At 37.1% G+C, this 115343-nt stretch carries 119 protein-coding genes, 1 pseudogene and 1 riboswitch (1 of these 121 running past the window's edge); of the genes and pseudogenes, 107 read left to right on the top strand and 13 right to left on the bottom strand.

Annotated features, from left to right (window positions below; all coding sequences use genetic code 11):
* The 9 genes in view from OCL94_RS02235 to OCL94_RS02195 are tightly spaced (at most 48 nt apart) and all read left to right on the top strand, a layout consistent with a single transcriptional unit that may run on beyond the window.
* Positions 1 to 500, top strand: partial view of a PhoH family protein gene (locus OCL94_RS02235; protein WP_262994123.1) — the 3' portion only. 172 nt of this gene lie to the left of the window's left edge; 500 of the gene's 672 nt are visible here — the last part of the coding sequence; its start codon lies beyond the left edge, outside the window; the stop codon is at positions 498 to 500.
* A gap of 5 nt (positions 501 to 505) precedes the next feature.
* Positions 506 to 973 (top strand): HNH endonuclease, encoded by a 468-nt coding sequence (locus OCL94_RS02230; RefSeq protein WP_262994121.1) that lies wholly within the window; start codon positions 506 to 508, stop codon positions 971 to 973.
* A 31-nt stretch (positions 974 to 1004) separates the two neighbouring features.
* Positions 1005 to 1466 (top strand): phage N-6-adenine-methyltransferase, encoded by a 462-nt coding sequence (locus tag OCL94_RS02225; protein ID WP_262994119.1) that lies wholly within the window; start codon positions 1005 to 1007, stop codon positions 1464 to 1466.
* Between the two features lie 48 nt (positions 1467 to 1514).
* Positions 1515 to 1739 carry a glutaredoxin family protein gene (locus OCL94_RS02220; protein ID WP_262994117.1) on the top strand — a complete coding sequence of 75 codons (225 nt, stop codon included), beginning with the start codon at positions 1515 to 1517 and terminating at the stop codon, positions 1737 to 1739.
* Entirely contained in the window at positions 1740 to 1931 is a 192-nt protein-coding gene (locus OCL94_RS02215; RefSeq protein WP_262994115.1) for a hypothetical protein, read from the top strand.
* On the top strand, positions 1928 to 2128 hold the full coding sequence (locus OCL94_RS02210; RefSeq protein WP_262994113.1) for a hypothetical protein: 201 nt from the start codon (positions 1928 to 1930) through the stop codon (positions 2126 to 2128). The genes OCL94_RS02215 and OCL94_RS02210 overlap by 4 nt, the downstream gene beginning before the upstream one ends.
* Complete coding sequence (locus OCL94_RS02205) at positions 2125 to 2706, top strand: nucleoside 2-deoxyribosyltransferase domain-containing protein (RefSeq protein WP_262994111.1); 582 nt, start codon at positions 2125 to 2127, stop codon at positions 2704 to 2706. The genes OCL94_RS02210 and OCL94_RS02205 overlap by 4 nt, the downstream gene beginning before the upstream one ends.
* Positions 2706 to 2939, top strand: coding sequence for a hypothetical protein (locus OCL94_RS02200; RefSeq protein ID WP_262994109.1), 234 nt, complete (start codon positions 2706 to 2708; stop codon positions 2937 to 2939). The genes OCL94_RS02205 and OCL94_RS02200 overlap by 1 nt, the downstream gene beginning before the upstream one ends.
* Positions 2940 to 2959: 20 nt before the next feature.
* Entirely contained in the window at positions 2960 to 3586 is a 627-nt protein-coding gene (locus OCL94_RS02195) for a DUF3310 domain-containing protein (RefSeq protein WP_262994107.1), read from the top strand.
* Here the strand turns inward: OCL94_RS02195 and OCL94_RS02190 are convergent.
* Positions 3581 to 3946, bottom strand: a complete 366-nt coding sequence (locus OCL94_RS02190; RefSeq protein WP_262994105.1) for a hypothetical protein — start codon at positions 3944 to 3946, stop codon at positions 3581 to 3583. The two genes, OCL94_RS02195 and OCL94_RS02190, sit on opposite strands and share 6 nt — an antisense overlap.
* 81 nt (positions 3947 to 4027) lie before the next feature.
* On the opposite strand from OCL94_RS02190, the gene OCL94_RS02185 reads away from it, so the two are divergent.
* The 60 genes from OCL94_RS02185 to OCL94_RS01890 all read left to right on the top strand — a co-directional run bounded on the left by OCL94_RS02185 (position 4028) and on the right by OCL94_RS01890 (position 65771).
* Positions 4028 to 4363: a hypothetical protein gene (locus OCL94_RS02185; RefSeq protein ID WP_262994103.1), complete on the top strand. Its 336-nt coding sequence runs from the start codon at positions 4028 to 4030 to the stop codon at positions 4361 to 4363.
* Entirely contained in the window at positions 4356 to 4763 is a 408-nt protein-coding gene (locus OCL94_RS02180) for a hypothetical protein (RefSeq protein ID WP_262994101.1), read from the top strand. The genes OCL94_RS02185 and OCL94_RS02180 overlap by 8 nt, the downstream gene beginning before the upstream one ends.
* Before the next feature lie 1391 nt (positions 4764 to 6154).
* Complete coding sequence (locus OCL94_RS02175; protein WP_262994099.1) at positions 6155 to 6373, top strand: DNA-binding protein; 219 nt, start codon at positions 6155 to 6157, stop codon at positions 6371 to 6373.
* A gap of 179 nt (positions 6374 to 6552) precedes the next feature.
* Positions 6553 to 7011, top strand: coding sequence for a hypothetical protein (locus OCL94_RS02170; RefSeq protein ID WP_262994097.1), 459 nt, complete (start codon positions 6553 to 6555; stop codon positions 7009 to 7011).
* Positions 7012 to 7043: 32 nt separating this feature from the next.
* The gene (locus OCL94_RS02165; RefSeq protein ID WP_262994095.1) at positions 7044 to 7232 is read left to right on the top strand and encodes a hypothetical protein; all 189 of its coding nucleotides are present in this window, start codon (positions 7044 to 7046) and stop codon (positions 7230 to 7232) included.
* A 31-nt stretch (positions 7233 to 7263) separates the two neighbouring features.
* On the top strand, positions 7264 to 7821 hold the full coding sequence (locus OCL94_RS02160) for an antirestriction protein ArdA (protein WP_262994094.1): 558 nt from the start codon (positions 7264 to 7266) through the stop codon (positions 7819 to 7821).
* Positions 7822 to 7915: 94 nt separating this feature from the next.
* Positions 7916 to 8326: a hypothetical protein gene (locus OCL94_RS02155; RefSeq protein WP_262994092.1), complete on the top strand. Its 411-nt coding sequence runs from the start codon at positions 7916 to 7918 to the stop codon at positions 8324 to 8326.
* On the top strand, positions 8327 to 8704 hold the full coding sequence (locus OCL94_RS02150; protein WP_262994090.1) for a hypothetical protein: 378 nt from the start codon (positions 8327 to 8329) through the stop codon (positions 8702 to 8704).
* Between the two features lie 57 nt (positions 8705 to 8761).
* A complete protein-coding gene (locus tag OCL94_RS02145; protein ID WP_262994088.1) occupies positions 8762 to 9043 on the top strand; it encodes a hypothetical protein in 282 nt (93 codons plus the stop codon).
* A gap of 2212 nt (positions 9044 to 11255) precedes the next feature.
* Positions 11256 to 11420, top strand: coding sequence for a hypothetical protein (locus tag OCL94_RS02140; RefSeq protein ID WP_262994086.1), 165 nt, complete (start codon positions 11256 to 11258; stop codon positions 11418 to 11420).
* Positions 11407 to 11886, top strand: coding sequence for a phBC6A51 family helix-turn-helix protein (locus OCL94_RS02135; RefSeq protein ID WP_262994084.1), 480 nt, complete (start codon positions 11407 to 11409; stop codon positions 11884 to 11886). Before OCL94_RS02140 ends, OCL94_RS02135 begins: the two co-directional genes overlap by 14 nt.
* Positions 11873 to 13678, top strand: coding sequence for a phage terminase large subunit (gene terL, locus OCL94_RS02130; protein ID WP_262994082.1), 1806 nt, complete (start codon positions 11873 to 11875; stop codon positions 13676 to 13678). Before OCL94_RS02135 ends, terL begins: the two co-directional genes overlap by 14 nt.
* 6 nt (positions 13679 to 13684) lie before the next feature.
* Positions 13685 to 15253 (top strand): phage portal protein, encoded by a 1569-nt coding sequence (locus OCL94_RS02125; protein ID WP_262994080.1) that lies wholly within the window; start codon positions 13685 to 13687, stop codon positions 15251 to 15253.
* A 75-nt stretch (positions 15254 to 15328) separates the two neighbouring features.
* A complete protein-coding gene (locus OCL94_RS02120) occupies positions 15329 to 15907 on the top strand; it encodes a capsid assembly scaffolding protein Gp46 family protein (protein WP_262994078.1) in 579 nt (192 codons plus the stop codon).
* A 46-nt stretch (positions 15908 to 15953) separates the two neighbouring features.
* Positions 15954 to 16340, top strand: a complete 387-nt coding sequence (locus OCL94_RS02115) for a hypothetical protein (RefSeq protein WP_262994076.1) — start codon at positions 15954 to 15956, stop codon at positions 16338 to 16340.
* 47 nt (positions 16341 to 16387) lie between these two features.
* Positions 16388 to 17422 (top strand): major capsid protein, encoded by a 1035-nt coding sequence (locus OCL94_RS02110; RefSeq protein ID WP_262994074.1) that lies wholly within the window; start codon positions 16388 to 16390, stop codon positions 17420 to 17422.
* 19 nt (positions 17423 to 17441) lie between these two features.
* Positions 17442 to 17639, top strand: coding sequence for a DUF7302 family protein (locus OCL94_RS02105; RefSeq protein ID WP_262994072.1), 198 nt, complete (start codon positions 17442 to 17444; stop codon positions 17637 to 17639).
* 19 nt (positions 17640 to 17658) lie between these two features.
* Positions 17659 to 18027: a hypothetical protein gene (locus tag OCL94_RS02100; protein ID WP_262994070.1), complete on the top strand. Its 369-nt coding sequence runs from the start codon at positions 17659 to 17661 to the stop codon at positions 18025 to 18027.
* Positions 18008 to 18805 (top strand): hypothetical protein, encoded by a 798-nt coding sequence (locus OCL94_RS02095; protein WP_262994068.1) that lies wholly within the window; start codon positions 18008 to 18010, stop codon positions 18803 to 18805. Before OCL94_RS02100 ends, OCL94_RS02095 begins: the two co-directional genes overlap by 20 nt.
* Positions 18805 to 19200 (top strand): hypothetical protein, encoded by a 396-nt coding sequence (locus tag OCL94_RS02090; protein ID WP_262994066.1) that lies wholly within the window; start codon positions 18805 to 18807, stop codon positions 19198 to 19200. Before OCL94_RS02095 ends, OCL94_RS02090 begins: the two co-directional genes overlap by 1 nt.
* A complete protein-coding gene (locus OCL94_RS02085) occupies positions 19197 to 19562 on the top strand; it encodes a hypothetical protein (protein ID WP_262994065.1) in 366 nt (121 codons plus the stop codon). Before OCL94_RS02090 ends, OCL94_RS02085 begins: the two co-directional genes overlap by 4 nt.
* Positions 19556 to 20008 carry a hypothetical protein gene (locus tag OCL94_RS02080; protein WP_262994063.1) on the top strand — a complete coding sequence of 151 codons (453 nt, stop codon included), beginning with the start codon at positions 19556 to 19558 and terminating at the stop codon, positions 20006 to 20008. Before OCL94_RS02085 ends, OCL94_RS02080 begins: the two co-directional genes overlap by 7 nt.
* A gap of 21 nt (positions 20009 to 20029) precedes the next feature.
* Entirely contained in the window at positions 20030 to 20536 is a 507-nt protein-coding gene (locus OCL94_RS02075) for a phage major tail protein, TP901-1 family (protein ID WP_262994061.1), read from the top strand.
* Positions 20537 to 20628: 92 nt separating this feature from the next.
* The gene (locus tag OCL94_RS02070) at positions 20629 to 21009 is read left to right on the top strand and encodes a tail assembly chaperone (protein WP_262994059.1); all 381 of its coding nucleotides are present in this window, start codon (positions 20629 to 20631) and stop codon (positions 21007 to 21009) included.
* 161 nt (positions 21010 to 21170) lie between these two features.
* The gene (locus OCL94_RS02065) at positions 21171 to 21434 is read left to right on the top strand and encodes a hypothetical protein (protein WP_262994057.1); all 264 of its coding nucleotides are present in this window, start codon (positions 21171 to 21173) and stop codon (positions 21432 to 21434) included.
* On the top strand, positions 21434 to 26494 hold the full coding sequence (locus OCL94_RS02060) for a phage tail tape measure protein (RefSeq protein ID WP_262994055.1): 5061 nt from the start codon (positions 21434 to 21436) through the stop codon (positions 26492 to 26494). Before OCL94_RS02065 ends, OCL94_RS02060 begins: the two co-directional genes overlap by 1 nt.
* Before the next feature lie 11 nt (positions 26495 to 26505).
* Positions 26506 to 27318 (top strand): distal tail protein Dit, encoded by an 813-nt coding sequence (locus OCL94_RS02055; protein WP_262994054.1) that lies wholly within the window; start codon positions 26506 to 26508, stop codon positions 27316 to 27318.
* A complete protein-coding gene (locus OCL94_RS02050; RefSeq protein WP_262994052.1) occupies positions 27315 to 33581 on the top strand; it encodes a phage tail protein in 6267 nt (2088 codons plus the stop codon). The genes OCL94_RS02055 and OCL94_RS02050 overlap by 4 nt, the downstream gene beginning before the upstream one ends.
* 19 nt (positions 33582 to 33600) lie before the next feature.
* Entirely contained in the window at positions 33601 to 33786 is a 186-nt protein-coding gene (locus OCL94_RS02045) for a hypothetical protein (RefSeq protein ID WP_262994050.1), read from the top strand.
* A 32-nt stretch (positions 33787 to 33818) separates the two neighbouring features.
* Complete coding sequence (locus OCL94_RS02040) at positions 33819 to 34115, top strand: hypothetical protein (RefSeq protein ID WP_262994048.1); 297 nt, start codon at positions 33819 to 33821, stop codon at positions 34113 to 34115.
* A 28-nt stretch (positions 34116 to 34143) separates the two neighbouring features.
* Complete coding sequence (locus OCL94_RS02035) at positions 34144 to 34590, top strand: hypothetical protein (RefSeq protein ID WP_262994047.1); 447 nt, start codon at positions 34144 to 34146, stop codon at positions 34588 to 34590.
* The gene (locus tag OCL94_RS02030; RefSeq protein ID WP_262994045.1) at positions 34563 to 34973 is read left to right on the top strand and encodes a hypothetical protein; all 411 of its coding nucleotides are present in this window, start codon (positions 34563 to 34565) and stop codon (positions 34971 to 34973) included. The genes OCL94_RS02035 and OCL94_RS02030 overlap by 28 nt, the downstream gene beginning before the upstream one ends.
* Before the next feature lie 29 nt (positions 34974 to 35002).
* Complete coding sequence (locus tag OCL94_RS02025; RefSeq protein WP_262994043.1) at positions 35003 to 35404, top strand: SPP1 phage holin family protein; 402 nt, start codon at positions 35003 to 35005, stop codon at positions 35402 to 35404.
* A complete protein-coding gene (locus OCL94_RS02020; RefSeq protein ID WP_262994041.1) occupies positions 35404 to 36648 on the top strand; it encodes a CHAP domain-containing protein in 1245 nt (414 codons plus the stop codon). The genes OCL94_RS02025 and OCL94_RS02020 overlap by 1 nt, the downstream gene beginning before the upstream one ends.
* 628 nt (positions 36649 to 37276) lie before the next feature.
* The gene (locus OCL94_RS02015; protein WP_262994039.1) at positions 37277 to 38179 is read left to right on the top strand and encodes a nuclease-related domain-containing protein; all 903 of its coding nucleotides are present in this window, start codon (positions 37277 to 37279) and stop codon (positions 38177 to 38179) included.
* A gap of 856 nt (positions 38180 to 39035) precedes the next feature.
* Complete coding sequence (gene rbfA, locus OCL94_RS02010; RefSeq protein ID WP_262994037.1) at positions 39036 to 39380, top strand: 30S ribosome-binding factor RbfA; 345 nt, start codon at positions 39036 to 39038, stop codon at positions 39378 to 39380.
* A gap of 61 nt (positions 39381 to 39441) precedes the next feature.
* Positions 39442 to 40341, top strand: coding sequence for a tRNA pseudouridine(55) synthase TruB (gene truB / locus OCL94_RS02005; protein WP_262994035.1), 900 nt, complete (start codon positions 39442 to 39444; stop codon positions 40339 to 40341).
* Positions 40342 to 40408: 67 nt separating this feature from the next.
* Positions 40409 to 41353: a bifunctional riboflavin kinase/FAD synthetase gene (locus tag OCL94_RS02000; RefSeq protein WP_262994033.1), complete on the top strand. Its 945-nt coding sequence runs from the start codon at positions 40409 to 40411 to the stop codon at positions 41351 to 41353.
* Positions 41354 to 41467: 114 nt separating this feature from the next.
* Positions 41468 to 41737, top strand: a complete 270-nt coding sequence (rpsO, locus tag OCL94_RS01995) for a 30S ribosomal protein S15 (RefSeq protein ID WP_262994030.1) — start codon at positions 41468 to 41470, stop codon at positions 41735 to 41737.
* A 112-nt stretch (positions 41738 to 41849) separates the two neighbouring features.
* Positions 41850 to 43958, top strand: coding sequence for a polyribonucleotide nucleotidyltransferase (gene pnp, locus OCL94_RS01990; protein ID WP_262994028.1), 2109 nt, complete (start codon positions 41850 to 41852; stop codon positions 43956 to 43958).
* A gap of 60 nt (positions 43959 to 44018) precedes the next feature.
* Positions 44019 to 45212: a M16 family metallopeptidase gene (locus OCL94_RS01985; protein ID WP_262994026.1), complete on the top strand. Its 1194-nt coding sequence runs from the start codon at positions 44019 to 44021 to the stop codon at positions 45210 to 45212.
* 63 nt (positions 45213 to 45275) lie between these two features.
* A complete protein-coding gene (locus OCL94_RS01980) occupies positions 45276 to 45530 on the top strand; it encodes a hypothetical protein (protein ID WP_262994024.1) in 255 nt (84 codons plus the stop codon).
* A gap of 111 nt (positions 45531 to 45641) precedes the next feature.
* Entirely contained in the window at positions 45642 to 47315 is a 1674-nt protein-coding gene (rnjB, locus tag OCL94_RS01975; protein WP_262994022.1) for a ribonuclease J2, read from the top strand.
* Between the two features lie 68 nt (positions 47316 to 47383).
* A complete protein-coding gene (locus tag OCL94_RS01970; RefSeq protein WP_262994019.1) occupies positions 47384 to 49687 on the top strand; it encodes an FtsK/SpoIIIE family DNA translocase in 2304 nt (767 codons plus the stop codon).
* Between the two features lie 10 nt (positions 49688 to 49697).
* Complete coding sequence (locus tag OCL94_RS01965) at positions 49698 to 50414, top strand: GntR family transcriptional regulator (RefSeq protein WP_262994017.1); 717 nt, start codon at positions 49698 to 49700, stop codon at positions 50412 to 50414.
* Positions 50415 to 50423: 9 nt separating this feature from the next.
* The gene (gene yfmF, locus OCL94_RS01960; protein WP_262994015.1) at positions 50424 to 51653 is read left to right on the top strand and encodes an EF-P 5-aminopentanol modification-associated protein YfmF; all 1230 of its coding nucleotides are present in this window, start codon (positions 50424 to 50426) and stop codon (positions 51651 to 51653) included.
* Positions 51650 to 52924, top strand: coding sequence for an EF-P 5-aminopentanol modification-associated protein YfmH (yfmH, locus tag OCL94_RS01955; RefSeq protein ID WP_262994013.1), 1275 nt, complete (start codon positions 51650 to 51652; stop codon positions 52922 to 52924). The genes yfmF and yfmH overlap by 4 nt, the downstream gene beginning before the upstream one ends.
* Positions 52917 to 53627 carry an elongation factor P 5-aminopentanone reductase gene (gene ymfI, locus OCL94_RS01950; RefSeq protein ID WP_262994011.1) on the top strand — a complete coding sequence of 237 codons (711 nt, stop codon included), beginning with the start codon at positions 52917 to 52919 and terminating at the stop codon, positions 53625 to 53627. The genes yfmH and ymfI overlap by 8 nt, the downstream gene beginning before the upstream one ends.
* Positions 53628 to 53638: 11 nt before the next feature.
* Positions 53639 to 54433, top strand: a complete 795-nt coding sequence (locus OCL94_RS01945) for a DUF3388 domain-containing protein (protein WP_262994009.1) — start codon at positions 53639 to 53641, stop codon at positions 54431 to 54433.
* A gap of 18 nt (positions 54434 to 54451) precedes the next feature.
* Positions 54452 to 55306: a helix-turn-helix domain-containing protein gene (locus tag OCL94_RS01940; RefSeq protein WP_262994007.1), complete on the top strand. Its 855-nt coding sequence runs from the start codon at positions 54452 to 54454 to the stop codon at positions 55304 to 55306.
* 37 nt (positions 55307 to 55343) lie between these two features.
* Positions 55344 to 55925 carry a CDP-diacylglycerol--glycerol-3-phosphate 3-phosphatidyltransferase gene (pgsA, locus tag OCL94_RS01935; RefSeq protein ID WP_262994005.1) on the top strand — a complete coding sequence of 194 codons (582 nt, stop codon included), beginning with the start codon at positions 55344 to 55346 and terminating at the stop codon, positions 55923 to 55925.
* A gap of 330 nt (positions 55926 to 56255) precedes the next feature.
* Positions 56256 to 57320 carry a recombinase RecA gene (gene recA / locus OCL94_RS01930; protein WP_262994360.1) on the top strand — a complete coding sequence of 355 codons (1065 nt, stop codon included), beginning with the start codon at positions 56256 to 56258 and terminating at the stop codon, positions 57318 to 57320.
* A 228-nt stretch (positions 57321 to 57548) separates the two neighbouring features.
* Positions 57549 to 59105, top strand: a complete 1557-nt coding sequence (rny, locus tag OCL94_RS01925; RefSeq protein ID WP_262994003.1) for a ribonuclease Y — start codon at positions 57549 to 57551, stop codon at positions 59103 to 59105.
* Between the two features lie 202 nt (positions 59106 to 59307).
* A complete protein-coding gene (locus OCL94_RS01920; protein WP_262994358.1) occupies positions 59308 to 60099 on the top strand; it encodes a TIGR00282 family metallophosphoesterase in 792 nt (263 codons plus the stop codon).
* A 106-nt stretch (positions 60100 to 60205) separates the two neighbouring features.
* Positions 60206 to 61939: a 2-oxoacid:acceptor oxidoreductase subunit alpha gene (locus tag OCL94_RS01915; protein WP_262994001.1), complete on the top strand. Its 1734-nt coding sequence runs from the start codon at positions 60206 to 60208 to the stop codon at positions 61937 to 61939.
* Entirely contained in the window at positions 61940 to 62803 is an 864-nt protein-coding gene (locus tag OCL94_RS01910) for a 2-oxoacid:ferredoxin oxidoreductase subunit beta (protein WP_262993999.1), read from the top strand. It abuts the gene before it with no gap.
* A 90-nt stretch (positions 62804 to 62893) separates the two neighbouring features.
* Positions 62894 to 62994: riboswitch (TPP riboswitch) on the top strand.
* A 48-nt stretch (positions 62995 to 63042) separates the two neighbouring features.
* A complete protein-coding gene (locus OCL94_RS01905) occupies positions 63043 to 64047 on the top strand; it encodes an ABC transporter substrate-binding protein (protein WP_262993997.1) in 1005 nt (334 codons plus the stop codon).
* Positions 64047 to 64334 carry a thiamine-binding protein gene (locus OCL94_RS01900; RefSeq protein ID WP_262993995.1) on the top strand — a complete coding sequence of 96 codons (288 nt, stop codon included), beginning with the start codon at positions 64047 to 64049 and terminating at the stop codon, positions 64332 to 64334. Before OCL94_RS01905 ends, OCL94_RS01900 begins: the two co-directional genes overlap by 1 nt.
* On the top strand, positions 64331 to 65071 hold the full coding sequence (locus tag OCL94_RS01895; protein WP_262993993.1) for an ABC transporter permease: 741 nt from the start codon (positions 64331 to 64333) through the stop codon (positions 65069 to 65071). Before OCL94_RS01900 ends, OCL94_RS01895 begins: the two co-directional genes overlap by 4 nt.
* Positions 65064 to 65771, top strand: coding sequence for an ABC transporter ATP-binding protein (locus OCL94_RS01890; RefSeq protein WP_262993991.1), 708 nt, complete (start codon positions 65064 to 65066; stop codon positions 65769 to 65771). Before OCL94_RS01895 ends, OCL94_RS01890 begins: the two co-directional genes overlap by 8 nt.
* Positions 65772 to 65856: 85 nt before the next feature.
* Here OCL94_RS01890 and OCL94_RS01885 read toward each other — a convergent pair whose 3' ends face one another.
* Together OCL94_RS01885 and OCL94_RS01880 are read right to left on the bottom strand one after the other, a co-directional pair.
* Complete coding sequence (locus OCL94_RS01885; protein ID WP_262993989.1) at positions 65857 to 66504, bottom strand: DedA family protein; 648 nt, start codon at positions 66502 to 66504, stop codon at positions 65857 to 65859.
* A 183-nt stretch (positions 66505 to 66687) separates the two neighbouring features.
* Positions 66688 to 67017 (bottom strand): hypothetical protein, encoded by a 330-nt coding sequence (locus tag OCL94_RS01880; protein WP_262993987.1) that lies wholly within the window; start codon positions 67015 to 67017, stop codon positions 66688 to 66690.
* Positions 67018 to 67136: 119 nt separating this feature from the next.
* Here OCL94_RS01880 and OCL94_RS01875 point away from each other — a divergent pair, with 119 nt between their 5' ends.
* The 15 genes and pseudogenes from OCL94_RS01875 to hfq all read left to right on the top strand — a co-directional run bounded on the left by OCL94_RS01875 (position 67137) and on the right by hfq (position 83542).
* A complete protein-coding gene (locus OCL94_RS01875; RefSeq protein WP_262993985.1) occupies positions 67137 to 67508 on the top strand; it encodes a GntR family transcriptional regulator in 372 nt (123 codons plus the stop codon).
* Between the two features lie 2 nt (positions 67509 to 67510).
* Positions 67511 to 68416 (top strand): ABC transporter ATP-binding protein, encoded by a 906-nt coding sequence (locus tag OCL94_RS01870; protein WP_262993983.1) that lies wholly within the window; start codon positions 67511 to 67513, stop codon positions 68414 to 68416.
* Between the two features lie 378 nt (positions 68417 to 68794).
* Entirely contained in the window at positions 68795 to 69484 is a 690-nt protein-coding gene (locus OCL94_RS01865) for a hypothetical protein (protein WP_262993981.1), read from the top strand.
* 130 nt (positions 69485 to 69614) lie between these two features.
* Positions 69615 to 71147, top strand: a complete 1533-nt coding sequence (gene miaB / locus OCL94_RS01860) for a tRNA (N6-isopentenyl adenosine(37)-C2)-methylthiotransferase MiaB (RefSeq protein ID WP_262993978.1) — start codon at positions 69615 to 69617, stop codon at positions 71145 to 71147.
* Positions 71147 to 71572, top strand: a complete 426-nt coding sequence (locus OCL94_RS01855) for a YlbF/YmcA family competence regulator (protein ID WP_262993976.1) — start codon at positions 71147 to 71149, stop codon at positions 71570 to 71572. Before miaB ends, OCL94_RS01855 begins: the two co-directional genes overlap by 1 nt.
* Positions 71573 to 71638: 66 nt before the next feature.
* Positions 71639 to 72136, top strand: coding sequence for an energy coupling factor transporter S component ThiW (gene thiW / locus OCL94_RS01850; RefSeq protein WP_262993974.1), 498 nt, complete (start codon positions 71639 to 71641; stop codon positions 72134 to 72136).
* A gap of 2 nt (positions 72137 to 72138) precedes the next feature.
* Complete coding sequence (mutS, locus tag OCL94_RS01845; RefSeq protein ID WP_262993972.1) at positions 72139 to 74733, top strand: DNA mismatch repair protein MutS; 2595 nt, start codon at positions 72139 to 72141, stop codon at positions 74731 to 74733.
* Between the two features lie 8 nt (positions 74734 to 74741).
* Positions 74742 to 76667: a DNA mismatch repair endonuclease MutL gene (gene mutL, locus OCL94_RS01840; protein WP_262993970.1), complete on the top strand. Its 1926-nt coding sequence runs from the start codon at positions 74742 to 74744 to the stop codon at positions 76665 to 76667.
* A 2-nt stretch (positions 76668 to 76669) separates the two neighbouring features.
* Positions 76670 to 77215, top strand: a complete 546-nt coding sequence (locus tag OCL94_RS01835) for a glycerol-3-phosphate responsive antiterminator (protein WP_262993968.1) — start codon at positions 76670 to 76672, stop codon at positions 77213 to 77215.
* 132 nt (positions 77216 to 77347) lie between these two features.
* Positions 77348 to 78166, top strand: a pseudogene (locus tag OCL94_RS01830) (MIP/aquaporin family protein).
* 38 nt (positions 78167 to 78204) lie between these two features.
* Entirely contained in the window at positions 78205 to 79704 is a 1500-nt protein-coding gene (glpK, locus tag OCL94_RS01825) for a glycerol kinase GlpK (RefSeq protein WP_262993966.1), read from the top strand.
* A gap of 70 nt (positions 79705 to 79774) precedes the next feature.
* Entirely contained in the window at positions 79775 to 81448 is a 1674-nt protein-coding gene (locus tag OCL94_RS01820) for a glycerol-3-phosphate dehydrogenase/oxidase (RefSeq protein ID WP_262993964.1), read from the top strand.
* A gap of 88 nt (positions 81449 to 81536) precedes the next feature.
* Complete coding sequence (locus tag OCL94_RS01815; RefSeq protein ID WP_262993962.1) at positions 81537 to 82430, top strand: alpha/beta fold hydrolase; 894 nt, start codon at positions 81537 to 81539, stop codon at positions 82428 to 82430.
* A complete protein-coding gene (miaA, locus tag OCL94_RS01810) occupies positions 82417 to 83361 on the top strand; it encodes a tRNA (adenosine(37)-N6)-dimethylallyltransferase MiaA (protein ID WP_411268465.1) in 945 nt (314 codons plus the stop codon). Before OCL94_RS01815 ends, miaA begins: the two co-directional genes overlap by 14 nt.
* A complete protein-coding gene (gene hfq / locus OCL94_RS01805) occupies positions 83345 to 83542 on the top strand; it encodes an RNA chaperone Hfq (RefSeq protein ID WP_262993958.1) in 198 nt (65 codons plus the stop codon). The genes miaA and hfq overlap by 17 nt, the downstream gene beginning before the upstream one ends.
* Positions 83543 to 83611: 69 nt before the next feature.
* On the opposite strand, the gene OCL94_RS01800 is transcribed toward hfq, so the two are convergent.
* Positions 83612 to 84085 (bottom strand): glutathione peroxidase, encoded by a 474-nt coding sequence (locus OCL94_RS01800; RefSeq protein WP_262993957.1) that lies wholly within the window; start codon positions 84083 to 84085, stop codon positions 83612 to 83614.
* A 51-nt stretch (positions 84086 to 84136) separates the two neighbouring features.
* Between OCL94_RS01800 and hflX the strand changes: the two genes are divergently transcribed.
* The 5 genes from hflX to OCL94_RS01775 all read left to right on the top strand — a co-directional run bounded on the left by hflX (position 84137) and on the right by OCL94_RS01775 (position 89893).
* Positions 84137 to 85468 carry a GTPase HflX gene (gene hflX, locus OCL94_RS01795; protein WP_411268464.1) on the top strand — a complete coding sequence of 444 codons (1332 nt, stop codon included), beginning with the start codon at positions 84137 to 84139 and terminating at the stop codon, positions 85466 to 85468.
* Positions 85449 to 86708 (top strand): methionine gamma-lyase family protein, encoded by a 1260-nt coding sequence (locus OCL94_RS01790; protein WP_262993955.1) that lies wholly within the window; start codon positions 85449 to 85451, stop codon positions 86706 to 86708. The genes hflX and OCL94_RS01790 overlap by 20 nt, the downstream gene beginning before the upstream one ends.
* 89 nt (positions 86709 to 86797) lie before the next feature.
* Complete coding sequence (locus OCL94_RS01785; RefSeq protein ID WP_262993954.1) at positions 86798 to 87160, top strand: MerR family transcriptional regulator; 363 nt, start codon at positions 86798 to 86800, stop codon at positions 87158 to 87160.
* Between the two features lie 18 nt (positions 87161 to 87178).
* The gene (glnA, locus tag OCL94_RS01780; protein ID WP_262993953.1) at positions 87179 to 88516 is read left to right on the top strand and encodes a type I glutamate--ammonia ligase; all 1338 of its coding nucleotides are present in this window, start codon (positions 87179 to 87181) and stop codon (positions 88514 to 88516) included.
* Positions 88517 to 88858: 342 nt separating this feature from the next.
* Complete coding sequence (locus OCL94_RS01775) at positions 88859 to 89893, top strand: DUF2332 domain-containing protein (RefSeq protein WP_262993952.1); 1035 nt, start codon at positions 88859 to 88861, stop codon at positions 89891 to 89893.
* A gap of 130 nt (positions 89894 to 90023) precedes the next feature.
* On the opposite strand, the gene OCL94_RS01770 is transcribed toward OCL94_RS01775, so the two are convergent.
* Positions 90024 to 91373, bottom strand: coding sequence for an aspartate kinase (locus tag OCL94_RS01770; protein WP_262993951.1), 1350 nt, complete (start codon positions 91371 to 91373; stop codon positions 90024 to 90026).
* A gap of 116 nt (positions 91374 to 91489) precedes the next feature.
* Here OCL94_RS01770 and OCL94_RS01765 point away from each other — a divergent pair, with 116 nt between their 5' ends.
* From OCL94_RS01765 to OCL94_RS01750, 4 genes are read left to right on the top strand one after another with little or no spacing between them, the layout of a single operon-like run.
* The gene (locus OCL94_RS01765) at positions 91490 to 92725 is read left to right on the top strand and encodes a homoserine dehydrogenase (protein WP_262993949.1); all 1236 of its coding nucleotides are present in this window, start codon (positions 91490 to 91492) and stop codon (positions 92723 to 92725) included.
* 1 nt (position 92726) lies between these two features.
* The gene (gene thrC / locus OCL94_RS01760) at positions 92727 to 93788 is read left to right on the top strand and encodes a threonine synthase (RefSeq protein ID WP_262993947.1); all 1062 of its coding nucleotides are present in this window, start codon (positions 92727 to 92729) and stop codon (positions 93786 to 93788) included.
* Positions 93788 to 94672 (top strand): homoserine kinase, encoded by an 885-nt coding sequence (gene thrB / locus OCL94_RS01755; protein ID WP_262993945.1) that lies wholly within the window; start codon positions 93788 to 93790, stop codon positions 94670 to 94672. The genes thrC and thrB overlap by 1 nt, the downstream gene beginning before the upstream one ends.
* 44 nt (positions 94673 to 94716) lie before the next feature.
* A complete protein-coding gene (locus OCL94_RS01750; protein WP_262994356.1) occupies positions 94717 to 95520 on the top strand; it encodes a Cof-type HAD-IIB family hydrolase in 804 nt (267 codons plus the stop codon).
* Between the two features lie 74 nt (positions 95521 to 95594).
* On the opposite strand, the gene OCL94_RS01745 is transcribed toward OCL94_RS01750, so the two are convergent.
* Positions 95595 to 96458, bottom strand: coding sequence for an oxidoreductase (locus OCL94_RS01745; protein WP_262993943.1), 864 nt, complete (start codon positions 96456 to 96458; stop codon positions 95595 to 95597).
* 107 nt (positions 96459 to 96565) lie between these two features.
* On the opposite strand from OCL94_RS01745, the gene panB reads away from it, so the two are divergent.
* From panB to panD, 3 genes are read left to right on the top strand one after another with little or no spacing between them, the layout of a single operon-like run.
* Complete coding sequence (gene panB / locus OCL94_RS01740) at positions 96566 to 97375, top strand: 3-methyl-2-oxobutanoate hydroxymethyltransferase (RefSeq protein WP_262993941.1); 810 nt, start codon at positions 96566 to 96568, stop codon at positions 97373 to 97375.
* Positions 97376 to 97406: 31 nt separating this feature from the next.
* A complete protein-coding gene (gene panC / locus OCL94_RS01735) occupies positions 97407 to 98261 on the top strand; it encodes a pantoate--beta-alanine ligase (protein ID WP_262993939.1) in 855 nt (284 codons plus the stop codon).
* Complete coding sequence (panD, locus tag OCL94_RS01730) at positions 98262 to 98645, top strand: aspartate 1-decarboxylase (RefSeq protein ID WP_262993937.1); 384 nt, start codon at positions 98262 to 98264, stop codon at positions 98643 to 98645.
* A gap of 181 nt (positions 98646 to 98826) precedes the next feature.
* On the opposite strand, the gene OCL94_RS01725 is transcribed toward panD, so the two are convergent.
* Together OCL94_RS01725 and OCL94_RS01720 are read right to left on the bottom strand one after the other, a co-directional pair.
* On the bottom strand, positions 98827 to 99144 hold the full coding sequence (locus OCL94_RS01725) for a hypothetical protein (RefSeq protein WP_262993935.1): 318 nt from the start codon (positions 99142 to 99144) through the stop codon (positions 98827 to 98829).
* Positions 99145 to 99220: 76 nt separating this feature from the next.
* A complete protein-coding gene (locus OCL94_RS01720) occupies positions 99221 to 100660 on the bottom strand; it encodes an amino acid permease (RefSeq protein WP_262994353.1) in 1440 nt (479 codons plus the stop codon).
* Between the two features lie 246 nt (positions 100661 to 100906).
* On the opposite strand from OCL94_RS01720, the gene OCL94_RS01715 reads away from it, so the two are divergent.
* On the top strand, positions 100907 to 102385 hold the full coding sequence (locus OCL94_RS01715; RefSeq protein ID WP_262993933.1) for a catalase: 1479 nt from the start codon (positions 100907 to 100909) through the stop codon (positions 102383 to 102385).
* Between the two features lie 117 nt (positions 102386 to 102502).
* On the opposite strand, the gene OCL94_RS01710 is transcribed toward OCL94_RS01715, so the two are convergent.
* The 3 genes from OCL94_RS01710 to OCL94_RS01700 all read right to left on the bottom strand — a co-directional run bounded on the left by OCL94_RS01710 (position 102503) and on the right by OCL94_RS01700 (position 105108).
* Positions 102503 to 103624, bottom strand: coding sequence for an NAD(P)-binding domain-containing protein (locus tag OCL94_RS01710; RefSeq protein WP_262993931.1), 1122 nt, complete (start codon positions 103622 to 103624; stop codon positions 102503 to 102505).
* Between the two features lie 93 nt (positions 103625 to 103717).
* The gene (gene rpmG, locus OCL94_RS01705) at positions 103718 to 103867 is read right to left on the bottom strand and encodes a 50S ribosomal protein L33 (RefSeq protein WP_133430216.1); all 150 of its coding nucleotides are present in this window, start codon (positions 103865 to 103867) and stop codon (positions 103718 to 103720) included.
* A 44-nt stretch (positions 103868 to 103911) separates the two neighbouring features.
* Entirely contained in the window at positions 103912 to 105108 is a 1197-nt protein-coding gene (locus tag OCL94_RS01700; RefSeq protein ID WP_262993923.1) for a GTP-binding protein, read from the bottom strand.
* Positions 105109 to 105351: 243 nt separating this feature from the next.
* Here OCL94_RS01700 and OCL94_RS01695 point away from each other — a divergent pair, with 243 nt between their 5' ends.
* From OCL94_RS01695 to OCL94_RS01665, 7 genes are all read left to right on the top strand, one after another.
* Positions 105352 to 106296 carry a metal ABC transporter solute-binding protein, Zn/Mn family gene (locus OCL94_RS01695; RefSeq protein WP_262993921.1) on the top strand — a complete coding sequence of 315 codons (945 nt, stop codon included), beginning with the start codon at positions 105352 to 105354 and terminating at the stop codon, positions 106294 to 106296.
* A gap of 103 nt (positions 106297 to 106399) precedes the next feature.
* Positions 106400 to 107599 carry a GTP-binding protein gene (locus tag OCL94_RS01690; RefSeq protein WP_262993919.1) on the top strand — a complete coding sequence of 400 codons (1200 nt, stop codon included), beginning with the start codon at positions 106400 to 106402 and terminating at the stop codon, positions 107597 to 107599.
* A gap of 15 nt (positions 107600 to 107614) precedes the next feature.
* On the top strand, positions 107615 to 107884 hold the full coding sequence (rpsN, locus tag OCL94_RS01685; RefSeq protein ID WP_262993917.1) for a 30S ribosomal protein S14: 270 nt from the start codon (positions 107615 to 107617) through the stop codon (positions 107882 to 107884).
* A gap of 239 nt (positions 107885 to 108123) precedes the next feature.
* Positions 108124 to 109107: a GMP reductase gene (gene guaC, locus OCL94_RS01680; RefSeq protein WP_262993915.1), complete on the top strand. Its 984-nt coding sequence runs from the start codon at positions 108124 to 108126 to the stop codon at positions 109105 to 109107.
* Between the two features lie 300 nt (positions 109108 to 109407).
* On the top strand, positions 109408 to 109830 hold the full coding sequence (locus OCL94_RS01675) for a hypothetical protein (RefSeq protein ID WP_262993913.1): 423 nt from the start codon (positions 109408 to 109410) through the stop codon (positions 109828 to 109830).
* 9 nt (positions 109831 to 109839) lie between these two features.
* Positions 109840 to 110220, top strand: a complete 381-nt coding sequence (locus tag OCL94_RS01670) for a VOC family protein (protein WP_262993912.1) — start codon at positions 109840 to 109842, stop codon at positions 110218 to 110220.
* A 19-nt stretch (positions 110221 to 110239) separates the two neighbouring features.
* Positions 110240 to 110488, top strand: a complete 249-nt coding sequence (locus OCL94_RS01665; protein WP_262993910.1) for a hypothetical protein — start codon at positions 110240 to 110242, stop codon at positions 110486 to 110488.
* A 72-nt stretch (positions 110489 to 110560) separates the two neighbouring features.
* Here the strand turns inward: OCL94_RS01665 and OCL94_RS01660 are convergent, their stop codons facing one another.
* Both OCL94_RS01660 and lexA read right to left on the bottom strand, forming a co-directional pair.
* On the bottom strand, positions 110561 to 111301 hold the full coding sequence (locus OCL94_RS01660) for a metal-binding protein ZinT (protein WP_262993908.1): 741 nt from the start codon (positions 111299 to 111301) through the stop codon (positions 110561 to 110563).
* A 673-nt stretch (positions 111302 to 111974) separates the two neighbouring features.
* A complete protein-coding gene (lexA, locus tag OCL94_RS01655; protein WP_262993906.1) occupies positions 111975 to 112592 on the bottom strand; it encodes a transcriptional repressor LexA in 618 nt (205 codons plus the stop codon).
* A 144-nt stretch (positions 112593 to 112736) separates the two neighbouring features.
* On the opposite strand from lexA, the gene OCL94_RS01650 reads away from it, so the two are divergent.
* The 3 genes from OCL94_RS01650 (at position 112737) to tkt (ending at position 115312) form a co-directional block, all read left to right on the top strand.
* Complete coding sequence (locus tag OCL94_RS01650; protein ID WP_262993904.1) at positions 112737 to 112958, top strand: hypothetical protein; 222 nt, start codon at positions 112737 to 112739, stop codon at positions 112956 to 112958.
* An 89-nt stretch (positions 112959 to 113047) separates the two neighbouring features.
* Positions 113048 to 113284, top strand: coding sequence for a DUF896 domain-containing protein (locus tag OCL94_RS01645; protein ID WP_262993902.1), 237 nt, complete (start codon positions 113048 to 113050; stop codon positions 113282 to 113284).
* Positions 113285 to 113329: 45 nt separating this feature from the next.
* Positions 113330 to 115312 carry a transketolase gene (gene tkt, locus OCL94_RS01640; protein WP_262993900.1) on the top strand — a complete coding sequence of 661 codons (1983 nt, stop codon included), beginning with the start codon at positions 113330 to 113332 and terminating at the stop codon, positions 115310 to 115312.
* Positions 115313 to 115343 lie beyond the last annotated feature (31 nt).

The following is a 115343-nucleotide window of genomic DNA, read 5'->3' as shown; positions in this document are numbered from 1 at the left end:
AAACAAAAGGGCAACGTTGCGTATTCTTATTCGGTACACCGCAAGAGCGTACATTAGGCTATAGACCGGGCACAACTGCGGAGAAAGAACTCGAATACTTAGCACCATTGATTGACGCTTTACAAGAATGTGGCGAACAAGACCCGCTAAACGTTATTCAACAAGCGGGAGATTTCGTTGGTAGCGATAAGAAGTGGGTTGAGGCGCGTTCACATACGTTTACACGTGGAACGAATCTAAAAGGCAAGACGGTTATCATCGAAGAAGCACAAAGTCTTACTAGAGGCGAATTAAAGAAAATTTTAACGAGAATTCACGATTCATGCACGGTTATCATGATAGGCCACGAAGGACAGATCGACTTACCTAAAGCGTCAACTAGCGGATTTGTGCCATATATAGAGCATTTTAGAAACGAAGAGTACTGCTGCGTCGTTGAGCTGACAAAATCGTTTAGAGGCGAACTTGCGCAACACGCAGACAATTTAACATGGGAGTGAGGCGTGTGACAAAAATAATTACATTATCTAGTGGCAAAGAGTGTCTTGTTGACGATGATGTATACGAATGGGCTTCTGCTAATAAATGGTCTGATGACGGAAGAGGGTATGCCATCAGAAGAGTCAGAGACGGGAGAAATAGCACCGAAAAGATGCATAGGCTAATAATGAACGCAAAGGAAGGCGAGTACGTCGACCATATTAACGGGATACCGTGGGATAACCGACGAGAAAACCTTAGGATAACGACTAATCAACAAAACTGCTTCAATAGAGGCCTTTATGCTACCAATACAACAGGTTATAAAGGTGTGTCAAAGATAAAGAGTTCCGGCAGATATGTCGCTAGTATACATCTTGACTACAAGAAAAGACATTTAGGCGTCTTTGCAACCGCATTGGAGGCCGCTAGAGCATACGATAAAGCAGCTATAGAATTGCACGGGGAGTATGCCGTTATAAACGGCGTATAAACGAAAAATAAACGAAAGAAAGGACGATTTTATGGCGAACATAGACGTACATTTTAGTAGCGCTACAAACGAGTGGGCTACGCCACAAGCGCTATTTGACGCTTTAAACGAAAGATACACTTTTACGTTAGACCCTTGCAGCGACGGATTAAACGCTAAATGCGCTAAATTCTTTACGATTGAAGACGATGGGTTAGCGCAGGATTGGTCGCGGGACACCGTATTTATGAATCCGCCTTATGGACGAGCAATAGGCGAATGGATACGTAAGGCATACGAAGAAAGTTTAAAAGGCGCGACGGTAGTTTGTTTAATTCCGTCAAGAACGGATACGAAATATTGGCATGATTACGTAATGAAAGCGGACGAAATCTGCTTAATTAGAGGACGAGTTAAGTTCGGAGGCAGTAAACAGTCTGCGCCGTTCCCTAGCGCTATAATAACGTTTAGTGGCGCAGAGAGAGAGAGAGAGAGAGAGAGAGTCCGTTACTGACGAGTATGGACGTTATAAACGATAAATAAACGAAAAGAGGACGATAGAATGGATAAACTGTTTACAACGAAATCATGCACGCAATGTGCCGCATTAAAACCGCACTTATCCGCAAATAACTTAGACGTAGAAATCATCGACGCCGAAGATAATCCCGAATTAGCGTTTGAACACGGAATCATGAACGTTCCAACAATCGTTACTACTAACGGTGACAGATACGTAGGTGGCGCAGAAGGAGTGCGTTATATCCACGAAAGGAAGGCGAAGTAAATGCGTGAATTACTATACAGATTTAGTTTAGCGTGGCTTCTAACGTTATTTGTATTGGCACTAAACGTTATTATATTTAACGATCCATACGAAGAAACCGAGGGTATACTCGCTATATTCGTAAATGCTGCTGCTATCACCGCAGTATCATACGTATTCGAATATTACGATGATTGGAGATACCGCCGATGATTAGATTCGTACCAAACGCAATAATGACGCTAATTGTCGTGTTACTACTCGCTGCTAAGACGGCAGTAGTGACGGATGTAACGCCTAATTGGTTATTCTACGTTGATAACTATATAACGGTTTATATCATTTTTGCGATATTAGACGTACTTAATTACGTATATTTACGATGGAATGCAGGAGGAGACGAAGTATGACGAATAAACAGGTATATTTAGCAGGCGATCTTTTAACGTATGGCGCACAACGACAACGAGCGTATGAAGCCGAAGAAATACGTAAGATAGGTGTTGATGTATACGCACCGCAAGAAGACGCTTCAATAAACGATAAAGCTAACGCAGTACAGGAAGGGTTGGCGGAAAGAATCGTTAATAACGACACGCAGGGTATTATGTCATCGGACATTATCGTTATCGATGTACATGAGAACGGCAAAGGAACGTTAGTCGAACTCGGGCAGATAAAAGGTATGAAGGATATGGCGACGATTATTCTCGGCTATTTCGAGTTAGCAAACGAAGGATTACTCGATAAAGAAGACGTGTTATACGCTATCGAGTGGTGCTGCACAGATGTCGTTAAAAAACGTATACTACCGCACAACACCGACATCAGACGTTTAAATACGTCATCACAATCGGGCGATCGTCGTGAGTATGGTGTTAATCAGTACGTTTACGGTACGGTTTTAGATTTAACGGATGGATACGGATTCTATGAATTTGACGAAGTATTAGACGAATTAAAAACGTTAAAAGACGGTGAATATTAATGCGATGTATTCTCGTAACAGATAACGGTTGTTTAGCGTCCATGACCGCAAGGAATTGGGCGCGCGGCCGTAATATAGAAATCGTTGATGTAAACGAAGTACCCTCCGTAATAACCCTATATGGCGTAGTGAAGTTTCCGACGCTATTAACTATCGGAGATTACGGATTAGTTAACGGAAGAGTTGACGGATTTAACGAAGGCAAGTATAACGATGTTTTAAACGATATTTAGACGAAAAAGGAGACGTTATTATGACGAATAAAAGAACGATTAAAGCAGGAGATTTATTGTATATTACGAAATTAAGCGGAACGGTCGATGAAGCAATCGTAACCGCATTAGAAGATCAAACGGAAGATAATACGATAATACGATTTGCCCCGTCGATGGGCGGAGATTCTTTACTTGATACGAGTGATAAGGATGCATCTGCATGGCAATTCGCAGATGAATACGCAGAACAAGCGCAAAAAGAGTACGACGATGAAGCGCTAATGCCTTCGTATAGTGAAGTTGCAACATCGTTAGAAGACTTTACAGGAGTTGGTATTACGCCCGAATCGTTAGCATTCGAAAGTAATACGGATAAGACGTTAAAAACGATTACGCCTGCGAGTCTATCTTTTAACGAATATGCCCCGAAGAAAGATGCCGTTAATCATCCCGATCATTATACGACAGGCAAGACGGAAGTTATCGATATTTTAGAGGATTTAGCGTCACGTTACGATAATCCCGTAGATGCTTACTTAGTCGCTACTGCTGCGAAGTATTTATTCCGTAGTCCGTTTAAAGGGGCGCAAGAGCAAGATATTCGTAAAGCGGTATGGTACTTAACGAGACTTGCAGATAATATCGCAAAAAGAAACGAATTATAAACGAACAACGTTGTACTCATCAAACGCAATAAAACGGTTATTTGTTAGGTCGGTATTAAGCGTATAAATTATCGACTTAATATCGCTAGCATTACCGTGCATTCGGGCAACCTCTTCTTTCAACCGTGCAGACGTTATATAACTGCTTTTATCGATATAGAACGAATTACCGAATTTATCGATAATAAATTGGCGGGTTTGTCGATTGTACGCTAATCCGACTCGTCCGCCTTTTTTTAATCCGTGAGTTACGTAAAAGTCTTTAGATAGATAGAATCGGCGGTACGGATAATCAAACGTTATTTGCGGTATTTTATCCGCAGGTATTGCGAAAAAGCCCTCGGGCAGTGCGTTAGACATACGATATAACTCCTTTGAACGATTATTTAACGATATTATACGATATTCAAACGAAATTTACAACGAAAGTAGCGTGAATTAATGGTAGAAGTAACGAAAAAGCAACGATACACACCCGAATTAATTCGGGGTTTACTCGAAAATAGAGCGTTTTTAAACGATTTAGACGATATTCACACGACAACTGCAACGTTACCTATTATCGATTTCAAGATTGCCGTAGAAAGATGCGAATTTACTGCGAGTGAGCAGCGTATATTAGACACGGTTTATACTGACGATGTGAGAATATATAACGATTCAGTCGCTTATTGGGCTAAACATTCCGGCGTATCTACTCGATCTATTTACTTATTATGCGAACAGGTAATAGCGAAAGTAGACGCAGAAATGAATCGGGGGTTAGCGCATGTATAGTTTTAGTGACGATTATAAGACGGATTTTTCTGCGTATGTAGACGACCTCTTTCTGCGATTAAATACGCTAGGATACGGCATATACACGCAAGAAGAGCGCATAGAAGACGCTAAAAGATTAACGGACGCTTATATAACGCAGACAAATAAGCGCCCTGCTACGGGGCAGCTAGATCGATTATCTACGTTAATACTGAAAGAAGATAAAAAGAAACGCAAAGGTAAGGCGGTAGTAGTCGAAGAGTATCCGGCATTATCCGAAAGGCAGTTGGAAACACGAATGAGAAACGAAACTTCTTTTATTGGTTCTAGCACGTATGACTCGGCGGGGGTTAACCGAAATATGCCTACACGAATTAACCGAATAAAAAACGAATTAAAGACGAAGAAGATTAAATAACGTTTCAGTCAACGGTATTCAAACGTAGAAAGAGACGCAGAATAATGCGGGGGAGTCATGCGAATTAAGTTTCGCAAGTCTTCTCCGTTTTTTTTTCGATCTTTCTTCGGATTAGCAACGCTACTAAATTGCAGAAAGAGCGTATAATTATATCGGAGGGGGTTTCGCTGATTTAGTTTTAATGCTATGAATCGAATTTTTTCCTACGTTACTTATAAAACGAACCGAACGGGGTTTTGACGATTATGTAATGGCAACCTCATTCGATTTTTTTTCGCTAGCATTCTACGGAATAACTCCGGTGAATAATTGATCGGAGGGGGTCAACGTGATTATGCAAGGCGGCGTTAGTTCGATTTTTCGCATTAGGCTGCGGAGTATCCACGAATAAAGAAACGCAAAAAGAACGGAAGGGGGCGTTATGTAATGTGTTCGAAGTTTGATCGATTTTTTCGCTTTTTTACGCATCTTTCTTCGGTAAACATCGAGAAATGACGGATTAAGACGCATTTTAAACGAAAAAAAACGCCTCCCGACGAAAGGAGACGCTATAAACGAAAAATAAACGAATGGATACGGTCGATGTTGCTGCGCAGCATATTCGATTATCCAATATTTATAACGATGACGAGTCGTTATGTATGTAGTTTATCGCAGATTTAAACGAATGTCAAACGAATTATTTCTGCGATTACATGCGTATGCGCGCGTATGAATGCGATTATGTACGCGCACGTATAGCGGATTTTTTGATCGCAAGTTACGTTATAGCATTATGCGCCTCTTTATGCGATCTAAATTCGTCTGCCTACGTTACATGCGTATCATGCTGCGCGCCTTTAGTGGATTTTTAGTGCCTAATTACGTTATAAGGTCATTTTACGTTTATGCACGCCTGCGCATGAGTACGCCTGCACTTCGTGTGTCGCGATTGCAGCGCCTTCCAACGGATTTTTGGTGCCTAATTACGTTATAGGCGATCGCTTACGTGTCCGATCGTGTGCTCGACGCGCTGCGTGCTGCACCGTGGCCGCCGCCTCCAACGGATTTTTGGCCGCCGAATACGTTATAGGGGATAAGCCGCCTATTCCGCCGCTTGCAGTCGCTTGCAGCAACCGCCGCAGCAGCCGGAGCGTGTACATGCAGGTATATGCGGATTGCTTGCGTATGAATCTTATGCAGTTTTTATGTATATAAACGCCATAAAGGCGGTAAATTTATTTTTTGAATCGTCCACAATCGCAGCAGCTGCGCCGTTTTGCTCGTATTTGCTGCGGATAAAGCGCGTCTCTTTCTTCTATTAAGTGGCGGCAAAAAGTCGTAAATATTCGCGCTTGCAATATCGCAATGCGTTTGTTATGATGGTGACAGTTAAGAAAGGCGGTGACACAATGAACGCAATCGAGCAGGTAGAACACGAAATAAAAACGCTATTAAGCGGTGAAACATCTAGCAACGAAATAAGCCGAGAAAGTGGCGTTACATTATCAACTATTAGCCGACTACGAAGCGGTAAAGTTGCATTAGATAACGTATCATTTACGAATGTTAAGCGGCTTTATATCGCTAGTAATAATGTAAACGATACAGACAACGAAAAAAAGTTGTAAAAAAGCATTGCAATATTACAAACGATATGATACATTTATATCAGTTACAAGGCGGACGTCGCTTAACCGCCTATAAAATAGACTTGCGGCGTGGCGTATTAGTCCGGGTATGGTAGCGCATCTAAAAACGCTAATTGCTTAAATAAACGAAAAATAAACGAAAAGGACGGTATAACGAAATGAGAAAACGATTAGTATCTAAAGTAGCAGCGGTGTCAATGGCAACGGCTTTATTATTTGGCGGAGCAACAAACGAAAATCAAACGGAAGCAGCAACGGTTAAAAAGCCGCTAAGCACGTCGGAGCAAATCGGACGTGCAAAACAAGGCGTATGTGAAATTTATTTCGCTTGTGAATCGCTTAATACTTATGTAACGTATGCTAGCGGTAAACATACGCTACAACACTTAGACTATTACGACGCTTACGAGCCGAATAAGCGAAGCACGTTGAAGCCGGGTCGCTATTATCTATTAACGTATAGCAACGATACACCGATTAAAGCGGTCGAGTACGACGTAACGCCGAAACAAAAAAAGGCGCTTGACGCTAAGGTGAAACGTATTAAAGCGCAGCAGGCCACAGCAAAAAAGCGCGGTAAGCTGCACATGTATTACACGTATGGTGTTAAGTTTTAAACGAATTAAAAACGAATAAAGGACGGATAAACATGAAAAAATTCGCAGGTAGTCGCATTGAATTGCAACTTATTAAGTCGGAATATAATCGAGTATTAAAAGGAATGGACTATTGTTTTTTATACGAAGTATCACGCTTTGAGGATACTAAGCAGCTTATCAATTCGCTGCATAATCGTATAGCGTTAAGACGTGTTAACAAAGTAGTCGAATATAAGTAAACGAAAAATAAACGAAAAAGGACGGATAAAAATGACATTATTAAACGTATTTATAGCACCGGTAAGCAACGCATTAAAAGGACAATGGTACGACTTAACTTCGGAAGAGGGTCGCGACGCTGCGAAATTAGCCGAGTTAGCTATAACGGCGGAAGGCAAAGAAGCATTTATTTCGGATTATGAAGCGCCATTTAAAGTTGACCCTTATTCAAGCCTAGAAACATTAATTTCAATCGGTGAGGACGTGGAAGCGTTCGAAGACGACGAGGCGGCTGCATTCGCAGCATTTACGGAGTATAGCATGATTAACGACGTAATAGCAGCGATTGACACAATAAACGAGCAAAGAGTAATAAAGCTATCTAAACGCTATTATAGTGACGATTTTGATACGGCAGTCGGTGAGTGGTATGTAAACGATTATAAGCGTATGGATAACATTATCTTAGGTCAAAGCGTTACTACTTTTATCGATTGCGAGGCGGTCGGATTCGCTGCAAGATGTAACGGCTTTGTCGGTTTAGAAGGTTCAGACGAAGAGGCACATTATTTCACACTTGAAAGTAACTACGAGGAGTATGTTTATTAATCGTATATAATCGGCGGTATATCCGCCATTATGTACGGATAAACGAATTCAGTTTCTACGCATTATAAACTATAAACGAAAAGGACGGGTAAAGATGAAAAAAGAGTTAATAAAAGTGGATATAAACGACAACAAGACCGAGGTGATACGGATCAAAGACGCGGCGGACGGTTGTCCTCGTTATCTCGTACATTATGCAGCTTTAGGACTGACGAAATATCAATTTATGCATCAGTTAAGCAAGACGGGTTATAAACGCTATAAAGGTGAACACTTTACTGATTGCATTGTTATAAGTTGTAGATACATCGAAACGTATTTAAACGAAGTTTATAAACGAATTAAAGCGCTACAAACGCCATCAATCGTAACTATATCGGCAAACGGTTTATATGTCTATCACGGTAGAAACTCGAATCGTGCGAAGCAAATAGCGACGGCAACAAACGGTTATGTAAAGGAATTGCCGCCCGTTTTAACTGGCGATAGAATGGAGGCGGTATAAATGAATTATTACGAAATAGAAAAAGCGCTATATAACGTAACGTCTTACGGTGATTTTGAAGAGTTCGCGGAATCTACGTTTTTAGTCGATTATACAGAAACGGACTTCATGCACGACATAGAACGCGGCGCATATAGCGAAATAACACGCGGTACTTATAACGGCGCTACTGATACATTTACGCCGTGGACACTTTCAAACGAATCATTATTTGATACGATATTAAGCGAAATAAACGAATCAGATTTTTATAGCATGTTTTACGAAGACGAGGCCGTCGAACGCGTTAAGGCGTATACCAACGCGGATTGGGTAGAAGAGTATTGCACGTTTTACGACGTGTTTACAATCGGCAATCACGTTTATATACACAATTGATAAATATATACTATTAACGATATAATAATAATAATAGAAAACAACGGAGGCGGTATAATGAAACAAGTATACGATGTAATTATTGAGAGAATTAATAGCGGTCAATCAACCGAAGAGATTGCGGAGGGAGTAACGACTTTACACGTGGGACGCCGCGACGGATTGCGTTGGTTATTAAGTGAAGTAAAGACGCGAAACGATTTATATACGACGCTTAAAAACGAATTAAGCGACGACGCTAACGAAAAGCCGTACCACGTAAATAAAGATATTAGCTGCGCGATTGTCGATTTAATACGGGAAGACGTCGCAGCAAAACAACGTAAAGACTTCGATTAATTTCGAGGTCTTTTTTTTTCGTTTTACCTGCGAATAATTCACCACTTATTTTTTTCGAATTTAAAACGTAAAATATTATCGATCGTCCTCGCAAAATAAATCTCGTTTTCGACTTGATCCATACCCGTTTCTTTTGATTAATCGTTTAATGCGTCGCTTTTAAATCGTTTAAACGTAGAAAGATACGCAAAAAGAAATAAAACTCGCTTAAAATGCGAATGTCAGACGCTTATATCCTCATTTATCGGTGATTAAGCGTAAAAAGAGGCGCAGCATCTACTTATTTAATGCCGGGAATGCGTTCGAAAATGTACAGCGCGGCCATTCTAATTTTTCGCTATACGCTTTATTTGCGTATATAAGCCGTTTAAGCGCACAAAAGCGTTATATGATATAAACGTCTATTTGCGTATTAATATCGCTTATAACACTTTATATTCGCTTATATCGTGTGTTATACGTATATGTTATCGTACTAACAAGATATAACAACGTGATATATACGATAATAAGCGTTTAAAGCGTTATATAACGCAAGTAAGCGACATATGACATATAACCTTATCTATACTGTAATGCGCCTATATGGCCGCACATGTGGCGTATACGGTATATGTACGGTTGTTATATGCGTATATGTTAAGCGTTGATATATGTATAGCGTTGTTATACGTATGTCATTCGAATGTATAACGTTGATATAACGCTTGTTATACGTTGATATACGTACATAATACGTAGCTGCTGCGAATGTATAACGTAGATGTATTGCGTTGTGTGTAGCGAATGTGATGCTTATTCGTTGTGTGTAGCGAATGTATTGCGATGTTGCTGCGATTGAATAGCGATGTTACTGCGTAGTAATAGCGATTGAATAGCGATGCTTCTACGTGGTCGATGCATACGAGTGCAGCGCAATCAACCTCGATACCTTACGAATATACAACGATATACATAACGATAACAACGCTAGTTGACATAATGCTCCTTATCGGAAGTTAACGCAATCACTCGTAAACGTGATAACAACGCTGTATAACGCACTTAAACGCATGTAAACGATATAATGCATAAACACGTATTCAACGATATACAAGCGAATGCATAAACGAAGGCGCAGCGTATGCAATCCGAACGCATAAAAATGCATGCGACGGGGGGGAGTTTTTGCCCGGAAGATGTGCGCCTAGTATGCTTTAAAACGCGACAAAATTTTAAAACGGGACCATTCTACGTAATAAAATCGCAGCATAATCGCAGTATATCGCATAATATTCGCAGTATATCGCCTAATATTCGCAGCATAATCGCAGTAAACCGCCAAATATTCGCAGCATTCCGCCTAATATTCGCCATAAATTCGTAGAATAAACGCACATATCCGCTAAAACATCGACATATATTAACGAGATATTGTAACGCAATATTACGCCATTGATCGTAGCAAAATAGCGATATATAAGCTAATTATAACGCAAATAATATCCTATGTATTCCGATTTCGTATACCTCGTAGTAATCGAAATTTAAACGATTGAAAATGTAACAAAAACGTAATAAAAACGCACAATATCAACGATAATTGACCGCTATTGACGCAAATTGAACGGCAAAATAGTACGAAATTGAACGAAATAAAACGGAAACTGTGAATGGCGGCGCGGAGTCGACTCTCCTGCGTCAGAAAAATCGTAATAAAAACTTAATATTACTTCCATTTATTAGGAGTTATTTATACGAAATATGACGTTAGTGTTACGGATATATTACAATTTCATTAAATTACTTCACTTTTACTTCACTCGACTGCCTATATAATAGAGGCCTAAACGTATGCGTATATATACGTTGTTATTAACGCTTCTAAAACGCTTAGCGTATATATACGTTAAACAATCGCATTAAACGGTATAACGTTATAGATATTGCTAAAACGCTTTAAAGAGATACGCGCTTAAAGGCTTTGCCTTTAAGCAATCAAAATCTTTGATTTTGATTAAGCTACTTCGTTATAGCAATAACCGTAATATAGTATGCCGATAATAAAGAACGCTATAAAGCGCTTATATACGTACATATATGTATGCTTAAAAGCATAAACGTATATATGTATGCAAATATAAAAGATAAAGATACGCTGAATGACGACGGCTAACGAGCGGCCTAATGCTCGGATAAACGTCCTACAAGACGGTATAAAGGGGTGGCGAAAGTGAGTACAAACGAATTAAATAACGATGCATACCTTGCGTACGTAAACGATATTCTAACGAATCCTAAACGAAAGATTACCGGTATCAGTACGAAGAAGTACGACATCGACGACGATATTACAACGATAATGATTACAGTAGCGCCATGTGATGACGATGAGTAGTTACGATACATTGTCGGAAAAACAGAAAGAGGTTGCGGAGTTAATGGTAGAAAACGCCATTGAACGCCGTACCGATAAAGACATTAAAAAGCTAACGCAGGCACAACTCGGCGAGGCGGTAGATGTTACCGATAGAACGATTAGAACGTGGCAGAAAGACCCTGCGTTCTTAGCGTACTTAGAGCATTTATCTCGTATAAAGCTACAGGCGGCAATGCCCGACTTTATTGCGGCATTGATTTCGAATTTAGAGCGCGGCCAAAACTTATCTACGAAACAACTCGACTTAATGGCGACTATTGCTGATTGGAAACCCGATCCTAAGAGCGCAGCAAGTACGATTAACGTACAACTCGGCGCATCATCGTTGGAAGAACGTATTGCTAAATTGGAAGAGCGTAAGAAGACGATTTATGACGCTTCTCCCGTAATCGAACATAAGGCGGCCGCACATGAAGCCGACTAATATGGCGCTAGGCGACAACGGATTCTTATTGCCGAGAGAAGATCGCCTACGCATGCAGGAACTGTTAGAAGCCGAGTTAGACTTGTTATATGCAATCGTTAAATCGGGCGAAGCTAATTCGCTAGACTTAGAACGATTCGTAACCGTAGATGAGCAAGTGCAGCAATTAGAACGTATTAATGCGTGTGAATTTGATGTTGCCCGTTTTGCAATCGAATATTTTAGCGATGACGCTAATCCCGAGAACGACGAGAACTTGATTCCGAAAGGCGTTAATTACGCTAATATGTCGAAGTTCCATAAGGAGTTTAGCGCAATGCTATCGAATATTGCGTTAGGCAAAGCCGATAGCAACATCGCGTGGGCTTGTCCTCGTTCGCATGCAAAGACGGCGTACGGATCGAATATATTCCCCGTACATCAAGGCGTGTATAAACACCGTACTTTTATCGTTGTTATATCGGAGACGGTAACGGTGGCAGGCGCATTCATTCAATGGGGCAACCGCCAATTTAAGTTTAACCGTAAATTAATCGATGATTTCGGTACATTGTTATTCGAACGTCCCGCATTAAACGAGTTAGACAACAAAGAAGAGTATGTAACGCAGAACGGTGTCAAAGTAATGGCGCGTGGTGCGGGCGGACAGATGCGTGGTATGCGTTACGGTAACACACGTCCGCAGCTAATGATATTTGACGACTTAGAAGGCGAAGAAGACGTTAATACGAAAGAGCAGCGCGCTAAGATGCGAAATTGGTTTAACGAAGAAGCGCTTCCTGCGATGGATAAAGTTAAGGGTATGGCGTTATACGTCGGTACAATCCTTTGTTACGATTCACTGCTCGACATCGTTATCCGTAAGGACAGACGATTTAAGAGTAAACGGTATAAGGCCGTTGAGTCCTTCGCTAGTAATACCGAATTGTGGGAAGAGTGGCGGCGCATATATCTAGCAGACGACGAACAGGCGCAAGAGAATGCAAGAGCGTTCTATGAAGCGAATGAAGAGGCGATGCTAGAGGGCACTAAACTGCTTTGGGGCGAGTATTGGACGTATTATGACTTTATGATTCGCTTGACGAACATGGGCGTTAAATCGTTCACGCAAGAGTATCAGAACGAGCCGACCGACGAAGAGCGTCAGATATTTAAGTTAGACCGTTTCTTCTTCTTCGACGAAAACGAAGTATTCGATCATGAACGTTACGAGTTCTATTGTGGTATTGACTTCGCAATGGGAAAGGAAAAGGGCGATTATAGTGCTATCGTTACTATTGCTAAAAGTAAAGCGACTGATGTGTGCTACGTTATTGACGTTTTCAATAAGCGCGTACACCCGCGCGAATTTCTCGAAGTCATTATCGACAAAGTACGACGATTCCAATATACGAATATCGCCGTCGAGACGCAAATGGCGCAAGAGTTCTTCGCTGACACGTTAAGTGAGCGATTAAACGAGTTAGGTTATCCTGCACACAGTCGATTAGTTTCGGTTAAGCAACGTACTCGCAAAGAGTTGCGTATTGAGGCGATGTCGCCCGATACAGAAAACGGCAGGATACGCTTTATGCGTTCACATACGGGATTACTCGAGCAATACGAAAAGTATCCGATGGTCGACTTTGACGATATGGTCGATGCGACGGAGATGGCTTATAGTATTGCAACGAAAATAAACAACGGTAGTATCGAAGGTTTCGGTAACTACTACGATAAAGTAGGCGGCACAACAACAGAACGCCGCCAAGATAGATTATCTGCGTTTAACAGACGCTTTAGAAGGAGGTAGTGCTACGTGGTAGTACCTGATTATAATATCCTAACGCCCGACACGATTGACCGCCTTTTAGAGCGTCCTATTGAAACGGCATTAGGTAAAAAAGAAATACAACGCATAAATAATATTCAAGCGAATTACGATTACTACAACGGTAAACAAGCCGTCGATGAATTCGGTAAATACATATACTCAACAGATAACGATTCGTGGGACGGTAAAGACTATAAGCCTACGAAATATTGGACGAACTACTTTAAGGCGTTTATTAAGCGTAAATCCCGTTGGCAGATGGCCGGACAACACGGCATAAACGTTCTTGCTAAAAGTGAAGACGAAAAAGACATCGAGTTCGCGAAGAACGTTGAAGCAGTTCTGTATCGTTTATGGAAAGATAACGATATGGACTCCGTTAAGATGCAGCTAGCGCGTGAAAGACTGATTGCCGGTAGTATTGCTTGCAAATTATCGTTTAATCCGCGTACAGGACGTATGCATTGGATATGGCATAAAGCAACCGAAGTATTCCCGTTATACAGTAAAGACGGCTTTAACGAGTTAATCGGCTGCGACATCATTATCGCACAAGAAGACGATGACGATCCGGATAAAGTTCAATACGTACGTCAATCATTCCGATTAGAAGACGAGACAGGTGAATGTTGGTTCGACGAAGTGTTATTCCGAGAAGATTTAAGCGTTAAAAGAACGATTACGCCTAAGACATATTTAGGATTCGACTTTATACCCGTCGTAACATTCGATATTAAGACGTTAGCGACTGAATCGTCTCACTTCGAAGACATCGAAGACATGAAAGTAATTACACGAATTATAAACGATATGATGGAGGACGCAAACGACTCGCTTAAGTTCGAAATGTTTGCAATGACCGTATTTAAGAACTCCGACTTGTCGCAGGACACAGATATTCCTATTGCGCCGGGAGCGATATTGAAGATTAATTCGGGTAATACATCGCATCCTGCTGACGTTGAGACGATAGAGAATTCGTTCCAATGGAAAGAAACGTTTAAAGACCAATATAACCGACTTAAATCGGCATTACACGAATTGAACGGTATTCCGCAGATTACACCTACCGAGTTAAACTTCGGGGGTATGAACGATAGAGCGCTTCAAGTACTTTACCAAGAGATTATTCAAGAAACGCAAGAGCAGTGGTTAATGTGGGATCGCGATTTCGGCGAACTATTCTTAAAGTCGTTGCTATATCTTCAACATCGTACTTCTAACGCTAAGTTTAGATACGATATTGAGACGATAAAAAAGGTTGATGAGGATTTAGAAACCGAAATGAACTTCGTGTTACCTTTACCGGACGATAGAGCCGATTTAGTCGATTTAATTATTAAAGAGATTGACGGCGGACTAGAATCTCATAAACACGGTATGCAACGTTTAGGCGTTAAAGCACCCGAAGACAAGATCGAAGAGATATACGCCGAACGTAAACGTGCTATGCAAGAAGCCGATCCTTATGGCGAAGTTAACGGGGCAGCTAATCCGAATGAAGATGCGTTTAAAGATGTAAACGTATTAGAGCCGGTAGAAAACGAAGTTTAAACGATTTTGACCGAACGTTAAGTCGTAAAAAGAAACGGACTTAATACTCGACGGAGTTTAAACGGGAGGATACGAATGGAAGAAACATTACGCTTAAACCTACAATTCTTTTCTGACGAGGCTGACGGTGAGCCTACCGAAACTGACGACGTTGTTGATAACGAAGAAAACGACGTAGATGAATCGGCGAATGAACCGGATAAAAAAGAAGGAAAAGTTTATACGCAAGAAGAAATCGACCAAATTATCAAAGACCGCTTGGCTCGCGATCGTAAAAAGCGCGACGAAGAAGAGGAGCAAAAGCGTTTAGAAGAGCAAGGCGAGTATAAAGAGTTACTCGATAAAGCTAACGCAACTATTGCGGAACTTCAAGCGGAAAAGGCGCGTGCAGAACGTGAGAAGTCGATTAACGATAAGTTACTTGCGAAAGGTTTATCAAGCGAAGAGGTTACAAAGTATTCGAAATATGTCGATAAGTTAGCGGAGACAGACGAAGAGTTAGAAACTGCCGTTGAATCGGTATATAGCGATTTCGTCGCAGCTAAACAAGCGGCATATAAAGACCCGAGCGCAGGTTTCGGGGAATCGAAAGGATCGGAGCAAAAAGGCGATGACGATTTCGGTAGAGAACTATTTAAACGTTTAGGGCGTTAATTAAACGACTTTTAAACGAAAACAAACAAAGAGGGAGAAATGACGAATGGCTTACACGCTAAAACAAAACAGAGTTGACTTCCGTGGCGGAAAGAATATCTTAGCTTCGGAACACGTAAAGTACGTACATGGTGGCGCTACATTAGACGCTACAAAGTTTCCAAAAGGATTAATCGAGGTAGGGACGTTAATTGCTCGTAATACTACGACAGGTAAGTATGAACCGTTTACTACTGCGAGTGGATTCGATAACTTCTATATCTTAAACGAAGACCACGATCATGACGGAGTATCTGACGCTATTACAGGCGCAGTTATTATCGAAGGTTCGGTATACCTTAAAAAGTTACCAACGGCAGACCAAGCGAAAGTTGAAACGTTTAAACCGTTAAATCAGAACATTCACTTCGTTTCACATATCGCTAATAAGTAATTAAACGGAAAATAAACGAAAATATAAACAAAGGGGATTAACAAATTATGGCAGGCATTACGCATTTAAAAGAATTTCAAAAACCCGCATTAAAAGGCTTTATTGACGAATCAATGAAAGCGCCATTCGACGAGTTATCATTCGTTGAATCGTATATCGGAGACGAGACGACTTACAACACTACATTCGCTTACGACATCATCAAGCGTTCTCAACACATCGCAGCAATGATTGGATTAGGCGCAGAAAAGCCGGTTGTTGACCGTCACGCTACTGCTAGCGTTATGGGCGAATTAGCACACTTCGGTTTAAAAGACGTTGTAACTATCGAGGAGTTATACGCAATCGCACAAGCACGTTCAAACGGTGAAAAGTCGGCAATGATCGAAAAGTTATTAAATAAATCGGCTGACTTAGTGTTCGCATTACGCTTACGTATCCGTATCGAAAAACTTAAAGCATTAGCGTTAGGTTACAACGAGTATGATAAAAACGGAGTAAAAGTTAAATTAGACTACGGTATCCCTGCGGAACAAAAGATTGCATTAACTAGCGGTGCAGATTGGGCGGTTAAAGATCGCGATGTAATCGGGGACTTATTAGGATGGGTTGAAGTATACCGCAAAGCAAACGGTAAAAAGCCGGAAGCAATGCTTTTAACGCGTAAAGTATTAAATCAGTTAACCGATAATAAAACGATTATCGCAGAAGCACGTCCTATGACACCGGGCGCTACTCGCGTATCGTTAGCAGAAGTTAACGAAGTATTAGGACGCTACGGATTACCAACGCTTGTACTAGTCGAAGAGACTTCAATCGAAGTTAAAGATATTTATTCGGGAGAAAACGAAGTAATCGAAGTATTCCCGGAAAACCGTGTTATCTTCGCTTCTAAAGGCGCAGGTAAGTTCTTAACAGGCCCGAATCCGGACGCAGATAACTTTGCACCGGTTGCTACATTAGAAGCGTATGACGAGCGTACTCCAAAACGTTCTATCATCGAAGTAGCACAAAGTGGATTCGCGATCTTAGAGAACCCTACGTTAGTATTACACGCTGACGTTATCGCACCAACAGTCTAATAACGGGAGGTTATAACGCATGGCAAAAGTAAAAGTAGAAGTACTTAACGCAGTCGTAGGCGACGCTATTAAAGGTCAAGTTATCGAGGTTTCGGAAGCAGAAGCGCGTTATCTCGTTAATCTTGGCTACGTAAAAGAAGTCGAAGAGGCGAAGAAAGAGGCGCCTAAGAAAGCGCCTGCACGTAAAGTAGCGCCTAAAAAAGACGAAGATAAATAAATCGTAGGAGGTCGTTAGTGTGAACTTAGCGAATCTTTCAGAGGATTTAAACGTAGAAGAATCGATAGTAAAAAGAGCCGCTATAACTAACGGCTTCTCTATCGATTCAGACTACGACGAAAAGCAAGAGAATCTTATTCGTATGTATGTCGACTATCTTTTAGCGCTAGAGGATGCTAAGAAAGCACGTATTGCGTTTAAATACGCAGACGGCGAAGAGTCCGTAGATAAATCGAGATTATTCGATCAATACAGACGTTTTGCAAACGATTTATACGGCGCTTGGGAAGACGTTAAAAAAGCGTACGATAAAGAGTTATCGGGTCAACACAGTTTCTTTATGTTGCGTAATAGGGCGGGATTCTTAGATGAACGAACTAGCGAATAACGTAGAAGAAACGAATCAAAAGGTGCAAGAAGATATTCTAGCCGAATTAGCAGCGTTAAGTGTCGTATTAATAGATGTTCTTAACGCTAACGCTAAGTCCGAGTCAATTACGGCAGTTAATGCTAACGGTACAGAACGTACACTAAAACGTACAACAGTTAATACGACAAAGCTACGATTCATTATGTCGGAGATAGACCGATTAGAACGCGAGTATCAGTCGGTATTATACGACGGCTTAACCGCTGCAATGAAAGAAGTAGCGGCATTAACCGCTGAATCGATTGTAAACGAACTAGAAGACGCTTCTAAGCCGTTTATTGCAAACGTCGAAAAAGAGTTATCTAAGACGGTAATCATCGGAGATAAGACGCTTGAACAACGTACAAAGATTGCTGCTTCGGATATTAACACGGAGATTCGCAAGTTAGTGCGTCAAGGCGTTTTAGGCGGCGATGATGTTAATACAATTATCTCAAACGTACGAAATACGTTTAAAGATACGGATTGGACTACGAGACGGATCATTGAATCGGAGATATACAATACGTATCGTTATCAGTTCGGTAAAACGACTGCTAATAACGGTTACGATTGGATACGTATTCATGAATCGTTCCCACGACATCCAAGACGTAAGATGCATAAATGCTACGAACTAGCGAATAAGGACAAGTACGGTAAAGGTGCAGGCGTTTATAAATCGACTGACGCAATAATCTACTTCCCTCATCCGCAATGTACATCGTGGTTAGAAGTCGTGGAGGTGAGCGATTAATGCTATCGCAAGAGGATTTACAGTTTATGTTCGATACTCGACGTGAGGTTATCGCAAATAGACGTAGAGAAATCGAAATAGAGTATCGTAGTTCTGTAGGGGTAAAAAACAAAGCAACAGGCGTTATCGAATATCCAACGCTTAAGAAGAAAGTATTATCGGTAGTTACAGATAGAACGTCAAGGGTTGCTGCTGAAAGACGATTACGTGAACAAGCCGAAGTAGTAGAAGGCGATATATGGTTTAGTATTTCGGTCGAGGAGTTAGGCGGTATCGACGCTAAACGTATTGTATACGCCTATCATAACGGCGATAAGTACTCGGTTCTATCGGAAGACCCGAAAGGTATCGGCATATACAATCGACATGAATTCGTTGGGAAGCGAACGACATGAAAATATCGATTAAGATGCGCGGTGACTTTAACCGCTTAAGAAAAGATATAAGTAAGTCGAAAGTAACTTCGGTATTGCAGGAAGTAGACCAAGAACTCGGTAAGCTAACGTATGACACAGTTAAAGCGCAAGCAGAACGTGCTCCCGTTGATACGGGTTGGTTACGTGAGAACATTCAAGGAAGCGCTAGTCATGCAGGATCGTTACATTGGCAGATTTTATCGAATATAGACGCAGTACCGTACTATTGGCGACAAAACTTCGAGCATAAGACTAAACGCTATTTCATTACTATACCGGTCAATCAAGCGGAGATGCAGATTGTGCCGCGATTACAAAGGGTGGTTGACAGCGCATGGTAGAACGCATTACGTACAAGCACTTCATTATCGGACTACGAGTATACCTCGAAGAACTGACGGGTGTAACGTGTGTATGGCGTTATCCATCATACATCCCTCCCGAAGATGAAGCGTTTATCGGTATTGAATTAGTTAATTCGGGCTTTACGGAGCAGACGAAATTAAACGATTTAGTTGCCGAAAACATCTATTTAAACATCGCTAATTATGCTAAAGACGTTGTGTCACACGCAGATACGCAAGGAATTATCAACGAAGTATTGCTATACCATACGATTCCGTTAATGAACGAGAAGGGCGAAATTCTCGGTCAATTTAGTGTATCTCGAATAAATAGCGATTTAACCGTTCCATTCGGAACCTTAGCAGAAGACGAAACAAATAACGTGCGTTCGTATACTGACTTCGTTGTCGAACTAGCGCACGTAAAAATAAACGAAAATTAAACGAAAAAAGGGGATTAAATAATGGCAGTTTCTAAAGGTACTAAAACGGTATTATTCTTCCAAGCTATGGACGATACTACTACTGACGGAAATAAATTGCGTTTAGCCTTTCAAACGGATCACGAATTATCTCGTGAACGTGAATCAATCGAAGAGGCTACGAAAGACGGTACGATTAAGGATACGGGTTCAGAAAACGCGTCTTTAGATATTACATCGTATGTAGTACGTAATGACGCTACGCATCAGTTATTAAAAGATTCGTATATTAACGATAAAATGCTTCAATGTTGGGAAGTTGACATTACGGAAGCTAACTCGTCGGGTAAATACCCTGCAACGTATATGCAAGGTAAGTTAACGAACTATAACACTTCAAGCGGTACTGACGGATATACAGAATTATCTACTACATTCGCAGTAAACTTATCTCCGCGTGATGGAGAAGTTACGTTAACTCCGGAACAATTCACGGCAGTTCAATACGCATTCCATGACTTCGGTAAGTTAGCGTCAACAGGAGCGTAAGCATCAACGATTAGACTAGCGAGGTAGTATGATCTACTTCGCTTTCTTTTCGATTTATTTAACGAATTATAAACGATAACGGAGGATAACACATGAATATCACGATTAAAGACGAAACATACGAATTAAACTTAGGAATCGGTTTCGCGCTAAGTTTAGATTCTAAGTACAAGTTTAAGCAGCAAATTACGCAAGACTTAGACGCAGAATTCGGTTTAGGGGTTCAAATTTTATTCGGTCAATTAACGGCAGTAAGCGTGCAAGCAATCGTTGATTACTTTAAAGCGGGCTTAGTTGACGTTCAAACGAAGAAGTACTCGGAGAAAGATTTAAATAAAGCGATTCAAGATAAAGCCGTAGAATTAGGCGGATTCCAACCGTTAGCAGAAGCGTGTATTGAGGCGCTGCAAAATGTGGGTTTGTACAATCACATCTTCGTTCAAGTGAATCAAACGATTTCGAACGAAGAGTAAACGAAAATACTCGGGAAGCTGCGGTAGAGAACCGTGAGGCTAACCGATTTACATACGCTGAATTATATAGCGATTGTTACAGATATTTAGGCATTAGCGATCCTATGACTATTCGCAGAATGACTCTATCGGAGTATAAAGCGCTTCGTCACGGGGCGACAATGCGATACATAGACGACTTAGAAATGATGTACACGCAAGCATATTGTACGGCGCTATCGGGAGCGTTCGACGAAAAAGGTAAACCGATTATTAAATCGTTTAAAGACTTATTTGACCGTAAGAAAGTCGAGCAGACGTTATTAGACGGTACTGACATCGGCAAGAAACGAGTTAATCCTGAAGATGTTGAGGCGTTTAGAAAGTCGAAGGAATTCGCAGAAAGTGTGCTTAACGGAATTACTATAGGAGAGGAGGACGTTTAATGACGGCTAAATATACGATAACCGCTGACTTGCAGGCGAATGCAACTGCGTTTGTTGCAGGATTCGCAGCAGCCGAGGCCGCGATGGATAAGTTCCAACGTTCCGTAAACAACAGTATGGCGTCGGTTAATAACGCTACTAAAGGTATGGACGCGGCAATGAACGGTATGTCGAATAGCGTTAATAAGGTTAACGATTCTGCCGATAAAGCGTCGACACATCTGCACGATTTAGGCGATAAAGCAGACGATACAGGGCGTAGAGTAAACTCAACAGGCGCAGCCTTAAGCGGTGCTAAGTCGGGCTTTGACTCGCTAGGATATTCTGCGGATGGCGTAGGAACTAAGATGCATAACGCGTCAGATGGTGCGGATAAAGCTACAAACTCGATAAACAGAACGGGTCAATCGTTGAATAATGCAGCATCTAATACGCGAGCCTTTAACGGTTCTGTAGAGCAAGTCGTTACTAGCGCAAATACATTATCAAGCGGCATGGATCATGTATCAAACGCAAGTAAGGATTCTGCGACGCATTTAAATAACGCTTCTACGTCGGCAAGAAATGCCGGGTCGGCTATGGAGTCTACTGCTAGCGGTACTAATAGCGCTGCAACCGGATTCACAAATACGTCTAAAGCGGCGTCACTTGCAGCCCGAGACTTAGACCGTTTTAACCGTATAGGTCGCGGTGTATCGATGACTGCGATGGGAATTGGCGCAGCAATGGCGGCAGGAATCGGCGGTTCATTGTATGTATTTACGCAATATGAATCGGCATTAGCCGGAGTAGCGAAGACTACCGATGCAAGCGCAAGAGAATTACGAAAGTTCGATTTAGCATTCCGTGAAATGTCACGTAGTATGCCGGCCGGTTATAAAGAGATTGCGAACGTTGCCGAAGCAGCAGCGCAGTTAGGCGTTAAGAATCAAGACATTACGAAATTTACCGATACGATGATACGTATGGGAACGTCTACTAACTTAGCGTCAGAAGACGCAGCAAACGCCTTAGCCCGTATGATGAATATTATGGGTACTGCGGGTAGTGACGTAGATAGATTCGGTTCTACTATCGTTAAGATGGGTAACGTATCGGCCGCTACCGAGCAAGACATCGTTAACATGGGTATGCGTATTGCCGGTATGGGTAAAGCGTTAGATATGTCCGAAGCTGACGTTGTAGCGTTAGCAACTTCGTTATCTGACTTAGGTGTACGTGCGGAGATGGGTGGATCGGCTATCTCGACTATCATGTCGAAAACTGCGTCTGCTATCGCCGAAGGTACGGATCAAGGTCAGAAGTGGGCAGAAGTTATGGGCATGAGCATAGAAAAAGTGCAAAAGCTATTTAAGGAAGACGCTTACGGCGGTTTAATCAAGATGGTCGAAGGACTCGAAAAGGTAAAAGCATCGGGCGGAAACTTAGATAAGACATTGCGTGATTTAGGCATTAACGAGATTAGACAATTAGACGTTATGAAACGTTTAGTAGGCGCATCTGACGAGTTATCAAGCGCACAAAGAACGGCCAATCAAGAGTGGGAAACGAATACTGCCTTATTAAACGAATCGTCTAAACGATACGAAACGTTTGGTTCGCAAGTGAAGATGGTTTGGAACGGTATTCAGAATATCGCTGCAAATATCGGTGGAGCATTCGCAAAAGCTGATGGCGGTTCAATGGCGTGGATAAAGAATATTATTGACGATTTAGAAAAATTGACGAATAAGTTTTTCGACGCTGAAGGCAAAATAACGAAATTCGGTCAGTCCTTCGTTGATGCGGCGACAGGCATTGCAACTGTAACCGGAGTACTTGCAGCCGCAGGTGCAGCGTTCATGATGTTCGGTGCAGGAGGCGCAGTAGTAGTCGGCGTCGCAGGCGGTTTAGCGATTATAGGACTTGCGGTCAAAAAGCTAGCTGACGATTTAGGTATCGGTAAATCCGAGATAGATAAAGCATTGTCGGGATTAGACAACGCAACAGAAGGCAAAGCCGAGAAGTTTATCGCTATGAAGGATAAAATCGGTAATGCAATGACGGACATCCGTATACGTTCTGCCGAAGAAGCACGAATGACGAAAGCGGAGATACTTAAGGAAGTAGACGCATTAACTAACGAAGTAATAAGCGCAATTAATGCGAAAGAGGATCAGATTCTTGCGATTAATAAACGTTTAGTACAGTCGGCGACAGGCGCAGAAAAAGAAGCGTTAAAGGCGTCAGTATCCGAAATTAAAGCACACTTCGAAGAGCAGCGTAACTTAGCTGCTAATGCGCAGGCAACGATTACTAAAGTATTATCTAGCGCATATGACGAACGTAGACAGTTATCTTCGCAAGAGTACGGTACTATTTCGAATATGTTCGCAGGATTAGATAAACTCTATTCTACGCATGTATCGAAAAACATCGACGAGATGGGACGTTTAAGTGACGCATTTAAATCATTTGACGAGAATACCTCGCTTAAGACGGTTCAAAGTAACTTAACGAGTTATGCGAAAGAAACGGCACAAGCGATGGGCGAATTAACGAAAGGCTTCGAAAAGCAGTCCAATATTATTAAAGCGTCTTCTTTAAACGATAAAGAAAAAGCGCTACACCTTTCTTCATTACGCCGTGAATACGATCAGAATGCGACTGCATTACTCGGTAACTTAGACATTTACGAACAAGAAGCGCAGAAGTTACAAAAGAGCGCTAGTGCTACGAAAGATTTAACGGACAAACAGAAAGAGCAACTAGACGTACTTAAAACGTCTAAGAACGAAGCAGGTGCGTATAATGCAACGTTAGATAAGTATGGTGCACAAACCGAAGGCTTAATGGTTAGTCAGAAGTCGTTATCACAAGCGGCTAAAGACGCTGCTAATGCGATGAAAGATTCGAAGAACACCGCAGAAGGAGTATCTAGCGCATACCTTGCCGCAGCAGACAAAGTTACAACGTTAAATGAAGCGTTTGACATCGTTAAGACAGGTAGTAAGGCGGCTGCACAAGCGATGGGAGAAGGCTTCGTATCTTCTATCGAAAATGGCGTTAAAATGGTCGATTTAGGTAGCGCAGGTAAGATGAAGGTTGACGAATTCATTAAAGGCGTACAGTCCGGTAAAATATCGGTCGAGCAAGCGGCTATTGCACAAGTAAACGCTATGCGCGCAAGACTAGGCGAAGGCTCGTTATCCGCAGAAGGCGAGAAGCAAGTTAACTCGTTTATTCAAGGATTCCGTGCTAAAGGCGCAAACTTAACGAGTATTGCCGGTGAATTAGGCTTATCGCTTAAATCGGGAATGAAAGTCGATTTAGGTGACGCAGGGCAAGTAACCGTTCAATCGTTTGTTTCCGGACTAAAATCGGGGCAATACGGTGCAGTCGAATTAATGACGTTCTTCCAAACGCAATTAAAGTCGGCCTCATTAACCGATTTAACGTCAGAAGGTTCTAGTACGATGCAGACGATGAAAGCCGGTTTAGAATCGGGCTTACTTAGCGCAGACCAAGTTATGGCCGCGTTAAAGACTCGTATTAAAGCGAATGCACAAACGGACTTAATGAGCGAAGGTAAAGTAACGCTAGATACGTTAGTTGCCGGATTAGAAAGCGGTAAGTATTCGGTTGATACGTTTATGATGGGCGTTAAGCAGTTACTTAAAGAAAGCGCTAAAGGCGATTTAACTGCGGAAGGCACTTCGACTATGCAATCGTTTGGTATAGGATTAGACATCGGTAAAGCCGATCCAATGGCTAAAGCGCAACAATCTAAAGCCGAAATTGAGCAGTTATTATTCGGTACAAATGCAATGCCGGGCGGACAGAACGCTATGACGTCGTTTGGTAGCGGTATTACTGCATTAGAAGGCGTTCCTGCGGGAGCAGCCGTACAAGCTAAGACATCGGTCGAGCAAGCATTAGCCGGCACTACAGACGGCTTAGGCGGACAGAAAGCTATGACCGATTTAACAACGGGATTAGCAACGAATATGATGAATCCGCTAGCACAGGCGGCATTAATATCGAATACTGTTGAAACCGAATTAGGGAATACGACGGACGGTAATGGTGGTAATAAAGCCGGTAATAGCTTCTTAGCGGGATTAACTTCGTTCTTTGCTCCGGCAACTGCGCATGCAGCCGAAATGAAAGCCGGAGTTGAGAACAACCTCGGAAGCACAACGGATGGAGGCGGAGGCGCTAAAGCCGGTGCAAAGATGGCCGGAGATTTAGCGGCTAAAGTACCGAATACTAACTCGGCAGCAAACAGTCATAAGTCTACTACGGAAAAAACGTTAGGATCAACGACTGACGGCGGAGGCGGTACTAAGGCCGGAGTTAAGTTCTCTAGCGATTTAAATAGTAAGACAGGCGCAAGTAGAAGCGCAGCAAGTTCGAATAAGAATGCGGTTGAAACTACGTTAGGATCGTCTACAGACGGTAGAGGCGGTCACAAAGCCGGTAGTATGTACGTAAGCGGAGTACAAGGACAGACCGGTAATGCTCGTAGTGCCGGTAGCAGCGTATCTAGCGCAGGTAGAAGTGGGTTGTCTTCGAACAGTAATACGTACGGACTCGGGCAAGACTTCGGTAGCGGTTTCGTAAACGGTATTAGATCGTTTATAGGCGCTGCTATAGAAGCAGCAGCATCGCTTGCAAGAGCGGCCTTAAACGCAGTTAAATCGGCACAGCGTTCTAACTCACCGGCCAAAGAAACGATAGCACTCGGCGGAGACTTCGGTGACGGATTCGCCTTAGCAATTACGGATAAAGCTAGTGACGCTGCTAATGCGGCTAAAACGATGGTTAACTCGGCAATATCCGCAGCTAATCGTGCAAATACGGGATTATCTCCGTTAGATTTATCGTCCGATGCATTAGGCGGAGAGTCTAAACGCAGTCTTGCTACAACGTTATCAACCGTTAATAAAGTTGAAATGTCGAGTAAGCAGCCTGCGTATATAAACGTAGGAATTGGCGGACAAGAATTTAGAACGTTTAGCGAAAATATTCACGATGCTAATACGAAAAGATTAAATCTTCGAAGTAGATTCGAGGCATAGGAGGCGATTGCATGGCGTATCAATTTAGAGATTTCGGACAGGGAGCGACAAGTACATCGCTTTCTATCCGATCTATTATCGGAGGCAAAGAGTTAGAAACGTATTTAAAGACGAGTTCATTTACGTTCACGACTTTATCTGTTTCGGGAAGAGGCGCGGTTGAGTATAACGTAGAAGGTACGGAAGTAACGAAACGTCACGGAAGTGTATTTAGGGAAAGACGCTTAAAAGACCGCAAGATAGTTATTAAAGCGTTAGTTAAAGCGGCAACAAACGAGGCTTATCGCGAAGGGATGTCGGCATTAAACGGCTTATTAGGTTTAACCGACTTAATATCGCTTAAGTTTACCGATGATATGTCGTACACATACTACGGATATTGCGTACGTGTAGAGGATGACGGAGAGCAGTCTAATACGCAGATTATCGAAATTGAGTTTACGTGTTTAGACCCGTTTAAGTATACGGACTCAAAAACGTTGACATATTCGACGGCAAGTCCAATGGCGATTGAAACGTCATTCCCGATTATGCCGACATATATAGATATTACGTTTGCTTCGATTGCAGAAGCGAGTGACTTTACGCTAGTTAATAACAATACCGGTAAGAAAATCGTGTTTAAAGGGATGGCAGTATCGCCTACTATTCGTATAAATCAGATGCAAGATTTTATCGGAAGTATCGGTGGCGAGAATAAGATTGCGGGATTACAGGTAAAGTATTCGGATTTTGATACGTTAAAAGTATCGAATAATGACGTACTATGGACGAGTCCTGCGCCAAGCAGTATCTCATTAACGTATAGAGGGGCGAAATTATGATTTATCTATTCGATAAAAGCAAAAAGTTAATAGGAACGGTAAGGCGTAATCATTGCCTTTCAGCGTTATTCAACAGGGAAGTCAACGGATTATATACGCTTTCCGTTGATTTACCCGTTAAATATACCGATAAATTAGGGGAGATAAACTACTACGATAAAATCAGTAAATCGTCTTATATCGGTCACTATGATTTAGAAGGGCGATTCCAATTACATAGAACGGTTGTAGTCGATGTAGAAGATGGAACTATACATATAGAAGGCGTACATATATTTTTTGACGAAGCTAAGGCGTATGGAATTATCGCAGAAAAGAAATTCCTAGACCGTGAAATATCGTACATTGCTCCGTTATTATTCTGTGAAATAGGATGGACGATGAAAGACTACGATCCTTCACCGGCATTAGACGTGTCCTTCTACGACGTTTCGTTATTAGCTGCGCGTAAGAAACTTATCGAAACGTTTGGTTACGAAATGGATATATGGCTCGACTTCGACGGTTTAAGTGTAACAGGCAAGAACTATTCGGTTAAGAAGCGTATCGGTAAAGATACAAATAAACGCTATGTATACGGTACTAACGTATTAAAGATTAAAAGCGAAGAAGACTACGGAGAAGTATACACGGCAGTTATCGGACTAGGTGCAGACCAAGACGAAATTGATAAACGTAAAGCTGCGGAGCAATACGAAAAAGATCGTGAAGCAGTCCGTAAGCAACGTGATACGTTAAATGCTTCGTATAAAGCTGCAAGGACTGCGTACGACACTTCACGTAAAGCAGTATTAGCGCAATACGACGCAGACGTAAAGGCGTGGCGCGCAGAACGTGCCCGTATTATTGCGATAAGAAAGACGACTAAGAAATCGAAATTAACCGTTCCAAAGAAACCTCCGTATCCTAAAGCACCGCCTAAACCTCTTGCTCCTAAGTTACCGGCTTATCCAAAGAAACCGGTAGAATCGGTAGTAAAAGTTGTAACGGAGCAGACGCGTGAGGATATGAAGCGTCGAGTAAACTATGCAAGCGTTGTATGGGCTAAGCCGACTAATCCGTTAGATAAAGCGGCGGGTACACGAGTATTAGTCGATCCTATCACGACAGATGCGTTTGGTTATCGTGACTCAACCGGTAAAGCAGTTCCGAAGGTTAAAGTCGTTGTATTTGAAGACGTAGAAGACCCGAAGATACTTATTCAAAAAGCGTACGAATGGTTAACGCAGAATAACCGTCCTAAAGCCGTATTTACTGCGGAAGTAATCGACGGTGACGTAGTTGACTTAGGCGATACAGTATATGTTATATACGAAGACATCAACAAGAAAGAACCTATTCGCGTTGCTAAAGCGAAGGACAATTTATTAACGGAATTGCGTACGATTGAATTCGGTGACTTAGAATTCATGCGCGAAGACGATAAAATGAAAGAATTTGTTGGCGAATTAAAGTCGGTTAAGAAAGCGACAAAAGACGGTTTATACGATTTAAAACTCGACTTCGACGTTAAGTTTGCCGATCAAGAAGAGTCGCTTAAGACTGACTTCGAAATAGCGTTAGAAGAAGCGCAGGTAGCTTTAGACGCGTTTGCAGAAGATATGAACGTAACAATCGATAGTGCGCAAGAAGACTTCATGGAATCGATCGACGTATCGCTACTAAGAGCGCAAGAAGACGCAGAAGATGCAGCGTTCGAAATGGAACTGCGCCTTAACGGAGAAATAGACGCAGCTAGAAGTGAGTTATCCGAGGATATAACGCAAAGCTATGCAAACGCTACTAAGTATGCAGACGATAAAGCGACCGCACTCAAAACAGAAGTATCAAACGATATTAATACTGCAAAGACAACGCTAACTAACGACATCAACACGTCATATACGAACGCAACAAAATACGCAGACACTAAAGCTAGCGAATTACAAACGAAAGTCGCGACTGACATAAACAACGCTAAAACGTCACTGTCAACTGACATCACAAACAGTTACAATAATGCAGTCACGCAAGCACAAGTGAAAGTAGATACGGCTAAGACTGCACTAACTCAAACGATGAATGCGAATAAGCAAGACGCAGATAATAATATAAGTACGCTTAATACCGCCTTAGGTGACGCGACTAAACGAATGGACGCGACAGATGTGCGTGTAAATGGTCTAGTTGGCGACATCGGTACGCTGAATACGCAATTTACGGACATCAATGGACAACTTGTACCAATTAAATCGGACATACTAAAAAACTCGGGCGACATTTCGAGCGTGAAAAATACGGTCGCAGGACACACTACTGACATATCTACGTTAAATAATCAGATTACGTTGAAAGCGACTAAAACGGAATTGACGGATGCAATCGGTGGGCTAACTTTCGAAAATCGTAACTTACTCGAGAAATCGGCAACGATGAACAAAGACATCGATAAGACGTGGGGTAGTTACGTACAGTTACATCAAATCGATATTACGAGCGTAAGCAGTAAGGTAGCAATTGGTGACGTCATTACAGTATCTTTTGATATTCAAATGACGACAGGAACAATATTTCAGATTTACGACTCAAACGGTCAAATTAACGTTAGTTTAGGTCAAAAGACGTGGAATAATATCGGTACTACTAAACAAAGATTAAGCTATACGACAACGTTAAAAGCGCCGACAAGAACACCGGGTAGCGCGTGGACGTTAACGTTTTATAACACAAACAACGGCGATAAATTTACGATTGATAACATCAAAATTGAAAAAGGTGCGAAAGCAACACCGTATTCACAAGCGCCGGAAGATTTAGAAGGTAAGATTACGAAGAACACAGCTGACATCATGATAAACGCCGAAGAAATCGCAAAACGCGTGTTAAAAACTGACTTTGACTCGAAAACGGGTCAAATGCAAACGCAGATTAACACGGCTACTTCGACGGCAAACGAAAATAAGCAAACTATCGCAGTAATCAATGGTGACATTGACAAAATCGAGGAATGGCAGATTGCGAAAGGTACGACGATTCAACAGACCGCAGACGCTATTAATCAAAAGATATGGAACACTGACATTAATACGGCTACAGGTGCTATTAACAATCGATTAAATACTGTATCAAGTACAGTAGACGGAAACTCACAGACAATACTGCAACATACTTCGCAAATCAATGGATTGACGACTTGGCAGACGGAAAAAGGCGCTATCATTAATCAAACGCAAAGTGCGATTAATCAAAAAGTTTGGCAGACGGATATTACAGGTGCTATCGATAATTTAGATTATGGTACGCGTAATTTATTCGTTAACAATACCGCCCAAAAGGACAAATGTTTGGTTTGGTCGACAGGTGCGTTAAATGCTGAAATCGGTTCAGTTACAAGTGACTTTATCGAAGTAAGCGCAAACGATACGATATTGAGTAATTACGCTACATCCCAATTATTGTATTACGACGATAAGGGTTGGATGTTAGATATTGGCGGTAATAAAAACGGCGGTAATAAGTTTACGATACATAACGATAGTCGCATCAAGTACATGAAAGTATCGTACAGAAGCAACTTTTTAAACGGTCAAACTATCGCTGATAAAAAAGTGATGATTGTTAAAGGTGCGAAAATGGGCGATTATCAACCTGCAATCGAGGATACAGACGCACGTATTTCGAAAGCTGAATCAGACATTAACGTCAACGCTACTGCAATATCTCAACGCGTGTTAAAAACTGACTTTGACTCGAAAACGGGTCAAATGCAAACGCAAATCAATACGGTTACTTCGACCGCTAACAATAACAGTTCGTTGATTACGCAAGTTAAAGGTACGGTTGATGGCTTAAGTGCGTGGAAAACACAAAAAGGTACATTAATCGACCAAGCAATTGATGCCGTGAGTACTAAAGTGTGGCAAAACGATATAAATGCAATCGAATCAGGTAATCGCAACTTAATTAGACAAGCAGACTTTAAAGACGCATCGAATACTTTAAATCTTTGGACTATCTTAAACGGTGGCGGTCACATTGCTAATAAGATAATCGTTGACGATACAAGATTCACGAAAGTATTAAAGCATAATCTCACGACATCTGCGCCGGTCAATGGCACGACAGTTCCGTATTCGATACTTAAGATGCCGTTAAGCGCAACGCTTTCAATTCCCGAAAATTACACATTCGTTGCATGGATGAAGGCAGACGAACAAACGAATATTTCGTATCTAGGCTTATCACAAGGTACTACTTTAGGTGGCACGGTTGGTAACGCAGGAATGTCAATCGGGACAACGTGGCAACTCGTTAAATTTACTACGTCGTTTGCTAACGGAAAGTTAATCGACTGTGTCGAGTTATCACTCGAACGAAACGAAACGGCTTCGTCTATTTATATTGCTGAACCTATGCTTGTGAAAGGAACATTAGCGCCATCGTCATTCGTTCCAGCGCTAGAAGACGCCGAAAACAAAATGTCAGAAATCTCGCAAACGGCAGATAGCGCGAAATTACAAGCTGATACAGTCGCTAAAGATTACGTTAAGCAAAGTGCGGTTATCGTACAAAGCGACGGCGTAATGATTGGTAGTAAAAAAGTTAGCGGTACTGAAATGGCGAGTGCTATATCTGTAACGCCGTCGAACGTTGACATAATTACACGTGTCATGCGTATTTCTGCTGATATGCAAGTCGCAGGAGATATTCAGACGTTATCAATTAATGCAGTAAACGCTAATATCGCAACGATTCGAACGAACATGTTAACTGCTGATACGATTAGTTCGACTGCGATTAAAGTTGATACGGCTTTGATTAATAAGCTGAATACTAACGCTATTCTTACGAATTACTTAACGGCTGATACTGCTATGATTAACTCGATTAAATCTAATGCGGTGACGGCGGTTAGGGCGGATATAGCATGGCTTAAGTCTAACGTTATTACTGCTGATAGCATTACATCAACCGCCTTAAAAGTGGATACTGCGCTAATCAACAAACTTAACACTAACGCAATACTTACTAATATGCTCGTCGCTGATACTGCGATGATTAACGCTATTAAGTCGAACGCAGTTACTGCGGTAAGGGCGGATATTGCGTGGTTAAAGGCTAACGTTATTACTGCGGATTCTATTACTTCTACCGCGTTGAAAGTTGATACTGCGTTAATAACGAAGTTAAATACGGGAGACATCCTCACGAACGCATTAATCGCGAATACTGCGTTTATTGACTCGATTAAAGCGAAGTCTATCGAAGCAGTACACGCTGACGTAGCGTGGCTTAAGGCGAACGTAATTACGGCAGGCAGTATAACTTCAAACGCTATTGCTTCCGGTGCAGTAACCGCAGATAAAATGTTAGTCGATCAAGCATACATAGATAAGCTAATGGCGAATACTGCGTTTATTGACTCAATTAAGACGAAATCGATGGACGCTACTCGTGCTAATATTGGCGAAATATCTTCGTTAATACTTAAAGCAAACGTTATCACATCGACACATCTTTCGTCTGATTTAGCGTTAATCGATAAGATATTCGCAACTGACGCGTTAGTAAGTAGATTAACGGCTAAGTCTGCGTTCATTCGCGATATTAAATCGATTGAGATTTCGGCAGACAGAATTAACGGCGGAATATTACGCTCAATCGAAGGCAGCTATTATCAGAATTTAAATACGGGAGTAACCGATTACTACAACGATGCTTCGATCTATTTCCATTCGGAGAAAAATCAGTTGCGTTACTCTAACGGTACATCTTCTGCCGGAGTTTATATGAAGCAAGGAAGCGCTGATAGCAAGGACGTGCAAGCGTTTATTGGGACGTCAGAATTCGGATACATCAACGTGGATCATGCGTCATGGACGGGGATTACGGCGTTAGGTAGCGGTAGAAGACTCTTAGCCTCGGGCGATATAATGCGTTTCGGCGCGAACGGTGCGAAAACATTAGGCGAAAACGCGCGATGGGTAATGCATTTAGCGTCGGCAGGTTACGGTTCTACTCGATACTTCTACGGCGAAGGTACTAACCTTTATAACTACGTATTAGGTAAAGAGAACGAGAAACTATCGTATGTATATACGAAGAACGTCGGAGATCCGAATAACAAAGCGGATTCAGTTAATACTAAATTCGTTAACGAGTTAGAATTTACGACGATAAACGGATTCCCTACGATTCGATACGGACAAACTGCGTTACAGTTTCGATCGAACGAAGGTATCTACTTAATCACCGATACAGGCGGTTACTTAGGTAAGATTTAATTAAAGGAGGTGATACGTTATGGAACGTAATTTCGAGAAAGAGTTGGGCTTAACGCAATCTAAATTAAGCGAAGCCTTAGCGAAAGAAGTAATGTTAACGGCATTAATCGATGATTTATCGGAAGAAATCGATAAATTAACGCAAGAGATTAACGGTTTAAAAGCACAGGCATCTGCGCAAGAAGCTGCGGTTGTCGAAGTATAAACGAAAAATAAACGAAAATAAAGGTGGAATTTATGATGATAGATATTAACGGTTCAACAACGAAGTATTACGTATTACAAACGATTGCATCAGACGGAGTAGATACTGACGGCGAATTAACACGCGCACTTTACTATAACGCATACGACCGTGTATATTCACCGGTTGATAAGTTAGACTACGCAACTTCGTACGATAACGTTAAAGACGCAGAAGTACGTAGAGACAAACTTAACTTACTCGCTTCATTAGACGAAGATACTTCGGTATCAGTTACGTACAAAGTAATGCAGCGTACGTCTACGAATTCAATCGTTGACCAAGCGTAAACGAAATTTAAACGGAGGAGACGATCGCATGATAAAGCTAAATCTCGGCAACAAGGTATTAATCGATATGCCTTATGCCGAAATGAAATCGCTAGTAGGTACGATGTTCTTTGCGTCAATGTTACTTGGTCGCGCAATACTCTTCTTCACCGCAAGCGATAAAATGATCGCCGACAGTCCGTGGTATCAATGCTTAAACGGTATAGCAGAGTTGCAGTATTGGGGCATAGCGCCCCTTATCGCTGCAATTACGCTATTCGTTAGTATGTTCTCGAAGTCATTCGCGGGACAAGTCGGATTTACTGCCGGTAATCTTTTAGCCTTTTCTGTTTACGTAGTCTTATCGGCTACAGGCGCAGATCAAGGGTTAAATTGGTATACGGCGTTTACAAATATCGTATTCGCTAATTATCACATGATTATGGCGGCGTTAGGAGTGTATCGAGTATGGACGATAAAGAGCGCGAATACGTAACTAAATCGTATTTGGAAGCGGAGATTAACGAGTTAAAGCAAGATATAAAACGTGTTGAAGGCAGCTTCGAACGCTTAGAGTTAATGTTCGGATTAATGAAAGATACTTTCGATAATTTAACGAAGTCGATAAGCAGAATGACAGATGCGCAGGAGCGAACTAACGGACAATTAATTAATATGACTGTTAAGCAGACGGAGATTGAATTGCGTCAGAAGAACGTTGAAGAAGACGTAGAAAAGGCGCAAAAGCAGATTGAGGATTTAGGCGCATCAAAACAGACGTATATAAGTGACGTATTTAAACTCGTAGGGATATTTACAGGCGGAATACTGACGCTTGTGGGGACAATTATCACCGCAGTATTTACGTTATTTAATTAAACGAATTATAAACGAAAAGAGGACGAATGATGGGCGGACAAATATTAGACGAAAAAGTAACGCAATCATTGATCGAAACCGGCGAAACAGTTGCTACAAACGACACAGAAGCGATTACCGACGTAAACGCGACTAGCGACGTAAACGCGATTAACGACGTAAACGCGATTAACGACGCAGAAGTAAAGGACGAAGCAGTACGCGATTTATTACGACAATTACGCGGACTTCTTTCTGCGTTAATACCGTTTCTTGCAATGTTAGGCTTTAGTTTCGATTGGTTAACGGAAGATAATATTACGTTAGCAACAACGGCATTAGTATCGGTGTATTGCTTATATGTAAATGCAAAGGCAATCTATCGCAATCACTATTCGGGCAAGGTTGCGCAGAAACAGAATAAAGCGTTAAAAGAGAGGGGGCTGCGCTAATGGCTTTCTCAATTACGCAATACGACACTAGACGCGATTGCTACAAAGACCGCGGTATATTAAAGGTAGGCGCTCAATACGACCATATCTTAGAGTCGCACATGGACGCATTTAACAACGCTTCTGCACAGGACGCACACATCGTTATCAAAGCGGGATATGCAGCAGATAACGCAGATAGAGCGATTGTATCCGTACTAAAGAAGTATTTCGGCGTTAGATACAACGACGGTATTATGTACCGAGACGATTTACAGAACATGAACGACGCAATCGGTAAAGCGTCTTACAGACTCGCAGAATTCGGATTTATTACGAATGCAGAAGAGCGTAATATTTTCGTTAAGCAGATGGATAATATCGCAAAAGACATCGCTGCCGCACTCGTTAAGATTGGCGGTAAGTGGCTGCTAATCGCAGGACATGGCGCAGGCGATCCCGGAGCAATGGCCGGAGGATACAAAGAGGCAGATTTAGTTCGTCAGCTAAACGCTAAAATTGTTGCACATTGTAACGCACTAACTGCGCCAAAGAAAGCTGCGCCTAAACCCGTTGTTAAACCGGCTGCTAAACCTAACCCCGTCGCAGCACCGAGTAAGCCTACGCAGAAAGTATATGTTGCGGTTCAAGGCGATACTCAATATTCTATCGCTAAAAAGAAGGGCATCACACTCGACGACTTGCGTAAATGGAACGGCTTAAAGACGACTAAGACTTTTATCGGACAGAAGTTTTACGTAAGTGCTCCGGTTCAAGCTGCGCCTAAATCAGCGGTTAATGCACCGGTTAAACAGAAAGTACCTGCAAAGCCGTCTCCTAATCGTACGTATGCAGAGTTAGTTGCGAAGACGAAAGGCTATGTCGGTAAAGCCGTTGATTTTGACGGCGCATTTAAATTTCAATGCATGGACGTTGCTTGCGATTATATCTTCTACGCAACTAAAGGCGCATTTCGTCCGTGGGGTAACGCTAGAGACTTGCTTAAGAATAAGTTTCCTAGCGGATGGAAGACCGTTCCTAACACGCCGGAGTTAGTGCCTAAAGTCGGATGGCTTGCGGTTTATTCAGTTGGTTGGGCGGATAACGATTTCGGTCATGTAGCGTTAGTTTATGCTAATCCTACACGTTGGACTATGGACGTAGTCGAACAGAATTGGGACGGTAAAGCGAATAAGGCGGCGAGTGTTCGTAGATGTAATTACGACGGAGTATCGCACTTTATAATCCCACCCGGAGCAGAATAACGATTAATTACCGTAGTCTCTATTGAGATTGCGGTATTTTTTCGCCTATATAACCGAAATAAGCGTTATTCGGGCATTTAACCGAAGTAGTTGACGGTACTCCCAACGTTACTATACCGCAAACACGATTTGGGAGTTCTGACGGAGACATGCGTAGAAAGTGTTGACGGAAATCCCTAACGTAAGATATAATCGTATTTGAATCGGAGCATAAAACGATTACGGCATTGTCGTATACGAAGGTCAAGTTGACGCATTAAAACGTTTCAAAGACGATGTGCGTGAAGTAGCGCAAGGTTATGAATGCGGAATCACCATTGAAAACTTCAACGATGTTAAGGAAGGCGACATTTTTGAGGCATTCGTGATGGAAGAAGTTAAGCGTAAATAAGTATTTTAACACTCACAATGATTTGTGGGTGTTTTTTATTTGAGAAAATTTATTAATTATTATGCATTAATTTTGTATAATTCTTTTTGAAAATTTAATTTTGACAGTTATTTTTTGCTAAATATTAATTTCTGTATTAGAAATGTATATGCGTGTATAAAAAGAGTTGTTTTTATGCATTTTGGCTCAGTTGCACGGTTAATTCGGTTGTTTTATATTCAAATTGAGGTGATATTTTTGTTTATTAAAACAGCGGAGAAACCACCCCAACTTGTGTATTTAGAAGAAGTTCATGGCCGAATGCATATGACGGAATCGGATAGAAGGAAATATTACAATTTAAAAGTTGGATATGAAGGTGAAAAGAAAGTATACGACTATTTAAAGCAATTTCATCACGGTGTTTGTATTTGGGATATTCGATTAAATATTAGTGGCGAAATTCAATACGATTTTATCATCATCGTGAATGGAGTTATTTTTGTGCTGGAAATTAAGAATTACTATGGAAACTATACTTATAAAGATGGCAATTTAAAAAGTGAAAGTGGCTTTGTAAGCCGCGATGTATTTTCCCAGGCCAGTAATGAAAGAGATAAATTTGAATCATTTTGTTATGAACATAATATACACTACAAAATCGTGAACGAAGTTATTTTTGTAAATGATCATTTTAAAGTGCTGAATGAAGTTGATCATGTTAAATTTCATTCAATGCAGGCCATTGAACAACTTGCTGAATATATGTGTGGTTATGAAATTACAGATGAAGATATTGCGATTGGAAAAATGATTGTTAACCATCATATCGAAAAATCTAAAAACGAACAAACGCACTATTATCCATATGAAAAAATGAAACGTGGATTGAAATGTCCAGTATGTAAAAGATTTTTGAAGGTGGAACGAAATGCGAAGCGGCTAATCAAATGTACATGTGGTCATAAGATGAGTAAAACAGAAGCAATTTGTGAAGCATTTGAAAAAATTGAAATGCTTAAACGCGATGCAGTTACAGTAGCAGATGTATGCGAGTGGGTAGATTGTAATCCATCAGGGATTAGAAAAGTACTGGGAGAAAGGTACAAAAAGATAGGTAGATTTAAAGATAGAAAATATAGGTCTTGCTATTTGTTATGAAAATGAGCTAGCGACAAATAGAGAATACCGCTAGCTCGTCAAAGATACCAGTGAAAAATGGCATTGAGCTAGCGACAAAAAGAAAATACCGCTAGCTCGTCAAAGAAACCAGTGCAAAATGGCATTGAGCTAGCGACAAAAAGAAAATACCGCTAGCTCGTCAAAGAAACCAGTGCAGAATGCAACTGAGCTAGCGACAAATAGTAAATACCGCTAGCTCGTCAAAGAAACCAGAGCAAAATGTCAGTGAGCTAGCGACAAAAAGAAAATATTGCTAGCTCGTCAAAGAAACCAGAGCAAAATGCCACTGAGCTAGCGACAAATAGAGAATACCGCTAGCTCGTCAAAGAAATCAGTACAAATTGCTACTGAGCTAGCGACAAAAAGAAAATACCGCTAGCTCGATAAAGAAATCAGAGCAAAATGCCAGTGAGCTAGCGACAAAAAGAAAATATCGCTAGCTCGTCAAAGAAATCAGTGCAGAATGCCACTGAGCTAGCGACAAAAAGAAAATACCGCTAGCTCGTCAAAGAAATTAGAGCAAAATGCTAGTGAGCTAGCGACAAATAGAGAATACCGCTAGCTCGTCAAAGAAATCAGTGTAAAATGCCAATGAGCTAGCGACAAAAAGAAAATACCGCTAGCTCGTTAAAGAAACCAGAGCAAAATGCCACTGAGCTAGCGACAAATAGTAAATATCGCTAGCTCACTTCATTAAATTAAACCATTATAAAAAAACAAGTACTGACCAGCTCACCTTCTCATCACCTCACCACCATCCCCATCAATTGACATCCACCTCGCACCGACGTATAATAAACACTATTCAATAGACATAAATGAGGTGAATATATAAATGAGTTTAAGAAGTGAACGTGTTGGTCAACAAATGAAGAAAGAAATCAGTGAGATCATCAACCAAAAAATAAAAAACCCAAACGTTGGGTTTGTTACTGTAACTGAAGTAGAGGTAACGGGTGACTTATCACTAGCAACTGTATACGTTACAGTACTTGGTGAAGCGCGCGACCGTAAAAAATCTTTAGAAGCTTTAGAAAAATCAAAAGGCTTTATCAAATCAGAAATCGCACACCGTATGGATTTACGTATCGTGCCTGAATTAAAATTCCAATATGATGAGTCAATCGATTATGGTAACAAAATCGAGCGTATGTTAGCAGACTTAAATAAAGGACATTAATTAGACCAAACACACTTTTTCATGTAAACTATTCTAGAGTTTACTGAAAGGGTGTTTTTTTATGGACGGAATATTAGCAATTAACAAGCCGCGTGGTATGACAAGTCATGATGTTGTCTTTAAATTGCGCAAAATATTAAAAACTAAAAAAATAGGGCATACGGGCACGCTTGATCCAGAGGTCAATGGTGTACTACCAATTTGTGTAGGACGCGCGACACGTGTAAGTGATTATATGATGGATTCAGGTAAGACATACATCGCAGAAATCACACTCGGTACACAAACAACAACTGAAGATCAGACAGGTGAGGTTATCGCTACTAATTTAATAGAAGAAAATCAATTCTCTACTACAGAAATTGATGACGCACTAAATCAACTTATAGGTGAAATTGAACAAATACCACCGATGTTCAGTGCCGTAAAAGTGAATGGTCGAAAGCTTTATGAATATGCACGTGAGGGCAAAGTCATTGATAGACCATCACGTAAGGTTCAAATTTATAGTATCACACGTACAACTGAGCCTAAGTATCATGATGGCAAAGTGACCTTCGAAATTATCGTTCAATGTGGTAAAGGAACGTATATAAGAACACTCTCAACGCAAATTGCTGAAGTACTACAAACAGTAGGGCATATGTCTAAACTGACACGTACAGAAAGTGGTGGGTTCACGCTTGAGCAAAGCTATACGTTGGAAGCATTACAAACGATGCCACATGAGTCGATTCAGTCAATACTTCATCCGCTTGAAAAAGGTTTAACACATCTACCACATCACGAAGTAGACGAACAAACGGCACAACGCATAATGTGGGGGCAAAAGATTAAAGGCATCATACCACCACTTACAGGTGAAACGGTAATGACACATAACAATAAAGCGCTTGCCATTTACATGCCACACTCCGAATATGCCAATGTCATAAAGGCACGTAAAGTTTTTACGGATTGAGCAATACTGCAAACTTTCACCGCGAAAAATGTTACACTTAAGAAAAATAATGCAAGAGGGTACTCATATGATAACAATTGAAATGAATCAACCAATAGAATCACATTATAACCATCCTGATTTAGCACTAGCCGTTGGATTTTTCGATGGACTTCATTTAGGGCATCAAGCGGTCATTCATGAGATGATCCAAATCGCTAATCAAAAAGGATTGAATAAAGCTGTGATGACTTTTGATCCACATCCATCAGTCGTGTTAAATCCTGAGAAAAAAAGGACTGATTACTTAACACCTTTACAGGAAAAGAAAGAGATACTGGAAAAGATGGGCATCGATTATTTATTTATTGTGCCGTTTACATCAACATTCGCAAAAATGGAAGAACGTGATTTCATTCAAAACTACTTTACTTACAATAAAGTAAAACATGTGATTGCCGGTTTTGACTTTACGTATGGTAAATTCGGAAAGGGCAATATGTTAAAACTTGAATCCGACAAAGATGGTTTTGAAGTGACAGCAGTACCGAAACAAGCAATCGCAAATGATAAAATTTCTACAACGCAAATTCGTAAAGATTTAAAAACAGGTGAGATCAATCATGCGAATGCCCAACTGGGTCGCCCATATAAAATTACGGGAATAGTTGTTCAAGGAGAAAAACGCGGTCGCACTATTGGTTTCCCAACTGCAAACGTTATGCCTAATGACGACTTTGTATTACCGACACTTGGCGTTTATGCTGTTACATTAAAACGCGAATCAACAGGTAAGACGTATCAAGGTGTTTGTAATATCGGTGTGAAACCTACGTTCCATGATCCGGATAAATCTCAAGTATCAATTGAAGTAAATATTTTTGATTTTAATGATTCGATTTATGGTGAACGCGTTGAAGTGTTATGGTATGACTTTATTCGTCCAGAACAAAAGTTTGATGGTATCGATGCACTAATCAAACAAATCAATCTCGATAAACAAACGGCAATTGAAAGCTTATCAAATTTATAACTTGCATCAACAATAAAACATGTTATAATAATCAAGTACCTTTCCTTGGTATCGAGACACTCCGACTCATACTCGGGTTATGGTGTAAACTAAATTTATAGGAGGCTACTAATAATGGCTATTACTCAAGAACGTAAAAATGAAATTATCGCACAATACCGTGTACACGAAACAGACACTGGATCTCCAGAAGTACAAATCGCAGTTTTAACTGCTGAAATCAATGCTTTAAACGAGCATTTACGTACTCACAAAAAAGATCACCATTCTCGTCGTGGATTATTAAAAATGGTAGGTCGTCGTAAAAACTTATTAACTTACTTACGTGACAACGATGTTCAACGTTACCGTGAATTAATTAAATCATTAGGATTACGTCGTTAATACTAACAAAGAGAGCACAAATTGATTTGTGCTCTTTTTTTCATGCAAATTGTGACAATAAGACCACTGACGTGGTATGATTATTAATATATGTTAAGAGAGGAAGATATAAATGTCTCAAGAGAAAAAAGTATTTACTACCGAATGGGCTGGCCGTCCACTTACAATCGAAACGGGTCAACTTGCTAAACAAGCGAATGGAGCGGTGCTCGTACGTTATGGTGATACGGTTGTTTTATCAACTGCGACTGCAAGCAAAGAGCCGAGAGATGTGGATTTCTTCCCGTTAATGGTAAACTATGAAGAAAAATTATACGCTGCAGGAAAAATTCCTGGTGGCTTTAATAAACGTGAAGGTCGTCCTGGTGAAGATGCAACATTAACTTCACGATTAATTGACAGACCGATTCGCCCATTGTTTCCGAAAGGCTATCGTCATGATGTGCAAGTCATTTCGATTGTCATGAGTGTGGATCCAAACAACTCACCAGAAATGGCTGCGATGATTGGCTCATCTATGGCGCTTTCAGTATCTGACATTCCATTCGAAGGACCGATTGCAGGTGTTAACGTTGGATTAATCAATGATGAATTTATTATTAACCCGAATGTTGAACAACGCGCAGCTTCAATTTTAGATTTACAAGTGGCAGGTCACTTCGATGCTGTTAACATGGTTGAAGCGGGTGCTAAAGAAGTTACAGAAGAAAAAATGTTAGAAGCCATTATGTTTGGTCACAATGAAATTAAGAAACTCGTTGCATTCCAAAAGGAAATTATTGCTGAATTAAATCCGGAGAAAAAAGAATTTGTACCTGCAGAAACAAATACAGAAGTAGAAGAAGCAGTAACAGCTCAAGCGGAAGCATTAAACTTAGCGGCAGCCATTCAAACGCAGGAAAAACATGAACGTGAAGATAAAATTACAGCAATTAAAGTTCAAATCGTTGAAGCGTTCCAGGAGCAAGGTGAAGAAGTCATTGCGGTTGTGAATAAAACGTTTGATGCGTTAGTGAAAGCAGAAGTACGTCGTCAAATTACAGAAGATAAAGTGCGTCCAGATGGCCGTCGTCCAGATGAAATCCGTCCGTTATCCTCTGAAGTTGGTTTATTACCACGTGCGCATGGTTCAGGTCTTTTCACGCGTGGTCAAACACAAGCTTTATCTGTGGCAACTTTAGGTGCATTAGGAGAACATCAAATTATTGATGGCCTAGGCGTAGAAGAAGAAAAACGATACATGCATCATTATAACTTCCCTAACTTCTCAGTTGGCGAAACGGGTCCAGTTCGTGGTCCGGGACGTCGTGAAATTGGTCACGGTGCGTTAGGTGAGCGTGCATTATTACAAGTGATTCCTGATGAGAAGGAATTCCCATATACGATTCGTGTCGTATCTGAAGTGTTAGAATCGAACGGTTCTAGTTCTCAAGCTTCAATTTGTGGATCAACGCTTGCATTGATGGATGCAGGTGTACCGATTAAAGCACCTGTTGCAGGTATTGCGATGGGACTTGTGAAAAAAGATGAGCATTATACAATTTTATCTGACATTCAGGGGATGGAAGATGCTTTAGGAGATATGGACTTTAAAGTTGCAGGGACTGCTAAAGGAATTACTGCAATTCAAATGGATATTAAAATTGATGGTTTATCAGAGGATATTCTCCGTGAAGCACTTGAGCAGGCACGTATCGGACGTATGCACATCATGGAACATATGCTAGCGACGATTAGTGAACCAAGAACGTCACTCAGTCCATATGCACCTAAAGTCAAAATCATTCATATTAATCCTGATAAAATCAGAGATGTTATCGGACCTGGTGGTAAGAAGATTAATGAAATTATTGATGCGACAGGTGTTAAGTTAGACATCGAGCAAGATGGTACGGTATTCATTGGCTCAAGTGATGAAGCGATGATTGCTGAAGCACAACAGTTAATTGAAAATATCGTGCGTGAAGCAAAAGTTGGCGAAATTTATATGTCTACAGTGAAACGTATTGAAAAATTCGGTGCATTCGTTGAAATCTTCCCGGGTAAAGATGCTTTAGTGCATATTTCACAACTTGCGAAAGAACGTATTAATAAAGTCGAAGATGTGATCAAACTTGGCGATCAATTTTTAGTTAAAGTCACTGAAATTGATAAACAAGGTCGTGTGAATGCCTCTCGAAAAGTATTACTAGAAGAAGAAAATAAAACAGAAGAAAAATAATAGAAGTGAGACTACCGCGAAATGCGATAGTCTCACATTTTTAGAAATAGAGGGTTATATTTGGAACAAAAGATATTAGACAATCAGTTAACAGTCGTACATCATACGACGCCGATGCAAATTGTACATATTGCTATGTATGTTAAAGTCGGTACTGCAGATGAAGGGCATTTTCCGAATGGTATTGCACATTTTATTGAGCACATGGTGTTTAAAGGAACAAAGCATTATCCTTTTAAAACATTATCTGAAGCAATTGATGCAATCGGTGGAGAAGTAAACGCATATACTACAAAAACATATACATGTTATTCTATAAAAACTTTGCAACGATTTGAACAGAAAGCGATTGATATTCTTAAGGAAATGGTGTTTCATGCAACATTTGATGCGGATGAACTTGAAAAAGAACGACAAGTGATTCTGGAAGAAATTAAAATGATTGAAGATGACGATGAAGAAAATGCATTTGAACGATTTGAGTCTTTGTTGTACCAACAATCACCATATCATTCGCCGATATTAGGGACTGAAACGTCAGTCAATACGATTTCTAAGCAAGATTGTATAGATTTTTATACGCGTTATTATCATCCTGAAAATATGATTTTGTCGTATGTTGGCAATCATGTGTTTGACGTGTTCAATGCATTTAGTGAAGTTGAGCAAAAGTCACATGAAGTCACTCATCATTCTTTTTCATTAATACCTTGTCATTTAAAGCAATATAAAGCAGGACTCGAACAGGCACATGTGATATTGGCCCATCCTGCTGTAAGTTATAAAGATGACAAACACCCCGTCTTTGAAATTATCAACAGTCTGTACGGTGGTGCGATGACAAGTTTGCTATTCAGAAAATTACGCGAAGAAAAAGGATTATGTTACAGCTTGTATTCATCGATCGATAGCTATCAATCAGGCGGTGTACTATATACTTATTTTGCGACGGATGTTGAGAATGTTGCAGCGTGTCTTTCAATAATTGATGAAATTCATCATACATTAACGGAAGGTATTGACGAGCAGTTACTCAACAAAACGAAGCAATATCTCATCACAAATTTGCATATGAATCTTGATTATGATGGGGCAATATTAGAACATATGGGGAAAAGTATGTTGTTATATGATAAAATCATTAATATTGCTTCTATTGAAGCGCAAATCAATGCAGTCAGTTTAAATGATGTAAATGACGTATTACAAATATTTGCGCACACAACAGCTTCTTATCAATTGCTACCCCAATAAGTTGCAAGTTAGAAAATTCACTGTATAATAAATATGTAAACGTATACAAGGAGATGAAGTGGCATGGTATTTGATAAAATTCAAGTAAATGGAAAGGAATTCGTTGCTGATGGACGTTTTTCATTAGATGAAGAATTACTTAAAGTTTCAACAGCAAATGGCGATGTTGGTTTATTATTTAAACAAATTGAAACAACTAATGATCCTGTAGAAGTCGTATTATCTAAAGGCGATACAGATCGATATCACTCTAAAGATTTAAAATTAACGCATTATACAGTTGCTGGCGGAGATTTTAAAATGGAACTTCAGAAATAATGACAGACGAGCAGATTGTCCTGCTCGTTTTTTTTATTGTTAATTAATCTGTAAATAGCTTATAATAAAGTAGTATGAATTGATCGGGCGAAGAATTTAGGAGGAAATATTTTGGACTTAGTAAAAAAAGAAAATCAACATATAAGAATGATACCATTAGGTGGTGTCGGAGAGATTGCTAAAAACATGTACATCATTGAAGTAGATGATGAAATGTTTATGCTTGATGCAGGGTTAATGTTCCCTGAAGATGAAATGTTAGGGATTGATGTTGTTATTCCTGATATTAATTATGTCATTGAGAACAAAGAGAAGTTGAAAGGGATATTTTTAAGTCATGGACACCAGGATGCAATTGGTGCGTTACGTTACATTATTGACAGAGTAGATGCACCAATTTATGGTTCTCGTTTGACGATTGCGCTTGTGAAAGATCAAATGCGTGAAGCGAAAGTAACAAAGAAAATTAAATATTATACTGTGAATAATAATTCAATCATGCGTTTTAAAAATGCGAATGTTTCATTTTTCAGTACGACACACAGTATTCCCGATGCATTAGGAATTGTAATACATACGACACATGGTGCAGTCGTGTACACAGGAGAATTTAAGTTTGATCAAAGTATGTCTGGCGCCTATGCACCTGATATTACAAAGATGGGGCAAATCGGTAATAAAGGTGTGTTAATGCTTATCAGTGATTCGACTGAAGCAGAAAAGCCGGGTTATAATACACCTGAGAATGTTATTGAGAGTCATATTAACGATGAATTTGCAAAAGCACAAGGCCGAATTATCGTGTCTTGTTATGCTTCAAACTTTATTCGCATTCAGCAAGTATTAAATGCTGCAGCACGATTAAATCGTAAAGTTTCATTCTTAGGGAAATCTTTAGAATCATCATTTAATATTGCACGTAAATTGGGATACTTTGACATAAAAGAACAATTATTAATTCCAATTAAAGATGTTGAAAAATATCCTAAAAATGAAGTGATCATTATTTCGACAGGTTCACAAGGTGAGCCGATTGAAGGATTAGCGCAAATGGCGTTACAAAAGCATAGCATTATGAATATTGATGAAGGTGATACAGTCTTTATCACAACGACACCTTCATCAAATATGGAAGTAATATTAGGATCAACGATAAACCACCTTGTTAAAGCTGGGGCAAATGTGATCCCGACGAATAAGAAAATTCATGCTTCTGGTCATGGCTGTATGGAAGAATTGAAATTAATGTTAAATTTAATGAAACCACAGTATTTCGTACCTGTTCAAGGTGAATTTAAAATGCAGATTGCACATGCTAGACTTGCAGCTGAAGCAGGTGTGTTACCTGAACACATTTTCTTATTAGAAAAAGGGGATGTTATCAATTTCGACGGCGAGCGTATGCTTGCAAATGAAAAAGTACCTGCGGGTAATGTATTAATTGATGGCATCGGTGTCGGTGATGTCGGTAATATCGTATTACGTGATAGACGTTTATTAAGTGAGGACGGTATTTTTATCGCAGTTGTGACGCTTGATCCTAAAAATCGTCGCATCGTTGCTGGTCCTCAAATCCAGTCAAGAGGGTTCGTATATGTTCGAGAGAGCGAAGATTTAATGCGCGAAGCAGAAGAAAAAGTGCGAGAAATCGTAGAAAATGGCTTAATGCAAAACAGAATTGAATGGGCTGAAATCAAGCAGGAAATGCGCGATAAGTTAGGTAAATTCCTATATGAAAATACGAAACGTCGCCCGATGATTATTCCAGTAATTTCTGAAATTTAAACAATATAAACAAATAAACAAGCTATTATTAGCTTGTTTATTTGTTTATACAAAGTAGGTGAGAATGAATGGCTGTTAAGAAAAAAAGTACACGCAAGAAAAAGACGACGCGAAAAAAGCAAAATGAACCGTATCGTTACGTCTTAAGTATTGTAATAATTTGTTTACTCCTTTTCGGTATATTTCAATTCGGGCTGGTTGGACTCGGTATGGATAGTGCTATGACATATATTTTTGGCTCAGCACGGTTTTATGCATACATATTAATCGCTTTAGTAACACTTTACTATGCTGTCAATAAAAAATGGATACCGATGAACCGTCGCGTTAACGGTTGGTTATTGTTGCTATTTAGTACACCATCCTTTATGGAAATCATTCAGCATTTTTTAAAAGGAAAAGCCGTAATGCCAATGTTTAATCAAATTTTTGAAACACATTCACAGTCAGGGTTTCATTTTTTTGGAGGCGGCTTAATAGGTTATGCATTTGATGCTGTGTTCTCAACATTATTAAGTGTGTTTGGCGCACTATTATTATCTGTAATGATGATTGTTTTAAGTATCGTACTTATTTTAGGGCGTTCGATACGCGTGACAGCGCAACAATTTCTTTTGTATCAAATCAAGCAATCGCAAAAGTTATCTGAACGAACGAAAGCGCAATTACAGAAGCGCCAGGAACAGAAAATGACAAAAACAATAAAAGATGTATCGAATTTACCGGAAGTAACTGCAGAGGAACCTGTTCACGAGCAAATTGTTGATGATATTCCGATATTTGATGGTAATGATGTGATGCAGGATGCAATTCATGATGATGCACCTATTAAAGCACAACGTGACAATGAAGCTTTTGATGGTCAGGAAATGAATCATCAACAAACCGTCTCACATGAAATCGACCCGACGATGTCCGGGGAATCACCAACACAAAGTGATACGAGTGAATTTGAGAATAAGTATTACGAATTACCACCCATTACATTGCTTTCACCAGCAGCAGCTAAGGCAAAGTCAAATATGCAGGCTGTAAAAAAACGTGGACAGTTACTTGAGTCAACTTTAAAAAACTTTGGTGTCAATGCGAAAGTTTCTCAAATTCGAATTGGACCCGCTGTGACGCAATACGAAGTGCAACCAGCACTCGGTGTAAAAGTAAGTCGTATCGTTAATTTACATAATGATATCGCTTTAGCACTTGCAGCGAAAGATATCCGTATTGAAGCACCAATTCCGGGTAAATCTGCAGTCGGTATAGAAGTTCCAAACAGTGCCATTTCAATGGTAACATTAAGAGAAGTCATAGAAGCATCTCCTGTTGAGGAGAATAAATTGAAAGTTGTGCTGGGTAGAGATATTAGTGGTGAAGCTGTAACTGCAGAACTTGATAAAATGCCGCATTTACTTGTTGCTGGTGCTACAGGAAGTGGTAAATCTGTTTGTATTAATGGCATCATTACTAGTATATTAATGCATGCCAAACCACATGAAGTGAAACTCATGATGATTGATCCTAAAATGGTTGAATTAAATGTGTATAATGGTATTCCACATTTATTAACGCCAGTTGTAACGAATCCACAGAAAGCAGCGCAAGCTTTACAAAAGATTGTAGGTGAAATGGAACGTCGTTACGATTTATTTAGTCATACCGGTACAAGAAATATTAAAGGCTATAACAATTATTTAAAACGCCAAAATGAGGAGCTGGGTGAGAAAAATGCAGAACTTCCTTACATTGTCGTAATCGTTGATGAACTTGCAGATTTAATGATGGTAGCGAGTAAAGATGTTGAAGCAGCGATTATGCGTCTCGCTCAAATGGCACGAGCAGCAGGGATACATTTAATTATCGCAACACAACGTCCATCCGTTGACGTCATTACGGGTTTAATTAAAGCAAATATCCCTTCCCGAATTGCTTTTAGTGTGAGTTCAGCAGTTGATTCAAGAACGATATTAGATATGCAAGGCGCAGAAAAGCTATTGGGTAAAGGGGATATGTTATATTTACCTTACGGGGAATCGAAACCGAAACGTATTCAAGGTGCATTTCTGTCAGATAAAGAAGTGGAAGATGTCGTACAATTTGTATGTAAACAACAGTCTGCAAATTATATCAAATCTTTAGAACCGACAGAAAATTCGACACAACAAGGTGCATCAGAAGATGATTTATATAGTGAAGCATATCAATTTGTCGTAGAAAAACAGAAAGCATCGGCGAGTTTACTTCAAAGGCAGTTTAGAATCGGTTATAACCGTGCGGCGAGATTAATTGATGAATTAGAAGCAAATGGAGTGATTGGACCAAGCACTGGGAGTAAACCGAGAAGCGTATTAATTGAAAACAACGCAGAAATTGAATGAGGTGTAATAAGTGTCAATTAATAAAGAAGTTGTATTAATAAAAGATTGGATTTTACAGCAAATTACAGAAGGTGCTTTTGCTAAACATCAACCATTGCCATCGCAATATGAAATTTCACGACTATTAAATAAGTCACGTGATGATATTGAACTTGCATTTCATGAATTAGTAACAGAACAAATTATTTCTGAGCATTTTCAGGAGGGTTATCTTATTAAATCTAAACCCAATTTTCTTTATCCAATTGATGAGTTGAAAAGTATTACAAGTATGATAGAACAAGGTGGACAAGTGGCCGGAACAATGATGATCAGTCATGATATAGAACAACCTTCTATCGATGATAAACGTGTAATGAATATTCAAGATGATCGCGATATCACAGTTATAGAACGTATTCGTACAGCAAACGATGAACCGATTGTGTATTGCCTGGATAAGGTTGATGCAGCACCATTAGTCGGTAGCCAGCATATTTTAAGACAGTCATTATTAGAGATTATGGATCAAACGGAGCGCTTAAAAGTTGAATATGCCGAAAGCGAAATAGAATCTATCGGTTATGAACCTTACATTTCGAATGCGCTACAATGTTCTCCAGAAGAAAGCTTACTATTATTCAAGCAAATACATTATAATGTGCATGATGAGCCGATATTATATTCAATGAATTATTTTAAATCGAGTCAAGTGCGTTTCGTTATTAAACGAACAAAAAAAAGATAGGAGTATTATATGACAGTACATTTATTAAATACTGATAAATTTAAAACCGTTTCGATTGTGGTGAAATTTAAAGCACCTTTAAATCGGCATACGATGAGTGAACGTGCATTATTATCAAAATTAATCCAGAAGACATCCGCAAAATATCCAGATGATCAATCTATGATGAATCATTTAGCGCATCTTTATGGAGCACATTTATATAGCCATGTCATCAAACAAAATAATGCCCACATCTTAACAGTAGGGATAGATATTATCAATGATAAATTTTTAGATAAAGAAGACTTATTAGAGAAAGCATTTCAGCTTTTAAATGAAGTGATATTTTCACCGAATATAGAAAATGATGCATTTAAACATGAGTTAATCGCAATAGAGCAGCACTTGTTTAGAAACAAATACGAAGCGATCAAAGAGAATCTAGGTCAATATGGTTTTTATCAGTTATTGAAGGCAATGTTTCAGGATGAAGCGATGCAATTGCCTGGTTTCGGAGATATTGATCATCTTGAAACCATTTCTGGTGAAGCAATTTTTCAGTGCTATCAAGACATGTTAAATAACGATGAAATTCAATTATATGTTGTTGGTGATGTCGATGAATTAAGGATTAATCGATTAACAGCACAATATTTAAATTTTTCAAATAATATGATAAATTTACAACCTACTGCTTTAAAGACGATTGAAGCAACACAAATAATCATTGAGCAAATAGATACACAGCAAGCACGCATTAATATGGGCTACCAGTTTAAAGTTACGCATCCTGAGCAAAGTTATTTTGCATTTATCGTACTTAATCAAATCTTTGGTGGCGACCCATCAAGTTTATTATTTACCAATGTGCGTGAAAAACTGAGTTTAGCTTATCAAATTCATAGTCAGATTGATGCACGCAGTGGTATGTTGTATGTGTTGTCAGGTGTCAATCTAGATAAACGCGAACAGGCAATCGATACAATTCAAGCAGAATTTGAGCAATTAAAAAATGGCACATTTGATGACCAATTATTACAAACCGCTAAACGCATGTTGATTAATCAAAAGAAAGAATCGTTAGATCGACCGAAAGGGTTTATTGAAGTTGAGTTTTCAAATACTTTTGGCGAATACGTAAGTGAAGCAATGTGGATTGAGGGCATTCAATCCGTTACGAAAGAAGATGTTATTCAAGTCGCTCAGACGGGTATTTTACATACTGTGTATTGTTTAACAAGTGAGGGAGAAGCATGAAACAAACATATTACGATGCAATAGATGAAACACTGTACGAAACAGATTTAAACAATGGTATGAAGCTGTTTATCATTCCGAAAAAGGGATTCCAGAAGTCATATGTTACGATGACAGCAAAATATGGTGCGATACATAATGATTTTGTGACAAAAGAAGGTAAAGTCGTACATATGCCAAAGGGCATTGCGCATTTTCTTGAACATAAAATGTTTGAAAAAGAAACAGGTGATATGTTTAATGCATTCTCTAAATATGGCAGCTCAGCAAATGCCTTTACGTCATATGACCGAACGAGCTATATGTTCACTACGGTTGAAGCACTTCAAGAGAATATTAAGTTATTAGTTGATATGTTGCAAAATCCTTATTTTACTAAGGAAAGTGTAGAAAAAGAAGTCGGTATTATCGCTGAAGAGATAAAAATGTATCAGGATCAACCCAATTATCGTTTATATTACCAAACTTTAAAAGCAATGTATCATGCACATCCAGTACGTGTGGATATCGCAGGTACGATTGAAAGTATTAATGAAATAACGCATGATACTTTATACGAATGCTATCATACATTTTATCATCCACATAATATGGTAATGTTTATCGTGGGGAATGTTGATCCTATTGAAATTACAGAATATATCAATGGGTTAACCAAACCTTTTGGTACATTCAATGAAGTGGAAATGTTACCATTTGAAGAACCAGAAAAGGTGTATTTACCGAAAATTGAATCATTTGATAATGTTCAGATGGACAAATTAATGTTAGGCATTAAAACGAATAATTATTTAAATAGTACACATTTAATTGAAACAGAATTAAAAATGCTTTTTGCGATGGATATATTATTTGGAGAACAAACTGACTTTTATCAATCTTTATTAAAAGATCATTTGATTGATGACTCATTCGGCTTTAACTTTACGATTGAGCCTACTTTTTCACATATGTTTATCGCTGGTGCATCTTCTAATGTTGATACATTAAAAGAACGTTTAATCAGTCAATTATATAATTATGACGCATTAAACGACCAGGAAATGTTTGATTTAATTGTACGTCAAACAATTGGTGAGTATGTTTCAAGTATGAATAGCCCGGAATATATTGCAAATCAATTTACTCGCTATTATTTCAATAATGCAATCTTATTCGATATATTACCATTACTTGAGCATTTGACATTAAAAGATTGCATCGATACTTATCGCACTACGATGGAGCAAGCGCACATCACTGATAGTCGCATTGTGAAAAAACATGGGTAAGTATATTGTAATTGGTGCGAGTGGTGATATTGGTAAGCAAATTACATGGGATTTATTAAATGCAGGGCATGAAGTTATTGCGCATTATTATTCTGCTAATAAAAGTGCATTACAACAAGAATTTCTAAATCAATCCGTTACTTTTATTCAGTTTGATTTAAGTCAGCCGATTGAATGTTCTCCGTTTGAACCATGGATGACGAGTCACTTAAATGGATTAATATATGCTGCAGGGACATCCTACTTTGCACCTTTAACTGACATTACGCAAAATGCAATGGAAAAGCAATTCAATATGCACTTCTCAAATCTTGTGAAAATTACACAATTTGTACAAGGTGGATTATTGCAAAATGCACATGGCAGAATCGTTGTAATTAGTTCGATATGGGGAGAGACAGGTAGTGCTACTGAATCAATATATAGTGGAATGAAGGCAGCACAAATTGGATTTATACAATCTATCGCTAAAGAATTTTCAATGACTTCTATCACTGCAAATGTTGTTACGCCAGGGATCGTTAATGGTAAAATGACATTACAACTCAATGAAGATGACATCCAGCAAATTGTTGCTCAACTTCCGCAACAAAGACTAATATTACCGAAAGAAGTGAGTCGTGCTGTGTTGTATTTACTGGATGATTTATCACAATCTGTCACTGGTACTGTTCTTCGTGTGAACGGTGGCTGGTATATTTAGGGGGGGAAGCTATGTCGACAATTGAACGAACGAAAGAATGGTATCTGGAATATGAAATTAAAATTAATCGAGCAGGACTACTTGGTGATGTCTCTAGCTTATTAGGTGTATTAGGTATCAGTATTATTACCATTAACGGTGTAGATCAAGGTGTTCGCGGTCTGTTAATTAAAACAGATGATTTAGATAAAGTTCTACGTTTTGAAAATATTATTTCCCAATTAGAAGATATAGAAATTATTAAATTGCGTGAACCTTTACTACAAGACAGACTGGCGGTGCGTCACGGGCAACATATTGAACGTGCGGCAGATAACAAACATGTATTCAAATTTATTCGGAAAGACTTAGGGATTCTCGTTGATTTAATGGCTGAATTATTTAAACAAGAAGGGAATCAGGTGATTGGCGTCCGTGGTATGCCGCGTGTCGGTAAGACAGAATCGGTCGTTGCAGCAAGTGTTTGTGCCCATAAAAAGTGGCTATTTATTTCGTCTACAATGATTAAACAAACCGTGAGAAATACTTTATATAAAGGTGAATATGACAACAATCATATATTTATCATTGATGGCGCTCTGACGATTAAACAAAACGCAGAACATTTAAATTTAGTGCGAGAAGTGATGGCTTTACCAACAACTAAAGTTATTGAGCATCCAGATTTGTTTGTTCAAAAAACAGACTATACTTTAGATGATTTTGATTATATTATTGAATTAAGAGAGACAGAAAATCAGGAAATTACATACGAACAAATATCACATAACAATTTATTTGATAATGATGAATTTGCGTTCTTTTAAGCCATAAAGGAGGCACTTATGAAATTAATTGGACAGAAATTACGTTCAAAAAGAGAATCCCTTGGAATGACATTGATTGACTTGGAGAAAAAAGTAAAAATACAAAAAAAGTATATTGAAATGATTGAAAACAACGCGTTTGATAGATTACCGAATCCTGATTATGCAAGAGGATTTATAGAAAAATATGCGAAAGCGGTTAATGTAGACGCCGTGCAATTAATTAAAGCGCATGAAAATGAGTTGCCCGAGAAAAAGATGAGCGCTAAAGAGGCGAGTCATCAAATTAAAAGTACAGCGCATGTCATTAATAATGATAAAAGTGTTCAGAAGTTATTGTTAGGATTAGCAGGCATTATAGGTGCACTTTTTGTAATCTGGCTTATTTGTACGCATTTACTGTTTACGAATAAAGAAAGTGCATGGCAGGCTGAAAATATTAATAAAAGTAGAAATGTAAGTGTTGAGCAAAAGACAGTGGAAAAACCGACGCCTTCTAAAACGGCAAACGAAGGCAATTCGAAAAGTAAAACAAAAACACCTGCAAAAGTGGAAGACCCTTTAAAAGTGACATATAAGAACTTCGATGGGGCGAATTTAGCTTATGAAATTTCATCAAAAGAGCAAATTACGGTTAAGATTGACTCTAAAATACCGACCTGGGTACAAATTTATGATGATAATAAGAAAAATTATGCATACAAAGAGATGAAATCTGAAACGATGAAAATTGATAAAGATGCCAAAACAATTTCTTTAATTTCCGGGAATTCTACCTCTTTAGATGTGTATATTAACGGAAAGAAAGTAATCGTACCGAAAGAAGCAGAAAATTTAATTACAAGAACATATTACTTTAAAATCATAAAATAATTTTTTTAATGAATAATTGAAAAGGAAGTAAAACATAATGAATATACCAAATCAAATTACTGTAGCAAGAGTACTACTTATCCCGGTATTTTTAATCTTTTTACTCGCGGATTTCAATATGGGACAAATTTCATTTCTGGGCAGTGATACGATGCGTATTGAGCAACTCATTGCTGCCTCGATATTTATCTTTGCCTCTTTAACAGACTGGATTGATGGTTACTTAGCACGTAAATGGCAGCTGGTGACGAATATGGGGAAATTTTTAGATCCATTAGCAGACAAACTCCTTGTATCGAGTGGTCTGATTGCTCTCGTTGAATTAGGTTTAATCCCTTCATGGATGGCAATTATCATCATAGCAAGAGAATTTGCAGTCACAGGATTACGTTTATTACAAATTGAACAAGGGTTTGTATCTGCAGCCGGGCAATTAGGAAAGATTAAAACAGCTGTAACAATGGTTGCGATGACATTGTTACTATTAAATGAACCATTTCAACAATGGACTGGCTTTAAATCAGGGTATGTGTTAATGTATGTTGCTGTATTCTTTACTATATTATCAGGTATTGAGTATTTTTATCATGGGCGTAACGTATTTAAAAATTCAAAATAGCGTATGATTAAATTGCAAATAATGTATAGATATATCGTGACCTGAATATGTAGACTTTTAAACAAGGTGTATGCCTTGTTTTTTTTGTTCCCCTATTTTCAGGAAAATATCGAAAAATACAAACATGCGTTCGCTTTTTACTTGCTAATTTTTATGTTTAACAGTATAGTTATATTTGTAGTGAGTAATGAGATGAAATTCATCAAAAGCGGGAATACAATAAGCATATATCATTCAGCAATGATTAATGTGAAGTTATGTTTATTATTACTTGACTGAGAAATTATAAAACCGTTTAACTATCAACGTATAATATAGGAGGACTTAGCAATTATGAGCGAACGTCAAAAAGCATTAGATACAGTTATTAAAAATATGGAAAAATCATTTGGTAAAGGTGCGGTAATGAAGCTTGGTGAAAACACTGCGCATAACGTTTCAGCAGTATCATCAGGGTCTATTACATTAGATAATGCACTCGGTATAGGTGGATATCCTAAAGGCCGTATTATTGAAATATATGGTCCGGAAAGTTCAGGTAAAACTACAGTGGCATTACATGCAATCGCTGAAGTTCAAAAACAAGGTGGAATTGCTGCATTTATTGATGCTGAGCATGCATTAGATCCTGTTTATGCACAAAAATTAGGTGTAGATATCGATAATTTATATTTATCACAGCCCGATCATGGTGAGCAAGGTCTAGAAATTGCTGAAGCATTTGTAAGAAGTGGGGCAGTTGATATCATTGTTGTTGACTCAGTTGCCGCATTAACACCGAAAGCTGAAATAGAAGGTGAAATGGGAGATTCGCATATGGGTCTTCAAGCGCGTTTAATGTCCCAGGCATTACGTAAATTATCAGGTGCAGTATCGAAATCAAATACGATTGCAATATTCATTAACCAAGTACGTGAAAAGATTGGTGTAATGTTTGGTAATCCTGAAACTACACCAGGGGGCCGTGCATTGAAATTCTATTCTTCTGTTCGTCTGGAAGTCCGTCGAGCAGAGCAATTGAAACAAGGTCAGGATATTGTCGGTAACCGTACGAAGATTAAGATTGTTAAGAATAAAGTAGCGCCACCATTTAAAGTGGCAGAAGTTGACATTATGTACGGTCAAGGTATTTCACGTGAAGGTGAAATGGTTGATTTAGGTGCAGAATATGAAGTTTTACAAAAATCAGGCGCTTGGTATTCATATGAAGGCGAACGCATTGGACAAGGTCGCGAAAATATTAAAACATATTTACGTGAGAACCCTGAAATTCGTGACGAAATTGATATGAAGATTCGTAAAGCGATGGGCATTGGGGAAGACAAAGATGCTCCGAAAACTGAAGTACCTGAAGCACCACCAGCAGATGATTTATTTGATGATGAATTAGTATAATAGGGAAAGCCGAATAATATGCCGTCTTGTTTACGGACAATTATTCGGCTTTTTGTAATTTTCCAACTAATTGTTACATATACGTTATTTTATTTTCTACGCACCTTGACATGCTTGACTTATTAAACGTACAATTAATTTGTATATGAAATAAATAAATCATTTATTTCTATACGATAAATTGAGATTGACTAGATGAAAAAAAGCAAATAAGGAGGTGTTTATGTTATGCTATTAAACCTCTTATTCATTTTGCTTGGAATAATTCTAGGTGTTGGTGTAGGGTACATATTGGCGAAGAATAGCTTAACTAACCAGCAAATGCAAGCCAGAACTACAGCTGAGCATATCATTAGTGAAGCAAACAAAGAAGCTGAAAGTCTTAAAAAGGAAAAATTACTTGAAGCAAAAGAAGAAAATCAAGTAAGAAGTGATCGTTTAGAGGCAGAGTTCAAAGAGCGACGTTCAGACCTTGCAAGACAAGAAGCAAGACTACTTCAAAAAGAAGAAAACTTAGATCGTAAAAGTGAACTTTTAGATAAAAAGGATGAACTTTTAGAACAAAAAGAATCTAAAATTGAAGAAAAACAACAACATGTAGATGCGTTAGAGCAAAGTGTGCAAGATATTATAGTGAAACATGAACAAGAGTTAACACGCATCTCCGGACTGACGCAAGAAGAAGCGAAACAGGAAATTATTGATCAAGTTGAAGAAGAGTTAACACATGATATTGCAGTCATGGTTAAAGAAAAAGAGCAAGAGGCGAAAGCGCAAGTTGATAAGAAGGCGAAAATGGTCCTTGCAACGACAGTACAACGCTTAGCTGCTGAACATACTTCAGAATCAACAGTATCAGTGATTAATCTTCCTAATGATGAAATGAAAGGTAGAATAATCGGTCGTGAAGGTCGAAATATTCGTACGCTTGAAACGTTAACAGGTATTGACTTAATTATTGATGATACACCTGAAGCGGTTATTTTATCTGGTTTTGATCCAATTCGACGTGAAATTGCGAAGACAGCATTGGAAGCTTTAGTATCTGACGGACGCATTCACCCTGGACGTATTGAAGAAATGGTTGAAAAAGCACGTAAATCTGTGGATGAAATTATTCGTGAAGCAGGTGAAGCAGCGACATTTGAATTGGGTATTCATAACTTACATCCAGATTTAGTGAAGATTTTAGGCCGTATGAAGTTCCGTACAAGTTACGGACAGAATGTATTAAAGCATTCCATTGAAGTGGCACATCTTTCAGGGATGCTTGCAGCTGAACTTGGTGAAGATGTTACATTAGCAAAACGCGCAGGATTATTACATGATATTGGTAAAGCGATTGACCATGAAGTAGAAGGGTCACACGTTGAAATTGGTGTTGATTTAGCGAAGAAATATCGTGAACATGCAACAGTAATTAATGCGATTCATTCACATCATGGCGATATCGAACCGAATAGCGTCATTTCTGTACTCGTTGCAGCGGCAGATGCTTTAAGTGCAGCGAGACCTGGTGCAAGACGTGAGACATTAGAAAATTATGTAAGACGTCTTGAACGATTGGAAGAGATTTCTGAAAGTTATGATGGCGTTGAAAAATCATTTGCAATTCAAGCAGGGCGTGAGATTAGAATTATCGTATCCCCTGAAGATGTGGATGATTTAAAAGCACATCGTATCGCTAGAGATATCAAAAATCAAATTGAAGAAGAATTACAATATCCTGGTCACATTAAAGTGACAGTCGTCAGAGAAATGCGTGCAATAGAATACGCGAAATAATAGAAGTAACCCTAACAACTCTTAGAGCCATAAGGCTTTGGGGGTTGTTTTTTAATTACATTACAATTAAAAGGGAATACATTGGGCATATTATGTTATATTTTTATTAATGAAATGAATTCACAAAAATACATTGCTTGAATAATGAATGTTATATATTATTTTAAGAAGAAAAGAGATAGCGATAAGGAAAGAGGATATGATGAGAATTTTATTTATAGGTGATGTTGTAGGTTCAATAGGTAGGGAAATGCTTACTGAATTCTTACCGCAGCTTAAGAAGAAATATGGACCGAATATTACAATTGTCAACGGAGAGAATGCGGCGCATGGTCGTGGTATTACAGAAAAAATATATAAAGAAATGATGACGTTCGGAGTGGATTGTGTCACTTTAGGCAATCATACGTACGGGCAACGTGATAGTTATGACTTATTAGAAAGTGATGTCAAGATGATACGTCCAGCTAATTATCCTGATGACAACCCGGGGAAGGGTATGCAGATCATTAAATTCAATGATAAAAAAATTGCTGTAATCAATCTACAAGGTCGTGCATTTATGCAACAAATTGATTGTCCTTTTAAAAAGTTTGATGCGTTGTATGAAATCGCCAAACGCGAAACAGATTACATCTTTGTAGACTTTCATGCAGAAACGACGAGTGAAAAAGGTGCCTTTGGTTATTATGCAGATGGGCGCGCTAGTGTTGTTGTTGGCACACATACGCATATCCAGACAAGTGATAACCGAATCTTAAATGAAGGCACTGGCTTTATTACGGATGTCGGTATGACAGGCTATTATGATGGTATATTAGGGATTAATAAAGATGAAGTCATTCATCGTTTCCTGACATCAATGCCAGTGAAACATGTAGTACCAGATAAAGGTCGTGGCGTGTTAAGTGGTGTCTTTGTAGAATTAAAAACAGACGGAACAACGAAGAAAATAGAACGAATATTAATTAATGAAGATCATCCATTAAAATAACGTATCGGCCATTCGACTGATTTTTTAGGATAGAACCACTTGTCTATGTCAAGACTAGTGGTTCTTTGTTATATTATAATAAGTGATTAAAAGTAGGAGGGTACATATGAAATCTCAAATTTCATGGAAAGTCGGCGGTCAGCAAGGTGAAGGTATCGAAAGTACAGGTGAGATGTTCTCAACTGCCTTAAACCGTCTAGGCTATTATTTATATGGTTACAGACATTTCTCAAGTCGTATAAAGGGTGGACATACGAATAATAAAATTCGTGTTTCAACTACGAGAGTGCATTCTATCAGCGATGATTTAGATATATTAGTAGCGTTCGATCAGGAAACAATTGATGTCAATTATCATGAAATGAATGCAACAGGTATTATATTAGCAGATAGCAAATTTGATCCGGTTAAACCAGATGATTATGAAGGTAAGTTCGTACCGATGGCATTTACTGAAATTGCAAAAGAACTTGGCACAGCTTTAATGAAGAACATGGTTGCCATTGGGGCGAGTGCAAGTTTAATTGGTGTTGACTTAAAGCACTTTGAAGTATTAGTTGATGATATTTTCGGTAAAAAAGGTGAAAAAATATGTGCATTAAACAAACAAGCATTACATGCTGGATTTGATTTAATGGAACAGGAAGATTTCCATACGTTTACGTTAAATCCTTCAACTGAAGAAGGGCATCTTTATATGATTGGTAATGATGCGATTTCTTTAGGTGCATTGACAGGTGGCGCAAGATTTATGGCTGCGTATCCAATCACGCCTGCCAGTGAAATTATGGAATACATGATTGATAAATTACCGGAATTCGGTGGAACAGTCATTCAAACAGAAGATGAAATTGCGGCAGCAGTTATGGCGATCGGCGTAAACTATGGCGGCGTTCGTGCATTTACAGCTTCAGCGGGTCCTGGTTTATCTTTAATGATGGAAGCTATTGGACTAAGTGGAATGACAGAACAACCATTCGTTGTGATTAATACAATGCGTGGTGGTCCTTCAACAGGTTTACCTACGAAACAAGAGCAATCAGATTTAATGCAAATGATTTACGGCACGCATGGTGATATTCCGAAGATTGTATTAGCACCTACAACTGCTGAAGATGCATTTTATTTAACTGCAGAGGCGTTTAACTTAGCTGAGCAGTACCAATGTCCCGTGATATTACTTAGTGACTTACAGCTTTCTATGGGTAAACATACTGTTCCAAATTTAGACTTTAATAGAATTAAGATTGATCGTGGTAACTTAATCACTGAAGTTGCGGAACGTGAAGATAAATCATACTTCAAGCGTTATGAAGTAACAGAAAGTGGCGTTTCACCACGTGTTATTCCAGGCGTTAAAAATGGTATTCATCACGTTACCGGTGTAGAACATACTGAAGAAGGAAAACCTTCTGAAAGCCCAGTCAACCGCGCGAAACAAATGGAAAAACGTATGCGTAAAATTGAACAGTTAAAAATTTCAGAGCCTGTTGATTATAAAGAAAATCATGCAGAAGCAGATGTATTAGTCATCGGTTATTTATCAACATATGGAGCTATTGATGAAGCGATTGATAGAATGGATGCGAAAGTCAACCACTTACACATTAAACAATTACATCCTTTTCCGACTGATGAAGTACAAGACGCAATCAACAAAGCGAAACAAGTCATTGTCGCAGAACACAACTACGGCGGACAATTATCAAGCATTATAAAAATGAACACAATGCATCAAGGTAAGATTACAAACTTTACGAAATATGATGGTACACCATTCTTACCGAAAGAAATTGAAGCAAAAATCAATGAAGTCATTGAAGTAAAGGAGCGCATCTAAATGGCAACGTTTAAAGATTTCAGAAATAATGTAAAACCAAACTGGTGTCCAGGATGTGGTGACTTCTCAGTACAAGCAGCGATACAAAAAGCATGTGCCAATGTAGGGTTAGAGCCTGAAGAATTAGCAGTCATTACAGGTATCGGGTGTTCTGGTCGTTTATCGGGTTATATTAATTCATATGGTGTCCACTCAATTCACGGACGTGCTTTACCGATGGCACAAGGTGTTAAGATGGCAAACCAGGAACTTACAGTCATTGCTTCAGGTGGTGACGGTGATGGTTACGCTATCGGTATGGGACATACCATTCACTCAATCCGTCGAAATATTGACTTAACGTATGTCGTAATGGATAACCAAATTTATGGTTTAACGAAAGGTCAAACATCACCAAGTTCAGCACATGGATTCGTCACGAAGACTACGCCACAAGGCTCTATTGAGAAAAATGTATCACCATTAGAACTTGCAATTACATCTGGTGCAACATTTGTAGCACAAAGTTTCTCAAGTGATATTAAGGAACTCACTGCAATTATTGAAGCAGCGATACAACATAAAGGATTTGCATTTGTAAACGTATTTTCACCATGTGTGACTTACAATAAAGTGAATACGTATGAATGGTTTAAAGTAAACTTAACGTCATTAAACGATATAGAAGGATATGACAATAAAAACAGAACTCAAGCATTAAACACAGTCGTAGAACATAACGGATTAGTAACTGGTATTATCTATCAGGATACAGAAACTCCAAGCTATGCTGAACAATTAAATGGGTATTCTAAGTCATTAGCGAAAGAACCGATTGAAATGGATCAATCGAAGTTTGAGGCGTTAATGGCAGAGTTTAAGTAAATTCAATATGTTAAAAGGCTTAGCAAATTGAAATAACTTTGCTAAGTCTTTTGATTATTTGTTATACTAATTAAGAAAAATAAAATAACTAAAAAACACTAGGGGAGTTACTCTGAGATTGGACGATGGTCCTAAACCCTTATTCACCTGATCTAGGTAACACTAGCGTAGGGAAGTGTCGCGTTTTGACACAACTTTACTCTGTTTAGGTTGTGTTTTTTTATTTGGAGGAAATGGATATGAAGAAAAGTATTATGTTAAGTATGAGTTGTGCAATATTATTAGCCGGATGTAATAGCGATAATAGTCAGAATAAAACGGATAGTAGTAAAGAAAAGAAAGTCACAATTATGCTGGACTGGACGCCAAACACAAATCATACAGGCCTTTACGTTGCAAAGGAAAAAGGCTTCTTTAAGAAACATGGTTTAAATGTAGAGATTAAAGCACCGGGAGAAGTTACTGCAGATCAATTGATTGCAGCAAATAAAAAAGATGTACAGTTTGGTATTAGTGCACAGGAACAAGTAACACAATCACGCTCAGAAGGTGTCCCGATTAAATCGATTGGAGCTATTATTCAACATAACACGAGTGGATTTATGAGCTTAAAAGAAAAAAACATTCAATCACCTAAAGATTATGAAGGTAAAACGTATGGTGGATGGGGTGCACCGATTGAAAAAGCATTCATTAAGACATTAATGGATAAATCAAACGCTGATATCAATCAAACGAAGATAGTGAATATGGGCAATACGGATTTCTTCGCTGCATCGAAAAAGAATATCGACTTTGCATGGGTTTATTATGGCTGGACAGGCATTGAAGCGAAGACGCGTAATATTGATGTGAATATGCAATACTTAACAGATTACGATAAAAATTTAGATTATTATACACCTATCATCATTGCTAACGAAAAATACTTAAAGTCAAATCCTGATACAGCGAAAGCATTTATGGCAGCCGTTAAAGAAGGCTATGAATATGCAATTAAGCATGAGCATGAAAGTGCTGATATATTAATTAAGGCAGCGCCTGAACTAAAAAAACAAAAAGATTTAGTCTATGCATCACAAAAATACCTATCTCCTAAATATCAAGATGATGCAAAATCATGGGGTATGCAAGATGAAAAAGTTTGGGCAAACTATGCAAAATATTTAAAAGACAATAAAATTATAAAAAATGATTTCAATGCGAAAGCTGCATTTACGAATGAATTTGTGGAGGGGAAATAATGGCGAATACAATCATGAGTATACAAATTATTCCTAAAACACCGGAAGGGCAAGATGTCATTCCTTATGTGGATGCAGCGATAGAAGTGATTGAACAATCAGGATTGAAATTTTACGTATCACCATTAGAAACAAGTATTGAAGGTGATATGCATGAATTACTTCCATTAATAGAACAAATGAATCATCGTATGCGTGCATTAGGTTGTGCATCCATTATTTCTCAAGTGAAATTTTATCATGCTGAATCTGTGTCAATGGATGAACTGGTAGCGAAATATCGATGATTAGAACGATAAAATTTTCCATATTTATTATCAGCTTATTATGTATTTGGGAAGGTCTTGTACGGATATTACATGTTGATTCATATACATTACCTGCCCCTAGTGCAATAGGACAATCATTTATTTATGATTTCCCTGAATATTATCCTCATTTGCTGCCAACCATTCAACTTGTATTGATAGGATTAGTTTGTTCGATTATCTTTGGTATTTTATGTGCGGTTATATTAAATTTAGTACCTGTACTCAATGATTATATTTATCCGTTGTTGATTATCAGCCAGAATATACCTGTTATCGTCATAGCACCTTTACTTGTAATTTGGTTTGGTTTTGGTTTATTACCGAAATTGATAGTTATTACATTAATCTGTTTCTTTCCGATTACTGTAAGTTTACTTGAAGGATTTCAGGCAACAGATCAAGATTTAAAGAAGTACATGCACATGATGGGTGCGAACCGATTCGCTTTATTTACAAAGTTAGAATGGCCGAATAGTATGCCATTTTTATTTAATGGATTAAAGATTGCAGGTACTTATGCAGTGATGGGGGCTATCATATCTGAATGGTTAGGTAGTGATAAAGGATTAGGTAAGTTTATGTTACTTGCCCAGCGTGCCTTTCAAGTTGATCAAGTGTTTGTCGCAATCGTCTGGATTATTATATTTGCGCTTATGATTTATATCGTAATCGAATTATTACAGCGTTTTGTTTTGAGGTGGCACCATGAATAAAATATTGAAATTAGAACACATCTTTCATCAATATGGCAATAAAAAAGTGTTAGATAACATTAACTTTGAAGTTCCGCATAATGAAATTGTTGCGTTACTTGGTCCGAGTGGTGCAGGAAAATCGACATTAATTAATATCATTGGTGGTTTACTGAAACAAACAACAGGGCACGTCTGGATTAATGGTCAAGAAGTGCAACAAACGGGACACGTCTCTTATATGCCACAAACAAGTTCGTTAATGCCATGGCGTACCGTTAAAGAAAATATTCAACTTGCGACTGAAATTGGTAATAATAAAAGTAATGATCAAAGTGATGCCTTATTAGCGCAAGCAGGGTTTACGGAGATTCAGGATGCCTATCCGAAATCATTATCTGGTGGAATGAAACAGCGCGTATCTTTTTTAAGAACATTAAACACACAACATGATGTGTTATTGCTGGATGAACCGTTTTCAGCATTAGATGAAATTACGCGCATTGAAATGCAAATGTGGCTTAAATCTCTAATTAAATCAACCGGGAAAACAGTTATTATGATAACACACAGTATAAATGAAGCGATAGAGCTGTCTGATAGGATTATGATATTGAATGGTAAACCTGCAACGATTACTAATATTTATGACACATCAGCGTATAAAAATGATGCTGAAAAATTAACTTTGCGTAAAACGATCTTTGAACAATTGAAATAATCATGAACGACATAAAAGAGGTGAGACAAATTTTAGTCTCACCTCTTTCCATATTTTTATCCGTTGATTTAAAAGATTTTTAATATTACTTTTTGTTTTTTCTCATGTTTTGAATCACGCTGAACACAGCAGGTAGAACAGATACGAGAATAATTAATATTAAAACAATCTCGAAATTATTTTTTACTACAGGTATGTTACCGAAGAAATAGCCACCAGCTAAACAAATTCCAACCCATGCAACTGCGCCGATAATGTTATATAGAATAAAGTAACTATATTTCATTGAACTTGCACCGGCAACGAAAGGAATAAATGTTCTGATGAAAGGCATAAATCGAGCCAAGACGATGGTTTTTCCACCGTATTTATTAAAGAAATGCTCTGCTTTCGTTAAATGTTCCTGTTTAATCATGCGACCCAATTTAGGATGATTGACAATACCAAAGCCAATCCATTTCCCGATATGATAGTTTAATGTATCCCCGACAATTGCCGCGATAGAGAGTAATATAAATAAAAACCAAATGTTAAGTGCGCCTTGTGGTGCCAATGCACCTGCAGCGAAGAGTATTGAATCGCCTGGTAAAAATGGCATAATAACGAGCCCGGTTTCTACAAAGACAATACCAAATAAAATCGCGTATGTTAAAACGCCATAATCTTTGACGATATTAACGAGATGTTCGTCGATATGTAAAATAAAATCTAAAAGTTGTGTGATGATATTCATAACTTGTTTCTCCAATTCTGATAATTTCCTTATTATTATACGCTACTGAAATGAATATTCAAAAGAGAAGAACTAAAATGATGAAAATAATGTGATTAGTATTGCAGTTAATGTTTTGAGTACAACCAGTTCAAGAGTAAATCGTGCATGTTATATTCAAACGACAATTGATTTGTCAGTGTATTATTTGCGTACAATTTTATGAAATTCAAACAAACTTCCATCTAACTCAAACTTTATTTCCGACATAGAACTATCTACTAAGTGTGTCACATCAGTTGAGTGAACTACTAGTTTTTCGTTAATATCATACAAAGTTGCAGATGAATTTGAAAGAACGATATAGAACCTTTTAGGATTAAAAAAGTTGCTAATAAATCTTGGATTACCAATGGTTTGGTTTGCAATATATTCCAATACAAAATTTGACCATTTTCTCGGGATTCTTTCAACCATTTCGTAAATTTTCGCATCTACTGGTGCAAGTTCAATAATTTTATCTTCTTGTTTCATATCTTCATCTCCTCGTATTTCGATTATATAGTAAATATTTGAAAAGATAAATGCTTTACAAATTTGTACATACTGTATATATTGTATATATACAGTATAACAACAAAGAAGGTGATGAATTGAACATTCATTTTGACCCAAAGAGTGATCAACCGATTTACGAGCAATTGAAATCAGAAATCATTCGATTGATTATGGCAAAGGAATTAAAAGAAGGTGAATCACTTATGTCTATGCGAGCACTTGCAAAAATGTTAGGCATCAGTGTGATTACAACGAAGCGGGCGTATAAAGATTTAGAGGATTTAGGCTACCTATATACGATTCCTGGAAAAGGGACATTTGTTTCACAAGGGAATATTGCAATGATAGAAGAACAATCGAATAAGGAATTAGAATCTTTAATAATGTCTTCAATCCAACTTGCCAAACGCTTAAATTTTGACAAAAAAGATTTCAATGAACTAATAAACGATTTATGGGAGGAATAACGATGCAACCAAATGTGATTGAAGTAAGAAACTTAATGTTCAAACAGAATAAATTTGTACTAGATATTCCGAATCTTGAGATACCAAAAGGTTATATTACTGGATTAATTGGTGAGAACGGTGCGGGTAAAACAACTTTAATTTATCAGTTACTAAACTTGACGTCACCAGACCAGGGAGAAATTAAAGTATTTGATCAATCGTATTTAGAAGATAGAGCAGGCATACTTTCTGAAATCGGTATCGTGTTTAGTGAGAATCACTTTCCGGATTGGATGAATGCAAAGAAGTTAGAAACGATTATGAAGATGTATTTCGATAATTGGGATAGTAAAGCATATTATAGCTATCTTGAGCGATTTGAAGTGCCAACAAATAAAAAGATTAAACAGTTATCTCAAGGGATGAAAGTAAAACTGAATTTAGCAACAGCACTCAGTCACCATGCAAAATTGTTAGTACTTGATGAACCGACTTCTAACTTAGACCCAACATTTAGAGTAGAATTGCTGAAAATTTTTCAGGATTTAATGTTAGATGAAGAGATGACGATACTATTCTCAACGCATATAACATCAGATTTAGAATCTATTGCAGATTACATTTGCTACATTGAGCAAGGAAAGCTGATTATGATGGATGAAAAAGATATTATCTTAGATGAATATCAAATTGTTAGAGGGCCGGTAAAAGTATTAGATGATGAAATTAATACACTATTAATTGGTATTGAATACTTTGATGACAGTTTTACTGCGTTGACGAAAGAGGCGCAGACGTTGGATGAGTTATTTGGTAAGGAAGTGTCGATTCGTAAGGCAAACATTGATGAGCTCATGTATTTCAAGAAAAGGGAGCGTATGCACCATGATCAATCAGCTAAAGTTGTTTCTACAGTTCAAAAGTAATTTGAGTGTTTATTATTAAACTAGTAATTTACTAACCATCTCATAATTGTTTAATATAGGATGGTTGATAAGAATTATAAGAAGCGGGTGGTTCAGTGATAAGAGAATTAAAATTAATATGTAGCCTACTAAAATCACAAATTAATTATGTAATATTATTTTCAGTTGCCACACTTACACTAATATTATGTCATCTATATGCTTTTTATTTGGCTAAATGCCGATGCAGAACTTATTTGATAGGGGTATGCTAAATCCACATGCATTTTATTTCACTTGGCTGCCAATAGTTGTGGTAATATTTATTTTTACTTGTTGGACAAAGCAATATTTAGAAAAAAATGCACACTCAAAACATCTTTTATGGAGTGATTAAAAATGAAGCGTTTATTAATGTTAGATATTAAATTATTAAGATTCTTTCCATATATTATATTAACTTTATTTATTGCTGCTATATTATTCAAAGTGTTCGTTGGTTATGACAGTGCAACTCAAGTTTTTGTAGGTTATGACAATGATATGCAAGTTGACAAAAAAGAGATTACATTTAGTTTTACCGATACTTTTTTCATCTTAACAATGATTTGTGTATTCTTTATACACGCTCAGAAATATGACACTTTAAGAAAACATAAAATAATTCAATGGTATGAAACTTTACCTGTTAATAAAAAAGATATAAGAATGGAAAATATAATACTCGTATTGCTATCTCATGCAATACTATTAATTTTCGCATTTGTTTTCTATGCTATTCATAATGAATTAATCAATATTCAAGCAATCATATTAATGTTTGGCATCAGCTTAACGATGAATGGTTTTATGTTAATGATAGGTATAAAAAACAATCTTACTTATTTACTTTTGGTGAGCATCGCGAGTGTTCTATTTATTCTTGCATTTGGTTTTCACTATTTACTAATCATGAATGATATCAATTTAAACTTAAATTTAAGTAAACGTGATTTTTGGCGTTTATACTTATATCAGTTCCCGTATGTGGTGAATGCATTCGGATTAGGACTGTGTTTATTATCATTTAAAGTTCATCGTAAAGTATAAGCATCTCATATTATTATGAGGTGTTTTTTAATTGTTTAAATTTTATCCTCCAAGTAAAAATACTTTGAAAAAGCATCTTTAAAAAGTTATACTATAGGAATGATTAAGTTGAAAATGGGGTTAGTATGAAATGAATGAAGAAAGTAGAATAGATGCTTCTCAAGTGCGCGGTAAAAATGCACCTGAGAAAGATTACAGTAAGTATTTCGAAAAAGTGTATCAGCCACCAAGTTTAAAAGATGCGAAAAAACGTGGTAAAGAATCAGTAGAACATCATGCTTTCTCAATCGATGAAAAGTATAAAGGTTTAGGTCGCGGTCGCAAATTCTTTATTCGTACGTACGGTTGTCAAATGAACGAACATGACACTGAAGTAATGGCGGGTATCTTTGAAGCATTAGAATATGAAGCAACAAATGATGTCAATGAAGCGGATGTTATATTACTGAATACGTGTGCGATTCGTGAAAATGCAGAAAACAAAGTATTCGGTGAAATTGGGAACTTAAAACATATTAAGTTAGCAAAACCGGATGTGTTAATCGGTGTTTGTGGTTGTATGTCTCAAGAAGAATCAGTAGTAAACAAGATTATGAAGTCGTATCAAAATGTTGATATGATCTTTGGTACGCACAATATTCACCGCTTACCAGCCATTTTAGATGAAGCATATATGTCTAAAGCGATGGTTGTTGAAGTATGGTCTAAAGAAGGTGACGTCATCGAGAACCTTCCAAAGGTTCGTATGGGTGAAACGAAAGCATGGGTTAATATTATGTATGGATGTGATAAATTCTGTACGTATTGTATCGTGCCATTTACGCGCGGTAAAGAACGTAGTCGTAAACCTGAGGAGATTATTGCTGAAGTACGTGATTTAGCGCGACGTGGATACAAAGAGATTTGTTTATTAGGTCAAAACGTTAATGCATACGGTAAAGATATTGAAGGTTTAAACTATGGATTAGGCGATTTATTGGCAGATATTCAGAAAATCGATATCCCGCGTGTAAGATTTATGACAAGTCACCCTTGGGACTTTGATGATCGTTTAATCGAAGTATTAGCGCAAGGTGGAAATATCGTACCGCATATTCACTTACCAGTACAAAGTGGTAATAATGATGTGTTAAAGATTATGGGACGTAAATATACACGCGAAAGTTATTTAGAACTAGTCGATAAGATTAAAGAAGCTATTCCTGACGTTGCATTAACAACTGATATTATTGTCGGTTATCCAAACGAGACAGAAGAACAATTCTTAGATACAATTGATTTATATGAACGCGTTGGATTTGAACACGCTTATACGTATTTATATTCGCCACGTGAAGGCACACCTGCAGCGAAGATGAAAGATAATGTATCAACTGAAGATAAAAAGAATCGTTTACGTCGTTTAAATAAAGTTGTTGAACATCATACAGAATGTGCACTGAAAAAATATCAGGATCAGGAAGTCATCGTATTATGTGAAGGACCTTCAAAGAAAAACGAAAATATTTTAGCGGGATATACCGATAAGAGTAAACTTGTTAACTTTGCAGGACCTGAAGCAGCAATTGGAAAACTTGTAAAAGTTAAAATTACTGAAACAATGCGTTACTCATTAAATGGGGAATTGCTTGAAATATTAGAACCAGTTGGGGTGGAAAATTAATGTATACAAATGATGAAATACTTTTAAAAGCGAAAGAATTAGGAAAAATGATGGCTGAAACAGAAGCCGTTGATTTCTTTAAGCGTGCAGAAGCACAAATTCATGAAAACCAAAACGTACGCGAAAAAATGGCATCATTAAAATCATTACAAAAACAAGCTGTCAATTTCGAGAATTACGGTAAAGAAAAAGCTTTAGGTATGGTTGAAGAAAAAATTGCTAAAGTAGAAGCAGAACTTGATGAAATGCCAATCGTCGATCAATTTAAAGAAGCACAAGGTGAAGTGAATGCGTTACTTCAAATGGTTTCACATGCAATTAGTCAAACTGTTACAGATGAAATTATCGTTTCAACGGGTGGCGACTTATTAACTGGCGAAACGGGCGCAGCTGTTGAACATGCAGCACCTGGATGTGGTAACTAATTATATACAACTCAAATAATGTCGGTTCATTAGAATCGGCATTATTTTATTAATCGAGGAGGATATATGAAAAACGAAACGAGAAAGCTAACGTTAACGAGCATTTTTATTGCGATAAATGTTGTTTTAAGTCAGATGATCTATATTCCAGTAGGACCGATTAAAGCATTTCCAATGCAACATTTTATTAATGTATTATGTGCAGTGTTTGTTGGACCGTGGTTCGGCTTGGCACAAGCTTTGATTAGTTCAATCCTCAGAAATATATTTGGCACAGGATCGCTGTTTGCATTCCCTGGTAGTATGATCGGTGTATTATTTGCAGCATTAATGTACCGCAAGTTCAAAAGAATTGAGTTGGCTTCAATCGGTGAATGGATCGGTACGGGTTTTATTGGTAGCATTTGTACGATACCTTTCATGTGGATAATGCATTTAGATTTGAAGGGGTTTATGCCCATATTTTACGCTTTTTTATTAAGCAGTCTATTTGGGAGTATCATTGCATACATACTCTTATTATTATTAAATAAAAGAAATTTATTAAACAAAAGGAATGGATAAAGATGTCTAAACCAACACCAATGATGACGCAATATTTACAAATGAAAGAGCAGTATAAAGATGCAATTCTATTCTTTCGTTTAGGTGATTTCTATGAGATGTTCTATGATGATGCGATACTTGCAGCGAAAGAATTAGAAATCACTTTAACGCGTCGCGATAAAAAGAATGCCATACCGATGTGTGGCGTGCCTCATCATTCTGCAAAAGGCTACATCGAACGTTTAATTGAAAAAGGTTATAAAATTGCAATCGCTGAACAGATGGAAGATCCTAAAATGACAAAGGGTATGGTCAAGCGAGAAGTTGTTCAGATTATTACGCCAGGAACTGTGATGGATGATATGATCAGTGAAAACGAGAGCAACTATTTAGCATGTTTATTTGATGCAGGCGAGGATTATATCATTGCATACAGTGATGTTTCTACTGGAGAATTAAAAGTCACACAATGTGACGAAACGACAATGTTAAATGAAATGAGTAGCATTGCACCGAAAGAAATTATTATTAATGCTGCATTACCATCAAATATTGATCAGCATATGCGCCTGATGACAAATGTTGTTTCATTATATCAATCAGATGTGACGTTTGATATCACTTCTAACTTAAGCGCACAACTTCAGCCAGCCGTGAACTTACTATTAAGTTATATCCGTGATACGCAAATGCGTGCATTAGATCATATTGATCAACCAATAGAATATGCAGCACTCGGACATATGCGCCTGGATATGTATGCAAAGCGTAATTTAGAACTCACTGAAAGTATTCGTCTCAAAACGAAAAAAGGAACGTTGTTATCAATTTATAATCAATGTAAAACGCCGATGGGTAATCGTCGACTGAAAGAATGGATTGAACGTCCGTTAGTGAATAAAGAACAAATTGAAGATCGTTTAACCGTTGTTCGATTATTTAATGATGAATTTTTATTACGACATCAGTTACGAGAAGCCTTAACACACGTGTATGATATAGAACGATTAGCAGGTCGTGTACAATTTGGAAACGTGAATGCAAAGGATTTAATTCAATTAAAGTATTCTTTAGAGCAATTACCGCGCATTAATGAATTACTAAATCCTTTTAGTCATATCGTTAGTGGACTAGAAGGCATTCAAAGTTTAGCGCCACTGTATCAAATGTTAGAGGAAAGTATCGTTGAAGAACCCCCGACAACAATTAAAGAAGGTGGTATCTTTAAAGATGGCTATAATATAACACTAGATGAGTATCGCAACGCACAAAAGAATGGAAAAGCATGGCTTGCAGCATTACAAACGAAAGAACGAGAGCGTACGGGTATTAAATCACTAAAAATTAGCTATAATAAAGTATTTGGTTATTATATTGAAATTTCTAAGGCGAATTTAGTAAATCTTGATATTGCTGAATTTGGATATGACCGTAAGCAAACACTGAGCAATGCTGAACGTTTCATTACAGAAGAATTGAAACAAAAGGAAGCACTCATATTAGGTGCTGAAGAAAAAGCAATTGATTTTGAATACGAAGCTTTTATTCAGTTGCGTGAACAAGTCAAAGCTTATATCCCGAATTTGAAACGCCAGGCGAAACGCATTGCAGAACTTGATTGTTTGCAAAACTTTAGTGAAGTGGCAACAAATAATAACTACACAGAACCGAAAATATCGGATCGACGTGTACTGCAAATAAAAGATGCCAGACATCCAGTTGTTGAACAAGTGATGGAACGTGATCAATACGTTCCAAATGATTGTTTATTAGATGATAATGGCTTTATTTATTTAATAACAGGTCCCAATATGAGTGGTAAATCAACGTATATGCGACAAGTCGCATTGATCAGCATAATGGCACAAATGGGTTCGTATGTTCCGGCAAGTTCTGCAGAATTACCGATATTCGATCAAATCTTTACGCGCATTGGTGCTGCAGATGATTTAGTCAGTGGTCAAAGTACATTTATGGTTGAAATGCTTGAAGCTCGCAATGCACTAGTTAATGCAACTGAAAATAGTTTGATTATCTTCGATGAAATTGGGCGAGGGACTTCAACTTATGATGGCTTATCGCTCGCACAATCAATGATTGAATACGTACACAATCACATCGGTGCAAAAACATTATTCTCAACGCATTACCATGAACTAGTCGGCTTAGATCATTCGCTTGATGGATTAAACAATATACATGTTGCTGCGAAAGAGTATAACGGAGAGCTCATTTTCTTACATAAGATTATGCCAGGTGCAGTCGAAAATAGTTACGGTATTCACGTTGCAAAACTAGCTGATTTACCAGATGAAATCATTAGTCGTGCAGGACATTTACTGGAATCATTCGAAAACTACAGTATTAAAGATTTAAACTTTGTCGGTAGAGATGATCGAAAAAAAGAAAATGAATTGAAAGCACAACACAAAAAAGTAAATCCAGATGAACAAGTAATAAAAGAAAGTCAAGCTGTTATTCAACCAGCATTTGATTTATTCAGTGAATCAGAAAACAATGCGGTCATTTCAGAATTGAAACAATTAACGATAGAATCGATGACGCCAATTGAAGCGTTATTGAAATTACAGCAATTGAAGTCACAAATTAAGTAGGTGAAGTCATGGGAATTATTAAAACACTGGATGCGGCATTAAGTAATAAAATTGCTGCAGGAGAAGTGATCGAGCGACCGCAATCGGTTGTTAAAGAACTTGTGGAAAATGCTATTGATGCTGGCGCTACTAAAATTACAGTTGCCGTTGAAGAAGCAGGATTAAAAAAAATTAAAATCACAGATAATGGTTCGGGTATTGCAGAAGATGATCTCGAGTTAATGTTTTTAAGACATGCGACGAGTAAAATATCAGATGATCATGATTTATTCCATATTCGAACACTTGGATTTCGTGGTGAAGCATTAGCGTCCATTGCATCTGTAAGTCGTGTGACAGTGAATACGTGTTTTGACGGAGCAGTGGGGCATCAGATTAAAGTTGAGAACAGCAAGATTGTCAGTCGAAATTTACACGCAGCACGATTGGGCACAGAAATGATTGTTGAAGATTTATTTTATAATACACCTGCACGATTGAAATACGTAAAAAGTTTACAGACAGAGCTCGGAAAAATTACAGATATCATGAACCGATTTATTATGAGTTTCCCGAATATCCAATTTACATTATTAAGTGACGATAAGCTGCTGATTCAGTCAGTGGGTAATGGTAAATTAAATGAAGCGATGGCGGTCATATATGGGATGAAGATTGCAAAAGATATCATAGAAATTCAAGGGGAAACGGGTGACTATAAAGTTAATGGCTATATTGCTAAACCGGAACACACGCGAAGCAATCGCCATTATATGTCGATATTTATTAATGGCCGTTATATTAAAAATTTTATGATTTCTAAAGCAATCATCAATGGCTATCATACATTATTACCGATTGGGCGTTATCCTATCGTAAGTATTCATATTTCAATGGATCCGAGTCTGGTTGATGTCAATGTTCATCCTACGAAACAAGAAGTTCGTTTATCGAAAGAGCCACAGTTAATGGCACTTATCGAACAGTTAATAAAAGAGCGATTGCTCGGTCAAAGTTTAATACCAAAGGTGAGCACAAAGAAAAAAGTACTGGAACAATTTGAACAACAGAAATTCGAATATGATCAACGCATATCAAAAGAGGTTGTAAAAGAAACGTACAATCCAGATGGTCAGTTTGATGTGAAGGCAAGTAATGCTCAAATGAATACCGCGTCTACAATACATGTACTACCTGCTATCGATGAAGAAAAAATTGAAGAAATTTGTGAGTCACCTGTTCCTAAAGTGCCAGTACAGGAAGTCGCAATGGAACACGATGTTCATCAAAATATCATAAATGATTCACGTGCAGCACATGAGGAAGCGATTCAAATAGAAGAAGGATTAACAGCAACTCAAACGAATAGTTCACGGAAACTACCCTATTTAGAAGTTGTTGGACAAGTTCATGGTACATATATCGTCTGCCAAAATGATGAAGGGATGTTTATGATTGACCAGCATGCCGCACAGGAACGTATTAAATATGAATATTATAAAAATAAAATTGGGGAAGTCAGTCATGAATTACAAACGTTGCTTTTTCCAATCAATATTCAGTTAACCCAGGATGAAGCGTTGAAATTTGAAATGTTACAACATAAACTATCTGAAATTGGCGTAAATCTTGAACATTTTGGTGGTCGTGATTATGTCGTGAATGAAGTGCCCGTTTGGTTTCCTGAAGACGCGAAATCAACTGTAGAAGACTTAGTTGACTATTTATTTGAGCACCAACAAGTTAATTTAAATAAATTTAGAGAAGAAACTGCAATTATGATGAGTTGTAAAAAATCAATTAAAGCGAATCATTATTTAAAAAAGGAAGATATGGAACGATTAATCAATGCATTATCGTATACGAATGAACCTTATACATGTCCACATGGTCGACCGATAACGATACAATTTACAACGTATGAATTAGAAAAATTATTTAAGAGAGTGATGTAAAGATGATACTGCCAGCCATTCGATCGATGAAAGATTTAGAAATATTTATTCAAACGCAATATGACTATTGTGTCATTTTAGATGTTCATATTAGTCAATTAGACAACATATTAAATATGTTAATGGCTCATGACAAGCATGCATTCTTTCATGTTGACTTAATTAAAGGGTTGGCAGTTGATGAAGCGGCAATTGAATATTTAATTCAAAAATTTAAAGTTTATGGAATCGTATCAACGAAACCTAAACTCATTAAAAAGGCAAAAATGTTAGGTGCACAAACGATTTTACGTATTTTTATTATCGACTCATCTGCGCTGAGTAAAAGTTATCGTTTTATAGAACAAAGTGATCCGGATTATGTTGAAGTACTTCCGGGTATTGCAACTAAAGTAATAAAAGAACTCAGTGAATGTATTCGCCCTAAAATTATTGCCGGAGGATTAATTGAAACGGTAGAAGAAGTCGGTACTGCACTTCAGCACGGTGCAACGCATATAACGAGTAGCAACAATATTTTATGGAAACACTTTAATCCTAAGAAATAAATTGACAACGTTTTCACGTTATATTACGATAATTATAAGTTAATAAATTAGGACGAGTAAAAGAGACCTTTTATCTTTGGATAAAGGGTTCTTTTTGTCTTTTTTTAACTAATATTAAAAAGAGGTGATTGTATGAATGCTTATATTGCAGAAGTCGTTGGTACAGCGATATTAATTTTATTTGGTGCGGGTGTATGTGCCAATGTAAGTTTGAAAGGAACATTTGCACGTGGCGCGGACTGGATTGTCATTGCAGTTGGATGGGGACTTGCAGTAACGATGGGGGTCTATGCTGTTGGTTCAATTTCCGGTGCACATCTTAACCCTGCAGTATCAATCGGATTAGCTGTGAATGGTGATTTTGAGTGGTAAAAAGTGCCAGGGTATATCATCGCACAATTGATAGGTGCAATGATTGGTGCAACGCTCGTATGGTTACACTATATGCCGCACTTTAAAGATGAAACGGATGCGGGCACGAAACTAGGTGTATTTGCAACGAGTCCAGCATATCCGAATTACTTTGCTAACTTTATATCAGAGATCATTGGCACAGTTATCTTAATGATGGGTTTATTATTTATTGGAGGTAACAAATTTGCGGATGGATTAAATCCTGTTATTGTTGGGATATTAATTATTGCCATCGGTTTAAGTTTAGGAGGCACGACAGGTTATGCAATCAATCCGGCCAGAGATTTTGGTCCGCGTCTTGCGCATTATTTATTGCCAATACCAGGGAAAGGGACATCAAACTTTAAATATGCAATTGTTCCGATTTTAGGTCCGATTGCGGGTGGCATGTTAGGTGCCTCACTATTCAGGTTGCTATTCAAAGGAAAATTTGAAATGATTGATATGATATCATTTGTGGTATTCATTGTAGTATTAATATTAGGCGTAATCCTAAATAAAATGTTACTAAAAGAAAAAGCAGCATCATTATTATAAAATGAGAATAATAATATGAAATAAAGGGGAATCATAAAATGGAAAAATATATTTTAAGTATCGACCAAGGTACAACGAGTACGCGTGCAATGTTAGTAGATCATCAAGGTGATATTAAAGGCGTTGCACAACGTGAATTTAAACAATACTTCCCCCAATCGGGATGGGTAGAACATGATGCGAATGAAATATGGTCATCAGTATTATCATGTATTTCAAGTGTATTAATCGAATCAGAAGTCAAAGCAGAACAAATTGCAGGTATTGGTATTACGAACCAACGTGAAACGGCGGTTGTGTGGGATAAAACGACTCAAAAACCAATTTATCATGCGATTGTCTGGCAATCACGACAAACACAGGATATTTGTAACGATTTAAAAGCGAAAGGATTAGAACTGGAATTTAGAGATAAAACAGGGCTATTACTTGATCCATACTTTTCTGGGACAAAAGTGAAATGGATACTAGACAATGTTGAAGGCGCGCGTGAAAAGGCTGACAATGGTGACTTACTATTTGGTACTATCGATACGTGGATCGCATGGAAATTATCAGGCGGAAAGGCACACGTTACAGATTACTCTAATGCAAGCCGTACATTAATGTATAATATTTATGACTTAAAGTGGGATGAAGCGTTACTTGAACATTTAACTGTTCCGAAATCGATGTTACCAGAAGTGAAACCTTCAAGTGAAATCTATGCGCATACGGACTCACCACATTTCTTTGGTAATGAAATACCTATTGCAGGTATTGCTGGTGACCAGCAAGCAGCTTTATTTGGGCAAGCTTGCTTTAATGCGGGTGAAGCGAAGAACACATATGGTACTGGATGCTTTATGTTAATGAATACTGGCGAGAAAGCTGTGAAATCTGAAAGTGGATTATTAACGACGCTGGCTTACGGCATTGATGGGAAAGTCAATTATGCGCTTGAAGGTTCAATATTTGTTGCAGGTAGCGCAATACAATGGTTAAGAGATGGAATGCGCATGATAAAAGATGCATCTCACACTGAAAATTATGCGACACGTATTAAATCAAGTGAAGGTGTATATGTTGTTCCGGCTTTTGTTGGATTAGGTACACCATATTGGGACTCAGAAGCGCGAGGTGCTGTATTTGGTATTACAAGAGGCACAGAGAAAGAACATTTTATTCGTGCGACGCTCGAAAGTCTAGCGTATCAAACACGTGATGTATTAGATGCGATGGAAAAAGATTCAGGCATTGAACTTAAGAAATTACGTGTAGATGGCGGCGCAGTTAAAAATGATTTCTTAATGCAATTCCAGTCTGACATATTAAATGTGCCGGTAGAACGTCCGGAAAACAATGAAACAACTGCTTTAGGTGCGGCATATTTAGCAGGAATAGCGGTTGGATTCTGGTCATCAAAGGATGAAATTAAAGAGAAATTCCAATTAGATCATCAGTTTGATCCTCAAATGGACGAAAGTACACGAGAAGACTTATATGATGGATGGCAAACAGCTGTGCGTGCTACACAAGTATTTAAAAGAAATAAATAATTATATCGCAGCAACAGTAATTTCATAGAATTTAGGGTATAGAGTAGTAATATTATTTGGAGGTATGAAAATGAAGCTATCAAGTTTAAATCGAAAAAAAGTCTTAAATCGCATGCAACAAACGGAGTATGACGTTGTCATTATTGGTGGTGGAATTACGGGTGCTGGTATTGCATTTGATGCAGCACAACGTGGCATGAAAGTTGCTCTAGTGGAAATGCAGGATTTTGCTTCTGGTACTTCAAGCCGCTCTACGAAATTAGTACATGGCGGATTACGCTATTTAAAGCAATTACAAGTGGGTGTCGTTGCCGAAACCGGTAAAGAACGTGCAATTGTATTTGAAAATGGACCACATGTCACAACACCGGAACGTATGTTATTACCGATGCATAAAGGGGGTACATTTGGTCCAACAACGACCTCGCTTGCATTAAAAGTATATGATTTCTTAGCAGAAGTTAAGAAGTCTGAGCGTCGTGTTATGCTTTCAGCGAAAGAGACGTTAGCAAAAGAACCGTTAATTAAACCTGATGGATTAAGGGGTGGTGGCTCTTATGTTGAATATCGTACTGACGATGCGCGTATGACTATTGAAGTAATGAAACAAGCGTCAGAATTCGGTGCAGATGTTCTGAATTATGTGAAATCAACAGGTTTCACTTATGACAAGAAAAAGAAAGTGAATGGTATTACAGCGACAGATTTAATAAGTAATACAAAGTTTAATATTACCGCTAAAAAAGTAGTTAATGCATCTGGGCCTTGGGTAGATGAAGTACGAGGTCAGGATTATTCTAAAAATAATAAACAATTGCGACTTACTAAAGGCGTGCATTTAGTATTTGATCAAAGTGATTTCCCGTTACGCCAGGCGATATACTTTGATACAGAACATGATAAACGTATGATATTTGCCATCCCACGTGCCGGAAAAACATATGTAGGTACGACAGATACATTCTATAATAATGACAAACAAAATCCTAAAGTAACACAAGAAGATCGAGATTACATTATTAAAGCAATTAATTACATGTTTCCAAGTGTGGAAATTAGTGATGATGATATTGAATCAACGTGGGCAGGTATTCGACCATTAATTTTAGAAAAAGGAAAAGACCCTTCTGAAATCTCACGTAAAGATGAAATTTGGGAAGGCAAATCAGGTTTATTGACCATTGCAGGGGGAAAATTAACGGGCTACCGCCATATGGCTGAAGATATTGTAGATTTAGTTGCACAACGTTTAAAAGAAGAATACCGATTGTCTTTCCCGGAAAGTAAAACGAAGCATACTCCTATTTCTGGTGGAGATGTTGGGGGCAGTGCAAACTTTGAACGCTATGTTCAGGAACATATTAACCCACAACTTTTTAATATATTGTCTGAAGCAGAACAAAAAGCAATTATCCGTAAATACGGATCTAATTATGATGATCTTTTTGCAATTGCTCAAATCTGCGGGTCATCGACTTATAAAGATATGCCAGTCAGTTTATATGCAGAACTCGTTTACGGCGTACAAAATGAAATGGTTTATCAACCGGTTGATTTCATCATTCGCAGAAGTGGCGATTTATATTTTAATATTCAAAATGTATTTCAATATAAAGCAGCAATCATTCAAGTATTATCCGAATTATTACAATATGATCAAAGCGAAATCGAAATGTACACGAAAGCTTTAGAAGATAAAATTACAGAAGCGATTTCACCATCTGTTCAAGTTTCAAAAGAATAAACGTGTTAAATCGTAATTAAGGATAACCTGTCGACATGGCAGGTTATTTTTTTTCATGTATAATAGTTGAGAGGTGATGATAATCAACATGATTGAACATAAATTTATTACACTTAAAGATAATACGCAACTTGAATTGATTGTAAGTGTCCCAAGTCAACCCATTGGAACAATTCAAATATTACATGGTATGTCTGAACATATTGAACGCTATATTCCAATCGCACAATATTTCAGTCAATTAGGATATGTTGTTGTGATGCATAATCATCGCGGACATGGTAAGCGAATCGATGAAAGTACGCGTGGGCATTTCGATAATGTGGAGCAGCTTGTTCATGATGCATACGAAGTATTGCAAACATTTAAAGTACCTGGACGTACAATCGTATTAGGTCATTCAATGGGGAGTATTATTGCGCGTCTTTATTTAGCATTACATCCGAATGTGTTTGATGACTGTATTCTTGTAGGCACAGGTTATTATGATTATAAGTATCAAAGTTCGATTGCTTTGCTGAAATCATTAATCAAATTACATGGACCAACAGCAATATTGCCTAAAATAAACAATATTAGTACGAAACAATTTAACAAACGATTTCGACCGTTGCGCACGCAAAGTGACTGGTTAAGTCTAAATCAGGAAAACGTCGATCAGTTTGTCGCAGATGATTATTGCGGATTTGATGTTTCATTAAGCGTATTACTTTCAGTGGCGCAATCGATGGGTGAAACACAACAAAGAAAAGTCATTCAGAAGATGGGTTCTAAAGTTAATGTGCTATTTGTTTCAGGAATGGACGATCCGTTTTCTAATTTTGGTAAAGGTATTCATAAATTAGCGAAAAAATATAAGCATAGTGGGATTGACAATGTCACTGTACAACTTTATCAAAATGCGCGACATGAAGTATTAAATGAGAACAATCGACAAGTAGTATTAGAAAATATTAGAAAGTGGTTAAATCGTAATGAATAAAATTCCTTTAATTGTTATAGTTGGGCCAACAGCTGTTGGAAAAACAGCATTAAGTATTGAAATTGCTAAGCGTGTGAATGGTGAAATCATTAGTGGAGACGCAATTCAAGTATATCGTGGTATGGACATCGGGAGCGCGAAAATAACTTCAGAAGAGATGGAGGGCATTCCCCATCATTTAATCGATATACTTAACCCTGATGAAGGTTATTCAGCTGCGCAATTTAAAACGCATGCAGAGCCAATTATTGAAGATATATTCAATCGTGGTAAAACACCGATGATTGTTGGTGGTACAGGTTTATATATTCAGAGTCTACTGTATCAGTACGAATTTGAAGATGAAGATCAACAATTAAAAAATAAATTACAAGAAAAATATAATCATTATTCAACCGAAGTACTTTATCAATTATTACAAAAAACAGATCCACGTGCAGCAGAATCTATTCATCATAATAACAAACAACGGGTAATGCGAGCATTAATCTATTTTGAAATGCATAAAAAATCAATCACGTTGCAAAAAAAAAGTCAGACAATCAACGAAAAGTATGATACATTTATTATAGGACTTAATATGCCGCGTCCTAAATTATATGATAGAATCAACCATCGTGTATTACTTATGATTGACCAGGGATTGGTACAAGAAGTGAGTAACTTAATAGACAGTGGCTATAGAGATAAACAAAGCATGACTGCAATAGGGTATAAAGAGATAATTCCTTATATAGATGGAGAAGTTTCATTGAATCAAGCGGTAGAAAGTTTGCAGCAAAATTCTAGGAATTTCGCAAAGCGTCAATTGACATGGTTTAATAATCAAATGTCGATTGAATGGCTTGACAGTAGTGATTTATCCATGCAAGCGATGGTAAATCAAATTATGACAAATATAGAGGGGAATTATTATGACAAATTCAGGTAATCTGCAGGATGCATTTTTAGAGAAGTACAAAACAAGTGAAACGGAACTAACTGTTTTCTTAACGAACGGCTTTCAAATGAAAGGTACAGTTCTTGACTTTGATAAATATGTTATTTTATTAAAAGTCGGCGATAAAGAGAACTTAATTTATAAACATGCTATAAGTACTTTCGTAGAATAATGTGATGCAAACAAAATGGCAGAACAAATCCAGTGATGGATTTGTTCTTTTTTTAATATAAATATTAATTTATAGATATTGTTCAATCGCTGAAGTGAGTTGTTCTGGCGTTTTAGTTGGCGCGTAACGTCCAACAACATTACCTTCTTTATCCACTAAGAACTTAGTAAAGTTCCATTTAATATTGTCTCCGAGCAGACCTTTCGTTTCCTTTTTTAAATATTGAAATAGTGGATGTGCATTGTCGCCGTTTACATCTATTTTTTCATGCATTGGAAAAGTGACTCCGTAGTTTAAGCGACAGTTTTGTTCTGCTTCAGCACCATCTCCTGGTTCCTGGTTGCCAAACTGATTGCATGGAAATCCAAGTACAACAAAGCCTTGATCTTTAAATTGTTGATATACTTTTTCAAGTCCATCAAATTGTTTCGTGAAGCCGCACTCGCTCGCTGTATTAACGATAAGCATTGCTTGACCTGCATATTTTGATAATGCATATGTTTCATGTTTTGTTGTCGTTACTGAAATATCGTAAATTGACATAAAAATTCTTCCTTCCTGCTTGTTTATTTTTATCATTTAACGCAAACTAATATAAGAGGTGATCACTTGAACGAGACACATGTAACAATTGAACGTGCTCTTATTATAGCAGTTCATTTAAAAAAAGAACCGGAATTTGACTTTCAGGCGAGTGTTTCAGAAATAAAAGCTTTATGTGAGACAGCAGGACTGGAAGTTGTCGATACAATTATTCAAAATAAAGATAGAAAAGATCAATCATTTTATCTTGGTAAAGGTAAAGTTGAAGAGATAATCGAATTAAAAGAACGTGAAGATTTATCGTTTGATGTTGTTGTCGTTAATGATGAATTAACAAACTCACAATCAAAACATTTAAATGATATGCTGGATGTCAAAATAATAGATAGAACCCAAGTAATTCTAGACATTTTTGCGCAACGTGCACGCAGTAGAGAAGGTAAATTACAAGTAGAATTAGCGCAATTAGAGTATTTATTACCTCGATTATCAGGGCATGGGCAGTCGTTATCAAGACTTGGTGGGGGTATAGGAACACGAGGTCCGGGAGAAACGAAACTGGAAATGAACAGACGACATATCCGCAATAAGATCCACGATATTAAAACGCAATTGGAAGTCATTAAAGCGCACCGAACACGCTACCGTGAGAATAGACAAAAGAAACAGATGTTTCAAGTTGCATTAGTCGGTTATACGAATGCAGGTAAATCGTCGTGGTTTAATCAATTGACTGAAAGCGATACTTTTATGGAAGATAAATTGTTTGCAACGCTTGATCCGAAAAGTAAAATTATGAAAGTTAATGATGGGTTCAATTTATTATTGAGCGACACAGTTGGATTTATTCAGCACCTACCGACGCATTTAGTCGAGGCATTTAGTTCCACTTTGGAAGAAGCGAAATATGCTGATGTTATAATACATGTCGTTGATAGAAGCCATCCAAATTACTTAAACCATATTGATACGGTTAATACCATTCTATCTGAACTTGAAATGAAACATATACCGATATTAACTGTGTATAATAAAAAGGATTTAATACAACCTGAAGTATTACCGATAGGACCGAATGAAATCGTTGTTTCAGTATATGACGCGGAAGATGAACATCGTCTAAAGACAGCGTTAATTAAAATCATTAAAAATGAAATGGCACCTTACCATGTTCAAATGCTCAATTATGATGGTCAAACAATTTCGATTTTAAAACAAACAACGTTAGTAGATGATATTTCATTTAATGAGGCAATCAATCTATATGAAATTTCAGGTTACGAAAATCCACTAAATGGTGTGACGGCACATTTACTAAAGAGTGGTGTCGTTGAAAATATTATGACGAGAACTGAGGATGACAATGGAAATAACACACAATAAAAAACTACAACAATTAATTGACAAAGCTGATATAACAGTAATGGAACAATTTAAACGTATTGAGCAAATGGCTTTATTTAATCAAAAGAAAGTTTTAGATGCATTTAATGCAGTGAAAATCTCTGAAGGTGATTTAGTAGGGTCGAATGGCTATGGTTATGATGACATGGGACGTGATAATTTAGAAGCGGTTTACAGTCATGTGTTTAAAGCAGAAGATACGATTGTGAGACCACAAGTTATTTCGGGTACTCATGCCATTACATTAGCGCTACAAGCTAATTTAATGCATGGTGATGAACTGATTTATATAACAGGAAAGCCATATGATACGTTACTTGAAGTAATCGGAGTAGAAGGTAATGGAATTGGCTCATTAATGGAATCAGGTGTGAAATATCAACATGTAGAATTAAAAAATAATCAAATCGATATACAGAGCGTATTATCTGTTATTTCGGATCAAACGAAAATGGTTGCGATTCAACGTTCAAAAGGATATAGTTCGAGACCCTCGTTAACGATAGCACAAATTGAATCAACAATTCATGCGGTAAAACAAGCATACCCAAACGTTATTGTCTTCGTTGATAATTGTTACGGCGAATTTGTTGAAGATCGTGAGCCGATAGAAGTAGGAGCAGATTTGATAGCAGGTAGTTTAATTAAAAACCCTGGTGGTGGTATTTGCAAAATTGGGGGGTATATTGCTGGGCGAAAGGATTTAATTGAGCGTATCGGTTATCGCCTTACAGCACCGGGGATTGGAAAAGAAGCTGGTGCATCATTATACAGTTTGCATGAAATGTATCAAGGCTTCTTTTTAAGTCCGCATGTTGTAAGTCAATCGTTAAAAGGGGCAGTCTTTATGAGTGCGATATTAACAGCCCTGGGATTAGAGACGACGCCTAAATATGATGATTTTAGAACAGATTTAATACAATCAGTAACATTTAATGATAAAGAAAAAATGATTCTATTCTGTCAGGCAATCCAAAGTGCTTCACCAGTAAATTCACAATTTTTACCGATGCCAGCATATATGCCGGGGTATACCGATGACGTTATTATGGCAGCGGGTACTTTTATACAAGGGGCCTCAATTGAACTGACTGCAGACGGTCCAATTCGTGCGCCATATGAAGCCTATATTCAAGGTGGATTAACTTACGAGCATGTTAAACTGGCGACGATAAAAGCCATTGAAAATTTAATAGAAAAAAAGGTAATTCACCTTTAAAACAAATCCATGTAAGCTTTTCTTACATGGATTTGTTTTTTGAAAAAAGATGTGTTAATTTATAGATAGTTCTTATTGGAGGTGCTGATATGTCAAGTGATACAGTCAGAAGAAATATGCCAGTGTTTCCAATCGGTATCGTTATGAAATTAACAGCTTTAAGTGCTAGGCAAATACGATACTACGAAGAACAGAAACTCATTACACCAGAACGGTCAGATGGTAATCAACGATTGTTTTCTATGAATGATTTAGATACTTTATTAGAAATTAAACTGTTACTTGAAAAAGGCTTTAATATGAAACGGATTAAAGTAATGATGGCAGAGCAAAAGCATGACTACCGAACTTCTTATGAAGTGAAAGAAATGTTATATTCTGATGTGAGTGAGCTGAATAGAACGACAGATATACCAATTAACCGTGGGGATTTATCAAGATTTTTCAAATAAATATTATTGGAGGCTATTATGGCTAAATACACAAGAAAAGATATTGTTAGACTTGCAGAAGAATCAAATGTTCGTTATTTAAGATTACAATTTACTGATATTTTAGGGACAATTAAAAACGTAGAAGTACCGATTAGTCAATTAGAGAAAGTATTAGACAACGAAATGATGTTTGACGGATCTTCCATTGAAGGATTTGTTCGTATTGAAGAATCTGATATGAAATTATATCCAGATTTAGATACTTGGGTCATCTTCCCATGGACTTCTGATAAAGGTAAAGTCGCTCGCTTAATTTGTGATATTTATAAACCAGATGGCACACCATTCTCTGGTGACCCTCGTGCTAACTTAAAGCGTGTCTTAAAGGAAATGGAAGAACTAGGATTTACTGAGTTTAACTTAGGACCTGAACCTGAATTCTTCTTATTCAAATTGGACGAAAAAGGTGAACCAACTTTAGAACTTAATGATAATGGAGGCTACTTCGACTTAGCGCCAACAGATTTAGGTGAAAACTGCCGTCGTGATATCGTATTAGAATTAGAAGATATGGGCTTTGATATTGAAGCAAGTCACCATGAAGTTGCTCCAGGGCAACATGAAATTGACTTTAAATATGCAGATGCTGTTACTGCGTGCGATAATATTCAAACATTTAAATTAGTTGTAAAAACAATTGCACGTAAACATAATTTACATGCAACGTTTATGCCAAAACCATTATTTGGTGTTAACGGGTCTGGTATGCACTTTAACGTATCATTATTTAAAGGGCCTAAAGAAAATGCATTCTATGATCCAAAAGGTGAAATGGAATTATCAGATGATGCACGTCATTTTATCGCTGGTATTATTAAAAACGCGCGTGGGTTCACAGCTGTTTGTAACCCATTAGTCAACTCATATAAGCGTTTAGTACCAGGATATGAAGCACCATGTTACGTTGCATGGAGTGGCCAAAACCGTTCACCATTAATTCGTATTCCTGCTTCACGCGGATTATCTACACGTGTAGAAGTACGTTCAGTAGACCCTGCAGCAAATCCATATTTAGCATTAGCGACTATATTACAAGCAGGTTTAGATGGTATTAAGAACAAATTAGAAGTACCAGCACCAGTCGATCAAAATATTTATGAAATGAATCGTGAAGAGCGTGAAGCGGTTGGTGTTGAAGATTTACCATCAACATTATACACTGCGATTAAAGCGATGAAAGAAAATAAAATTATGAAAGAAGCTTTAGGTGACCATATTTATCGCCAGTTCATTAACTCTAAGAGTATTGAGTGGGATATGTACAGAATTCAAGTATCTGAATGGGAACGCGAGCAGTATATGAAACAATATTAATTAGTTTAAACCCTTGAAGTCATTGACTTTGAGGGTTTTCTTTATGTGTCCTAAAAAGATTAGAAGTTTTCTTGGAACACATTTAAGTTTCGTTTTTTCTGTATTACTACATATATTTACACAAAATTAATATCTTTTTAGTATGATAAAGATAAAATAAATCACACAATTATTTTTACTAAAAAAAGGTTATGGATGCTATTTTTTATTTTTATGTTAAACAATTATTGAATATTTTTTCAATTTACTATATGATATTTGAGATTAGGTATAAATATTATTTGTATATTTATGAGATAAATAGAAATAATATGTATAAATGAACATGATGGGGGCAATATAATGCCGGAAAAGATTAAGAAACAATTTGAAGCGTATTCTGAAGCGGTAAAGATAGATTCTCCGCTCTATAGTTATATAACGAAACATATTGTGACGGATTCAGCATTAATGTTAAAAATTAAACCACATTTTTTTAATGCGCATTTTATTTCACTCTATTTAGCATCGGTTGTTAAGCATTTATACTTACATGAAAGTGAATTGAGAGATTATTTTTTAAATTTTACGAATGACCCGAAGAAACCTTCTAAAGACATGATAAAGTTATTTTTAGAATTTCAGGAGGAACATTTTGGTGGCATCTTAAAAGATATCGAACATTATAATTTAAAGAAAAACATTGTAGAACGCTCGTCAGTACTGATTCCAGTATTTCAACACATTATTAAACTAAGTGGTCAGGAGAAGTTTAATGTTGTTGAACTGGGTTCAAAGGGCGGTTTATTACTGAATTATGATTGGTATGGTTATACATTTAACAAGAAAATTGAAATTGGTAACACCGATGACTTTAATATAAAAGTAAAAATCAACGGATATGATGATGGTTTCGATATCACAACACTTGCGCATCCACATAAAAAAGTAGGCATTACAAAAAATAAAATTGACTTAACGCTGGATGAAGATTATTACTGGCTTATGAGTTTATATTATCCGGAAGAAACGAAACGTCGTAAACATTTTATTAAAGCGCGTAAAGTATTTTTAGATCATCCGGTAGAAATATTAGAGGGGGAAGAACTGAAAATATTGCCGACTGTATTGTCATCTTTACCTGAGGATGAAGCAGTTATTTTGTTCCACGTGCATGTTACAAAAAATTGGTCAGATGAAAAGAAACAGCAACTGATGCAAATCATTAGTGCATTTTCAGAAACGCATGAAATTTATCATGTGCATCATCAAATATTTAATAATGATATTTATTTAGATTCATTTATCGATGGTAAATTACAACGACTGAAATTAGCGAATTTCGATTTAAATGCGTTAACGATTGAATGGTTGCATAATCAAAAAGTCATATTTTAATGTATTGTACTGTTATTTAACAAATTGAATGTGCAAAAAAAAAAAAAAATGTCTATCATCGTAATTTGATGTTAGACAATTTTTTTTGAATTTTATTGTTCGTCGTCGTTGCAATAAACATAAAGTCTTTTTATGATGCAGTGAAATACGCATCATAAATCGCTTTAACCGCTTGATCAGCATCACTTTCACAGATGCCAAACATCATGCTAATTTCTGATGACCCTTGGTTAATCATTTTTAAATTTATTTGATGCTGCTTAAATGCTTCTGTCGCTTTATTTGCAGTACCAATCAACGTCTTCATGCCAAGACCAACAACCATTAATATCGCAATATCTTTCTCAACTGTTATTTCATCGACATGTAGCGTCGTTTGGATTTCATTCAATAATGTATTGAGATTATTATTAAATTGATTCTTCCTTATGATAATACTCAGATCATCTATCCCTGAAGGCATATGTTCATATGAGATTTGATAATCCTCCAATATTGTTAATAATCTTCGTGTAAACCCAATTTCTCTATTCATTAAATATTTTGTAATATTAATACTTACAAAGCCAGTGTCACAGCTCACACCAACAACACCTGTAGATTCACGTGATTTTGTAATCATCGTTCCGGGGTGATCAGGATCATTCGTATTCTTAATATTCACTGGGATACCTTCTTTATATAAGGGCATCAACGCCTCATCATGAAAAACATTAAATCCGGCATATGATAATTCGCGCATTTCAGCATAAGTTAAATTATGAATTGCAGCAGGATTGTCAATTATCGTTGGATTTGCTGCGAAAATACCTGAAACATCCGTATAGTTTTCATATACTTCGGCTTGTACACTTCTTGATAAAATTGCACCCGTAATATCACTTCCACCGCGAGAAAATGTAACAATATCACCGTGATAATTTACACCGAAAAAGCCTGGAATAATAATCTTGCCATCAGTATTTTGAATCATTGAATTGATTAAATCGTAACTTTTTTCAAGAATGATGGCGTTACCAGGTTCATCACTAACAATCATTTTTATATCTTTTGGTGATAAATAAGTCGTTTTGATTCCGTTTTGACAATTAAATGCTGCAATGATCTGTGCATTAAAGTCTTCGCCGGTACTCTTTAATGCATCGAGTAAACGGAGAGGCTGGTTATGATATTGGTTAATATATTGTTCTAATTGTGCATTAAATTTAATTAGTAATGAATTTTTTAATGGAAGTTCTTCTTCAATGGAACGAAAACGATCGAGAATACGTTGTTTTTCATCGTCGTATTTTTCACTTAATATCACTTTGTTATATAACTGTATTAATAAATCAGTTACTTTAATATCTGCTGTATATCTTTTCCCGGGTGCTGAAACAATCGCTATTTTTCGGTTGTCGCTTTCATTGAGTATGTCGAGTACCTTTTTTATTTGTGCTGCATTAGCGACACTACTGCCTCCAAATTTACATACAATCATGGAATCACTCTTTCTATAAACATTTTAACTTTACATTATGGTTGACTTAGTTATACTATATATATAATTCTTTTTTAAGAATACATTTGTATTTTTAAGAAAAACAGGAGGTTGCAATGAAACAATTAAAGATTGGATTACTTGGTTTAGGAACGGTTGGAACAGGTGTGATACGTATTATTGAAGATAATTATGAACAAATAAAAGAAAAATTAAATATAGATATTCAAATCGTCTCAATTGGCGTAAAAAATATAAAAAAAGAACGTGATATCGATGTCAAAAAGTATCATTTGACGGATAATCTATTGTCTATTGTACAAAGTGATATTGATATTTTAATAGAAGTGATGGGCGGAATTGAACATACATATGAGTTAATTGCTACCGCTTTAAACAATAAAATTCATGTTATTACAGCAAATAAAGATTTACTAGCTGAGCATCTTGAAGCGTTAGAAAAGTTATCTCGTGAGAACAGTGTGTCTTTAAAATATGAAGCGGCAGTTGCAGGTGGGATACCGATTATTAATGCGTTAAATTATGGATTAAGTGCAAATGGTATAACGCATTTTATGGGGATATTTAATGGCACAAGTAATTTCATATTAAGTAAGATGAGTAAAGAAAGATTAACCTTTGATGATGCATTACAAATTGCAACGGATTTAGGTTATGCAGAAGCTGATCCTACTGCAGATGTTGATGGGATTGATGCACAGCGTAAAGTCGTGATTATGAGTTATTTAGCATTTAATCAGTTTAATGCGTTAACTGATTGTTCTGTAGAAGGGATTCGTGATGTTCGTCTTAGTCATATTGAACTGGCGAAACAGTTAGGGTATCGCATTAAACTCATTGGTAATGGGTTGTATGATGGTAAGCAAGCACATTTATCAGTTGCACCAACTGCGATTCCTTTATATCATCAACTTGCCCATGTTGAGAATGAATACAATGCAATTTATATAGATGGCAATGCTGTAGGTGACACGATGTATTACGGCAAAGGTGCAGGCAGTTTAGCAACAGGTAGTGCTGTTGTAAGTGATTTATTACATGTCATTGAAATACTTGATACGGATAATCATAATTTACCGTTACATTTAGAAGTGACAACACGTAGTGAACAGGACGAACAATTATTCCATCAACTCATTATGCTTGATTTATACGCAGATAGTAATTTGAATCAAATTTTAAGTGAAATAGTTTATAAACAGTTTATTGTTCAGGATGGTATCGCAGCAATTGAATGTCTTAATTTAAATCAAGCACAAATAAATGAAATTAATGCATATATAGAAACGTTAGACATGCATTATAAAAACTATAGAATTGAAGGTGTTTAAGATGAAACGATGGAAAGGATTAATTGCTGAATATAAGGAATATTTACCTATTAACGAGAATACGCCACTGCTTAGTTTGAATGAAGGAGGCACACCATTAATTCATATGCCATTTTTATCTGAAATGTTAGAGAATGAAGTGTATGTCAAATTAGAAGGTGCAAATCCAACAGGCTCATTTAAAGACCGAGGAATGGTGATGGCTGTTGCTAAAGCAAAAGAACAAGGTAAAGAAATCGTTATTTGTGCTTCTACAGGGAATACATCTGCATCAGCCGCAGCATACGCTGCTCGTGCTGGATTAAAGACAATCGTCGTAATCCCTGAAGGGAAAATTGCAATGGGTAAACTAGCACAAGCCATTATTTATGGTGCCGAGATTGTTTCAATCGAAGGAAACTTTGATGAAGCATTAAATATTGTTCGTAAAGTGAGCGAAATGCGTGACGATATTGCATTAGTAAATTCAGTGAATCCTTATCGTTTAGAAGGTCAAAAGACAGCCGCTTTTGAAGTCATTGAGCAGTTAGGTGAGGCGCCAGAAATTCTTGCAATACCTGTCGGTAACGCCGGGAATATTTCAGCATACTGGAAAGGGTTTAAAGAATATGCAGAGAAAAATCAATCAGCATTACCAAAAATGTATGGTTTCCAGGCAGAGGGTGCAGCACCGCTCGTGAAAGGTGATGTCATTGAACAGCCCGAAACAATTGCAACAGCAATACGAATTGGAAATCCTGCAAGCTGGAAGTTAGCTGAGGATGCTCGAGATGCATCTGGAGGCCTCATTGATGCAGTATCGGATGCAGAAATATTAAATGCATACAGTATCATTACAAGCAAGGAAGGTGTATTTGCAGAACCTGGTAGTAACGCGAGTATCGCAGGATTAATTAAATTGCATGAAGCGGGTCAACTCCCTAAAGGTAAAAAAATCGTCGCTGTATTAACAGGAAATGGACTGAAAGATCCTCAAACTGCAATTGACACAATTGATGTTAAACAAAAAGCGTTGAAAAACGATGAACAAGCTATAATTTCATATATTGAGTCGGTGATATAATGTTATATATTAAAGTACCCGCTTCGACATCAAACTTAGGTCCAGGGTTTGATTCAATTGGTATGGCTGTTAACTTATATTTAGAACTGGAAGTATGTGAAAATGAAACATGGGATATTCACCATTTCGGTGAAGCAATAGCAGATTTAGAAAATAACGAAAATCATTATATTCGAAAATATTGTAAATACTTTTTTGAAAAATTTAATTTAGAAGCGCGATGCTTTTCAATTGTAATGCATTCAGATATCCCGCTTGCAAGAGGTTTGGGTAGTTCCGGCTCAGCACTTATTGCCAGTCTTGAAATAATAAATTACTTTTACGGACTGAAACTATCGAAGGAAGAGAAAGTGAGACTTTTATCTGAAATAGAAGGACATCCCGACAACGTAGCACCAAGCATCTTAGGTGGTGTTGTTGTCGGATATTATAATAAGAAACAGCACATTACGAAGACGTTGCAAGTTCCTGTCATAGAATGGCCAATACTTGTTGTGATCCCGAATTATGAATTACAAACAAGTGTTGCACGTGATGTTTTGCCGAACGAATTAGCGTATAGTACAGCTGTTGAAGCAGGCGCTATCGGTAATATGTTAATTGCCTCACTTTATGCAAAAGATTACGTCACAGCGGGGCAAATGATGCAGCAAGATATGTATCACGAACCGTATCGTAAACATTTAGTACCACATTATCAATTCGTGAGAGATGCAATAACAGGCGATTGTTTTGCGTTTTTAAGCGGTGCAGGACCGTCAATTTTCGTTGTTTGTAGTCCAGATCACTTTAATGAAAATTTTCGCGCATTAAATCTTTTACAAAATTGTGAAGTGAAACATATTCAGGTGGATGTAAACGGTGTCATATCATACGAAAAATAATCATTTATGATACGATATAAGTATTAAAATGATATGGAGTGAATATAATGCAATACAAAATGATCGTGTTAGATATGGATGATACATTATTAACTTCTAATAATACTATTTTGCCATCTACAAAAGATGCTTTAATTAAAGCACAGCAACAAGGTATCAAAGTGGTATTAGCTTCAGGAAGACCAACAGGTGGTATGTTAGCTGCTGCTAAAGCATTACAGCTAGCTGACTTTGGTTCATATATATTAAGTTATAACGGTGCTGAAGTGACTGATATGTCAACAGGAGAATTAATAGCTGCAACACATGTTAGTAAACAATCTTTTGATGCAGTATATGATTATTTAAGAGCGCGCGACGTGTTTGTATTAACATATATTAATAATACGATTGTATTTGAAGGTACGCATGAATATATGAATGTTGAACATGAATTAACGGGATTACCGATGCAACCTGTTGAAGATTTAAAAGCTTTTGTAACTGGTGATGTTCCAAAGTTAATGGGCGTTGATGATATAGAGAAAATTAGCGCGATGAATGAAGCAATTGGCGGAAGCTTTAATGAAGACATTCATGCGACAACATCTAAACCATTTTTCTTAGAGTTTATGAATAAAGATGTTTCAAAAGGTAAAGTGTTAAAGCAGCTTGTAGAAAAGTTAGGGATTAAACAAGAAGAAGTAATGGCTTTCGGTGATAGTAATAATGATAAAGACATGTTAGAGTATGCAGGTCTTGGTGTTGCGATGGGAAACGCAAATGATAATATTAAACAAATCGCTGACGTTATTACAGATGACCATAATCAAGATGGTATAGCTAATATTGTTAACAAATATATATAAAATGAACACGCAATGAAATTCATCATTGCGTGTTCATTTTATATATTTTTCTAAGATATTCTTAATAGATTTCTTTATATTCTGCTAAATTGATAGCCTTTAAGTAATGCGTAAATGATATCCAATGTAGGTGTTGCTAAGTGATGATAGCGTGCACGTTCGTATATATATCCTTGAATAAATTCATATTCAGTTGGCGATTGATTCAGCATATCATAATACATCGAAGTCCCCATATGGTCAGGGTAACCAGCATAAATACTTAATATTTGGTCTATCGTCTTATCATTAAAGTGTTGTGATTCAGCATTTGCTACCATTACGCCTTCTTTCAATAGCTGTATGATTAATTGTTGTATTTCAGGCACTTTTTGAATTTGTGCTGTATTTTTTGTGAGTGCTGTCATTGAATTAATACCAAGATTTACAAGCAATTTAAACCAGATCTGAGATAAATAATCATCTGCTAATATAATGTTCAGTTGCGTATCCTTAAATGCATTTTGAATCGTTTGAGTGTGGGGATTAATAGGCAGGACGAGTTTGTTATCTCTGAAATAAATCACTTTATCTTGCATTTTTTGACCACTAATATATACTGCTGCATGATAGACGATAGAATGTTGAAAGCGTTCATTTTGTGAATAACCATTTTGACAAATGATAATCTTCGTATCTTCATGGATCATCGATTCGATGTTTGGCATTATTCGATCAATCATAAAAGCTTTAGTTGTAATAAAAATAATGTCATATTGCTTATTTACTTTAGTTAGTGTTTTAGTCGTAAATCCAGTAGGTAAGATTACGCCATCCTTTTCAATGTTGATGTCTCTAATTTCTGTTGCAAAAATATCAATTTGAAAATGACTGTCTTTTATGAGGTGCAAAATGATGCTTCCGACGGCACCTGCGCCGATGATTGCGATATCTTTCAAATCTTTCACCTCTAGTTACATGTTAATTATATATAATTTAATATTAAACTATACACTTTAATAAATACACTCTATAATGTATTTACTATGTAAAAAGGGTGATTATTTTGAGAACTACACAAGATTTATTTAAGATGAAACAAACTGGTGAGAAGATTACTATGTTAACTGCATATGATTATCCAAGTGCGAAACAAGTTGAAAAAGCTGGGATTGATACGATATTAGTAGGTGACAGTTTAGGTATGACTGTCCTTGGATATGAAACGACGGTACAAGTGACGTTAGAAGATATGATACACCATGGTCGTGCAGTTCGTCGGGGTGCTCCGAATACATTCGTAGTCGTAGATATGCCAATCGGTAGTGTCGGTATCAGTATGGAACAGGATTTGAATAATGCATTAATGTTATATCAAACAACGAATGCGAATGCAATAAAAGCAGAAGGTGCACACTTAACGGATTTCGTTGCACGTTGTAAACAAATAGGGATTCCAGTTGTCGCCCATTTAGGATTAACGCCACAATCTGTTGGTGTCATGGGGTATAGTGTACAAGCGAAGACGAAAGATGCTGCTACCCAACTCATTGAAGATTGTAAAGCGATGGAAGCGGCTGGCGCAATTATGATCGTATTAGAAGTGATTCCGAGTGACTTAGCTGAAACGATCAGCCAGTCAGTGAACATTCCGATTATCGGTATCGGAGCGGGTAGCGGTACAGATGGTCAAGTGCTTGTATATCATGATATTTTACAATATGAGCAAGATCACCGTGCTAAGTTTGTAAAAGTTTATGGTGACTTTTCTACAGGTGTCGAAGCCATACGACAATTTAATGAAGAAGTAAAATCGGGTGTATTCCCAAGTGAGGACTACACATATAAAGTAAAGATTATGGATGAATTAAAATAACCAATTTTAATATATAAAGGTGAGGTTAACATTGACTATAAAAGTTACGACGATACAAGAAATGCAGGCAATTGTAAAATCATTGAAAAAAGAATTAAAATCAATTGGACTTGTGCCAACGATGGGAGCATTACATGAAGGTCATATGACATTGATGAAGCGAGCACAAAGTGAGAACGATGTCGTTATCGCTAGTGTGTTTGTGAATCCATTACAATTTGGACCGAATGAAGATTATGATGATTATCCAAGACAAATTGATCAAGACCAGGCCTTTTTAGCTGACAACGGTATTGATTATGTATTTGCGCCTTCGCCAGAAGAAATGTATTCAAACCCTTTGCAAATACAACTGACAGTAGGTGCAATGGCACAAGTATTAGAAGGGGCGAAGCGACCAGGACATTTTGATGGTGTTGTAACGGTTGTCAATAAACTCTTTAATATCGTTCAACCTGATAAAGCATATTTCGGAAAAAAAGATGCACAACAACTTGCGATTATCGAACAAATGGTTATAGAGATGAATCACCCTATAGAAATTGTAGGCATAGATATCGTTCGTGAAGCTGATGGATTAGCGAAAAGTTCAAGAAATATTTATTTAACTGAAAATGAGCGCCGAGAAGCAGTCGCCTTATCACAAAGTTTACAAGTTGCCAAGACTTTATTTGATAAAGGTGAGCGTAATGTTGAAGTGATTGAAAATGCGATTAAAACCTTTTTAACACAGCATACAGCAGGTATAATTGATGAAGTAGCCATTTATAGTTACCCTCAGTTAAAGCAAGTTGAAGTGATTAAATCACAAGTATTTATCTCACTTGCCGTAAAGTATAGTAACGCAAGATTGATTGATAATATAATTTTAAAGGATGAACAATAAATGATTAGAACAATGATGAATGGCAAGATTCACCGTGCACGAGTTACTGAAGCAAATTTAAATTATGTAGGCAGTATTACAATTGATCAGGATATACTGGACGCGGTTGATATTTTACCGAACGAAAAAGTGCAAATTGTGAATAATAATAATGGTGCTCGTCTTGAAACATATGTGATTTCAGGGGAAAGAGGTAGTGGCGTTGTTTGTTTAAATGGCGCTGCAGCGCGTTTAGTGCAAGTGGATGATATTGTGATCATAATCTCTTATGCACAATTGAATGATGAAGAAATTAAACATCATGTGCCTAAAGTTGCAGTGATGGATGAAAACAATCAAATTAAACAATTATTACATGAGACAGCAAATACAATCGTCTTATAAAAGTACACAAATAGAAGAGGGTGAGACAGAATGCTTTGCCCTCATACGATTAACAGCTTAAACGGCGGAATAGAAGTAGCCACTACGACAACAACCGAACGAAAACGATAAATCAAAGCGCGATTTATGCGTTTCGTTCGGTTGTTTTGCGAGCATAATACTTCTGTCCCAGCCTCTTCATTTATTTTGAGGTATGTGTCCAGTCATGACTACCGCGATGAAGTTTCGTATGCGCAAAAATGTGATCAGCTGCATAATCTTCATTTGTATAAACTGTAATATCATAAAATACCATACCATCTTCAAATGGTTCATTTGTATACGTATCTTTTAAATGATCAAACAGTCGATGCATTGCATGGCTATCAAGACTTGGATATTCTCGTAATATTTTTTTGATGATTTGACCGTTTTTTTCATAAACGCCTTGAACAACGATAACAAATTTTTCACCTGTTTTTAATACATCATCAAATAAATTTGTTTGACCTGCTGTCATTGACCTCACTCCTTATTAACTTCATTATACAAAGAAACCCCTTACAAAGTACAGCAGTTTTGTAAGGGGTTTGTCGTTATAAACGATGTTCTGATAAATCCATTTCGTCTGATGCTATGAATTTCGTTTGCTTAATGAATTTATAAGCAATATAAACGATCATCGCTACGAATAATGGAATAAATGTTTCAATTACTTTCGGCCAGTTGCCAACTTGAATATCAGAGAAACATTGACCCACCATTAAAAATGCAATTGTACATAATACGATGATCGGCCCAACTGGATAAAGTGGTGCTTTAAATGGAAGTAATGCATTAATATCTTTATTTTGTACTTTAATTGCTTTACGCAAACGCATATGACTAATAATACTAATACTCCAGACAAGTAATACAAGTGTACCAATCATATTTAATAATTTACCGTAGCCACCTATATTAATATTAGCATAAATTAAAGTCATAATAATAAATACAGTTGTAACGACTAATGCATTAAATGGCATATTTTTTTTACTTAACTTACCAAGGAAACGCGGCGCTTTACCATCTTGACTCAGTGAGAAAAGTAAGCGGCTCGTTGCATATAAGCCTGAATTACCAGCGCTCAGGACAGCAGTTAAGATGATGGCATTCATTACAGATGCTGCAAATAATATACCGACTTTTTCAAAGATAATCGTGAATGGACTCATTGCAATATCACTATGTTGATTCAGTAATCTTGGATCAGTATACGGTATGATACAAGCAATAATAAATATTGACCCAATGTAAAAGAGTAATATACGCCAAAAGACTTGTTTAATTGCTTTAGGCATCGATTCTTCTGGATTTTCTGATTCGCCCGCTGTAACGGCTACCACTTCTGTTCCACCGAACGAAAATCCTGCAACAACAAGGACTCCTAATAGTCCTAGTAGGCCATTATGAAAAGGTGCATCGCCAATTGTGAAATTTTTAAATCCGATAGGCTCGCCTCCGATGATACCAAAGATTAATAATAATCCCATAATTAAAAAGATAATAATCGTAATGACTTTAATAATACTAAACCAGAATTCAGCTTCACCAAATAATTTTACAGAAAAAGCATTCAGTGCAAATAATAACCCTAAAAAGATAAGACACCAAATAAACGGATGTATGTTTGAAAATATATGCCAGTAACTTAATACTTGTGCTGCAGTGAGAATGTCAACGCTCGTTACTAAACTCCATATTATCCAGTATAACCATCCGACAGTAAACCCTGCTGCTGGATCGATAAAACGACTTGCGTATGCATTAAATGCTCCAGATACAGGATAAAACGTTGCAAGTTCTCCAAGTGCTGTCATTAGAAAATAAATCATGACACCTATTATGGCATATGCAATCAGTGCACCACCTGGCCCAGCCTGTGAAATCACTGCGCCACTAGCCATGAATAATCCTGTTCCAATTGATCCACCAATTGCAATCATTGAAATATGGCGTGTTTTCAAATCTCTGTCCATTTGTTTCGTTTCCATAACAACACCTAACTTTCTTAATAAAATAATGATTAAAAATGGTACTTTAGAGAATATGTTTACTATTGTATGATGTTTCAAAAGATTTATCAAGTAAAAGTTTTAACGCGTCTATGCTTTTTAGCGTTAAAGTGAAATAGAGATTATTTTTGAATAGTGTAAATCATTTGATTTTTCATGCATTTCTCATTTATATTTACTATAAATAAGAAATCATTTTCTTATAATTTTGAGGGGGAATTAAGCATGACAGAAAATAATAATCAATTAAGAGGTTTATTTGGCGCGCCAGTAGGTGATCGAGAAAATTCAATGACAGCTGGTCCTCGTGGTCCTTTAGTGATGCAGGATATTTATTTTTTAGAACAAATGGCACATTTTGATAGAGAAGTAATTCCTGAGCGACGCATGCATGCTAAAGGGAGTGGTGCTTATGGTACATTTACAGTAACACATGATATTACACAATATACAAATGCTAAAATATTTAGTGAAATTGGGAAACAAACACAAATGTTTGCTCGTTTCTCTACTGTTGCAGGTGAGCGTGGCGCTGCAGAAGCAGAACGTGATATTCGTGGTTTTGCCTTAAAATTCTACACAGAAGAAGGCAACTGGGATTTAGTAGGGAATAATACACCTGTATTCTTCTTCCGTGACCCAAAGTTATTTGCTAGTTTAAACCATGTCGTGAAACGTGACCCAAAAACGAATATGCATAACCCAGAAAATAACTGGGACTTCTGGACGTCTTTACCTGAAGCATTACACCAAGTAACGATATTGATGAGTGACCGTGGTATTCCGAAAGGATTTAGACATATGCATGGTTTCGGTTCTCATACTTACAGCATGTACAATGATGCAGGTGAACGTGTATGGGTTAAATTCCATTTTAGAACAGAGCAAGGGATTGAGAATTTAACAAGTGATGAAGCTGCTCAAATTATTTCGAAAGATAGAGAATCAAGTCAACGTGATTTATTTAATGCAATTGAAGCAGGTGATTTTCCAAAATGGAAAATGTATATTCAAGTCATGACAGAAGAACAAGCAAGAAATCATAAAGATAATCCGTTTGATTTAACGAAAGTATGGTATAAATCAGAATATCCATTGATTCCAGTTGGAGAATTTGAATTAAATAAAAATCCAGAAAACTATTTTGCTGAAGTAGAACAAGCAGCTTTTGCACCAACAAATATTATCCCTGGTATTGATTTCTCACCAGATAAAATGTTACAAGGCCGTTTATTCTCATATGGTGATGCACAACGATATCGCTTAGGTGTGAATCATCATCAAATTCCAGTAAATTCACCGAAAGCTGTAACAGGGGGCTGTCCATTTTCAAGAGATGGTGCGATGCGTGTTGATGGCAATTTAGGTAGTCATACGAATTACTATCCTAACCAATATCAGCATCATCAAGATAATGCGCAATTTAAAAAGCCTGCTTTAGCTGTTGATAGTGCGGTATATGAGTGGAATTTCCGAGAAGACGATTGTAATTATTTTGAACAGCCAGGTCGATTATTTAACATTCTTTCTCCGGAAGAACAGAAGCGCTTATTTGAAAATACAGCGAATGAAATGAAAGATGTTTCAACACCAATTAAGCATCGTCATATTAGACATTGTTATAAAGCGGATCCTTTATATGGACAAGGTGTTGCAGCAGCAATGCATATCGATATTAATGAAGTAGATTTAACAGTGGAATAAAGATAAAGGAAGGGACAGAAGTGTTCCGCCGTTTATGTTATTAATATTAAGAGGATGAAGACAAATGTCTCATCCTCTTGATTTATTTTTTTAATCTATTCTTTTCTTTTCTTTTCTTTATATCGCTTCAGCTATTCTTTCAGAAGCTTTACGTCCTCCAATAATATTACGACTGATTGGACCAAGTTCTAATTCAGCTAATGGGCCAGCTACAAATATACCTGGAATCCATTCTAAGTTTTTAGTTACGATTGGGAAACCACATTCAGCAATAGGTGCATTGAAACTTCGAATAATGTTTTGAATCAATACATCGTTATTTAAACTAGGTTCGCAGCCTGTTGCGAGTATTATTTTTTGATAGGCAAGACTTGTACCATCTGAGAAATAGATACTTGTATCGTTGACTTTATCAATGGTCTGTGTAATTATTTCCACTTTATTTTGACGTTTGAGATTAAGTATTGATTGTTTCAAATGTAACGGAACAGAACCTCTATGACGGGCTGTTTTTATCATCATTCTACGTTCACTGTAGTCAGTTACTTTTTCAAATTGACTCATATTTTTGGGTCCGAGCCATCCAGGATCTGCATCTAATTCATGACAACGAATATCATGTCGCATAATTAATGTTATTTTTTTGTTTGATGATAATTTTCGTGCTAAATGGAAAGCAGTAATACCACCTCCTACTATCACGTCTGTTTGATTATCAATTGCTTCATTTTGTTTAAATACATGGTCGTATTTATCTTGTGCAACAGATTTCATATAGTCAGGAACAGCATGTAAGTGATTCATACCTGTTGCTAGAATGACACGATCACACTGATATGTCGTTTTTTCAGTGATTAAAGTCAATGTATTATTGTTACGCTTCAAGTTGATTACTTTATCCTGTTCGAAACAGTGATCTAATGCATATCGTTTTATTTGATCATTAATATGGTTGTTAAACATTTCAAGTTGAGGTTTTTGATAATAGCCACTGAAGCCTTGAGCATAGTCTTCTTCTTTTGCATATTGTTTCAAATGCATCGGATTCGGATGAACGTGATGCACAAGTGGTGAACGTAAATAATCCATTCCGATTTTATTAGTGATGGTTTTCCATCTTGAAATAAAAGGATAAGGGTCGATGATTAATAAATCGTGTATGGTTAGTTTTCGTTCTTCTAATAGTTTTAATGCGATTGTAATACCTTGTATACCACCGCCGATGATAATGGTTCTCATTTTATCCTCCTTATAAAAATAGGCATCCGAAAGGGGATGCCTGTTGTCGTATAAATATATATAAACGCAAAAATTTTGCACGTTTAACGATAATTATTTTGTTTCACGGTGTAAAGTGTATTTTTTTAATCTTGGGCAGTATTTCATTAATTCAATACGCTCAGGATTATTTCTTTTATTTTTCTTTGTAATATAGTTACGATCTCCACATTCTGTACAAGCTAAAGTTACATTTACTCTCATTTTTTTCGTCTCCTTTAATTTTTAAATTATTTGATTAAATTCAATTATAAAACAACATCTGCTTCAACAGATTCAGCGACAGTGAATTGTGGAAGAGGGTCGTTAAATGTTGTCCAGTCTTGCGACAATTCTTCATCTGTTAAAAGACAAGCATCAAGTTCTTGAATAATTTGTGCTTTGTTCATTTCAATACCAATGAATACAAGTTCAGTCTGGCGGTCACCAAATTCACTATGCCATCTTGCTTTTAGTGTTGGATCTTCCTGCATTTTCGCTTCAATATCTGCTTCGCTATACGTAGCAATCCATTCGCCCGCACCTTGAATTTGCATAGAATTCCCAGCTTGAGATAATAAGCCACACATATTATTGCGTGTTGCTAACCAAAAGAAACCTTTCGAACGAATGATATCTAAAGAGAAATGCTCTAAGAAATGCATGAAGCGTTCTGGATGAAATGGACGTTGTCGTTTATAAACAAAAGATGCAATGCCATACTCTTCAGTTTCTGGCGTATGTTCCTCGTTAAGTTCTTTAATCCAGCCAGCTGCTTGACTTGCTTTATCGAAATCGAATAAACGCGTGTTTAAAATGTTGTCTAACGCAATAATAGAATGCTCTGTTCGGTAAATATTAGCCTCTGGATTTAATTGATGTAATAATGCTTCTAATTCTTTTAAATCTTCATCATGCACTAAATCACATTTATTTAATAGAATGACATTTGCAAATTCAATTTGATCAATTAATAAGTCAATGACTTCACGCGTATCCGTTTCATCATTGGCCATCTTACGATCGATTAATGAATCGCCAGAAGCATAATCATCCCAGAAACGATTGGCATCAACAACGGTTACCATTGTATCTAGAATTGTTGTTTCAGCTAAATTAATATTGAGTACTTCATCGTTTAATGTTAATGTTTGTGCAACTGGTACCGGTTCTGAAATACCTGTTGATTCAATGACTATGTAGTCAAGTTCACTATTTTTCACTAATTTATCGATTTCGATTAATAAATCTTCTCTTAATGTACAACAAATGCAACCATTTTGAAGCTGAATCATTTTTTCATCCGTACGTGACATGTGTACTAAATCTGCATCAACATTCACTTCACTCATATCATTGACGATTACACCAATTTTCTTATTTTCGTTATTCGTTAATATATGATTCAGTAATGTTGTTTTACCACTTCCTAAGAATCCACTTAATACTGTAATAGGGACTTTCAAGTTGTTGCCTCCAATTCGTAATCTTTACGATTTACAATAATACGCGCTTATTTTTATTTTGTAAAGCATTTTTTATTAAATTAACAGAATTTCTTTTTTTTCTTCTATAGATTTGTTGTGAATGAATTTGTATTGTCTTATAAAACTATAGAATATTTTGAAAGTGGAAATGAGTATTGCAATTCTTATATAATAAGTATAGAATGTTAAAGCGTAATGATTACGAAATAGGAGATGACAAATATGAAGAAGATTTTTTCATTATTACTCATCGCTACATTAATATTAATGGCAGCGTGCGGTAATACAGCAAGTAAGCAAAATAATAGTGGTAAGCTGGAAATTTATACGACAGTATTCCCGTTCAAAAGTATGATTGAACAAATTGGCGGGGAACATGTAAATGTTTCAAGTATTTATCCAAACGGTATTGATATTCATTCATTCGAACCGACACAAAAAGATACTATGAAAGTTGCAAAAAGTGACTTATTCTTTTATTCAAGTGCTGAACTAGACCAAGTTGCAGGCAAAATTGCAAAATCAGTCAACAAAAAAGAAAAAACGGTTGAGTTAGCTAAAGGTATCGATGAACATGATTTATTAGCTGGCGAAGCGCATGAACATGAACACGGTGAAGAAGGGCATGACCATCACGACCATGGTGCACATGATCCACATGTATGGTTAGATCCTGTATTTAATAAAGCTTTTGCAAAAGTGATTAAAGACGAATTAATTAAGAAAGACAAAAAGAACGAAAAAGATTATACTAAAAATTACGAAAAACTTGTGAAAGAAATTGATGCAATGGATAAAGAATTAGCTTCAATTGCACAAAATAAAAAACATGACACAGTTTTCATTTCTCACGATTCTCTTGGTTATTTAGCGAAGCGATATGGTTTTAAACAAGAAGGTGTATCTGGTATGAATAATGAAGAACCTTCTCAAAGTGATATCATTACAATGATTAATGATATTAATAAAGCGAAAGCATCAGTAATCTTATATGAACAAAACATCCCGACAAAAACAGTTGATATTATTAAAGATAAAACGAAAGCTGAAGCAGCACCGTTTCATAATATGGCAGTCTTAACGGATAAAGATAAGAAAGATGTCACCTATCAGGATTTAATGAAAGAAAACATTAAATCATTAAATAAAGCATTAAATGATAATTAATACAATTGAGTTCGGATATTCCGAGCTCAATTTTTATTTTACTTCAAATTTATGATATGCTATATTATGAATCGTAACAATTACGATTTAGGAGTTGTATAGTATGAAAAGAATACCAGTCACAGTATTAAGTGGATACTTAGGTGCCGGGAAAACGACGTTATTAAATCATATATTAAATGAAACAAAAGATATGAAAATAGCAGTTATCGTTAATGATATGAGCGAAGTGAATATCGATGCAGATTTAATTGCAAATGGCAGTGCATTATCTCGTACAGATGAAAAGTTAGTCGAATTATCTAATGGCTGTATCTGCTGTACGTTGAGAGAAGATTTACTTATTGAAGTGAAAAAACTAGCATCAAAAGGTGACATTGATTATATCATTATTGAGTCAACAGGTATATCAGAACCTGTACCAGTTGCACAGACGTTTTCATATGTTGATGAAACATTGAATATCGATTTATCTGAGTTTTGTCGTTTAGACACGATGGTAACAGTTGTTGATGCGAATCGCTTTATGAAAGATTTTCAGTCAGGAGATTCATTATTAGATCGAAAAGAAGCAGTAGGTAATGAAGATGAACGTAATATTGCAGATTTACTCATTGATCAAATAGAATTTTGTGATGTATTAATATTAAATAAAGTTGATTTAATATCAACATCTGAAAAGGAGAAATTAATCAAAGTACTTAGAACATTGCAACCAACAGCGAAGTTTCTCGAAACAAGTCACGCGGGTGTTGACCCGACAGCAATACTTAATACGCACTTATTTGATTTTGAAACAGCTGCTGATTCAGCCGGGTGGATAAAAGAACTGACTGAAGGGGGGCATCATACACATACGCCAGAAACTGAAGAATATGGCATTAGTTCATTCGTTTATCATAGAACGTTACCATTTCATCCGAGACGTTTCTATGACTGGACGCAATCGATTGATCCATCTGTTGTACGTGCAAAGGGCATTACGTGGCTGGCAAATTATAATACTGTCGCATGTTTATTCTCACAAGCTGGACCATCTGTAGATATCTCACCAATTACTTACTGGGTTGCAGCAATGCCCTCACATGAACGAGATAGCATATTGAGCGAACGCCCTGAAGTATTAAATGAATGGGATTTAGAATACGGCGATCGCCATACAAAGATAGTCATTATCGGTACGGATTTAAATCCACAGCAATTAACAGCACAGTTGGATGATTGTTTACTTAAAACGAATGAAATCAATGAAGACTGGCAAACCTTTCAAGATCCATATGGCTGGCAAATTAAAAAAATATAATTCAAAGGAGAACTTATGGCTAAAAAATCTAAAATAGCAAAAGAAGCAAAACGCCAAGCATTAGTAGCGCAATACAGAGAAAAAAGAGAGGCATTAAAAGCAGCAGGAGATTATCAAGCACTACAAAAGCTACCTAGAGATTCTGCACCGATACGATTAACCAATCGATGTGAAGTAACAGGAAGACCGAGAAGTGTTTATCGTAAATTTAAACTATCGAGAATTGCATTTAGAGAACTTGCGCATAAAGGCCAAATTCCTGGCGTAAAAAAATCGAGTTGGTAAATATAATTTTGATTATATTACATTCGTATTCATGTCATTGTATAGGCAATGGACACGACTTTGTTATGAACGAATAAACACAACGAGCATTGCATTTTTGTCGTTTATTCGTTTTTTTCTTTATTTTATGCTTTACTTTTTATCAAATTAAAGGTAAAGTGTCATTTGGACGAATAATAAGTGAGAAATAAGGATTATTATTCGTGAATAATAAATTATATGAATAGAGGTTTTTAACAATGCAAGATGTATTTGATTATGAAGATATTCAACTCGTTCCTAATAAGTGTATCGTAAAAAGTCGTTCAGAATGTGATACTTCAGTTCAGTTTGGTCCTTTAAAGTTTAGAATTCCTGTTGTCCCTGCTAATATGCAAACAGTAATGAATGAAGCATTAGCAGAAAAGTTTGCGCGTAATCAATATTTTTATATAATGCACCGTTTCGATGAAGCTGCGCGTATTCCGTTCATTAAAAAAATGCAGTCTCAAGGATTATTCGCATCAATCTCTGTAGGTGTTAAACCTGGAGAATATGAATTTGTTGAAACGTTAGCGAAAGAAAATTTAATACCTGAATATATTACAATCGATATTGCACATGGTCATTCAGATCAAGTTATTGATATGATTCACCACATCAAAAAACACATTCCAGATACGTTCTTAATCGCAGGAAATGTCGGAACACCTGAAGCTGTGCGTGAACTAGAAAATGCAGGCGCAGATGCAACTAAAGTTGGTATCGGACCAGGGCGTGTTTGTATTACAAAAATTAAAACAGGATTCGGAACAGGTGGATGGCAATTAGCAGCCCTTCGTTTATGTTCAAAAGCAGCACGTAAACCTTTAATTGCTGATGGTGGTATTCGTACACATGGTGATATTGCGAAGTCAATTCGTTTCGGTGCATCAATGGTAATGATCGGATCTTTATTAGCAGCACATGATGAATCACCAGGTGAAACGATTGAAAAAGATGGTAAGCTTTATAAAGAGTATTTTGGTAGTGCATCTGAATACCAAAAAGGTGAACGTAAAAACGTAGAAGGTAAGAAGCTTTTCGTTGAACATAAAGGTTCTTTAAAAGAGAAATTAATTGAAATGGAACAAGATTTACAATCTTCTATTTCATATGCGGGTGGTAAAGATTTAAAAGCATTAACGACTGTAGATTATGTGATTGTTAAAAATTCAATTTTTAATGGTGATAAAGATTATTAAGCATCATTAACAGTTGATGCATAAATTTGTTATAATTAAGAACATACACAATGTGTATGTTCTTAATTTTTTGAGGTGAGCGATGAAACAAATAACATTTACATTTATTGTGCTTGTATTATTAATATTATTTGTATTAATCTTTCCTTTAAATGTACTTCAGTTACCCGATCAAATCATCTTAATGGTCAAAAATTGTTTGCGCCATTGCTGTTTGGAATCGATTGTATTTATATAAAACTTTCAAATAATTAAAAAAATAAACATTTTGTAATATTATGTTTTTAAGGAGTTCATGCAATGAAAGAGAAAATATCAGCATCATTACTAATTACGACAGAAGATAAAATATTAGTACAGGATTTTGGTAATAAACAAATGAAGTTACCGAGTGTTGTGAAAGCAGGACAAACGACAATAAAAGATACAGCAGAACAATTTGCTAAAAAACTGAACCACGATATTAAAGTGGGTGGGATATTGTTCGTTGTGGAAGAACAAAAATTATTCAATACATGGTTTGGGAAGAAACTAGCAAATGATACTGCATTTGTTTTTAATGCAAAAAATAATAAAGAGTTTAAAGTCCGTGCACCATATGCATGGTTAGATTTTGATTATTTAAATCAATTGGATATAGCAGAAGAACTTAAACATTTAATAGTGTCTAATCAAGTGATTAAATCAAGTGTACCATTAATTAACTTACATAAATCGAAATGAGGTTAGCATATGAAGTCATACTGGATTAACTTGCCTGTTGCAGATGTAAAAGCATCTACAACATTTTTCAGAAATATTGGATTTGAAATCAATGAAGAACGTTCTAATGATGAAACACTGGCTGGCATAATGGTTGGCAAACAAGTGATTTGTCTGTTTCGTAAAGATGTATTGGAATCATTTATTGGAAAAGAAAGTAGAAGTAGTACGGATTATCCTGAAACAATTATATCATTTGACATGGAAAGTAGAGCAGCTGTCGATGCGTTTGCAGAACGTATACGAATAAACGGTGGGACGGTATTAAGTGAACCAGGTGAAAAGAATGGCTATTACGGTTTGACATTTACTGATTTAGATAATCATCTATTTAATGTCATCGTTATGTAGCTTAAAGGAAGGATAAACAATGTATCGATTAATTGTAGTTGTGTTAAGTATTATGAGCTTAATTTTATTAATTGTAACGCCTTTTATTCATGGGCGAGGACAAATTAATTTATATGTACAAATGTTGCTTTATGTGACAACTTTACTCGGTTTATATATGAGTGCATTATTTGGAAATATCCAGAGACGTAAAAGATATGTAAGTTTTTTTATGATACTTTTAATCAGTATTATATTAATGCATATGTTTAAATTCTGGATTGCATAACTTATGAAAAAAATCATTGATAATAAAAATGTGGTAACCATCCAATGAGATGCTTACCACATTTTTTTATTGTTAATGTGCTAACATTTCATCTTTTATCTCATGACCTGATAAATCACTTGGATAATAAGTTGGCCAGTGGTCCAGCTCTTTTAATAGTTCAGCACGATCATTCCCCATATAAATATGGAAATGTAATGCTTTTTCAGGGGCAATGATATGATCGCTAAATTGGATATATGCAGGTGCAGCTGTATCACCATTAACTTTTTTGAATATAAAGCGAACGCCGCGATTACCAGCTTTATAGTTAAGGATTTCTTTGCCGTCATATGCGTATTCACCCGTTACATTCTCTTTCCCTTTATAGAAAGCAATCTTTTTCTCACCGATATTAATGCGAGTGATGTCAGTCTTGTAACCTGTCGTATAATAAGCTTTATATTCTTTTACAGATTTAGAATGATCTGTTTCAGCTTTATGTTTAAACACTTCATCTAATGTGCCATCTTGTAAATACGGATATACCGATTGCCAATCACCTTCCCAGTCAGTTAATTGACGATCCTTTACTTGTTCATCTTTAAAGTTTCCTTTATAAATTTGTTGCTGTTCTTTCGATTGTGCATGATGATGATGTTCATGTTTATGATCATGAGTATGTTCTTTTGAATCGTGTTTTTCCTGTTTTGTTTCAGTTTTTGTTTCATTCGATGCTTCATGCTGATCTTTTGTACTATCATTTGCATTACATCCGGCAAATAATAAACTCATTGAAAGTAAGCCAATACTTGTTAATAAAGTTTTTTTCATTTTAACACTCCTTAATCGTAATCGTTACGTATTATATTAAAGGAGTTGCTCTTATATGTAAATAGGAATAATTACTATTTAATTGATGTTGTGATAGTGAACTCAATTGATGGTATGATAAATATAATGCTATTGAAAGTAGGTTACGATTATTATGAGTAATTATCATTTAAAAATACTCGTGTTATTTATTTATGTATTCATATTATTTATATGTCGATATGGATTAATGATAATAGACGATAAAATTACGATATTATTGTTAGTTGCTGGGTTTGTTAGTGCGATGCTAATCAATAAAAGGGGAAAATGACGTTTTATTTTTACGATTAATTTGTAATTTTAGTCTTTGTAGTGTATTATAGACAAGGATATTTAACAAACCTTAGAATAATCAAAATTGCTAGAGTAACAATATGTTTAGGAAATGTATGTTCGGGTAATATATTTCTGTAAGTTTGTTATAATGTAACATTGATTATAAGGGGATAGTAAGATGGAAACAAAAACGAAAGAACATAAAGACATATTAGAACAAGTTAAAGAAATCATTGGAAGAAAATAATTAAGTATTTTCTTTAGACGATGATACTATTTTTATATTACTAAATAGACGAATTTAATTTAAAAAAAGCGAATGATTTTATTGTCATTCGCTTTTTTTATATAAATATTAAAATTCACGGAAAAGACCAACAACTTTTCCAAGTACGGTCACTGAATCTAAATAAATTGGCTCCATCGTACTATTTTCAGGCTGTAAACGATATCGGTTATTTTCTTTATAGAAACGTTTTACTGTTGCTTCATCTTCATCGGTCATCGCCACGATAATATCTCCGTTTTCTGCTATAGACTGTCTTCTGACAATCACTTTATCCTTATCATATATACCAGCTTCAATCATACTTTCTCCGACAACATCTAAAATAAAGATATCGCTATTATGACTGCTCGTAAAATGTGCAGGTAACGGAAAGTATTCTTCTACATTTTCGATTGCAGTGATAGGCACACCAGCTGTAACTTTACCGATCACCGGGACATGGATGGTTTCAGAATAATCTATTGGAGACTCTTCCTGAACGATTTCAATCGCACGTGGTTTTGTCGGATCTCGTTTGATATATCCTTTTTCTTCAAGTCTGGATAAATGCCCATGTACTGTTGAAGAGGATGCGAGTCCAACCGCTTCACCAATTTCACGTACACTCGGTGGATAACCTTTTGTTGAAACAACATGTTTTAAATATTCATATATTTCTTCTTGCCTTTTTGTGAGTTCTCTCATTATTAAACACTCCTTATATTGGTGTTATTCATATTATAGCATATACGTTCGTATGTAACAAACATTTGTTCGTGTTTTGATTGACATAGAACAAACGTTCTGTTAAAGTATAAATACAAACAAATGTTCTAGGAGGAATTTGCAATGACAATTACAGTTTCTAAAGAATTTATGATGTATTTATTATTATTTATTGTTATCACAGTCTTCGGTCTTTTATATATGTTACAATCTGAATATATTTATGAACATTCTTCAACCCAAGTTTCAGAACAATCATACGAACAAGCTTCTGTTCGTACGAATTCAGAACGAGTTGTTCATGATCCAGTACAGAATGGTGAAGTCCTGGGTGTCGTAAATTAATATTGTCATATATTTTTAATAAAAAGCGAGTGCGACCAGTTGGTTTCATTCGCTTTTTTTGGTATCTTAAGAAGGAAAGGACTGAGTGTATGCTAGAACAAGAAAAGATGGACAGAATTAATCAGTTAGCTCAAAAAAAGAAAACAGTCGGATTAACTGAAGAAGAGGGTCGTGAACAAACGATGTTACGTAAAGAATATCTTCAAACGTTCCGCAATAGTTTTCAAAAAACAATTGAAAATTCAAAAGTGATTGATCCTGAAGGAAATGATGTGACACCAGAAAAAGTAAAAGTGATTCAACGTATGAATCAGTTAAGAGATTAATCAATACGCGAATAATACAAAATATACATTTTAAAGGAGAAAACAATGTTTACAAAAGAAGATCAATTAGCAATCGACACGATTAGAGCATTAAGTATTGACCAAATTGAAGCTGCAAATTCAGGCCATCCAGGTTTACCGATGGGAGCAGCGCCATTTGCTTATACGTTATGGACACGTCACTTAAATTTTAATCCAAATTCAAGTAATTTCTTTAACAGAGACCGCTTTATTCTTTCAGCTGGTCATGGTTCAGCATTACTTTATTCTTTATTACATGTATCAGGTGGTTTAGCATTAGAAGAGTTAAAAAACTTTAGACAATGGGACTCAAAAACGCCTGGTCACCCTGAGTATCGTCATACTGAAGGTGTTGAAATTACAACTGGGCCTTTAGGACAAGGGTTTGCAATGAGTGTTGGTTTTGCAATGGCAGAAAAACATTTAGCAGCAACTTATAATAAAGATGTTGATATTGTTGATCATTATACGTATGCGCTTGTTTCAGACGGTGATTTAATGGAAGGTATTTCGCATGAAGCAGCAAGTTTAGCAGGGCACTTAAAATTAAATAAGTTAATTGCTTTATACGATTCAAATGATATATCATTAGATGGTAAGTTAAATAAAGCATTTTCTGAAGATATTAAAGGGCGATTTGAAGCTTATGGCTGGGAACATATACTCGTTACTGATGGTAATGATTGTGAGGCAATCGATCAAGCGATTGTTCAGGCGAAACAATCAGATAAACCAACGATTATTGAAATTAAGACGATCATTGGATTCGGTTCGCCAAACCGTCAAGGAACTAATGGCGTTCACGGTGCACCATTAGGTAATGAAGAACGTATTTTAGCATTTGAAACATACGGATTAGATGCAAATCTTACATTTGATGTACCACAATCAGTTTATGATATCTTTAATGAAACGATGATTAAACGTGCAAATGATGCAGAAACTGCATGGCATGCTAAATTAGCAGAATTCAAGGAAAAGAATCCTGAGCTCGCAGCACAATTTGAATTAGCAATTAAAGGTGATTTACCTGATGGTTATGATGCTGAATTACCGAAATATGAAGTAGGGACTTCTGCTGCAACACGTAGTACATCAGGTGATATGATTCAGGCCATCGCTAAAACAGTACCGTCATTTTTTGGTGGATCAGCTGACTTAGCATCTTCTAATAAATCAAATGTAAAAGATACAGCAGATTTCTCTGCTGAAGCGCCAGAAGGAAAGAATATTTGGTTTGGTGTTAGAGAATTTGCGATGGGAGCAGCTTTAAATGGTATGGCGGCACATGGTGGATTAAAAGTATACGGTGCGACATTCTTCGTATTTAGCGATTACTTAAAACCAGCAGTGCGTTTATCAGCATTAATGGGATTACCTGTAACATATGTATTTACTCATGATTCGATTGCTGTTGGTGAAGATGGTCCAACACATGAACCGATTGAACAATTAGCAGGCTTACGTGCAATTCCTAATTTAAATGTTATTCGACCAGCTGACGGAAACGAATCACGTGTTGCTTGGAAAGTGGCATTAGAATCTAAAGATGTACCAACAGCATTAGTATTAACGCGTCAAAACTTAAACGTTACAAATGTTTCAGAAGCAGTCGTAGAAGCGGGTGTACGAAAAGGTGCGTATGTTGTATATAAATCAGCAACACCTGAAATCTTATTAATTGCAGCTGGATCTGAAGTAGGATTAGCGGTTGAAGCAGCGAAAGTACTGGAAGCACAAGGTAAAGGTGTACAAGTCGTTTCAGTCCCAAATACGAGAGTTTTTGACTTACAAGATTCAAACTATAAAGAAGAGGTTATGCCAAGCCATTTAACGAAACGTGTTGCAATTGAAATGGGCGCAACAGCTGCATGGTACAAATATGTCGGTTTACAAGGTAAGGTAATTGGTATCGATCAATTTGGAGCGAGTGCACCTGGCGAATTAGTGATGGAGAAATATGGCTTCACGGTTGATAATGTAGTGAAAGAAGTATTAAGTTTATAAGTAATATTATTCAAATCGTTTATGAATTTTA

Source organism: Macrococcus capreoli, from assembly GCF_025628935.1.
GTDB lineage: Bacteria > Bacillota > Bacilli > Staphylococcales > Staphylococcaceae > Macrococcoides > Macrococcoides capreoli.
Note: the sequence above shows the minus strand (reverse complement) of the source record. Positions and strands in the feature narration are given on the sequence as shown.

What these genes read in the sequence shown, in the direction of transcription:
- yfmF (WP_262994015.1), top strand. Translation starts at nt 50,424, where the DNA reads ATGACAGTACATTTATTAAATACTGATAAATTTAAAACCGTTTCGATT.
- OCL94_RS02085 (WP_262994065.1), top strand. Translation starts at nt 19,197, where the DNA reads ATGAAAATATCGATTAAGATGCGCGGTGACTTTAACCGCTTAAGAAAA.
- OCL94_RS02045 (WP_262994050.1), top strand. Translation starts at nt 33,601, where the DNA reads ATGGAACGTAATTTCGAGAAAGAGTTGGGCTTAACGCAATCTAAATTA.
- OCL94_RS01650 (WP_262993904.1), top strand. Translation starts at nt 112,737, where the DNA reads ATGACAATTACAGTTTCTAAAGAATTTATGATGTATTTATTATTATTT.
- OCL94_RS01835 (WP_262993968.1), top strand. Translation starts at nt 76,670, where the DNA reads ATGATACTGCCAGCCATTCGATCGATGAAAGATTTAGAAATATTTATT.
- OCL94_RS01820 (WP_262993964.1), top strand. Translation starts at nt 79,775, where the DNA reads ATGAAGCTATCAAGTTTAAATCGAAAAAAAGTCTTAAATCGCATGCAA.
- tkt (WP_262993900.1), top strand. Translation starts at nt 113,330, where the DNA reads ATGTTTACAAAAGAAGATCAATTAGCAATCGACACGATTAGAGCATTA.
- OCL94_RS02070 (WP_262994059.1), top strand. Translation starts at nt 20,629, where the DNA reads ATGAATATCACGATTAAAGACGAAACATACGAATTAAACTTAGGAATC.
- rpsN (WP_262993917.1), top strand. Translation starts at nt 107,615, where the DNA reads ATGGCTAAAAAATCTAAAATAGCAAAAGAAGCAAAACGCCAAGCATTA.
- panD (WP_262993937.1), top strand. Translation starts at nt 98,262, where the DNA reads ATGATTAGAACAATGATGAATGGCAAGATTCACCGTGCACGAGTTACT.
- OCL94_RS01920 (WP_262994358.1), top strand. Translation starts at nt 59,308, where the DNA reads ATGAGAATTTTATTTATAGGTGATGTTGTAGGTTCAATAGGTAGGGAA.
- OCL94_RS01865 (WP_262993981.1), top strand. Translation starts at nt 68,795, where the DNA reads ATGAAGCGTTTATTAATGTTAGATATTAAATTATTAAGATTCTTTCCA.
- thrC (WP_262993947.1), top strand. Translation starts at nt 92,727, where the DNA reads ATGAAACGATGGAAAGGATTAATTGCTGAATATAAGGAATATTTACCT.
- OCL94_RS01765 (WP_262993949.1), top strand. Translation starts at nt 91,490, where the DNA reads ATGAAACAATTAAAGATTGGATTACTTGGTTTAGGAACGGTTGGAACA.
- OCL94_RS02060 (WP_262994055.1), top strand. Translation starts at nt 21,434, where the DNA reads ATGACGGCTAAATATACGATAACCGCTGACTTGCAGGCGAATGCAACT.
- hfq (WP_262993958.1), top strand. Translation starts at nt 83,345, where the DNA reads ATGACAAATTCAGGTAATCTGCAGGATGCATTTTTAGAGAAGTACAAA.
- OCL94_RS02155 (WP_262994092.1), top strand. Translation starts at nt 7,916, where the DNA reads ATGAAAAAAGAGTTAATAAAAGTGGATATAAACGACAACAAGACCGAG.
- OCL94_RS02190 (WP_262994105.1), bottom strand. Translation starts at nt 3,946, where the DNA reads ATGTCTAACGCACTGCCCGAGGGCTTTTTCGCAATACCTGCGGATAAA.
- mutS (WP_262993972.1), top strand. Translation starts at nt 72,139, where the DNA reads ATGTCTAAACCAACACCAATGATGACGCAATATTTACAAATGAAAGAG.
- OCL94_RS02225 (WP_262994119.1), top strand. Translation starts at nt 1,005, where the DNA reads ATGGCGAACATAGACGTACATTTTAGTAGCGCTACAAACGAGTGGGCT.
- OCL94_RS01690 (WP_262993919.1), top strand. Translation starts at nt 106,400, where the DNA reads ATGAAAAGAATACCAGTCACAGTATTAAGTGGATACTTAGGTGCCGGG.
- miaB (WP_262993978.1), top strand. Translation starts at nt 69,615, where the DNA reads ATGAATGAAGAAAGTAGAATAGATGCTTCTCAAGTGCGCGGTAAAAAT.
- OCL94_RS02135 (WP_262994084.1), top strand. Translation starts at nt 11,407, where the DNA reads ATGACGATGAGTAGTTACGATACATTGTCGGAAAAACAGAAAGAGGTT.
- OCL94_RS02165 (WP_262994095.1), top strand. Translation starts at nt 7,044, where the DNA reads ATGAAAAAATTCGCAGGTAGTCGCATTGAATTGCAACTTATTAAGTCG.
- OCL94_RS01915 (WP_262994001.1), top strand. Translation starts at nt 60,206, where the DNA reads ATGAAATCTCAAATTTCATGGAAAGTCGGCGGTCAGCAAGGTGAAGGT.
- guaC (WP_262993915.1), top strand. Translation starts at nt 108,124, where the DNA reads ATGCAAGATGTATTTGATTATGAAGATATTCAACTCGTTCCTAATAAG.
- OCL94_RS02055 (WP_262994054.1), top strand. Translation starts at nt 26,506, where the DNA reads ATGGCGTATCAATTTAGAGATTTCGGACAGGGAGCGACAAGTACATCG.
- OCL94_RS02030 (WP_262994045.1), top strand. Translation starts at nt 34,563, where the DNA reads ATGGACGATAAAGAGCGCGAATACGTAACTAAATCGTATTTGGAAGCG.
- ymfI (WP_262994011.1), top strand. Translation starts at nt 52,917, where the DNA reads ATGGGTAAGTATATTGTAATTGGTGCGAGTGGTGATATTGGTAAGCAA.
- terL (WP_262994082.1), top strand. Translation starts at nt 11,873, where the DNA reads ATGAAGCCGACTAATATGGCGCTAGGCGACAACGGATTCTTATTGCCG.
- glnA (WP_262993953.1), top strand. Translation starts at nt 87,179, where the DNA reads ATGGCTAAATACACAAGAAAAGATATTGTTAGACTTGCAGAAGAATCA.
- OCL94_RS02035 (WP_262994047.1), top strand. Translation starts at nt 34,144, where the DNA reads ATGATAAAGCTAAATCTCGGCAACAAGGTATTAATCGATATGCCTTAT.
- OCL94_RS01785 (WP_262993954.1), top strand. Translation starts at nt 86,798, where the DNA reads ATGTCAAGTGATACAGTCAGAAGAAATATGCCAGTGTTTCCAATCGGT.
- OCL94_RS01980 (WP_262994024.1), top strand. Translation starts at nt 45,276, where the DNA reads ATGGTATTTGATAAAATTCAAGTAAATGGAAAGGAATTCGTTGCTGAT.
- thiW (WP_262993974.1), top strand. Translation starts at nt 71,639, where the DNA reads ATGAAAAACGAAACGAGAAAGCTAACGTTAACGAGCATTTTTATTGCG.
- glpK (WP_262993966.1), top strand. Translation starts at nt 78,205, where the DNA reads ATGGAAAAATATATTTTAAGTATCGACCAAGGTACAACGAGTACGCGT.
- OCL94_RS02170 (WP_262994097.1), top strand. Translation starts at nt 6,553, where the DNA reads ATGAGAAAACGATTAGTATCTAAAGTAGCAGCGGTGTCAATGGCAACG.
- OCL94_RS02200 (WP_262994109.1), top strand. Translation starts at nt 2,706, where the DNA reads ATGCGATGTATTCTCGTAACAGATAACGGTTGTTTAGCGTCCATGACC.
- pgsA (WP_262994005.1), top strand. Translation starts at nt 55,344, where the DNA reads ATGAATATACCAAATCAAATTACTGTAGCAAGAGTACTACTTATCCCG.
- OCL94_RS02040 (WP_262994048.1), top strand. Translation starts at nt 33,819, where the DNA reads ATGATGATAGATATTAACGGTTCAACAACGAAGTATTACGTATTACAA.
- OCL94_RS01870 (WP_262993983.1), top strand. Translation starts at nt 67,511, where the DNA reads ATGCAACCAAATGTGATTGAAGTAAGAAACTTAATGTTCAAACAGAAT.
- pnp (WP_262994028.1), top strand. Translation starts at nt 41,850, where the DNA reads ATGTCTCAAGAGAAAAAAGTATTTACTACCGAATGGGCTGGCCGTCCA.
- OCL94_RS02075 (WP_262994061.1), top strand. Translation starts at nt 20,030, where the DNA reads ATGGCAGTTTCTAAAGGTACTAAAACGGTATTATTCTTCCAAGCTATG.
- OCL94_RS02220 (WP_262994117.1), top strand. Translation starts at nt 1,515, where the DNA reads ATGGATAAACTGTTTACAACGAAATCATGCACGCAATGTGCCGCATTA.
- OCL94_RS01890 (WP_262993991.1), top strand. Translation starts at nt 65,064, where the DNA reads ATGAATAAAATATTGAAATTAGAACACATCTTTCATCAATATGGCAAT.
- OCL94_RS02095 (WP_262994068.1), top strand. Translation starts at nt 18,008, where the DNA reads ATGAACGAACTAGCGAATAACGTAGAAGAAACGAATCAAAAGGTGCAA.
- OCL94_RS01675 (WP_262993913.1), top strand. Translation starts at nt 109,408, where the DNA reads ATGAAAGAGAAAATATCAGCATCATTACTAATTACGACAGAAGATAAA.
- OCL94_RS01885 (WP_262993989.1), bottom strand. Translation starts at nt 66,504, where the DNA reads ATGAATATCATCACACAACTTTTAGATTTTATTTTACATATCGACGAA.
- OCL94_RS02175 (WP_262994099.1), top strand. Translation starts at nt 6,155, where the DNA reads ATGAACGCAATCGAGCAGGTAGAACACGAAATAAAAACGCTATTAAGC.
- OCL94_RS01770 (WP_262993951.1), bottom strand. Translation starts at nt 91,373, where the DNA reads ATGATTGTATGTAAATTTGGAGGCAGTAGTGTCGCTAATGCAGCACAA.
- rpmG (WP_133430216.1), bottom strand. Translation starts at nt 103,867, where the DNA reads ATGAGAGTAAATGTAACTTTAGCTTGTACAGAATGTGGAGATCGTAAC.
- OCL94_RS02210 (WP_262994113.1), top strand. Translation starts at nt 1,928, where the DNA reads ATGATTAGATTCGTACCAAACGCAATAATGACGCTAATTGTCGTGTTA.
- OCL94_RS01775 (WP_262993952.1), top strand. Translation starts at nt 88,859, where the DNA reads ATGCCGGAAAAGATTAAGAAACAATTTGAAGCGTATTCTGAAGCGGTA.
- OCL94_RS01945 (WP_262994009.1), top strand. Translation starts at nt 53,639, where the DNA reads ATGTCGACAATTGAACGAACGAAAGAATGGTATCTGGAATATGAAATT.
- OCL94_RS01710 (WP_262993931.1), bottom strand. Translation starts at nt 103,624, where the DNA reads ATGAGAACCATTATCATCGGCGGTGGTATACAAGGTATTACAATCGCA.
- OCL94_RS01670 (WP_262993912.1), top strand. Translation starts at nt 109,840, where the DNA reads ATGAAGTCATACTGGATTAACTTGCCTGTTGCAGATGTAAAAGCATCT.
- OCL94_RS02020 (WP_262994041.1), top strand. Translation starts at nt 35,404, where the DNA reads ATGGCTTTCTCAATTACGCAATACGACACTAGACGCGATTGCTACAAA.
- OCL94_RS02195 (WP_262994107.1), top strand. Translation starts at nt 2,960, where the DNA reads ATGACGAATAAAAGAACGATTAAAGCAGGAGATTTATTGTATATTACG.
- rpsO (WP_262994030.1), top strand. Translation starts at nt 41,468, where the DNA reads ATGGCTATTACTCAAGAACGTAAAAATGAAATTATCGCACAATACCGT.
- OCL94_RS01970 (WP_262994019.1), top strand. Translation starts at nt 47,384, where the DNA reads ATGGCTGTTAAGAAAAAAAGTACACGCAAGAAAAAGACGACGCGAAAA.
- OCL94_RS01715 (WP_262993933.1), top strand. Translation starts at nt 100,907, where the DNA reads ATGACAGAAAATAATAATCAATTAAGAGGTTTATTTGGCGCGCCAGTA.
- OCL94_RS02115 (WP_262994076.1), top strand. Translation starts at nt 15,954, where the DNA reads ATGGCTTACACGCTAAAACAAAACAGAGTTGACTTCCGTGGCGGAAAG.
- OCL94_RS01910 (WP_262993999.1), top strand. Translation starts at nt 61,940, where the DNA reads ATGGCAACGTTTAAAGATTTCAGAAATAATGTAAAACCAAACTGGTGT.
- OCL94_RS01800 (WP_262993957.1), bottom strand. Translation starts at nt 84,085, where the DNA reads ATGTCAATTTACGATATTTCAGTAACGACAACAAAACATGAAACATAT.
- lexA (WP_262993906.1), bottom strand. Translation starts at nt 112,592, where the DNA reads ATGAGAGAACTCACAAAAAGGCAAGAAGAAATATATGAATATTTAAAA.
- OCL94_RS01645 (WP_262993902.1), top strand. Translation starts at nt 113,048, where the DNA reads ATGCTAGAACAAGAAAAGATGGACAGAATTAATCAGTTAGCTCAAAAA.
- OCL94_RS02105 (WP_262994072.1), top strand. Translation starts at nt 17,442, where the DNA reads ATGGCAAAAGTAAAAGTAGAAGTACTTAACGCAGTCGTAGGCGACGCT.
- OCL94_RS01720 (WP_262994353.1), bottom strand. Translation starts at nt 100,660, where the DNA reads ATGGAAACGAAACAAATGGACAGAGATTTGAAAACACGCCATATTTCA.
- OCL94_RS02080 (WP_262994063.1), top strand. Translation starts at nt 19,556, where the DNA reads ATGGTAGAACGCATTACGTACAAGCACTTCATTATCGGACTACGAGTA.
- OCL94_RS02025 (WP_262994043.1), top strand. Translation starts at nt 35,003, where the DNA reads ATGGGCGGACAAATATTAGACGAAAAAGTAACGCAATCATTGATCGAA.
- OCL94_RS02050 (WP_262994052.1), top strand. Translation starts at nt 27,315, where the DNA reads ATGATTTATCTATTCGATAAAAGCAAAAAGTTAATAGGAACGGTAAGG.
- OCL94_RS01940 (WP_262994007.1), top strand. Translation starts at nt 54,452, where the DNA reads ATGAAATTAATTGGACAGAAATTACGTTCAAAAAGAGAATCCCTTGGA.
- OCL94_RS02120 (WP_262994078.1), top strand. Translation starts at nt 15,329, where the DNA reads ATGGAAGAAACATTACGCTTAAACCTACAATTCTTTTCTGACGAGGCT.
- OCL94_RS01880 (WP_262993987.1), bottom strand. Translation starts at nt 67,017, where the DNA reads ATGAAACAAGAAGATAAAATTATTGAACTTGCACCAGTAGATGCGAAA.
- OCL94_RS02145 (WP_262994088.1), top strand. Translation starts at nt 8,762, where the DNA reads ATGAAACAAGTATACGATGTAATTATTGAGAGAATTAATAGCGGTCAA.
- OCL94_RS02065 (WP_262994057.1), top strand. Translation starts at nt 21,171, where the DNA reads ATGCGATACATAGACGACTTAGAAATGATGTACACGCAAGCATATTGT.
- mutL (WP_262993970.1), top strand. Translation starts at nt 74,742, where the DNA reads ATGGGAATTATTAAAACACTGGATGCGGCATTAAGTAATAAAATTGCT.
- rny (WP_262994003.1), top strand. Translation starts at nt 57,549, where the DNA reads ATGCTATTAAACCTCTTATTCATTTTGCTTGGAATAATTCTAGGTGTT.
- OCL94_RS01790 (WP_262993955.1), top strand. Translation starts at nt 85,449, where the DNA reads ATGGAAATAACACACAATAAAAAACTACAACAATTAATTGACAAAGCT.
- OCL94_RS02150 (WP_262994090.1), top strand. Translation starts at nt 8,327, where the DNA reads ATGAATTATTACGAAATAGAAAAAGCGCTATATAACGTAACGTCTTAC.
- rbfA (WP_262994037.1), top strand. Translation starts at nt 39,036, where the DNA reads ATGAGTTTAAGAAGTGAACGTGTTGGTCAACAAATGAAGAAAGAAATC.
- OCL94_RS02160 (WP_262994094.1), top strand. Translation starts at nt 7,264, where the DNA reads ATGACATTATTAAACGTATTTATAGCACCGGTAAGCAACGCATTAAAA.
- OCL94_RS01815 (WP_262993962.1), top strand. Translation starts at nt 81,537, where the DNA reads ATGATTGAACATAAATTTATTACACTTAAAGATAATACGCAACTTGAA.
- thrB (WP_262993945.1), top strand. Translation starts at nt 93,788, where the DNA reads ATGTTATATATTAAAGTACCCGCTTCGACATCAAACTTAGGTCCAGGG.
- OCL94_RS02110 (WP_262994074.1), top strand. Translation starts at nt 16,388, where the DNA reads ATGGCAGGCATTACGCATTTAAAAGAATTTCAAAAACCCGCATTAAAA.
- OCL94_RS01900 (WP_262993995.1), top strand. Translation starts at nt 64,047, where the DNA reads ATGGCGAATACAATCATGAGTATACAAATTATTCCTAAAACACCGGAA.
- OCL94_RS01905 (WP_262993997.1), top strand. Translation starts at nt 63,043, where the DNA reads ATGAAGAAAAGTATTATGTTAAGTATGAGTTGTGCAATATTATTAGCC.
- OCL94_RS02090 (WP_262994066.1), top strand. Translation starts at nt 18,805, where the DNA reads ATGCTATCGCAAGAGGATTTACAGTTTATGTTCGATACTCGACGTGAG.
- OCL94_RS01665 (WP_262993910.1), top strand. Translation starts at nt 110,240, where the DNA reads ATGTATCGATTAATTGTAGTTGTGTTAAGTATTATGAGCTTAATTTTA.
- OCL94_RS01725 (WP_262993935.1), bottom strand. Translation starts at nt 99,144, where the DNA reads ATGACAGCAGGTCAAACAAATTTATTTGATGATGTATTAAAAACAGGT.
- OCL94_RS02185 (WP_262994103.1), top strand. Translation starts at nt 4,028, where the DNA reads ATGGTAGAAGTAACGAAAAAGCAACGATACACACCCGAATTAATTCGG.
- OCL94_RS01895 (WP_262993993.1), top strand. Translation starts at nt 64,331, where the DNA reads ATGATTAGAACGATAAAATTTTCCATATTTATTATCAGCTTATTATGT.
- yfmH (WP_262994013.1), top strand. Translation starts at nt 51,650, where the DNA reads ATGAAACAAACATATTACGATGCAATAGATGAAACACTGTACGAAACA.
- OCL94_RS02180 (WP_262994101.1), top strand. Translation starts at nt 4,356, where the DNA reads ATGTATAGTTTTAGTGACGATTATAAGACGGATTTTTCTGCGTATGTA.
- OCL94_RS02205 (WP_262994111.1), top strand. Translation starts at nt 2,125, where the DNA reads ATGACGAATAAACAGGTATATTTAGCAGGCGATCTTTTAACGTATGGC.
- truB (WP_262994035.1), top strand. Translation starts at nt 39,442, where the DNA reads ATGGACGGAATATTAGCAATTAACAAGCCGCGTGGTATGACAAGTCAT.
- OCL94_RS02215 (WP_262994115.1), top strand. Translation starts at nt 1,740, where the DNA reads ATGCGTGAATTACTATACAGATTTAGTTTAGCGTGGCTTCTAACGTTA.
- OCL94_RS01660 (WP_262993908.1), bottom strand. Translation starts at nt 111,301, where the DNA reads ATGAAAAAAACTTTATTAACAAGTATTGGCTTACTTTCAATGAGTTTA.
- OCL94_RS01695 (WP_262993921.1), top strand. Translation starts at nt 105,352, where the DNA reads ATGAAGAAGATTTTTTCATTATTACTCATCGCTACATTAATATTAATG.
- OCL94_RS02000 (WP_262994033.1), top strand. Translation starts at nt 40,409, where the DNA reads ATGATAACAATTGAAATGAATCAACCAATAGAATCACATTATAACCAT.
- OCL94_RS01855 (WP_262993976.1), top strand. Translation starts at nt 71,147, where the DNA reads ATGTATACAAATGATGAAATACTTTTAAAAGCGAAAGAATTAGGAAAA.